The following is a 114,629-nucleotide window of genomic DNA, read 5'->3' as shown; positions in this document are numbered from 1 at the left end:
CCGGCCGCAGGCCGCGCAGCGCCAGGAGGTCCGCGGCGACGACGCCGGCGCCGCCGGAGCCGGTGACGACGCCGACGCGCCGGCCGCGCGCGGGCTCCAGCAGGCAGAGCCCCGCCGTCGCCTCGACGAGTTCGCGGTCGGAGTCGACGGCGACGGCGCCGTACTGGCGGCACAGCTCGGTGACGATCGCGTGGTCGGGGCTGACGGCGGCGGTGTGGGACCGGGCCGCCCGCGCCCCGGCCGCCGACGAGCCGCCCGCGAGCAGGACGACCCGCACTCCGCCGTCGCGGGCCGCGCCGAGCATCGCCTCCAGCGCGGCCCCGTCCCGGACGTTCTCCAAGTACAGGGCCAGCACGCGGGGCCGATACGCCGCGGAGACGATCAGCTCGCGGCCGATCTCGCAGGCGCCGAGGTCGCTCTCGTTGCCGGTGCCGACGAAGCCGTCGACGTCCAGGCCGTAGCGGCGCGCCAGCCGGACCAGCCGGGCGCCGAACGCGCCGCTCTGGGACAGCAGGATCGCGCCGCTGCCCTGCCGACACCCGGTCATGTCGTCGAACGCGGCGGCGAAGGTGAGCACGGCGCGGGCCGGGGCGTAGTAGAGGCCGACGGAGTTGGGCCCGACGATCCGGGTGCGTCCCGACGCGGTGGTCAGCGGCCCACCGCCGACCTCCTCGAAGCCGGACGAGTAGACGATCACGTGGGCCGCGCGTCCGTCCAGGGCCGCCAGCACCTCGGGCACGGCCGCAGCGGGGACGGCCACCACCGCGACGTCGGTGCCGTCCGGCACGTCGCCGGCTGTCCCGGCCTCGATGACCTCGCCAGGGAAGCCGGCGTCGCGCAGGTGCCGCAGGGTCCGCGCGCCCAGCCCCTGCGGCCGCGACAGCGAACCCACGATCGCGACGCGTCCGGGCGCGAGCAGCCGGGTCACGGCCGGGCCGGGCTCCGGTGCCGGCGTCATCGCAGTTCCGCCGGGATCTCGATCGACTTGGAGGTGCCCCAGCGCGGCTTCTCGCGGGCCTTGAAGGCCGCGATGCCGCGGACCGTCTCGCCGAGCGTGCGGATCCAGTTGAGCGTCCGCCGCTCGTAGTTGTAGGCGTGCAGCCGGTCGTTCTGCTCCAGGAACTCGTACATGAGCCGCTTGGTGGCGGTGACCGAGGCGGGCGCGCAGTGGTCGGCGATGTCGCGGGCGACGGCGAGCGCCTCGGCGAGGACCGCGTCCGCCGCGGTGAGGCGGGTCGCGAGGCCGAGCCGGTGGCCCTCGGCCCCGGTGATGGTCCGGCCGGTCATCAGCAGGTCCATCGCGGGCGCGAAGCCGATGAGGCGCGGCAGCAGCCAGGTCGAGTTGCGGTCGGGGATGATGCCGATGCGGTTGAAGGAGAACGCCAGCCGGGCGTCCTCGGCGACCACCCGGATGTCCCACTGCATGGCCCAGGTCAGCGCGACGCCGATGGCGTCGCCGTTGATCGCGCCGATGACGGGCGTGGCGAGGTTCCACGGCGCGGCGCCCGGGTCGGCGAGGGTCTCGACGCCGTGCGCGCCGCGCTCCCGCCAGTCGATGTCCAGGTCGGCGCCGACGCTGAACCACGCGTCCCGCCCGGTGACCACGATGGCGCGGATCTCCGGGTCGGCGTCCAGGCCCGCGAGGGCGGCGCCGAGCTGCGCCCCCATCAGCGGGGTGTAGGCGTTGCGGCGCTCCGGCCGGTCCAGGACGACGACCGCGACCGGGCCGTCGATCTCGGTCGCCACATGGCGTTCCGTCATCCGCACTCCAAATTCTATTCAGTGAAATTCAATTTCATTGAGTCGTTGTCACCGTAAGGTGGCGCAGGGACCGCGTCAAGCGTCGCGGCGCCACGTCACCCGCCCGCGTCCCACCCCAGGACCAGCACCGATGCGGTGGTGAACATCCCCCCGAAGCCGAGGACGGCGCTCACCTCCGCGTCCCGCACCTGCGTCGCGGCCTCCCCGCGCAGCTGCCGGACCGCCTCCTGGATCGCGAACATCCCGTACATGCCCGTGTGGGTGTAGGACAGGCCACCGCCGTTGGTGTTCACCGGCAGGCTTCCACCCGGCGCGGTGCCGCCCGCGGCGACGAGGTCGCCGGCCTCCCCCGGTTCGACGAAGCCCATGGCCTCCAACCCCATGAGGGGCAGATGCGCGAAGGCGTCGTAGCACATGACGTGGTCGACGTCGCCGGGCCCGAGCCCAGCCTCCTCGAAGGCGTCCGCCGCCGCCCGCGCCGCCACGTCGGCCCGGGTGAAGTCGGGCATCTGAGCGATCAGCGGCGCACCGAGCGCCTCCCCCGCTCCGAGCACGGGAACGGCCCGTGCCTCCGCGGCGCGCTCGCCTCCGGCCACGACCAGCGCCCCGCCGCCGTCGGTCACCAGGCAGCATTCGGGAACGTGGAAGGGATGGGCGACCAGCGGTGAGGCGAGCACGTCGTCGACCGACAGCGGCTCGCGGCGCAGCGCGCGCGGCTCGCCCGCCGCCCACCGCCGCTGCGCCACCGCGACGGAGGCGAGGTGCTCCGCCGTCAGCCCGTAGGTCTTCATGTAGCGCAGCGCCGGGAGGGTGAAGCGGGTGAACGGGGCCCGGGCACCGTAGGGCATCTCGAACTGGCCGGGGAGCGACGCCGGGTCGGGAGGGCGCGGCGGTGACCCGACGCGCGAACGTCCCGACTCCCCGTGCGTGACCAGGACCGTCCGAGCGTGGCCCGCCCTGATCGCCGCCACCGCGTGGCGCACGTGCAGCAGGAAGGAGCAGCCTCCGACGTTCGTCCCGTCGATCCAGCGCGGCCGGACGCCGAGGACGTGCGCGACCTGCCGCGGGTCGAACGCCCCCGCTATGCCGTCGATCTCAGCGGGCGACGTCCCGCAGTCCGCGAGGGCGCGGCGCGCCGCCTCGACGTTGAGCTCCAGGACCGAGGCGTCCGGGACGCGTCCGAGCCGCTCCGTCTCCGCGGCGCCTACGATCGCGACCGGGGTCATCCCTGCACCCCCTCCGCAGGCGCGAAGACCGGGAGCGCGTACCCGCCCCGTTTCTCGAAGGCGACCTGGAGCGGCATGTCCAGGACCAGCGACTCGGGCGTCGGCTCGATGCCCGAGATGCCGGTGAGCATCCTCGGTCCCTCCTCCAGCTCCACCACCGCAACGGCGTAGGGCGTTCTCTCGGTGAAACCGCCCTCGCCCCGGTGCACGATCACGTACGAGTAGAGGCGGGCGCGTCCGGAGGCCGCGAACCACCCGGTCGCACCGGACCCGCACTCAGGGCAGCAGTCGACGGCGCCGTGGAACGCGGCCGAGCACGACGAGCACCGACGCAGCGCGAGCACACCCGCTGCCGCCATCTCCCAGTACGGCGCGGTCTGCGGAGTCGCGACCGGCTCCGGCAGAGGCTGACGCGAGCGGGACACCGGAGTCCCCGTCATGCTCGTACCCGTTCGGCGCCGGACAGGTCGGCCTCCGGGCGGGCTCGCTCCAGCAGGCGCCTGACCACCTCGTCGACCGCGGCGGGGTCGTCCACCGGGTCGCCGGACGGGCCGGCATGCCAGCCCTCGGCGACCGCGAGCCTGCGGCCCGAGGTCAGGAAGACCCGGCCGGTCACGCCGTCCGACAGCCGGGACGCCAGCCAGGCCACCACCGCGGCCGGCCAGCGCGTCGACCGGGCGTCGTCCTCCGGCTCGGCCCCGCGTCCCGGGATGGTCGCGGTCATGCGGGTGGCGGCGCCGGGCGAGATGGCGTTCGCCGTGACCCCGAGGCGCTCCAGCTCCATCGCCGCGACCGCGGTGAACGCGGCGACGCCCGCCTTGGCGGCGGCGTAGTTCGCCTGACCGGAATTGCCGAACAGCCCGGACACCGACGTCGTGTTGATCAGCCGTCCATGCACGGCGCCCGCGGCGGCCCGCTCGCGCCAGTGCCGCACCGCCCAGTGCGCGGTGGCGAAGGCGCCCTTGAGGTGCACCCGCACGACCTCGTCCCATTCCCGCTCGGACATCTTCGCGATGGTCCGGTCGCGCAGGATGCCCGCGTTGTTGACCAGGACGTCGAGCCGGCCGAAGGCGTCCACGGCCTGGGCGACGAGCGCCGATGCGCCCGCCCAGTCGGCGACGTCCGCGGTGCTGAGGACCGCCGTCCCGCCCGCCGCCGTGATCCGTTCCACGACCTCCCGGCCGGGCCGCTCGTCACGGCCGGAGCCGTCCACGGCGGAACCCACGTCGTTGACCACGACCAGCGCGCCGCGGGCGGCGAGGTCCAGGGCGTAGGCGCGGCCCAGGCCGCGCCCGGCGCCGGTCACGGCGCAGACCCGCCCGGCCAGCACGGTCGGCCCCGCCGGCCCGGCCGGCCCGGCCGCGTCAGCCCGCGGAGGCATCGATGATCCCGCCCTTCAGCTCCCACGTCCTGCCGTCGAACTCGCGCATCACGCTCTGCTGGATCGGGAAGTAGTCATCGGGCGAGGTCTGCACCTTGATGCCGTCCAGCAGCAGCGGGACGGTGAGCCCCTGGATGTTCTTGGCGGCGGTCATCAGCCCGTCGCGGGTGGGCTCCTTGGTCTGCTCCAGGACGTGCTGGAGCGTCATCGCCGCCGCGACCCCGTAGACCACGCCCTGGTCGTCGACCTTGACGCCGGCCGCGGCGTACTTGCCGATGATCCGCCGGTACTCGGCGACGGCCGGGTCGTTCGCGAGCGCCGGGTCGGTGGTGACCTTGAGGTAGGCGGTGCTGACGATGCCCTTGCCCAGGTCGCCGCTCGCGGGCACGACGGCCGTGCCGGAGCTGCCCAGCAGGTGCAGCGGGTGCCAGCCGAGCGACGCGGCCTGCTTGATGGTCTGCGTGGTGAACTTGTCGATGCTGAAGTCGGCGAGGGCGTCGGCGCCGGCGTCCTTCAGGATCGACACCTGCCGGTTGACGGTCGCGTCGGTGAGCTCGTAGCTCGCCTCCTTGACGATCTGCGCCGCCTTGGCGCCGAGCCCCTCCTTGAACCCCTTGAGGTAGTCCTTGCCGTAGTCGTCGTTCTGGTACAGCACGCCGATCCTGGCGTTGGGCTTCGTCTTCGCCAGGTACTGGCCCATCGCCTTGCCCTGGGACACGTAGTCCAGCTGCCACGGCATCGTCCAGGGGTACTTCTGGTGGTCCGCGCCGAAGGCGCCGGCTCCGCCCACGAGGAACAGCTGCGGGACCTTCTGCTGGTTGGCGTAGTCGCGGACGGCCAGGTTGGACGTCGTGCCGTTGGTGCCGTAGAGCGCGAAGACCTTGTCCTGCTCAACCAGCTTGCGGGTCTGCTGGAGCGCCACCGCCGGGGAGTTCTGACTGTCGTAGACCGTGTACTGGATCTTGCGGGTCTTGCCGTCGGCGAACCTGACGCCGCCCTTCTCGGCGTTGAGGTACTTGAAATACGCCTCGCTGCCGCGGGTGGCGGAACTGGTCACCGCGCCCGCGCCCGAGAGCGGGGTGAAGGCGCCGAGCTTGACCGAGTCGTCGTCGATCCCGGGGGCGTCCGCGCCGCCTCCGGAGCGTCCGCAGGCCGCCAGCGCCAGTGACAGTGCGGCGACGAGGACCACGCCGCCTCGCAGTTGCTTCCTCATGTGGATCTTCCCTTCCGTGCCTTACGGTGTGCCGGGCGTGCGAGGGCATGACTGACCTGCGCAGGCGCCCAGGGGGTGGGTGCTGCGTTCGGCGGGAGGCGGTCAGGTGCGGACGGGTTCGGAGCCCGTGCCGGACTCGGTGCGAACGGTGGAGCGCGGTGCGATCCGGGCCCGCAGGCGCCGGCCGAGGCGGGTCGCCAGACCCGTCACACCCTCGGGGAGCAGCAGGAGGAAGACGATGATGACCAGGCCGTTGACGATGCCGGGCGCCGTCTGCGAGATGTCCGTCGTATAAAGCGGCAGGTAGGTGAGGAAAACCGCGCCGACGATCGGGCCCCAGACTCGCCCGAGTCCGCCGAGGACGATGCCGGCGACGAGGTTGACCGACAGCAGCATGTTGAAGTTGTCGGGGCTGACGTAGCCGGTGACGAGGGTGGCGAGCGCGCCGGCGAGCCCGGTGAGCCCGGCGCTGAGCGCGAAGACGACCACGCGGACCCTGGCGACGGGGACGCCCATGGCGCCGGCCGCCGCCTCGTTGTCGCGCACGGTGACCATCGCCAGCCCGATCCTGCTCGTCACGAGGTTGCGGACGCCGAGGAAGACGGCGAACGCCAGGACGACCGCGACGAGGTAGGTCCACTGGTCGGTCGTGAGCGCACCCGGCGGGGCGGGCCGGGGCACGTTCACCCCGAGCTGGCCGCCGGTGAGGCCCTCGAAGTGCTTGAGCAGCTGCGGCAGCGCGATGGCGAGCGCGAGCGTCACCAGCGCCAGGCTGAAGCCGCGCAGCCGCACTGCGGGGATCCCGAGGACAGCGCCGACGGCGAAGCTGAGCACGAGCGCGATCGGCAGCGTCAGCAGGTGCGGCATCCCGGTCCGGGTGACGAGGATGGCCGTGGTGTAGGCGCCGATGGCGTAGAACGCGCCGTGCCCGAGGGAGAGCTGTCCGCAGTAGCCGACGAGCAGGTTCAGGCCCATCAGCGCGATCGCCGTCAGCCCGACCTGCGCGAGCAGGCTGAGGTCGTAGTCGTTCACGGTGAACGTGCACACGATCATCACCGCGAGGACGGCAGTGCGCGTCAGGGTGCTCGTGAGCGCGCTCATACCCGCGCCACCTCCTTCTTCCCGAACAGCCCGTCCGGGCGCACCAGCAGGACGATCACGATCGTCACCAGCGCGACGGTAAGGGACAGCTCCGTGCCGATGAACCCGACGTAGGTCGCCGTGAGAGCCTCGACGAGCCCGACGAGCACTCCACCGACGACGGCGCCGCCGGGCGAGCTGAAGCCGCCGACCGTGGCGCCGGCGAAGGCGTACAACAGGATGGGGAACATGAAGTTCGGTTCCAGCCCGGTCTGCGGGGCGACCATCACCCCGGCGACCGCCCCGACCACCGCGGACAGCCCCCAGCCGATCCCGTAGGCGCGTCCCACGTTGATGCCGGCGAGGCGCGCGGACGTCGGGTTCTGCGCGGCCGCCCGCAACTGGAGGCCGAGCCGTGACCTGCTGAACAGCAGGTACAGCAGCAGGAGCATGCCGACGGTCACCAGGACCATGCCGACGACCTGCCAGGACGTGGTGACCCCGGCGATCCGCAACGAGCCGGACGAGACCGGCCCGTCCAGCGTCTTCGGCAGGTAGCCCCAGACCAGCCCGGCCACGCCGTTGATCACCATGAACACGCCGAGGGTCACCATGACCTGGGTGAGGTGCGGCGAGCGCTCGACCCAGCGGATCAGCCCCCGCTGCAGGCCATAGCCGCCGGCCATCGACAGCGCGAGGGTGATCGCGACGGCGGCGATCCAGGGCAGGCCCCGGTCGATCAGCTCCCAGGCGACGAAGGTGGACAGCATCGCCATCTCGCCCTGGGCGAAGTTGGGGATGCGGGTCGCCTGGTGGATCAGCACGAGCGCGAGAGCCAGGCTGCCGTAGATCATGCCGCTGCCGACGCCGTCCAGGAGTGTTTGGACGAGTTGCTGCATCTGAATCTCCTTACAGCGCCAGATACGCGCGGCGGACGGTCTCGTCGTCCGCGAGGTCGGCGGCTGGGCCCTGCGCGGTCACGGCCCCAACGGTGAGGATGTAGGCGTAACCGGCCATGGACAGCGCCATCGAGGCGTTCTGCTCCACCAGCAGGCAGGTCAGCCCCTCCTCGGTCACGACGGCGCGCAGCGCGTCGAAGATCTGCCGGACCACCAGCGGCGCCAGCCCCATGGACGGCTCGTCGAGCAGCAGCATCCGCGGCCCGCCGGCGAGGGCCCGGCCGAGCGCGAGCATCTGCTGCTCGCCTCCTGACAGCAGCCCGGCGGGCTGGCGGCGGCGCTCCTTCAGCACGGGGAACAGCTCGTAGACCCGGCCCGTCTCGCGGCGTGCGGCGGACCGGTCGCCGTTCAGGTACGCGCCGACCGCGAGGTTCTCCTCGACGGTCAGGTCAGGGAAGGTCCCGCGGCCCTCCGGCACGTGCACGAGCCCGAGCCGGGCGATCCGCTCGGCACGCATGCCGCGCAGCGACGTCCCGTCGAAGGTGATCTCGCCCCGGCAGTCGGGCAGCAGCCCGGACAGGGCGCGCAGCAGGGTCGTCTTGCCCGCCCCGTTGGATCCGAGGACGGCGACGACGCCGCCGCGCTCGACCTCCAGCGACACATCGCGCAGCACGTCGACGGGCCCGTAACCCGCGGTCATGGCGCGCACGCTCAGCAGGGTCATGTCGGCGCCCCCAGGTAGGCCTCGACGACCGCGGGGTCCTCCTGGACCTCGGCGGGGGTACCCTCGGCGATCGTGCGCCCGAAGTTCATCACGGTCACGCGCCGGCATAGGCTCATGACCAGGCCCATGTGGTGCTCGACGAGCAGGACGGTCAGCCCGCGCCGCTCCCGGACGTCCAGGATGAGCTGCTTCAGCTCCGCCACCTCGGGGGACGAGAGCCCGGCGGCGGGCTCGTCCAGCAGCAGCAGTTCGGGCCGGGACGCCAGCGCGCGGGCCAACTCGACCCGCTTCTGGGTGCCGTAGGGCAGCCCGGAGACCGGCTCGTCGCGGACCTCCCGCAGGCCGATCTCCTCGGTGAGCTCCTCGGCCACGCGCCGTGTCTCGCGCTCCTCGGCCCGGACGCGCGGCGTGCGCAGCGTCCCCATGGCGAAACCCGCCCGGCCGAGCAGGTGCGCGCCCGCGATGACGTTGTCGAGCACTGTCAGGGACGGGAACAGCGCCAGGTTCTGGAACGTGCGGCTCAGCCCGGCGCGGGCGACACCGTGCGCGGGCAGCCCGACCAGCTGCTTCCCGCACCAGGTCGCGCTCCCGCCGTGCACCGGGTACAGCCCGGTGAGGCAGTTGAAGAAGGTGGTCTTGCCGGCCCCGTTGGGCCCGATGAGGGCGGTGACGGATTCGCGTTCGGCGGTGAGCCGCGCGCCGGACAGGGCCTTCACCCCGCCGAACTGCACGGTGAGGTCGCGGACTTCAAGCACGGCGGTTCCTCGGCGGATCCGGCGGAGGGAGGGGCATGCTCACAGCTCCTTGGGGTGGGGTTCGATGAAGGTCTGGACGTCGGTGCACGCCTCCAGCGCGTGCCGGCCGCCCGACCGGCCGATGCCGCTGGCCCGGTTGCCGCCGAACGGGGCGCCGGGGTGCCTGCGGACGGTGTTGATCCCGACCTGTGCGGCCCTGAGGCGGCCAGCGAGGGCCCGGGCGGCCGGCAGGCCGGCGGAGAAGACGTAGTCGTAGAGCCCGTAGCGGGTGCTGTTGGCCGCCGCCACGGCCTCGTCGTCGTCGCGGGTGCTCGTCACGCACAGGACCGGCCCGAAGACCTCCTCCTGCATGATCTCGTCGGCGGGTTCGCAGTCCAGCACCAGCGCGGGTGGGGTGAAGTAGCCGGTCACGGGGCCCCGGTCGCCGCGGACGACCCGGCGTCCGGCGGCCTCGGCGCCGGCCACCAGCCCCTCGACGCGCTTGCGCTGCGCGTCGGAGATGACGGGGCCGACGTCGATCGCCGGGTCGCTCGGGTCGCCGACCCTCAGGGAGCACAGCCGTTCGGTGAGGCGGCGCACCAGCTCGTCGTGCACCCGGTGGTCCGCGATCAGGCGCGCGGGGGTGAGGCACACCTGTCCGGACTGGACGACCCAGGTACGCAGGACCGACTCGACCACTAGGTCCAGGTCCGCGTCGGCCCGCACGACGCAAGCGCCCTTGCCGCCGAGTTCGAGCAGGAGCCGTTTCATCCCGGCCGAGGCGTTGCGGTGGATCTCGATGCCGACGGTCGTGCTGCCGGTGAACGACACCCCGTCCACCTGGGGATGGCCGACCAGCGCGGCACCGAGTTCCGGCGTGGAGCCGGTGAGCAGGGCGCTCACCGCCGGCGGCGCTCCTACCGCGGCGAGCCCGTCTCGCAGCGCCTCCGCCAGGGCGACGACGAGCAGCGGGTCCTGCGGGGCGGGCTTCATCACCACGGCGTTGCCAGCGAACAGCGCGGGCGCCACCTTTCCCACCATCGCCAGCAGCGGGAAGTTGTAGGGACTCACGCAGGCGACGACGCCGACGGGCATCCGGCGCAGCCGCACGCCGAGACCGGCGGTCGGCTCGGGCCCCGGCGGTTCCAGGACGGACTCCGGCACGCTCGCCCACGAGGCCAGCCGGTCGATGGCCGCGCCGACATGAGTCGCCTCGGCCACCGAGGTGCGCGCCCCCGTGTCACGGACGGCGAGGTCGACGAGTTCGTCCCGGCGTTCGGCGAGGCGCCCGGCGGCGACGCCGAGCGCCTCACGGCGACGCTCGACCGGCATCGCGGCCCAGACCGGGGCCGTGTCCGCGGCGGCGCGGACGGCGGTGTCGACGTCGGCGTCCGAGCACTCGGCGACCAGCGCGAGGACGTCCTCGGTGGTCGGGTCGACGGTCTCGTACCAGTCCCCCGGCGCGTACGGCTCGCCGATGATCATCGCTTCGGCCCGTGCGGTCATCGGCCCTCCCCCGCGTCCAGCCCGAAGACCCCTCGGTCGAGCTCGCCGGCGCGCAGCGCGGCGACCAGCTCGGGCCCCTCCGACAGCGGAACGACCTTCGTCACGAGCGGATCGAGTTGCAGCTCACCACTGCGATGGCGTTCGACGAGCCGCGGCACGAACGTGTGCGGGTCGACCGAGCCCATCCGGCAGCCCAGCAGCGACTGGTCGTGGAAGAGGGAGCGCACACCGAAGGTCACCGGCGTTCCGGCCGGCGGCAGCCCGACGATGACGGCGCGGCCGCCCCAGGCGAGCGCCTCGACCGCCGCGGCCAGCAGGTCGGGCCGTCCGACGCATTCGAAGACGGCGTCGAACCCCTGGGGAGCGATGTCCCCAGTGAGGGCTTCGAGTTCGGCGGCGGTCGGCACGAGGTGGAACTCCGTCGCGCCGAGCTCGCGGGCGATGTCCTCCTTGCGCGGGTTGAGGTCGGCGACTGCGATCCGGGCCGCACCGGCGATCCGGGCCGCCTGCACGACGTTGAGCCCGATGCCCCCGGCCCCGACGACCAGGACGGACTCGCCGGGCCGGACTTTGGCACGTTCCTCCACAGCACCGAACGCGGTGATCACGGCGCAGCCCAGGAGGGCCGCGGACGCGTCCGGGATGCCGCCCTGGATCGGCACGACCTGGCGGGCGCCGACCACGGTGCGTTCGGCGAACGCACCCAGCCGGACGAACTGGTGGACCGGCGCGCCGCCGCGGCTGAACGGGGTCTCTCCCGCGTCTCCGCCGATGCGGCAGAGCGTGGGGCGCCCGGCGGCGCAGGCCGCGCAGGACCCGCAGGTGCGCAGCACGGACAGCACGACCCGCTGCCCGGCGGGCAGGTCGACGCCCGGCCCGCACGCCTCCACGACGCCGGTCGCCTCGTGGCCGAGCACCACCGGAAGGGGCTGGGAGATGTCTCCGTCGAGCGGCTTGAGGTCGCTGTGGCACAGCCCCGCCGCGCGGACGCGCACCGCGACCTCGCCCGGATCCGGCGGGCGCACCTCCAGGTCGTCGTGGACCGCAAGGTCCCGACCATCCCAAACCAGCCCCTGCATCCGGCCTCCTCGAGCCTCTGACGTGGCGGTGGAACGTCACCGTAACGGAGACTTCGAATCTTTGGAAGAGAATTTTACTGAGCTGAATTTCTGCGGGTCACGTTCGCCGCATGCGTCGTCCGCGGCCAGGATTTAGCTGAGTAAAATTCTCTTCCATTGAACGAAAGGACTGGTCTACGCTCGGGCCGCACTGCCCGCGAACACGACGAGGAGGCTCCGTTGGCGGACCAGACAGACCCCCGGGACCAGCAGCGGATCGACGAGATCCGCGCGGTCGCGGCCCAGGTGGCGGCCGAGCGGTACGCGGACCGCGCGGCCGAGTGGGACGCCGGCCGGGTGCCGTTCCCGCACGAGGAACGCCGGTACCTCGCCAAGCTCGGCTACCTCGGCATCGCGCTGCCCGAACGGTTCGGCGGAGCCGGCGCCCCGATCGGCGACGCGCTCGCCGTCATCGAGGAGCTCGCCAAGGTCTGCCGCCCGGCGGCCTTCCAGGTCTTCGAGGCCAACGTCGGCGCGGCCCAGGCGATCAACCGGCTCGGCACCGAGGAGCAGCGCGCACGCCACCTGCCCGCCGTCATCGCCGGCGAGGCGACCATGGCCGTCGCCATCTCCGAGCCCGACGCGGGCTCGGCGGCGACGGACCTGGCCACCCGCGCCGTCCCGGCGGACGGCGGCGGCTACAAGGTCACCGGCAGCAAGCGGTGGATATCCGGCGGCGGCGAGGCCGAGCTCTACCTCGTCTACACCCGCATGTCCGACGCCCCGAAATCCAAGGGCATCGGCGCCGTCATCATCGCCGCCGACGCGCCCGGTGTGTCCTTCGGCGCGCAGGAGAAGCTGATGGGTTTCCGCGGCATCCCGTCCGCCGACATCGCCTTCGACGGCGTCGCCGTGGCCGCCGAGGACGTCCTCGTCGGACCCGGCCGATTCCGGGACCTGTTCGGCTGCTTCTCCATCGAGCGCCTCGGCAACACGACCATGAGCCTGGCCATCGGGCAGGCCGCCCTGGACAGGACCGTCGACTACGTGCGGGAGCGCCGGCAGTTCGGCAGGCCCATCGCCGACTTCCAGGCGGTCCAGCTGGCGCTCGCCGACATGCTCATGCAGGTCACCTCCGCCCGCCTGCTGCTCGACCAGGCCGTCCAGGGCGCGGACGAAGGACCGCCGGACGCGCTGAAGGTCTCGCTGGCCAAGTGCGCGGCGAACGAGATGGCCAAGCGCGTCACCGACCAGGCCATCCAGCTCCACGGCGGCAACGGCTACACCGAGGAGTACGGCCTGGAGCGCCTCCACCGCGACGCGCACGGCTGGGCCATCGCCGGCGGTACCCCGACCATCCAGCGGATCCGGATCGCCTCCCAGCTCCTCGGACGCACCTTCGACCAGCGGCGGCCAGCATGAGGGACGTCGTCATCGTCGACGCGGTCCGCACTCCCATGGGACGGGGCCGCCCCGGCGGCGCCCTCGCCGGCGTCCACCCGGTCGACCTCCTCTCCCAGGTCTTCACCCACCTGATCGACCGGACGGGGGTCGACCCCGGGCTGGTCGACGATGTCCTGGTCGGCTGCGTCAGCCAGGTCGGCGAGCAGTCCGCGACCCCGGGACGGTTCGCCTGGCTCGGCGCGGGGCTGCCCGCGCACGTGCCGTCGACCACGATCGAGCGCAAGTGCGGGTCCGGGCAGCAGGCCATCGCGTTCGCCGCGCAGGGCATCGCCGCCGGCGCCTACGACGTCTGCGTCGCGGCGGGCGTGGAGTCGATGAGCCGGGTCCCCATGGGCTCGGGACGGCTGTCGGCGGACCCGTTCGGCGAGCGCGCCCGAGCCCGGTTCCCCGGCCTGGTCCCGCAGGGCGTCGCGGCGGAACTCGTGGCGGCCAGGTGGGAGATCGGGCGGGAGGCGCAGGACGCGTTCGCGCTCCGCTCGCACCAGCGCGCGCACGCGGCGGCGGAGTCCGGCGCCTTCGACGCCGAGATCGTCCCGGTGACGGTCGAGGGCGGCGAGCAGGTGACCCGGGACGAGACGATCCGCCCCGGCAGCACGCTGGACGGGCTCGCCCGGTTGAAGCCCGCGTTCGAGGACGCGGACGTCGCGGCCCGCCACCCGCGGGTCTCCTGGGGCGTCACCGCGGGCAACGCCTCGCAGATCACCGACGGCGCGTCCGCCCTCCTGCTGATGGGCGCGGACCGCGCGGAGTCGCTCGGACTGCGGCCCCGGGCCCGCCTCGTCGGCTCGGCCGTCCTCGCCGATGATCCCGAGCTGATGCTCACCGCCCCTATCCCAGCGACGCACCGGGTGCTGGAACGCACCGGCCTCACCCTGGATCGCATGGATGCGGTCGAGGTGAACGAGGCGTTCGCGTCCGTCCCGCTCGCCTGGCTGGCCGAGCACCCGATGGACGAGGAGCGCCTCAACCCGCACGGCGGCGCGATCGCGCTCGGCCATCCGCTCGGCGCGTCCGGCTGCCGGCTGATGACCACGCTGATCAACCGGCTGGAGGCCGCCGGCGGGCGCTTCGGCCTGCAGACCATGTGCGAGGCGGGCGGGATGGCCAACGCCACCGTCATCGAGCGCCTCGGCTGACCGTCAGGAGGAGAACATGGAACTGAAGGACGCGAGCGTCCTGGTCACCGGCGGCGCCTCGGGCCTCGGCCTCGCCACCGCCGCCCGCCTACATGAGGAGGGCGCGCACGTCGTCATCGTGGACCTCCCCGGCTCCGCGGGCACCGAGGCCGCCGACCGCATCGGGAAACGCGCCGCCTTCGCGCCCGCCGACGTCACCGATCCCGATGCCATGGACGCGGCCTGTGATCTGGCACAGGAGCGCGGCCCCCTGCGCGCCCTCGTCCACTGCGCGGGCCGCGGCGGACCGGTCCGGCTGGTCGGCCGCAACGGCGCACCGGGCTCCCTGGAGACCTTCGCTGAGGTCGTCCGGATCAACCTCATCGGCACCTTCAACGCGCTGCGGCTCGCCGCGGCGCGCATGGCGGCCAACGAACCCGACGGCGGCGAGCGGGGCGTCTGCGTCCTGACCGCCTCCGTCGCGGCCTATGAGGGCCAGATCGGCCAGGCACCCTACGCGTCCGCCAAGGCGGGCGTCGTCGGGCTGACGCTCGTCGCCGCGCGCGACCTCGCGAGCAGGCAGATCCGGGTCTGCACCATCGCGCCCGGCCTGTTCGACACCCCGATCCTGGCGCGCCTCACCGACGACGTCCGCGACGGCCTCGCCCGGTCCGTCCCCCACCCGGCGCGCCTCGGCGAGCCGGCCGAATACGCCGCCCTCGCAGCCCACATCATCGACAACCCCATGCTCAACGGCGAGACCATCCGGCTGGACGGCTCGATCCGCATGCAGCCCCGCTGAGGAGACCCATGAACAGCACGGTCACGACCGAGCAGCACGGCCGGACCCTCGTCATCACCATCGACCGCCCCGAGGTCCGCAACGCGATCGACTTCCCGACCGCCGAGGCCCTCGCCGCGGCGCTCGACGAGCTCGACCGACGCGCCGACGTCTTCGTCGGCGTCATCACCGGCACCGGCGGCACGTTCTGCGCGGGCATGGACCTCAAGGCGTTCCTCGCCGGACGCAAGCCGTCCGTCGACGGCCGCGGGTTCGCCGGCATCGTCCGCCGCCCTCCGGACAAGCCCCTCATCGCCGCCGTAGAAGGCTACGCGCTGGGCGGCGGCTTCGAGATCGCACTGGCGTCCGACCTCATCGTCGCCGCCGACGACGCCGTCTTCGGCCTGCCCGAGGTCGCCCGCGGCCTGGTCGCCTCGGGCGGCGGGCTCCTCCGCCTCCAGCACCGCGTCCCGCTCTCGCTCGCCCTGGAATGGACGCTGACCGGAAAGCGGATCCCCGCCGCTCTCGCCCACGAGGTCCACCTCGTCAACCGGCTCGCACCGTCCGGGACGGCCCTGGACGCGGCGCTGGAGCTCGCCACGGAGATCGCGTCGAACGGCCCCCTCGCGACCCGGGCGAGCAAGCAGGTCATCCACGGCTCCACCGGGCGCCCGCTCAGCGAGACCTTCGCCTGGCAGCAACCGATCGCCGACGTGGTGCGCTCCTCCGCCGACGCCAGGGAAGGAGCCCGAGCCTTCGTCGAACGCCGCACTCCCCACTGGACGGGAACCTGACCCCGATTTCCACCCGCGGGACCGTAGGTGAGCTGCCCCCGTTCCACGGCTGAATGCCCTGGGGTTGCCGTGGAACGGGGCGCAAGCTCCGAGGCGGTGGGCGAGAACTCACCCTGAGTCAAAGGCGCAGGCTGGTCATGCCTCCGTCGACGCGGAGGACGGCGCCGGTGGTGGAGGCGGCGGCCGGGGCCGCGAGGGAGGCGATGGCGTGGGCCACCTCGTCCGCGGAGACGAGGTGGCCCAGCGGTTGGCGTGCCCGGAGCGACTCGGCCGCGGTCGCCGGGTCGTCCGCGGCGTCGAGGAGCCGGGAGACCCAGGGGGTGTCGGTGGTGCCGGGCGCGACGGCGTTGACGCGGATGCCGTCGGCGGCGTGGTCGGCCGCCATCGCGAGCGTCAGTGCGTGTACCGCGCCTTTGCTGGCGCTGTAGAGCGCGCGGTCGCGGACGCCGATGAAGGCGACCGCGGAGCAGGTGTTCACGATGGCGGCGTGTGCGGAGCGGCGCAGGTGCGGGAGGGCCGCACGGGTGACGCGGGCAATGGCGGTGACGTTGACGTCGAGGACCCGAGCCCATTCGGTGTCGTCGTTTCCGCTGATGTCGCCGACCGCACCGATGCCGGCATTGTTCACCAGGATGTCGAGCCCGCCCAGCCGATCGGCTGCCCTGGCGACGGCTTGGGCGGTCGCTGCAGAGTCGGTGATGTCGCAGCGCAGGGCCAGCATTCCGTCGGGGATGTTGTCGGTGTGGAGGTCCAGCACGGCCACTTGCGCGCCGCGGTTGCGGAGGAGAGCGGCGGTGGCTGCGCCGATTCCGCTGCCGCCGCCGGTGACGAGCGCTGCGAGGCCGTTGAATTCGCTCATTGAGGTGTCCTCCTCAGCCCTGGCCGGGGGTCGACGTGGAACTTGGGGCCGGTGCCGGCGTCCGCCGGGCGTCGGCCGCTGAGGACCTCGGCGACCTGATGCAGGCCGACGGTGGCGGCGACGAGGGGACGCGGGTCGACGGCGCCGTCGGCGTAGGCGCGGATGGTCGGGGCCAGCCCGGACGACCCCGACAGCACGCCGACCGCGGTGACGTCCTTCAGCGCCAGCGCCCTGGTGTCGATGGTGCTCGGGGTGCCGGCGAGGCCGATGTAGACGACGCGGCCGGCGGGCTCGACCAGGTCGAGGGCCAGGGCGGGCAGGTGGGCGGCGTTGGAGGCGTCGACGACCGCGTCGAAGGGCAAGTCGGGCAGGTCCTGCTCGGTCCAGGCGTGCTCGAATCCGAGAGAGCGGGCGAAGTCCAGGGAGTCGGTGGTGACGCCCATGAGGTGGACTTCCGCTCCGGCGGCGCGGGCGAACATCGCCACCATCAGCCCGATCGTGCCGGGGCCGAGCACGAGGACCCGGTCGCCGGGACGCGGGTCGGCGGCCTGGACCGCGCGCCAGGCGTTGCCTCCCGGTTCGACCAGTGCGCCGAGCATCGGGTCGACGCTGTCCGGCAGGACGTGCAGGGAGGTGACGGGCATCGCCAGCCGCTCGGCCAGGGCGCCGGGGCGGCCGTCGCGGATGCCGACCTCCTGCCGGTCCCGGCACACGTGCTGGTGGCCGCGGCGGCAGCGGCGGCAGGTGCCGTCGCCGATCATGGTGTCGCCGATGACGCGGCGGCCGATCCAGGCGGGATCGACGCCGTCGCCGACCTCGGTCACCGCGCCGCACCATTCGTGGCCGAGGCGCAGCGGGTAGGAGGAGTGGCCCTGGTGGAGGTAGGCCATCTCCCCGGTGAACAGCTCGACGTCGGTGCCGCAGACGCCGACGCGCTCGACGTCGATGACGGCCTCGCCGGGCGCCGCCACCGGGACTGGAACCTCGTGCACCGAGCACTCGCCGGGCGCGGTGAGGACGAGCGCCCGCATGGTGGCGCTCATCTGGGGCCGAGCACGTTCTGCCGCTGGGAGCCGAGCCCGGCGATGCCGAGTTCCATCACGTCGCCCGGCCGGAGCCACACCGGCGGCGTGAACCCCATGCCCACGCCCGGCGGGGTGCCGGTGTTGATCAGATCGCCGGGTTCCAGCACGAGGAACTGGCTGAGGTGGTGCACGATGAACCACGGGTCGAAGATCATCGTCTTGGTGTTGCCGTCTTGGCGGCGCAGGCCGTTGACGTCCAGCCACATGTCGAGCGCGAGGACGTCGTCGATCTCGTCGGGAGTGACGAGCCAGGGGCCGGCCGGATTGAACGTCTCGGCGGACTTGCCCTTCACCCACTGGCCGCCGCGTTCCATCTGGAAGGCGCGCTCGCTGACGTCGTTGACGACCAGGTACCCGGCGATGGCATCGGCGGCCTCCTCGACGGTGTCCAGGTAGGACGTGCGCCTGCCGATGACGATGCCGAGCTCCACCTCCCAGTCGGGCTTGGTGGAGCCGCGCGGGATGCGAACGTCGTCGTTGGGGCCGACGAGAGTGTTGGGCGCCTTGGTGAACAGGATCGGCTCGTCCGGGACGGCTTGGCCGGTCTCGGCGGCGTGGTCGCGGTAGTTCAGGCCGATGCACAGGATCTGGTGCGGGCGCGCGATCGGTGCGCCTATGCGCTCGCCGTCGAAGCGGGAGACGCGCACGGCGGCGGCGCGTTCGTCCACCACGGGGCGGACGCGGTCGATGCCGCCGGAGCCGAAGAACTCCTCGTCGAAGTCGTCGACGATGTCGGACAGGTCGACGTAGGTCTGGTCGTCGATGCGGGCGACGCGCTTCTCCGAGCCGGGCGCGCCGATGCGCATGAGGTAGCCGATGCGCATGAGGTACACGAGTCAGATCTCCAATGTCGGATGTGTGGTCTCAGATGGCCGCGGTCAGACGCGAACCGGACCAGGTGGGAACAGGGATGCCGGGCACGTCGGCTCGGACGGTGAACAGCCGTCCCGAATCGGGGTGGGCTTGGCGCTGCTGCCGGCTCAGTTCCGCGGTCGCGGTGGTGATGACCAGCGTGCGGAGATCGTCGCCGGCGAAGGCGACGCTGGAGGTGTGCGGGGCGGGGACGGTGAGACGGTCGGTCACGGCGCCGTCGGGTGCGTAGCGGCGAACCTCGCCCGCGCCCCAGACAGCGACCCAGAGGTGACCGGCGGCGTCGAGCGCGATGCCGTCGGGCAACTCGTCGCGGAGGCGCAGATGCACGTGCCGCTCCCCCACCGCGCCCGTCGCGGCGTCGTAGTCGCGGACGAAGACGGTCCCGCGTCCGGTGTCGACGCTGTACATCCGCCGTCCGTCCGCCGACCAGGCGAGCCCGTTGGACAGGGCCAGGTCACCGTCCAGTTCCGTGATCCGACCATCAGGTTCGAGCCGGACGAGTTGCTCCCGCTCCGAGAGACCGCTGAGGGAGAGCGTGCCGACGAGGAAGCGGCCGGCGGGGTCGGTGCCGCCGTCGTTGAGCCGGCGCGGTTCCCTGGCCGGGATGACGCGCGGGCCTTCCTGCCTGCTGCCGTCGTTGCGGAGGACGATCAGCTGCTGCTGGGCCGCGACGAGGAGCGTGCCGTCGTCGGCGATGGCCACCGCGCCGACCAAGCTCTCGAAGGCGTGCCGCCGGACGACCGTGATGCGGCCCTCATCAAGGGTTCCTTCCAGGAGCATGTTGCGCAGGATGTCCACCCAGAGCAGGCGCCGCCGGGCGGCGTCCCACACCGGCCCCTCGGCGAGGTGGAACGCCTCGGCGGTCGCGGCGGCGGGGACGCTCGTCATCAAGCCGCTCCGAGGTGGCCGAGAGCGCGACGGATGTCGTCGACCGCGTCGACCAGCGTCTGAGGAGAAGTCCGGTAGGTCAGGGCGCTGACACTGACAGCACCGGACGGAACGACCCGCGAGGTCGTGTACACCGGCAGGGCGATGCAGTTCACCCCGACCTCGTTCTCCTGGTCGTCGATGGCGTAGCCCTGCCCGCGGATCGTCTCGAACTCGCGGTGCAGCGCCTCGGCGGTGCACAGCGTCCGCGGCGTCCGGCGCACAGGCGGCTCGTCACCGATCCATTTCTCGACCGCCTCCACCGTGTCCACCTGGTAGGCCAGCAGCAGTTTTCCGACTCCGGTGGCGTGGGCCGGGTTGCGTCCACCGATCGTCGAGGTGAGCCGGACCGCTCCGGTGGGCGGGTCGACCTTGGCCCGGTAGACGACCTCCCGTCCGTCGAGCACCGCGAAGTGGGCGGTCTCACCGAACCGGGCGGCGAGCGTCTCCAGCACCGGGCGGATCCGCACATGCTCGGGGCGGGCCTCGTGGTGAGCGAAGGCCATCCGGAGGAACTCGTCGCCCAGCACGTAACGGCCCTGGTCGTCCTGATCGGCCAGCCCGGCCCTGCGCAGCGTGCCGAGCGCCCGGTGCACGGTCGGCTTGGGGCTGGCGATGACGCGGGTCATCTCGTCCAGCCCGACGCCGTCGGGGTAACGGGCCAGTTCCTTGAGCACGGCCAGGACCCGGTCCGCCCCCACCAGGCGGCCATCCTCTGCCCGGCCTGTCCTGTTCTCGTCCAGGTCTGTCGCTTCGCCGCTTATCTGCGTATCCTTCATGGCGTTCCAAACATTAGACCAACGTGTCGATTATTGGAAGGCGGTCACCGTGCAGCTCCGCAGCGCGCAGTGGTACGCGGGCGAGGATCGCAACGCCTACATCCACCGGGCCTGGATGCGCCGCGGCGCCCCCGGCGACGCGTTCACCGGCCGCCCGCAGATCGCCATCGCCAACACCGGCTCGGACCTGACCCCGTGCAACGCGCACCTCACCGAGGTCGCTCAGTCGGTGAAGAACGGCGTCTACGAGGCCGGCGGCGTCCCATTGGAGCTCCCCGTGGTGTCGCTGGGCGAGACGCAGGTCCGGCCGACCGCGATGCTGTGGCGCAACATGGCCGCGATGGCCACCGAGGAGATGCTCCGGGCCAACCCGATCGACGGCGTCGTCCTGCTCGGCGGCTGCGACAAGACCATCCCCTCGCTGCTGATGGCCGCGGCCGCGGTCGACCTGCCCGCCGTCGTCGTCCCCGGCGGCCCTATGCTGACCGGCACCTTCCGCGGGACGCCGCTGGGGTGCGGCACCGACGTATGGCGACTGTCGGAGGAGGTGCGGGCCGGCACCCTGTCGGCCGAGGACTTCACCCGGTCGGAGTCGGCGATGATCCGCAGCCGCGGTCACTGCAACACCATGGGCACCGCCTCCACCATGGCGCTGGTCGCCGAGGCCCTGGGCATGGTCGTCCCCGGCCTGGCCGGCACCCCCGCCCCCGACAGCCGCCTGCTAGAGGCCGCGCACGGCACCGGACGCCTCGCCGTCGACATGATCTCCGTCGACCGCCGCCCGAGCACCTTCCTGACCAGGGCGTCCTTCCACAACGCGATCGTGGCGCTCGCGGCCATCGGCGGCTCCACCAACGCCGTCGTCCATCTCCTCGCCATCGCCGGACGCCTCGGCGTGGACCTGACCCTCGACGACTTCGACCGCATCGGCTCGTCGGTCCCGGTGCTGGTCGACCTGCTCCCCGCCGGACGCTTCCTCATGGACGACCTCCACCGCGCCGGCGGCCTTCGCGCCGTACTCCGCGAGGTCCGCGACCTGCTCGCCCCCGACGCGCTGACCGTCACCGGCAAACCGCTGGTGGACCACCTGGACGACGCCCCGATCTGGGACACCGAGGTCATCCGCACCCGCTCCGAGCCGCTGGTCGCCGAGGGCGGCATCGCGGTCCTGCGCGGCACCCTCGCCCCAGGCGGCGCGCTGATCAAACCCGCCGCCGCGTCACCGCACCTGCTGCGGCACCGCGGGCGCGCGGTCGTGTTCGACAGCATCGAGGACTTCCACGCCCGCATCGACGACCCGGACCTCGACGTCGACGCCGACTCGGTCCTGGTGCTGCGCGGCTGCGGCCCCAAGGGCTACCCCGGCATGCCCGAGGTGTCCAACATGCCGCTGCCGAAGAAGCTGCTGGAACAAGGCGTCCGCGACATGGTCCGCGTCTGCGACGGACGCATGAGCGGCACCGCCTACGGCACCGTCGTCCTGCACGTCGTCCCCGAGGCCGCCGCCGACGGCCCCCTCGCCCGCGTGCGGACGGGCGACCGCATCAGCCTCGACGTCCCCAACCGCCGCATCGACGTCGAGATCCCAGCCGACGAACTCGCCCGACGCACACCCAGCGAAGCCGCCACCGCCGCATACGCCCAGCCCGAACGCGGCTGGCAACGGCTCTACATCGACCACGTACTGCAAGCCGACACCGGCGCCGACCTGGACTTCCTGATCGGCTCCAGCGGATCGGAGGTCACCCGTGAATCGCACTGACCCGCCCAACCCTCCGGCAGGAGAGCGATGACGGCAAGGACCGCGCTCGTCACCGGCGGCGCCAGAGGACTCGGCGCCGCCACCGCCCGGCGCCTGCGCGACGACGGCCTCGACGTGACCACCCTCGACCTCGCCGGCGCCGACATCACCGCCGACGTCACCGACGAGAAGGCCCTACGGTGCCTCGTCGACGACCTCGGCCCGGTCGACGTCCTGGTCAACTCGGCCGGCATCGTCGGTCCGAACGAACCGCTGCTGAAGACCACGCCCGAGCAGTGGCGCCGGGTGTTCGACGTCAACGTCCTGGGCACCGTGAACACCCTGCGCACGTTCGTCCCCGGCATGCGCGAGCGCGGCTGGGGCCGCGTCGTCAACTTCGCCAGCATGGCCGGCAAGGACGGCAACCCCGACCTGTCGATCTACTCGGCGTCCAAGGCCGCCGTCATCGCCCTGACCAAGTCCATCGGCAAGGAACTCGCCACGAGCGGAGTGCTCGTCAACGCCATCGCCCCCGCCGTCATCGCCACCCCGATGAACGAGGCCACCGCCCCCGAGGTCCTCGCCCACATCACCAGCCTGATCCCAATGCGCCGCATCGGCCGCCCGGAAGAGGTCGCCGAACTCGTCGCCTTCCTGTCCTCCGACCGTGTCAGCTTCTCCACCGGCGCCGTCTACGACATCAGCGGCGGAAGAGCGACCTACTGATCCAGCGTCTGCCCGGGCACGCGTGCCCTTGCGGCCACCCCGGTCACGGATGCGGCATCGCGCGGACGGATCGGCGATTCCGAGCACATCCCGGGCGTCGGTCTTGGTCTAGCCGCGACATGAGTAGACACTCCAGCGCCGCGCCAACACGGTCGCATAATGTCTCTCGAGATCCGCAGCCGCCAGCCCTGCCCGGACACCTGTGTCAGCCAGTGCGTTGCGTCGTGCCCGACCCGATGGGCGCGCTTGGGCAGGTTCTGCGGCTCGCACTCACCAGCCAGATCCCGCGAAACCCGAATCCGGACAGAGCCGACCTCGGTCGACACTCGATCCTTCTTGGCCAGTGCATACCCCAGCCTCGGGAATCACCCGAGACGATCCTTACGGACGGTCGCGTCCACTCCGACTATATGCCCGCTGCTTTCTTGTAAGCTTTGGTGCGACTGCGCTGATCGCTTGTCCGGCCATGACCCCGGAGTTGCTGCTGTAGCTTCTTCGCAAGATCCGGCGTCGACTGCAGCGCTTTCCCAAGCGCTGCGGCCGTCGTCGTATCGGCGTCGATGAGAACAGGTCCGAGTCTGCCCGGAAGTGATTCCGGGACGGTGTCAGGGTGGCGGGCGATAAGAGACTCGATAACTACCGCCGCCTTGACCGCATGAGTCATATCTCTCGTGGCCGCCCGCAGTGCCAAGTCCCACAGTTTTTCCGGGCTGGGGCATCCGGCAACAACCTCGCCGACACGCTCCGGCCGCCACTCCGCATTCTCCATTTGCTGGTCCAGATACTCAACGATCACATCGCTAGATTCTGGATTATCTTCAATGAGTTTGAGGACAGCATCCAAACTATCGGCAGCCTTGCACAACGCGCTGGTCAGCGTCTCACGGTCGACACTACTTGCGCAGACACTCAACTCCGGGCAGCGCCCATTCGCACTAGCAAGAAGGTCGGCTCGCTGTTCCGACGTTATCGAGGCCCACAGTTTTGGAGCGTGCTCCCATTCCGACATATCTTCGGAGGCGAGTAGGTGCTGCACAAGGAGATCGAGAAGGGATACTGTATTTGATATCTCGGTACGGTCGGCAGCCGCCAATACCCGCTGACGCCCAAAAATAGATACATTCCCCCAGTGCTGGGCTATCCAAGCGATCCATTGAGGACTTACAGACGATTCCGCAGCATAGTGAGCGGCGAACTCCACTGGCACCTGAGGCTGATTCTGCCCAAGGATATTCTGGAGCTTACTCAGAACTGTGGGCAGATGCGCGGCCCGCGCCTCTTCATGATTGAACAGCAGATGCAAACTAGCCAATAACTCTTTCAAATAGTCAGAGGCGACTGGCGGGATGGCCGCCGTCAGACGAGCGGATATGCCGGCAGCAGCATCCTGGCCACGGCGGGTGGACAGGATCGCCGCCAGCCTGCCTCGACCGAAGCGGCCAGCATCGCTGTCCTCTTCGATCGAGGTCATCAGCGCCGCCAGGCAACGCTCCGCCGCAGTCACATCTTCGGACTCACCTGTTACAGCATCGGTTCGCCGAACGTACGCCATGAGGGCCGCACTGAGGTTCTCGCCGATGGGGCTAGCAGGTGAGCGATGGGCAGGGAGCCTCTCAGCGAGGGCGAGAGCACACGTTCGCGCGTCGGTGTCCGAGAATTCGCCAATCAGCTGCACCACCGCTCGGGATACTTCCTCGCAAGTATCCGCCGTTTCGCTGGTTACATCCGCGATCACCGCCCCGGCTCGGCGACCGGATGGACAGAGCTCCTCGCCGAGCACCGGGATCCACGATCGGAGAAGGTCGACCGTCCGCGCGGAGCTCTCCGCATCACTGTCGACTCTGAGGAAATCAGCTACCGCGTCCACGAGTTCAGCGGCGAGGGTGCTCTTCTCATTTCCGGCTCCGACGGCATCTGATGCCGGTCCCCAACCGTCTGCCGGCATTTTTACACCGCTCAGAAGCTCAATGCTGACACTCCCGACGGACTCCGAAGAGGAAAGGCCATCAAGGATACCTAGGATTACCGGGCGGCACCATTGATGCGATCCAACTCCTTCCAGTGCGACGATGTCGTAGATTATCCTCATCGCTTGATCGTTCTCATGGCGTGCTGCCATGCAGAGCAGAGCCTGATACCCGTGGGCAGGCCAGGCAGCACGCATGTCTGCGGAACTGTCGTTCCATACGGTGATCCAAGTCTCGAGATCTCCGGGTGTTCCTTGGTTCGCAACATCTGAAAAATAGTCATCGAGACCAGGTAGAAGGGCATCCCGATGTTTTCCAGCCGGCAACTGCAGGAGTGCCTCCACCCAGGAAACACTGTCCGCGGGATCCCGTGGAGGGACCTTGAGCGCAGCATAGAGTTGGGGGACGTGCGCGATGGGAAAGAAGTCGAGAATCGTGACAAGATCGTGTGCCAGAAGGGGAATGCTGGCTTCGATGCGCCGGTGAGCGATGCGATCCGTGAGATCGAACAAGATCCGAGCGCACGCATCGCCACGGGTGGCGTGGTCGGCCAGTGCTGGGACGCGGCCCAGGGCCTGGACGGCGGCAGCGAGAGAGTTGTCCAAATCTTGGCCGACCCGTGCCGTATTGATAGTGTGGTAGGCCGCGTGCAGGACCCGTTCGCGCTCAGCCTCATTTTCCAGGCGCGCCGCGAATGCGTCACTGTCTCGTTGCGCAAGCTCGTCTTGGATAGCCGTAGCCGTATCACTTCCGAGCAAGCGGTTTGCCGGCTTCGATCCAAGTGTAAGGAGGGCGGCAATGTCCGACGGTCGTTCAGTACGGGCTCGAGCAGCGGTAGCTCGCAGATAAACGAGGCCCGGTTCCCTCTGGGTGTTTAGACGGTTCGTGTCTTTGACCCGCTCAAAGGAGTCTAGAAGTGGATCCTGAAGAGTTTCCGGGGAGCCGAGGAGCGCATCATCCAAGAGGAACAGCAGCTTGTGTTCCGCAACTATCCGATCATATAGCGAACGGAAGTCATGCCGAAGCACGATCAGACGCGCCAGGGCAACCGGATAGCCGGTGACCTCTCCCGGCGCAATTCTCGGCGCGACATTGCCGGCGGCTTGCTCTCGATGCCTGGCGACGGCGTAGTTTGAGATGAAAGAGTTCAGGAGCCTGATCGCGTGCCGCGGCTCGCGAACCTGACGGTGGATCAACGCATCGAGGACATCCCGTACCACCCCGAGACCTCCGAGCTCCCGCACGATCGGATGGGACTCAGGTTGCGTCAGCAGGTGCTCGGCATGGTCACGCAGATCCGTATCGTTGTGGGTCGGCAGAGTAAAACGTACAGTGAACAGCTTGTTCAGATACTCCTGCACCGCTTCCTCGGTGGCTTTGCGCTCCGCTCGCGCCGCCGCTTGTGTATCCGAAGCACTCCGTTCGTGGTCGATCGGGCCGTGAGCGAGACCGCCGGGCCGAATTCCAACGATGGCTTCCCGAACGATGTCCTCATCGCAGGAGATCACGAAGACTGGTGGATGCTTGTGATGAGTCCCTGTCAGCAGGAGGCTACGCACCGTAGTTAGGGCTTCAAGGACATCAGCGGAGGCGAGCCGGTCTATGTCATCAATGGCGATGACCAGACGGCGGGGCACGCTCTCTACAAGTCGTGAGAACACTTGCTGGAGTTCGTCAGTGGTGTCCGGACGAGGGCTCGTCACGGTGATCTCGTACCCCTTGAGGACCTGCAAGATCCCCTCCTTGGCGGCCGTAACCACCGCTCCAACGACGGCCGCGCTGATCAACGTGGATCTCAGGAAGCCGACGCCCGGATCGGCGAACCACTTGAGGATGGACACACCGCGCCCAACACCGATCAGATGACCGATCGCCACCACTCCCGCCCCCACAAGCCAGAGAGCGAGAACCCAGCCAAGCACCCAGAGCGCTCCCGCAAGGAGGATCTCCAGTCGACGCCGCAAGGAGGGCCGGCCAGGCTGGGCAGCGGCTGGAGAAGGCCGGGAGTGTGTGCGCTGCCGACTGCCTTCCAGGCATGCTCGTTCACTGGCGTGTACTTCGGCGTCGATCTGCTTCTTGCGCAGGGCTTCGTCGAGAAGTGCGTACATCAACCCGCGAGCCCTGGCGACGCCACTGTGATGCTCCGCACTCACGTGGAGAACGGCCCACTTCTTGTTGACGGACAACTCGCGGCTGAGGAGCTTGACGACTGATGACTTGCCGCTACCGAAGGGACCCAGCAGACCTACCGCACAGGGTTGCGTGGACCCCTGAATCGTGCTGCTCAACTGCTGCGCAACTGACAGATGGCCGAACCGATCATGTTCGCGCCGGTCGATCGCACCGTCCTCGATCAGCCATGGCCTGCGAGACACCACTTCACCCCGTCTTGCTCTCCAGAACCCCTCAGTGTCGTACATCCTACGCCCAAGACCCGACATTTGACCCCGAAACCGATACTTCAGGAAAAGGGGAACTGGATGCGGGACAGCAACACACGTTCCCGTCGGGTTGCACTCACTCTTATTCGGTACCCCACCCACGAGCCGGAGGTAGATCAAGTACTCCACCAATCCTCCGACGCTCCAATGGCTCGATCGTATACTGAATTCTGTTATGGATCATAGATCAACTAGCAGAACTATGCCGCCTCGCTTGTATTCTCCATTACCTATACGGTGACCACGGCGCCTGGGTTTTACCTCGCTTGCTCAATTATGCGCGCAACGGCGACTTGAAGGCGGTGACGTCCTCGACAGACCCGCGATTCCGGCCGGGGAAGCCACCCATCCCGGCCCAGTTCGTAACTCTTGGTGCGTTCCGTCTCCCCGCCGGGACCGGCCCGCTCATGTCCCAGCAAAAGTTTCCGCCAGTCCTGAAGACAGCAGGTTCGGTGGGCCAAATCCCAGGCCAGGACCATCCCTGTCGAGGATGGTCCCGGCCTATCACAACCAGGCTATTGCCTTGTCACTCGGTGAGCCTGAAAGCTATCCGGCGTCCAATAGGGCTCGGAGTGCGGCCGTGGGGACTCGATAGCACGTACCGATGCGAATGATCTTGCAGGGAAACTCGCCATGCTTGGCGAGGTGGTAGGCATAGGTGCGGGAGAGCCCAAGCGCTCGGGCGGCGGTGGTGATATCTACGACGGTGGGAAGTTCGGCGAGGTTCGCGTATTTCATGGCTTGCATCGGTGAGGCCTCCATGGAATTCGTGGTGTTTGGTTGGTAGCCGCTGGAAGGGTGCGGTCAGGTGAAGCACCAGCCGGTGTCGCAGGTGCCGTCGTCCTGGTCGAAGGGGAGGGTGTCGGTGTTGGGGGTGACGTCGGCGAGGGGTGCGTTGTAGCGGGTGAGGTAGACGGGGTCTTTGCCGACGGTGTGGCGGCGTTTGTTGATGGTGGTTTCCAGGTGGCAGGCCTTGGTGAACAGGTCGGGTTGGTCGCGGCGCATGTCCTGCCAGGTGGACAGGCGGTGGAAGGGGCACGTTATTGCGAATATGTAGTGACGATCTCTGAGCTGGGAGGTGCTCTCCGGTGGCTCTTGACGCTCCCTTGTAGGTCGGTGACGATGATCTTTTGTGTCTCCATCTGATTTGGGCGCGACTCACTCGGTCGAGATGACGACTCGGCAGTGGCAGATCATCGATGCCTGCATCGATAGCGAGGTGAACGTCGAGGCGGAGAGGGGCGACCCTCGTGGTGTCATCGACACTGGACGGGTCATCCGCCGGGCTGGCTGGGATCAGGTGGCGCATTGGACTCCGGGCGTTCCTGGGTCGGGCACCTGGCCTCCGGCTGAGCAGACCGTCGTTGTGGAGCTGGCTGGTGACCTGTGGGCTCTGGTTGTCTCTGCCCTTGGCCGGTGGGCGGATGTCAGCGATCGGATCGGTGAACCTGAACATGCTGGTGCAGAGCGAGCGGTCCGCTCGCTGGTGTTAGCGCAGGTTGGTGAACTGCTCTCCGATGAACCCGAGTGAGGGACGTGAGTAGGTCACGCGGTGCCTCCGGTCAGGCTGTCGCGTAGTGCGGTGAGTGAGATGAAGGCCCTGTCGTGGCCGAGTTGGTTGGGAGTAGGGCCGGCTGGCGTGGGGGTGTCGGCGAGTCGTTCGGCGAGGGCGGCGACGGCGTCGCGGTCTCCTTGGAGGGCTTGGCGTTCCTCGTCGGTGAGGTCGAGTTGTTCGAGCATGCCTTCGATGCCGTCCTTGACGGCCAAGAGCTGCCCGGCGTGGGATTGTTTGGGCAGGTAGAAGGGGCAGCGGGCGCAGGCCAATCGGTGGGGGCACTTGGCGAAGAAGTCGTAGGTGCAGTAGCCGTCGCCCAGGTCGTAGTACTTCCAGGGCTGTCCGTCGGCGGCCGCGCCGCTGCGGATGGTGTCGCGGTCGATGAGGACTTCGATGGTGCGGACGTTGCGGGCGAAGTAGTCGGCTTTCTTGTAGGCGGCGGTGAGGGTGCGTTGCAGGATCGCGGCGTAGTGACGGGTGCTTGAGGGGTGTTTGTGGCCGAGCCATTGCTGCAGGTCGGCCAAGGTGAGCGGGTCGCGGGCGTTGAGGAGTTGGGTGGCGATGGTGGCGCGGGCGCGGTGGCTGGTGAGCGCCCCGCGTGAGTCGTGCATCGGGATGCCCGCCTTGGTGCAGAGCGCTGGGATGACGTGGTCGTTGAGGTAGCCGCCGCCGACGAGTTGCCCGCGGTGGGTGAAGAGGTGCTGGCGGCGTTGTCGAGTTTTGCGGTCGGTGATGTCGGGCTGCGGAGCACGGACGAGTTTCCATGCCTCGATGAGCTGGCCGACGACGGGGTCGACGGGTTTGGTGAAGGCGGCGCTGGTCTTGTTGGCCGGGACGCGCAGCAGGCAGACCCGATAGGTCTCGCCGGTCTGTTCGTCGTGGCCTTCGTCCCAGATGATGCAGTCCAGTTCCAGGCGGCGGATCTCGTCGACGCGGCAGCCGGCGAACAGCCAGACGCCCACCATGGCCCGGACCATCTCGATCGGGTAGTAGTTGGCCTGGTAGCCGACGTCTTTGGCGCGCGGGGTGCCGTAGGGCTTGAGATCTTCGGAGTTAAGGGTCAGACCAGCGGCCATGAGTTTGGCCCAGGACGCGTCGTCGATGATCCGCGGGTTCGGGACGATCTGCGCCCGTGCCGAGGTGGGCAGGGAGAGCACTTTGCGCGGGTCGAAGTTGGGGGTGATCCATTCCCAGTCGATCAGCTCACTGAAGAAGCTGCGCAGGCAGTCGATGCGGTGGGCCTTGCCCGTGATGCTCAGTGGTTCGCCCAAGCGGCTGGTGTTGCGGTTGTGTCCGGCCCACTGGCCGATGGTGGCGCTCATGGTGTCGGCGACGTACTCGGCTGCCATGTCCCGGGTCCAGGCAGCCGGGGCGATCGCGTCCGGGTGCTTGTCAGCGGCCCATCGTCCGGCGATCAGCACCATCGGGAACTTTGTCTTGAGCGTGGACGGTTCGCAGGTGGTCAGCGCGCGCCAGCGCTCGACCAGCTCCAGCCACTCGGCTGGGACCGTGGTCAGCGTCTCGGGCCGGGTGCCGCGCTGTTGGTCGACGTTCTGAAGCGGACGGCTGATGAGGCCCTTGTGCGCTAGGACGCGAGAAATCTTGATCAGCCCGCGGCGTCGGCTGCTCACTGGATACTGCGCGGCCAGCTCGGCCAGCCGTGCCTCGTCGATCTGGTGAAGGTCGACGGTGTCGCAGGTCAGCAGCAGGTCCCAGACCGCGCAGTTGATCTGGTGGCCGAGCGTGTCGGCCGAGTTCACGCCCCAGGACCGCAGTGTGTCGCGAACTTCGGTGAGCGCGGGATCGCCGCGCCCAGGGCCGAAGACCAGCTCCCCGAGCACGCTCAGGCGCTGAACACCGGCATGGTGGTGCAGTCGGCGGTGGCCGCCCAGCCGCATTCCCAGTGCCACCAGGTGCAGTCGAGCTTCCTGCTTCGCGCTGCTTTTGGTGCCGGTCAGCGCGAGCCATTCGTGCTGGTCCCAGGCCCAGTAGGGACGTTGACGACGGTGGACCTCCATCAGCACCCGGATGCGTGCCTTGCTGGCCTGTTGCCCCCAGTCGTGGGACGCCTGGTCGATCGGATCGATCAGCCGTGCGAGGACGACCCGGTCCCGGGGCTGGATCTTGGCGTGAGCATAGGCCGCGATCCTGGCCAGGCACGTGCTTTCCGCCGCGGTCAGGGGCGGATCCAGGTCCAGTGGTGCGTCGGCCGAGTGTGCTGTGGCCTGCGACGCCGCGCTCACTGGTCCTCCTCCAACGCCGCGAGCAGCCGTTCCCGGTCGGCCTGGATCGAGGCAGTGGTCGTGCGGAGCCGGGCGGCCAGTTCGCGGCCGCTTAGGTGGATGTAGCGAAGCGTGGTGGACACGTTGCGGTGTCCGGCGTACTGGGCGATCTGGTCGATGGTCCAGTCGGCTCGGGCAAGGTCGGTCAGCCGCAGGTGCCGGAAGGTGTGGGTCGACAGCCGTGGAACTCCGGCGTCGCTTCCGAGGCCAGCGACGATCTTTGACCAGCTCGACGCTCCGAGCGGAGCGCCGAAGTTCCGGCGTGAGGTGCTCAGTAGGAGTCGTCCGCCACCACGTCCGACGATCTGGCGCCGTTCGGCCAGGTGGCTCATGAACAGGCGGGAGGTGGCCTGGCCGAAGCTGACCTCGCGTGACCGCTTCGACTTGGTGGTCTCGGCCCGAAGGTGGATCAGTGCATGGGCGGGTTCGAAGTCACCGACCTCCAGCTGCACCAGTTCCTCTCGGCGCAGCGCTCCGTCGTAGGCCAGCGCCACCATCAGTCGGTTGCGCAGCGGTAGCGCCCGTGCCGACCTCAGGATCTTCTGCCAGTCCCACTCGTTGGGGATCCACGGTGCCTGCTCGACCCGACGCACCAGTCCCTGGCGCGCGCGGGCCCCCCGTCGGCTTGACTGCCCACTGCGTACCGGGTTGCGTTCCCGCAGGCCGTCCTCGACCAGGAACTGGTAGAAGGACCGGGCGGCGATGACGTACTGCTGGATCGTGGCGTTCGCCAGCCCCGCTCCCGAGTCCAGGTGCACGAGCTTGGAGGTTCGCGGGTTCGGGCGTTGGTGCAGGTCACCGATCCACGCTGCCACCACATCGGCCCGGACCGCCAACGGGTCCGCACCCGTCAGACGACAGAACCGCAGGTGATCCTCAACCGCCCGTCCGTAGGCCAGGACGGTGTTGGACGCCCGGCCGATGTTGAGGTGAACTGCAACCACCGTCGCGCGTGCTCGTCCCCGGCGAGCAGGGGGAACTTCTCCCAGGAGATCGATGTCATGAGCGACGAACGTAGAGGTCGCAGATTCCAAATAAGGCAGAACCAGCAGGAGGATTTGGGTGGGACGGGCAGGCCAGCGGAGCGGATGATGCGAGGGCAATCGGTGCGGCGGATCCGCAGGTCCAGCAGTGGATAGACGATGCGTTCGTATGCTTCGTGGCGGCGGGTGTTGGCGCGGTGAATTTCGTCGAGGCTGATGCCGATGGCGATGGTGGCGGGGTTTTCGGGGCTGGCGCCGTGGGCTTTGAGCCAGCGGCCGATGACGCGGATTTTGAAGTCGGCGGTGCAGGAGCGGGTGCCGGGTGCGCCGTTGCTCATGCGGACGGGGATGGGGATGGAGCGGGAGCCTTCGCGCATGAGGCGGCCGTAGAGGGTTTCGGTGGTGCCGTCGCGGCGGATGCGGTGGAGCTCACGCACCTCGATGCCGTGTGCGGCGGCGTAGGGGGCGGCGTGGTCGCGGACGTAGGCGAGGGTGGCGGGGTGTTCGGAGTCGTCGCCGACGTTGGCGAACAGGAAGGTGCGGAAGTCGATACGTCCTTGGGCGGCCAGGACGAGGGCGGCGGTGGATTGCCAGCCGCCGCCGTAGCTGAACGCCCGGATCGGTCCGCACGGCGGCGGTGTCTTTCTGGTTCGGGAGAGTGCCGGGTGGCGGGCGGTGCGGTTCGGCCGGGTGCGGCCGTGGGCCTGATCGTGGTCGCGGTTGTCGCGGCAGTTCTGGTGGGTGGTGGCGTGGGCGTCGTGGTCGTGGGGCATGGTCCTCCAGTCAGGTTGCGATGTGAGCGGTGCTGGGGCGGGTGGCACCGATGTACTGGCGCTCGCGGTAGGGGTTGCCGGTGAACTGGGAGATGCGGACGACGTCGCCGGTTTGGGGGGCGTGGATCATCTGTCCGCGGCCGTAGTAGAGCCCGACGTGGTGGATCGTCGCGGGGTTGCGGGTGTCGGTGGCGAAGAACAGCAGGTCACCGGGGCGTAGTTGGGTGCGAGCGATGTGCGGGCCGGCGGTGTATTGGGCGGCCGCGACGCGTGGGAGTTGGATGCCGGCTTTGGCCCAGGCGTATTGGGTGAGGCCGGAGCAGTCGAACCCTTTGGTGCCGGCGCCTTGGGCGATGCCGTAGCTGGGGCCTGCCGGGCCGCCGCCGCCCCAGGAGTAGGGGGTGCCGAGCCAGCGCAGCGCGGCGCGGACCGCAACGGTGCCGCGTCCGCTCGCGGTGAGCGTGGGTGTGGGGGTGGCGTAGGCGGCGGCTTGGGTGAGGACTTTGTGGACGTACGAGTCGGCGTGGTTGTACTGCCAGATCGCTTGGTAGAGGTGCCGTCCGCCTTGGCCAGCGTGGTTGGCGCACAGGTAGCGGGCGGCGCCGTAGATGGCGTCGGCGGGGTTGTAGCGGTCGGTGTGTCCGTCGTGGTCGCCGTCAACGCCATAGGTCGCCCAGGTGCCGGCGAGGAACTGCATGGGTCCGGCGGCGCCCGCACTGTTCTCCCCGGTCTTCACACCGGGTGCGGTGGAGCGGCCGTGGTCGGATTCGATCTTGCCGATCGCGGCCAGGATGTTCCAGCCCAGGCCGGGACAGGTTCGGGCGGCGTCGAGGTACCAGCGCAGGTAGGCGGGTGGGATGTCGGTGCGGGCGAGCCGGGTGGGCGCTCCCGCCGCCGGACCGGCGCCGATGGCCGGGTCCTGTTGTCCGGCCAGGAGCAGGACGAGGCCGAACGGGAGCGCCAGGACGGCGGCGCAGATGGTGGCGGCGGCTTTCACCGGGCGGGCCGCCGCCGGGCTGGAGCGTTAGTCGGTGTCGGTGTCGGCGTGGGAGTCGGTGGTGGGGTGTTGGGCGCCGGTGCGGGCGCGGCGTTGGGCGCGGTAGCCGGCTCCCTTACGTGTGGGCTGGGTGGGTTGGTCGTGCTGCGGGTCATCGGCGGGGCCCCCGGGTTGGTGGTGGGGCTGCCGCAGCACCTCGCGGACCGCTTCCCAGGAGTAGCGGAAGTCCTTGCCGGTCTTGAGGGCGGGGATCTGCCCGGCGTTGGCCATCCGGCGGACGGTCTGGGGCGACAGGCCGAGTTTGGTCGCGAGTTCGGCGGTGGTGAGCACGTCGGGGTCGCGGCCGGGCGTGTCGGTCATCGCTGGAGCTCCTGGGGTTGCGGTCATGGTGCGGTTGGTCCTTTCAAGTGTGGCTGATCGGGTGCTGCGGTAGCGCGTTGTTGGCCTGGTTGGCTTGTGAAGAAGTTGTTTGGTGATGCTTGCGCTCCACAAGTCTGCCACTTACTGTGATCACTCATCAACCCAGAGCAATGATTCGGGGGTATGGGTGAGTCTTCGCCAAACCAGAACGATCCGCCCGACACCGGTCCCAGGGCCGGGTGCGGGGGTAGGGCCGACACGGGAGGCGCTGGATGTGGTGGTGGCCGGTGCGCACGGCGGCGCCGGCACCAGCACTCTCGCTGCGCTGCTGCCGACCGCGTGGGACATGGGCTCGATCGAGTCGCTGCTGGAGCTGGACTGCGCACCGCTGGACGCCAAGGGCCGACCGATCGTGCTCGCCGCGCGCAACACCGCGGCGGCGGCCACGCGGGCGACCGCGGCGATCGGGTCCTGCGTGAGTGGGAGGAGCGGGTGGCGGCGCTGGCGATCGTCAGCGACGGCGGCCCCGAATCGCGCGACGCCACCGCCCGGTTCGCGCTGCTGGAGGCGCGCGTCGGCGGCATCGTCCGCGTCCCGCACGTCCGCCAGCTCCGCCTGGTCGAGGACCCGACCGAGGTCGTCCTGCCTGGCAAGGCACGGCACGCCATCGAGCAACTCCGCCGCCTGGTCGGCGACGCCAGTGACGGCAAGGCAGTGCGCCGCAGGGAGGTGGGATGTCACTGACTCTCTTCGTTCTCCGCGCGGCGCAGGCCGGTGGGCTTCTGGGGGAGCCTGGGCGGCTGTGGCCGCAGGACGGCGCGAGCCCGGGGGTGAAGGTGCCCAACCCGCCCGCGTCACCGCCGCCGGGGCTGGACGCCAAGATGAACACGCTGCTGTCGTGGGGCAAGTACGGCGTGCTGATCTGCGGCCTGGCCGGACTGTTCATCTGCGGAGGACAGATGGCCATCGGCCGCAAGAACCGTTCCTCCTTCGCCGCCGACGGAGCGACCGGCATCCCCTGGGTGCTCGGCGGCCTCACCCTCGCCGTGTCCGCAGCCGGGATCGTCGGGGTGTTCTTCACATGACCCGACTCCCTCGCATCACCCGGCCACGCAAAACGGACACAGCCGGCTCATCGGCGCGGCGCACCGGCGGGCTGCTCCTCGCCGCGATCCTTGGCGGCGGTCTCGTCGGCGCCGCCACGCACCTGACGCTCCCCGCTCCCGATCCGACCCCGCACATCACACCGGCTTCCGCCCCGCCGTCTCCTCCCGATGAGCGGGTGGTGGCCGCTCCGCCCGTGTCGTTCGCTGGGGTGACCTGGCGCGACTACCACGGCGTCGCCCTCCCCTACTCCGCTGCGGACGGTCCACGCAGTACCGCCGGTGATCTGGCGTCCGGGTTCGCGCGGACACCGTCCGGGGCGCTGCTGGCCGCGGTGCACGTCGCGGTTCGCGCGAACGCGCAGTGGGGGCCGAAGGTGTTCGAGCCGACCATCACCAAGCAGGTCATCGGCCCGGACACCTCCACTCTGCTGGCCGCAACGCGGCAGCTGTACGACAAGCGCCGCGGGAAGCTTCACGACGGCGCGGCGCTGGGGCGCGCGTACGTGGTGCTGGAGGGATTCCGCTGGCAGGGCTACTCCCCCGACACCGCCAGCCTCGACCTGGTCTCCGCCGGCCCCGGCGACAGCGACATGACGGTACGGGCCGTCACCCGGATCCAACTGCAATGGCAGGACAACGACTGGCGGGTCATCGCCCCGCCGGGCGGGACGTGGGGCGGGGCGGCAGCCTCGATCGCCTCTGCCGACGGCTACGTCCGCTTCCCGAACGGAGGCAGCCGCTCATGACGCTGGCCTTGGTTCCACCGGACCCGTGCTCATCGGTGCTGGACCCGAGCTGCGTGCAGACCGTCGACAACGACGACCACCCCTGGGGCCCGCCGATGCCCGACATCCCCGGCGAGATCGGCAGCAACGCCGTCGAGGAGGCAGCCAAGGCGTTCCAGTCCGCGGTCGGGTGGCTGGTCTCCCACACCGCATCCTGGTGGGTGGAGACACCCTCGCCGAACCTGGAGACCGAGTCAGCGGTCGGCTATCTGCAGCTGCTGGTACAGCCGCTGACCATCGCCGTCGCGGTGCTGGCGCTGCTGGTCGTCGCGGGGAAGATGGCGCTCACGCGCAAGGCGAACCCGGCGGTCGATGCTGGCCGCGGGCTGGTCGTGCTGGCCGTGGTGACGGTCATCGGGACGGTGCTGCCGAACCTGCTCCTGCAGTGGGGCGACCAGTGGAGCGGATGGGTGCTGGACGCGTCCTCCCAGGGCGGCTTCGCCAAGCGGATGGCCGAGATCGTGATCATCCCCACCGGTACACCCGCGGCGCTGGTTCTGGTGCTGTCCCTGGTGGCGTTGTTCATCGGCATCATTCAGGCACTGCTCCTGCTGTTCCGCGGTGCCGCACTGGTCATTCTCGCCGGACTGCTGCCACTCGCCGCCGCCGGAGGCCTCACCGCCGCGACAAAGTCGTGGCTGACCCGTGTCGGGGGCTGGACGCTCGCGCTCATCTTCTACAAGCCGGCGGCGGCAGGTGTGTACGCGACGGCGTTCACCCTGATCGGCAACGGGAAGAGCATCCGGACGGTGCTGATGGGCTTTGTGATGATGCTCATCAGCCTGATCGCCTTTCCGGTGCTGCTGAAGTTTTTCGATTGGACCACCGGCGGCACCGGCTCCAGCACCGGAGGCGGCATCCTCGGCGCGCTGATGGGCAGCGCTACCGCGCTCGGTGCCCTGCGCGCCTACGGCGCGGCGAGCGGTTCTGCGGGCGCGGGCCGCGGCGCGGCAGGCGAGCACGCCGACTACCTCAACCAGCAACTGGGAAGTCCGGACCAGGCGCCCACGGGCGGTGACGTTCCATCGCAGCCGCCCACCGACCCCGAGCACACCACTGGCGGCCATCGCGGTACCGGCCCCGATGACACGTTCGTTCCGGACCCGGGCGCTCCGTCCGGCGGCCCACAACCAGGCACGGACCCTTCCGACACCTCAGGGCGGGCAACACCCCGTACCGGCGGCAACGGATGGTCGCCACCCGACGGCGGTCATGGCGAGCCCGTCGGCCCTGTGGCGATGCAGACCGCCGAACGCGAGCGGCACCGCGGCGCAGACACGCTGCGCTGGATGGGCAACCCCACCGGCTCCACCGACACCGGCGGCCCCTCGGGGGCGGCTGGCGAGGGAGGTGGCGCGGGTGGGGCATGACATCCGCACCTATGGCGGCTGGCGCCGCCGGCACGGGATCGGCCTGCTCGGCATGGACACCACGTCGACCTTCGTCGCGCTGGGCGTAGCGATGCTGCTGGTCCTGATCGCCGCCACCGTGCCTCACGTGCTCATCTACCTTCTGCCGCCGACGCTGATCGGTGGTGCGCTGGGACTGATCCGAGTGGGAGGGGTTCCGCTGGTACGGCTGCTGTTGGCGCGGTGCCGGTGGCGTTGGGGCGTGCTGCGTGGCCACAACCGTTACCGCGCCGGAGTCGTCATCGACCACCCGCGCGCCTTCCAGCTCCCCGGCGTGCTCGCACCATTGACGTTGCTGAGTGCCGAGGACGGCTACGGCGGCCGGTACGGGATCGTGTGGGACCGACGCACCGGGCTGCTCACCGCCACGTTGCGGGTGGTGCCGGCCTCGACCTGGCTGGCCGACCGCACCGACGCCGACACCTGGGTCGCGGCCTGGGGCGGATGGCTCGCCGCACTCGGGCACATGCCCGCCGTCCGGTGGGTCACCGTCACGATCGACACCGCGCCCGAGCCCGGCTCCACCCTGGCCGATGCCGTTGACCGAGCCGTCGTGGCGACCGCCCCTGCTCCAGCTCGCGCCATCATGAGCGAACTCGTCAGGACGGCCCCGGCCGCAGCCGCCGACGTCGACACCCGCGTCTCAATCACCTTCGATCCCAGGGCGTCCACGGCCGGCCCGAAGGACCTGTTCGAGGCGGTCGCGGAACTAGGCCGCATCCTCGATGGGCTGGCCTCCCGGCTGGGTGGCTGTGGTGTCTCCGTCCGCGGACGGGCCAGCGCCGCCGAAATCGCCGGGACGGTGCGGACCGCGTTCGACCCGCACGCCCGCGGCGAGGTCAACCGCCTCCTCTCCGGGGCCAACGCCGAAGACGCGCTGACCTGGTGTGATGCCGGCCCGATTGCGGCGACCGAGCACACCGACCGCTATGAGCACGATGGTGGTGTCTCGGTGAGCTGGGCGTGGCACGAGCCGCCCCGCCAAAACGTCCGCTCCGACATCCTCGCCCGCCTCGTCGCGCCCGGCCCATTCCCCAAACGCGTCACACTGCAGTACCGGGCGCTGCCCGCCGCGGCGGCGAGTCGTGTGCTGCAGCAGGAGGTGAACGCGGCGGCGTTCCGCGCGCAGTTCCGGCGCCGCACCGGCCGCGACGAAACCGCCCGCGACAGCTGGGATTCGGCGCGCGCCCGCCAAGCCGCTGTCGAGGAGGCGATGGGCGCCGGGGTGTGCCTGGTGTCGATGTACGCCACCGTCACCGTCACCGAACCCGAGCAACTCCGCCGGGCCGTCGCGCACGTCGAGGCGTCCGCCGACGCCGCCAAGATCCGCCTGCGGCGGCTGTGGGGCAGCCAGGCCGCCGGGTTCGCCACCACGCTCCCGTGCGGCATCTGCCCGCCCGAAGTCTCTCGCCGCCTCATCCACTGAACATCCGGAGACTGGAGGTCAGGGCACGTGCCCACCGTCGAAACGCAAGCCATGTCCGAACCACTCGGCCCGCCGTGGGGCTGGCGCGGTCCCGACGCCGGACGAGCAGCACATGTCGAGCCCGCCCCGGAATTCCAAGCCACCACCAGCCAGGTCTGCGGCCTGTATCCCTTCACCGCCGGATCCGGCACACCCACCGTCGGCACCCCGGTCGGACGCCACCAGCTGTGGGGCGAGGTCGTCTGCCTCGACCCGTTGGCCTGGCTGCGGGCGGGTCTGGTCACCAACCCCGGCATGTTCGTCCTCGGCCAGCCCGGCACCGGCAAGTCCACGCTGGTCAAACGCCTGGTCACCGGCGCCGTCGCCACCGGCACCACCCCGATCGTCCTCGGCGACACCAAACCCGACTACACCCGCCTGGTCGACTACCTCGGCGGCCAGGTCATCCGTGTCGGACGCGGCGTCGACCGCATCAACCCCCTCGACGCCGGCCCGTTGGACGAAGCCCGCCGCCGTCTCGCCGGCGCTGATGCCGATGCCCTGTGGTGGGAGATCCGCTCCCGCCGCCTGTCGCTGCTGCTGGCCCTGGCCACTCTGGTCCGCGAGGCCCGCATCACCAACGCCGAAGAGGTCGTCCTCGGCCGCGCCATCGACCTGCTCGACGACCGCCTCGACCACGAGCCCACCATCCCCGACGTCCTGCACATCCTCGAGCAAGGGCCCGACGAGTTGCGGTCGGCGACCCGTACCGACACCTCCGGCTCCTACCGCGCCCAGACCCGCGACCTGGTCTTCACCCTCGACCTGCTCATCTCCGGCTCCCTTGCTGGCGTGTTCGACGCCGCCACCACCCGCCCGCTCGACCTGAACGCCCCAGCGATCAGCGTCGACATCTCGCGAGTCCGCGCGGCCGGCGACAAACTGCTCACCGCGGCGATGCTGTGCACCTGGGCCTATGCGTTCGGCATGGTCGACGCCGCCACCGCCCTGGCCGACCTGCATGCCGCACCGCGCCGCTCCTACCTGGGCGTCATGGACGAACTGTGGCGCGCGCTGCGCGGCGCGCCCGGGCTGGTCGAGCACGCCGACGCCCTGACCCGCCTCAACCGCGCCAAGGGCATGGCCTCCATCATGATCACCCACTCCCTCGCCGACCTGGACGCGCTGGCCACCGAGGAAGACCGCGCCAAGGCCAAGGGCTTCGCCGACCGCTCCGCCATCACCGTCCTGGCCGGCCTCCCGCCCCGCGAACTCGCCCGGATACACGAGATCACTCCACTCACCGGCCCCGAGCAGCAGCTCGTCACCTCCTGGTCGGCGCCGGACTCCTGGCAGCCCGGCGCCCGCCACCCCGGCCGCGGCAAATACCTCATCAAGACCGGTGAACGGCTCGGCATCCCCGTCGAACTCTCCCTCGTCGGCCCCGAGGCCGACCTCTACGACACCGACCAGGCCATCCGGGCCACCGCATGACCCGAGCCCTCGGCCCCCGCGCCTCGATCCTCGACACCAACGCCGGCGCCGCCTGGCTCGTCCTGGCCGCCTGCTGGACACCCATCACCGCCCTCTGGCTCGTCTGGTTCTCAGCCAAACTCGCCGCAACCCTCGCCGGAGGAACCGTTGCCCACTTCGGCGCAGGCTTCGCCGTCGCGCTCGCGCGTCACCAGTTCCAGGTCGCCTGGCCGGAGACCCCGACGCCGCTCGTCCTGCTCATATTGGTGCTGCTGCTCACAGCACTGGGCGGGGTCGGCTGGACGGTCTGGCGGCGCATCGCGGCACGTCTTCCTCAACCCGGCGACGCGGTCGCCGCGCTCGCCGACAACCCCGGCCTCGCCGAACTCCAACCATCCGCAACCGCCGAGAAGGCCGTCGCGCTGCGCCGCTCCCTCACCGCCCCGCCCGAGCAGCTCGACCGCGACGACATCGGCCTGGTCCTGGGTGACGTGCTGCTGCCCGGCGACCGGAGCGGGCCGACACTGTTCGCCTCCTTCGAGGACACCGTGATCGCGTTCATGGCGCCCCGCTCCGGCAAGACCACCACCCAGTCCATCCCGCACGTACTGTCCGCGCCCGGACCGGTCATCGCCACCAGCAACAAAGCCGACCTGTGGGCCGCCATCTCCACCGTCCGCGCCAACCGCACCAACGGGCGGACCTGGCTGTTCGACCCCCAGCACATCACTTACCAACCTCAGAGCTGGTGGTGGAACCCCCTCGCCGGCCTGACCACCGTCGAAGACGCCCACCGCCTGGCCGGGCACTTCGTCCTCACCGTCGACGACGGCCAGAAGAAGGACCTGTGGGGACCCGCCGCACAAGACCTGCTGTGCGCGCTGTTCCTGGCCGCCGCCACCTCCGGCCGCTCCCTGCACCACGTCGCCCAATGGCTCGACGAACCCGCCGTCCCCACCCCCATCGAACTCCTCCAAGACGCCGGATTCGCCCTGATGGCCTCCTCGCTGAAAGGCACCCAGAACGGCGCGGTCGAAACCCGCGACGGCATCTACCAGACCGCCCGCACCGCCGCCAAAGCCCTCCGCGACCAAGAAATCCTCGCCTGGGTCACCCCCGCCCGCGACCTGCCCGTCTTCGACCCGCACACCTTCGCCGGCACCCGCGACACCCTCTACCTACTGTCCAAATCCCTATCCGCCGCGGCGCCGCTGATCGCCGCGCTCACCGACACCACCATGCGCGCCGCCGAACGCCGCGCCGAACAAGCCGGCGGACGCCTCGACCCACCCCTCATCGTCGCCCTCGACGAAGCCGCCAACATCTGCCGCATCGCCGACCTCCCCCAGCTGTACTCCCACCTCGGATCCCGCGGCATCATCCCCGTCACCATCCTGCAAAGCTACGAACAAGGCGTCACCGTCTGGGGCGAACCCGGCATGGCCGCCCTCTGGGGAGCCGCCACCCGCAAACTCATCGGCGCCGGCATCGACTCCCCCCGCCTCGTCCGCGACCTGGCCACCCTCATCGGACAACACGACGTCCCCGTCCGCTCCATCACCTACAACGACGGACGCGCCAGCGAACAGATCTCCCTGCGCCGCCAGGACATCCTCGAAGCCGCCGACATCCGCGCCCTGCCCACCCGCACCGCCCTCCTCCTGGCCACCGGCACCAAACCCGCCCTCATCCGGTTGCGGCCCTGGTACCGCGGCCCCCACGCCACCGCCATCAACAAGGCGATCAGCGCAGCCGACACCGCCATCGCCCAGGCCGCCCGCCGCCACTACGCCCAGCCCGAACGCACTCAGCTACCGGAACTGGACGCCTAACGCCGCGCCTCGCCACCCACGAAACCGCCGAGACAAACGGTGACCTCGCCATGCCCAACACCGAAGTTCAGGAGACCCAATGCCCGTCGAAGACATCGCCGCCAATCCCGGAGGCGAGAAGCTCAAGCCGCTGTACCCGAGCCTGACCAGCTGGGTGACCACCCACTTCGTCCCCATGTACCGCCGCACCCTCGGCGGCGAATTCCGCTGGTGCGCCCAATGGTGGCACCACGGCGAAGCGATCTCCCGCCTCACCGCCCTCTGGTACGCCTGGGAAGCCATGCGCCTGCAAGGCGCCACCGGCCTAGCCCTGTGGTACCGCGACCACCTCGACCACCAACTCCCCGTCCTTCTCGGCCCCCGCGGCCCCTTCTACCAATGCACCGAAACCGAACACCTCACCCCACACGAAGCCCGCATCGTCCCCGTCCCCGACGGCTGGCTCGGCCCCGACCACGACTCACTCTCTGTGGCCGAAGCCTGATTCCGGGGGCCGCACCACTTCTCACGCCACTGACTGGAGATTCGCATGCCCGATCCCGATGACGCCGTCGCCGCAGTGCTCGACGCCTACCAGGACCAGCTTCTGCCCGCCAGTACTCCCAGCCACCGCGCCAACTCTTCACTGGCCGAGTCGCTCGTCCAGTCGTTGCTCGAGCATCTCGCCCGCTACGCCGCCCACCAGAACCTGAACGTCCACGACACACTCGAGGAGCTCCACCAGCGCAGCCTCGACCACAGCGGAGCCGAAGCCGACCCCGTCCACAACTTCCGGCTCGGCGCCCAAGTGCAGATCCGCCAACAGGAGACCCCCACGGGAGCCGAACCGCGGTATCCGCGCTGGCGCGGCTTCATCACCTCCCTCACCGAAACACCGGGCGGCGACGCTCGTTGCATCGTCCGGGTCCCGGCCGTCGCCAAAGCCGTACACGTCACCGCGTCCGAACTCGAACCGGCCGACGCGCTCCTGCCCATCGCCACCAGGACAGCAGGAGTCGTTCATCATGCACGCGATGCCGAACAGGCGATCACCGCCCTCACCGCCTGGCTCAAACGGAACGCCGACACCCTCCCGGTCACCTATCCGGAAAAGCTGGACGACCTGGGCCGCCTGGCCGAAGCCCTGGCCGGCTGGTCCGGCGGCACCACCCAAGGGATCATCCACCCTCTCTTCGCACGCAACCCTGGCACCGCTCAACAGGCAAAGGCACCAGCCGAAGACGGCCCGCGCCCGGCCCCGGTCGCCCGGCTGGCCGCGATGGGGTTCCCGCAGGGCCCCGAAACCATTCCACCCGACGAACCGCCCGCTGTCGCCAGGCGCCCGGAGCGTTCCCAGCGGCGCCCGCGCCGCCCCTAGATCGCCCCAGCGCTCGACCCGCCAACACACCGACCCGATGGAGGTTGCATGACCGACGCCGGCGCCGAAGAGTTCGCCGAGTTCGGAGCCGCCGCTCTCGATGCCTTCCAAGCCCTCTTCGAGCAGACCGAGCACCTCGACCACCGCACCAACGACGAAGACGCACGCGAGCTGATCAGCGACCTGCTGGTCGACCTGATGCACTACGCCGAACGCCGCGGAATCGAGTTCAACGACATCGCCGCCGAAGCGCAGGCCTACTACGACACCGAACGCAACAACCCAAACGCCTTCGCCATCGGCTCGACCGTCCAGCTCGAAGGTCCCGCCGCCGACGAGGCCATCCTGCTGGGACAGCCGACCCGAGGCAGCGTCGCCGGCGTCTTGGTCTCCGACCAAGGCCAGACCGAGTACTACGTGCGCTTCCTCGGACACAACGAGAACCGAGCCGTCCTCGCCGCCGATCTGGAACCCGCGCCACCCTTCCCGGAAACACCAACGGCGAAGGGAGTCGTCAACGACCCGCTCATGGCTGAGCAGCTCATGGTGGAGACGGCAACCCGCATCGCCTTGGCGGACGTCGCCGGCGGGCAACCGACGCAGGATGACCTGCGCGATCACCGGACTCTGCTGGATGCGCTCACGTCCTGGAACGACATGGACGAACGCAACGTCACCGATCTGCTCCTGAGCAAGGTCGCCGACCACATCGGCGCCACCGAGCCCAACGGCCTCCCAGACGCCCCGGTACGGCAACCCAGCACCGACCTCACGCCGGCCCAGCTCGCGGCGCAAGGCTTTCCGGTTCCGCTGGCCAAGAGCATCACCGACTCCCACGAACCACCCGCGCACTCTCCCAGCCCTCCGCAAAGACGGCCCGGCCTCGCGCGCTGACCCATCGCACCCACACACCTCGATCGATGAACAACATCACGGAGGATCCGCTGAACCACCAGTTCCAATACCTCACCCGACAGATCAAAGCCGCCGACTCCATCCCCGCCCTCCTCACCTGCACCTTCATCGGCCTGGACCTGGTCGAACGGGCCATCACCGTCCTGCCCGACATGGACATCGACATCGGCACCGACACCGACACCGACACCGATCAGGCTGGTCCCGGCAACGAGACCGCACTCATCGAGGCCACAGACGCATGGTGGGCGCTCTCCGAAGCCCCCACCCTCGCCTGGCCGACCAGCGCAGCCATGAACACAGACGACGTACGGCAGCTCACTGAGGCGATCGCCGGGTTCGTGCTGGTCCTTGCGGAGGCGATGCTCAACGTCGCGTCCAAGTCATCCGACCCTGGGGACCGCGTGGCGTGCCTGCGGGCCGCGCACCATGTCGGCCGCCTCCACGCGACCCTGAAGTAGGCGCCATGACCGACCACGGCTTCAACGCCACGCAACTGGCCCGCGCCACCCAGATCGTCCGCACCTACGAGCAGCGCGCCTTTCCCGGCGGCGGTTCCCTGCTCGACCGCGACCCGCTCTACACCCGAGCCCTGCTCAGCGCCCTGATCAACGACCTGGAGCACTACGCGACCAACAACGACCTCAACTTCGCCGAGGTCATCAGCAGCGGACGCGCAACCAGCCCTCGACACTCCGCTGACGACACCGGCCCGCACAAGGTGGGCGACGAAGTACGTCTCCCCCTTCACGGCGACCGCTGCGGCACCATCGTCGGCTGGACCAACAGCAGATCCCAAGCCGAGACGACCTTCCTGGTCGAGGTCCCCGGCATTCCCAACATCATCGCCGCGCCGGCCGCCCACCTTGCACAGGCACCGCCCTTCCCTCGAACGGAGACGATCCTGGGCACGATCACCTACGCTGACCAGGCCGAACACGCCTACGTCAGCCTCGGCGGCCGTCTTGCCACCGCCAAGGCATCCGACCGCGCCGCCGTCAGACGCGACTGCGACAAGCTGATCGAGGCCCTCAGCTCCTGGACGGGCGTCCCCGCGCACCAACTGCGGAACGAGCTCGATCCCAAGCCACCACCGTCCGCGCCCAGCGGCCGTCCACGCGACGCCGCAGCCGCAGCCCGCGACTTCCCCTACGACCTCACTCAGGGCATCCCGCCCGAGCCAGAACCGGCCCCCAGCCGGCCCACCAAGCAGCCCAGGCCCCGCCGTGGCCCCGGCCAAGCCGCCTGACAACAGCCAGGAGCTCAAATGCTCACGACCTCTTTCCACCAACACGGCCAAGCCCGGATCCGTCCCGGACCAGCACGCCCGGCACGGCGCCAGCCCCATTCGCTCGGACCAAGGACCAGCAGATGACCCACGAACGCGAGCACGCCCAGGTCCGCCAGACCTGGTTCACCGAACTCCTCAACACCGCCCTCAATGACCTGGCCCACGCCGAACGCGTCATCACCGCCTTCGCCGCCCAGGAACCCTACGGATTCATCGCCTGGGGCATGGCCGAAGGCGAAGCCACCCAAGCCCACCGCGCCCTACGCCAGGCCCCGTCTCTGCAGGCCGCCGCGCCCACCGACCTCGACACCGCCAACGCGACCGCCGACGCGCTGTTCGAACTCGCCAGCAAGGTCTCCAAGAGCCTGGTGCGCGCCGCCGAACTGGCCAGCGATCCCGACGACAAGATGGCCTGTCTGCAAGCGGCCCTGCACGCCGGCCGGCTCCGCGAAGCCCTCTGGTAGCCGCCCATGGTCACCTTCGGGGAGATGACCGCACTCGCCGGCGAACACCTGACCGACCTCAAACAGGCCGTCCACGCACCCGACATCGCCCATCAAGCCGCCCAGCCCGCCGTCCGAGCCGAACTCTCCCAACTCGCCCACGTTCTCGTCCGCTACCACGACCAGATCGCCACCGGATTCGGCGTCCCGCACACCCAAGACCACGGCGTGCGGGACGCCGCGCGCCGCGCCTCTGCCTTGATCAGCCACGCCCAGCAACTGCTGGGCCCCCGCTCCACCACCGAGACACCCGAGTCGATCCTGGCCGAGAAGATCCGCTGCGTGTCCATCGCCTTGGGCTGCGGCCTCGACCTCCTGGCCTCCCACGCCCCGACCACTCTGACCGAACCCGCCTCGGCCGACGCACCCACCATCGCCGCAACCGACACTGCCCGCTCGCTGCTGCACCAGCTCAGCGACCACATCGCCGCCGTCGCCCACCTGGCCAGACACACCGGGGATCCGTCGAACACCGCCAGTCGGCCACTCCTTACCGCCGCCGTTCTGTCCCGGGTGTTCGGCGAGAACGAACGGCCACCGATCAATCCCGTTCCTCTCCATCGCACGCCCGAACGGATCCCACCCAAGGTCGACGAAAGCCTTGCCGAAGCCCTCGCAGGTATCGACGCGAGCATTCAACGCTTGCACAATCCGACCGCACCCGGCTCGATCGCCAGTTGGCGCTATCTAGCCCGCGCAGCAGCCATCACCTGCGATATCAACAGCAAAATTATCCTCACCCTCACCCGGCGAATGGAGGAACTCAACGAGGACCGCCACATCTCAAACCTCAAAGAAGTCACTCGATCCATCAGGAGAACCAGCGGACGGTGGAAAGCGATCATCCGCCGCTGGGATACCTACGACGGTTTCGGCCACCCCGCCGCCGGGCCGGCCACGGACGCCGGCGACCTGATCATCCGCCTCGGCCGACTGATCCATACCGACCCCGCGTGGACGCCCAGCCCCCGCGCCTCCTACCAGGTCAAACCGCCCGACCAGCTCGCCGTCACCACGACAGACGCAGCACGCATCGGCACTGTGGCTCTCAAAGCCTTCGAAGCCTGCAACATCATCGCCGCCCACCACCGGACCGCGATCAACGATCTCGCTGTCATTGGCGTCCTCCAGCAGCAACAAGAACACCCGACCTTCAGTCCACGCGTCCCCGCGTCAATCCGAAACCTCCTCGGCCTCTACGAAGCCACCGAAACTCAGGGAGTCGAAACCGTCACCACGCTCGGACGCGCGATCGAAGCCCTCGCCAGTCACAATTCCGGTCACACCGACGAGGCCCGCCTCATCATCCGTCGCTCTACCGCCAAATCCGCGACCACCCAGGGCGTGCTCGCAGCCGCCGGCTTTCCGAAAGCCATCGGAGAATGCCTTACCGAGTCACGACCGCAAGTTCAACGTGCGTCTCCAGCCGGAAGGGAAGGCGCTACTCGAAGACCTTCAGTCTCCTGAAGAACCTTCGCGGTGTGCTCTTCGCTCGTCTGCACTCCTGCCAGGAGCCGATTCAGGTGCCGATCTGGTAGGTATCCCTGGTCCAGGTGTGCCGATTCCATGGCTGCCCGCAACTCGCGTTGCTGATCGGTGGTGATCACCTGGCGGAGGCCGACGTCGGCAAGGATGTCCCTTGCGACGTATCCATCCTTGCTGGCCAAGGCCTCCGCCAAGAGGTGGTCGACGGCTCCCGCCAACGCTTCCCTCCCCTCGGCAATGTCGACCACGGCCATGCCGAGGCGGGTGCGGAAAACCGCGAGCTCCGGCTCGGGGCCGAGGCGGAGGTAGTGCTCCACCATGGAGTCGACGGCACGAGCTGCCGACCGGCGAGCACTACGAAGGCAGTAGGCGGTAAGAGCGGCGGTCACCGCCTGTTCCCAGGACGCTGGCGCTCTGGTCTCTTGGAGGAGACATAGAGCAGAGGACGGGTCGCCACTCAGGATGCACGTCACGATCTTGATCTGACGGCCGTCCATGATGCGCTGCCCCACTCCACCGTGGCGCTCCGCGTGGGCGACGGCGCGTTCCCATTGGCCGGCGGCGACGAGCGCACGCGCGCCGTCGGCCAGCAGAACGCCCCACAGCCATTGGCAAACGATCCTGTGCTCGTCGTCGGAATGTGTGAAACCGGAGAAGGAAATCGGGTGGCCGGCCATGACGACGGCCTCTTGGGACTTGAAGGCGTGCCACAGGCGGTCGAGGTCCTCGGCGGCTCCTTGATGCTCCCCGGCGCGGATCCGTAGCCGCATGAGGTTGATGAGCGGCTCCAGCGCGTGCCGTGCCGCCGCCCATCCGAGGGGCTTGGCGCGCAAATACAGCGCCGCCTGTCTCCAACAGAGCTCGCGGGCGAGTTCGGGCACACCGCAGTCGCTGGCGATCAGTGCCGCCTTGTTGTGAGCAGATGCAGCCAGAGCGAGCGCGTCGTCCGCGGTCTTGCCGGCGGCGGCGTCGGCGAGTTCTTGAACCTCCTGGATCCGGTCCGCGAGCGCTCTGCAGGCTGGTCTCGGCCTGGCGACCAATGGGAATCGCCGTGCGATCCGCGCGAGGTCGTCCATGTCATTGCCAGGTGACGGTGAGGCGGGTGTTAGGGCGGTCGAAGGCGAATCGCCCCGGGGCCGGCTCCGTGGGGCCTGCAGTCTCCGTGGGCTGGATCTCGAACTGGACGGACCGCGCGCGGTAGTCCTGGTTCCAGATCTGGATGGCGTTGACGACCCGGTCGGCGAGCTCTGCGGCGCGCGGCCCGTGTGCGATCACCCCGACCTCGTACCGTTGGACGCCGTCGCCGTCCTCTACGGGGCGAACGGTGAGGTAGGCGAAGGCGTCCTTGTCGGGGACCGCCATGGCTCCCCAGCCGAACTGCGGCTTGACGAGGCCATGATCAATGGCCGAGCGCTGAACGCGCATATGGCTGAGGGCATGTTCCATGCTGCAGGCGAGCCAGAGGTGTAGCCACTCGAAGGACTCGGCTCCACCGAACAAGACACCGGTCCAGGCCTCCTCGCCTGGCCGATCCAGAGCTTCGGCGAGCGCGGCTTCGTCCACCGCCTGTTCGTGATTGACATGGAGGACGACGGAGTCATCGGGCCTCAGCGGGATGATGCGGCGGGCGTCATCGGCGATGCCGCGCAGGGGCATGAACGAGCACATCTCGCTGGAACGGCTCAGCCAGCGTCCGTCCTCGTGGGCGAAGGCGATCGAGCGCGACACACCGCCACGCAGCCGGAGCGGGACGACGATCAAGCCGTCCGGCGCGAGCTGGTCCAACCACGTCAGCGGGAGATCACCTGCGCCGACGGTGGCGATGACGCGGTCGTAAGGAGCGCCGTCCGGGTGGCCGAGGGCGCCGTCGCCCAGGAGGACGTCGACGTTCCGCGCGCCGGAGCGCGCCAATCCGGTGCGGGCGCCTTGGACGATGTCGTCGTCGACGTCGATCGTGGTGACGTGCCCGTCTTCACCGACCAGGTGAGAGAGCAGCGCGGCGTTGTATCCCGTGCCCGCCCCGATCTCCAAGACCCGATGGCCGCGCTCCACCAGCAGCTGTTCCAGCATCATCGCGACGACCGTCGGTTGGGATGCTGCGCTGATCGAGATGCCGCTGCCGTCCTGCTTGGTGGAGACCGCCTGATCCGCGTACGCCTCTTCGAGAGGTGAGGCGGGGACGAACGTGTGCCGCGGCACTGCGCGCAATGCGGCCTCGACTCCCTCGGTAGCGACGGTGCCCTGCTGGCGGAGTTGGTCGACAAGGAGATTGCGCAAGCGGTCGGCGTCGGCGGCCGTGTCGTTCGTTCCGGTGGCGGTCACCTCGGTGAGGTTAGAGCCGTTCCCTGGGGTTGTGAGTCCGGGCGCGCCGTCGTCGTTGGTTCCCATGACCACCTCGCTTGTCAGCGTTGCCAGTGCGTTCTGTTCGGTATAGGTCAGGCCCAGGCGATTCCAGTGGAAGATCACGTGGTGGGCCAGCACGGCCCGCAGGCCGCGTTCCAGCCGTCCGCGCAGCGCCAGTTCGGCGAGCTGCTGTCCGGCTCGTTCGAAAGCTGAGATCCAGTCGGCGATGTCGACCAGCGGGCCGCCGTGTACGAGGGTGCTCTCCGCACTCACGTCACTCGTCATGAGCCGGCGGGCGGACGTGCCGGCGTCGCCCGCCATGCGGGGGCGGTCTGCGCGTCGCTGGTGGGCGACCTTCGCCCACACGTCACCCTGCTCGTACCAGTCCTGTTTAGCGCCGCGCATCATCACGGTGCCAAGCAGAATCCCCAGTTCGCGCGCCCCCAGCCCAGGCGTCCCTGTGCGACGGCGGGCCAGGTATTCAAGGACGTTGCGGCTGTCGTGATGGAAGAGCTGGTGAGCGACCTCCATGGCCGTCCTGCCGCCGAAAGCGCGCGTCTCGGGTTCGTAGATGCCGGCTGCCCATCCGATGAGCCGGCCGTCGCTCTTGAGGTCGTCCAGGACGTCCGCGAGGTGATGTCGAGCGTCGTTTGCGCCGACCTGATAGCGGAGGCGCCAGTGGGGTGCTTTGCGGACGAAGAACCACCGGCGGATCGCTCCGTCCTTCCCGGCATCGGCGAGAACAGGGCGGAGCGCCGTCGCGGCGATCTCGTCTGCCTGCCTCCAGTCGGCGAAGTCGATGATGTACTGCGGCCAGTTCGAAGGGGCCATTCCGAGCCCTTCTCTTGCAGTTGTCAGGCGATCAAAAGACATGAGTCCCATCCCGAAGCCGGCGGACCACTGTGGAGCGCGTACAGCGCCAGCGCGACTCCTGCGGCTCCTTCGAGCAGCCCGAAGTCACTGGTGAGGAGGCCATTGGCTTGGGCGTCGGCGGTGCGCGTTCCGTCCGGGACGATCGCTTCGATCAGCTGCGGAAGATGGTCGTCCAAGCCGGAAGTGACCGCATCGCCGGCGCATCTCGTCGCGACGAGCGCCAGCCCGGCGTAGCCGTGGCACAGTGAAAGGTCGGTCGTCATTTCCTGCTGCCGCGGATCAGCAAGGGCACCTACCAGGGCGTTCTCGGCCATCTGTTGTCGTGCGAGATCTCCCGTGGCGATGGCCGCGAGCTGCTGGGCACGCGCGACGCCAGCAATGCCGTAGCACCAGGAAGGACGAGATGGCTGGGCAACGACCGGGGATTCGCCTCGCAGTTGGGGACGCGTGATCCAGTAGGGCCACCACGGGCCGAAGTCACCGTCTTGCCGCCACCGGTCGAGCCAGGCACATATGCGGGAGATCGCCTCGTCTTGGCCGTCCACGACGACGCCGTCGCGCATCGCCAAGGACAGCAGTGCGAGCGGCCCGGCGATCCCGTGGGCCATGCCGGTGTTGGCGTGCCCGCCGGGAAAGTTGCCGGACGGACGCCCGCCAGGGCCCGAGTCGGTCCACCATCCGGGGAGGATCTCTCCGGCCTCGTCGACTGGCTCGGTGAGCTGAACGAGGTACCTCAAGACGTCGCAAAGCAGGTCGGTATGCGACTTGCGCTGGAGGAGATAGTTCCCGAAGCCTGACAGTCCTCGAATGGCGTCGAATTCCGCGAGAGCCGGCCGCTCGCGCTGGTCGAGGCGAGCTCGGGACGCCTTCAGACGGCGCAGCGTCTGCTGGACGACTTGCTGGTCCAAGACCTCTAGTGTCCGTGCGTACCGATCCCCGGCAGTCTGGAGGGCGAAGGCGAGCGCCGGGACTCCGTAGTGAAGGTGGCTGTCCGGCCCCGCGCTGACGCCATCGCGCGCCACGCAAGACAGCCAATCGTCAGCGGCCCGCCAGGACGCTCGACCGGCACGGGCCCGCTCGATATGAAGGAGGGCGACTCCGGCAGCGCCATGTGCAAGGGATTGAGGCCACCATTGGCGCTGCGGCACACGTCCACGGACGGCCTCTGGAGAATCCAACCGCTCGCTGATCAGGTCGGCCACGGACAGGACAGCGTCCTGCAGGGCTTCCTGCTGCAGCCGACTCACCGCTCGCTCCTCTGGGCGCGAGCTTGCCAGCGCAGTGCGGCTGCACGGGCCAACCGCAGGCACGTGCTCTCGTGATCAGGTCCTATGCCGACAGCGCGCATGTGATGCGCATGCAAGAGCGACGAGGCGACCGAATTCATGCTGATGCTGGGTTCGTCTGCCACGAAGGAGCGGTAGTTCGCCAAAGCATGATCCCGTTCCGCCCACGCCCGGACGATCGCCTCGCCGCCCGGTTCCGCACGCAGGGCTGACCAGGAATCCATAGGGTCAGCGAGACGCACCGACTCGGTCAGGACGTCCCGCGGCGCGGACACGACCTCCTCGGCGTTGGCGTATTCGATCAACCACCTCATGCCCAGCCGGGCGGAGCCGTGAAAGGCCGCTGCCATCGCGACGAACTGGGCAGCTACAAGCGCCTGCGGGTGCAGTTGCCTCGCTTCCCTCAGTTGCACGCATACGGCTCGAGAGTCGGCCGCGAACACAGCCTCGGCGGACCTCATCGTGTCGCCGTCTCCCCAACGGCCCCGCTCCGGGTAGTGGACGGCGAACTGCAGGTCGCGCACCAGGCCGTCCTTTCGAAGGTCGGCCGCCCAGTTACTCACGTGACGCGCGGCCGTCCCGAAGTCGCGAGCGTCGGGCAATGCGACCCGGAGCCGTAGCTGTGGTTCGGGGGCGCGGTACCGGATGAACCACCAGGTTGGGTCCTCCTCCCATCTCGACCACAGCTCGGGAAGGCGTTCCGCGAGGATCTCGTTCTGCCGGCTCGGGTCTCCGTACAACTTGATGTAGAGCCACCGTGAGGCGCCCGGAAGATAGCCGTCTTCGCGTGTGGAAACGCAGGCCGCGATGCCAGATGACATCGATCGCCGTGGCGCCGACCCGCTCCTCCTGAGGGGCAGGACGATCTCGTGGGGACGTCCGCCGAACCAGCCGAAGGCCTCGCTGCCGGACGCCTCCTCCAGCACCGTCCGCCCACCCCGCTGCTGATGCGCTTGCAGCAACTGGATGTGTCCCTCGTGGTCGAGGTCGAGCCACAACCGTTGGTCACCGTCGGCGAGGGCCACATGCTTGGGGAGCTGGCGCCGAGTACGCCAACCCTCAAATGAGTCTCGCCATGGAACGTCACCCTCTGCGAATTCGGAGGTATCGAGCGTCCAGCGGGCAGGTGACAGGATCGCGCGCCGGTGACGTATCTGCGGCAGGAAGGGAAGGGAGCGAGCCGAACCCCAGTTGAACCCCGTGACCACCGCGTTCTGCGCCCGCCCCACCTCCAGCAGGAACCGCGCCAGCGGCGGCGTTGCGGTGCGGAGATCCAAGGCGTGCGGCAGCCTCAGGGAAACCCGCCGACGACGACTGAGCGACGCAAGGTAGAGCCGCTCATCATCACACCCCACAGCAAGGTCCTCCAGCCGCACATCAGTGCGTCCCGGCTGCCGGTGCTCGCCAAGGCTGAGCACGGAAGGGAGCAGTTCAGGGACGCGGGTGACGTCCGCGGCTCGCAAGCTGAGCGGAGCAAATGACAGTTGGACAGGTAGAGCTTCGTCGGCAGTCTCGCCGCGCGTCGGCTCTCGTCCCGACGGCCAGATGAGGTCGACGAAGCGGCCGACCATGGTGTCGATGCCTCGCGAGACCGTGACGACTTGCAGATCGAACGCGCCGCGCTCGATGGCGTTCTTCGAAGCGGCCAAGATCCGGAAGCAGATCTCCAGATCCGCGGGCCACCTCGCCCTGGTCTCGTCCGAGCCGGCGATCCCGGCTATTGAAGCGTCGTCGAGAACGACCTCGCGTTGCCCGTCCAGGGCCGCGGTCTGTGCGAGTTCCGTGAGCCGTTCGTCCCGCCTGGATAACGGCGAGCGCTGCTCCCCGGGCGACCCCGGGTACCCGTCGGGGAAGCCGAGACCGACACCTGGGTTCACCAGCTCCAGAACCGGCACTAGCGTCCCGACTCCGTAGCGCTCGAAGAACCGCGCGTGATACCTCTGCCAGGCCTCGGTGCCGAACGGATGCGCGGTCAGGCGTGCCAGGGCCGAGGCTGCCACCTCCGCCTCCCGCTCGATCTGGGGTGGGAGAGCCAGCTCGCAGTCGAGCCGTAGATCGACCGCCAGGGGTCGCGGCGAGCCGCTGAGTGTGGTCATCCGCTCGGCCAGGGCAGTTCGGCCCGTTCTCGCCTCCTCGACGGAAGCGGCGCGGTTGTGGCGCTCCAGCTCTCGGCTGATCTCTTTCAGCCGGCGCACCTGGTCTGCCACCTGAGGAAGGTCAGCGGCGTCCACGGCATCGAGTTGATCTACGAGGTGCCCGAGTGCGTTCATGACGGTGCTCGGGGCGTGCAGCCCACTGATCAGTACACGCTGCTGAATCAGATCGAGCAGAAGCCCGTCGACCGCTGATGGGGTCGCGTCCGAGTACTCGGCCGATACCTTCTCGGCCAGCTCGCGATAAAGGACCGGCGCTCCTGACGCGACGCTCACGACCAGCTGTACAGCCGCCGTGTTCCGCACAGAGACCTCGCTCAAGACGGCCCGCCGCTGATCGCCAGGCGCTCGCAGTTGAGGAACGACCAGCCGCTCACCGCGCTGGCGGCACAGGTTGTTGGCCATCACCGGCAACCGCTCGACGAGTTGCGCGCACGACTCAAGCCGGGCGATGACATCGGCGAGCCAGGGGCCGCTGGCTCGCGCGATGGCCCGGTGACCAGTGCCCCACCGCACCGACAATCGCGGACCGGTCGACATCGGCGCCACACCGGCGAAGAGCCCGAAGGGCGTCGCCCGTCCAGTCATCCGCACTAGGTACCGCCCTACCGACAACGTGGCCCGCCGCACTCGCCGCGCAGAAGGAGCCTTCGCACTGCGCACGGCGGTCACCTCTCGGGCGAGGTCGGGGCTGGCGTGCTCTATGGCCTCGGCCACGGCTTCGACAGCCCAGACCTCCCGGAGCCAGGCGCACCAATCGCGAACGTGAGCGGACGAACTGCCGGTGAGGTCCGGCCAGTCGGGGACGGCCACTTCGACATGCCGGACGGCCCGCACAAGGCCTGGACCGTCGCACCGGTACAGCGCTCGCCCATCCCCGGATCCCATGAACCCCTCACACTGTCCGCTCTCGTCCGCTCCGCCGTCGCCGCTGAGGCTTCAGCCGACGTTGGTGGCGCATGCACTCGGGCAGGAGCTGCCGCAGCCGTCGTCGGTGAGGTTGATGAGCGCGGCGAACTCGTCGCCGGATTCGATGATGCGGATGTCCAGGTCGAACGGGTCCGAGTCGGTCGCGGGGCCGGACAGCGGGGCCGGGCTGTTCATGCTGGGGGCCATCGTGAAGCTCCTTGGCGTCGCTTGGCGGTGAGATCCGCCCTTCGAGGCGCGGGGGAACCCGCGCAGTGCGACGTTAGGAAGGCAACCCTGGGCCGGTCGACGAGTGTGACCGGATGTGACAGGTCACCTTTGGGCAGCGACCGCACGGCGCGCCGCATCGATCAGGCGACGCGCTCGCAGCCCATAGACGGCGGCATCGGCCAGTGCCGTGAAGATCTGCGCGTACATGGCGATCTCGCGCGGGTGGGTGATGGTGAGGTAGCCGGACACCAGCTCCACGCTGACCTCCTCGGCGTCGTGGATCCAGAAGTCCTCGACAGGCCGTGTTACCCGGTCGCTTCTCATCGGGACGATTCCGAACGACACCGACGGCATCGACCCCACCCGCGCCAGATGGTCGAGCTGGCGCAGCATCACGTCCGGCCCGCCGACCCCGGTCCGCAGAACCGACTCCTCCACCAAGAACGCGAACGTGCGTCCTGGCCGGCGCAGGATCTGCTGACGCTCCATCCGTACGGCCACGGCGGCCTCGACGTCGTCCACCAGGCCGCGTCGTTGCTGAACCGCGCGCAGCACCGCTCGCGTGTAGTCCTCCGTCTGCAGCAGCCCGGGGAGCAGCCACGACGAGTAGGTCCGGAACACGCGGGTGCGCTCGAAAAGGGGAAGCACCGATTCCTGTGCTTGCTTCAGCCCACCGCGCTCCATGCGCCGCCACTCGACCCACATGCCCTCAGCGGCGTGCAGGGACGCCACCAGGTCTTCCGCTTGATCCTCCGCACCGCAGACCTGGCACCACGTCCGGATGTCGAGGGCGGACGGCGGGCGCCGGCCGTGCTCGATATGAGAGATCTTCGTCCGATCCCACCCTGCCGCGGCCGCCAGTTCCTTGGCCGTCAGGCGCGCCTCGGTGCGGATCTCCTTCAGCTGGTCAGCGAGCGCCTGTCGCGCGGCCTGCGCGGACGATGATGGCGAGTTGGGCACGACGACAACGCTCGCGGAAATCAGGACGGCTTGTAGTCCTCATGCGGGATCGCCCGTTCCCACACCGCCTCGAACGCCGACGAGCACAGGGCGACCAGCGCAGGGTCGTCCCGGTTCTCCGGCCCCAGCGACGAGCCGTCCCCGGCGAAGTGGTTGAACTGCACGAGCCGGTCGTCGAACACCCAGTAGTCGTTCACCGGTACGGCCAGATCCAAAGCCCGGCGCCGGGGCAGCCACCTCATCTGCTCGCCCGCCGCGATGTTCATCGGCGTAAGCCCGTGCTCGTAGGCGATGTAGTCCGTGACCGGCTCGGAGACAATCCGCACGCGCCGTACCGTCACACCGCGAGCGACCAGCGGCGCCACCAGGTCGATCCAGTCCTGGCCCCACTCGATAGGGTCGAACCGGTCCCCGTCCCGCCAGCGGAGATAGTCCGGGTCCTCCGGCGTGTAGATGTCGCGCTGCTCCAGGTGCACGGCCGATCGCCGGCACCCGGTCAGCAGCGACGTGAACGACTCCGGGACGGTCCCGTCCGGCCCGTCATTCCCCGTGCCGGCCTGGCCCGCGCCTTCCCCGCTCGTACGTGCCATTGATCGCCTCCAGGATGATGTCCTTCATCACCGGCGGCAGCTTGACCACCACCTCGTCAGGGCCGATCGGACTGTGCCCATCGACCTCGGCCAAGGCCTGCGGGTCGGTGACCTGCTCGCCCTGGAACCACACGTCTCCGGTGTCCTCATCGACGTACACCGCCGGGCACTCGTTCTTCGGAGTGTCCGGGGTGATACCAACGAAACTTAGCCGCATGACGTCCTCCAGCGTCGTGAGTGTGACCAAGAGTGACCGCCGCCCGCTCGACCTTCGCCCACCCCTGAACCGCCGTCAACCCGCATCCGAGTCGGCCGCTGACCAAGACGAAGTTCGACGAGGACGGCGCCGAGACGTTGAGCCCCTTCAGGCATCGTCGAAGGTCATCGGCTGCCCGTTCTGGTAGCGGCGGTACTGAAGAGCCAGTACGGGCAGCGGCAGCAGCGGCCAACGAGTGACAGCGCCGCTGGCCTTGTCGACGACAAGGCCGACAGGGGTCTCGGCCGTCGGGATAGGAGGCGGCTCAGGCATCACCACCTGGACCGGGATCGCCAGGAAGCCGTCCCCGAACTCCCGGATGTGGATGAGGGTCGGCTCCTGATCGCTGCAGGGCCACCGAACACGGGCGCGCCGCCAGGCTTCAGCTGCGTCGATCATGGGTGCTCACCGTCCGGGCCTGAGAAGAGCGCGATCAGGCCAGGCGGGATCGCCGGCGGTGGAGAAACCGTGCCGCCGTGGACGTGCACGATCGCCCGGACAGCGCGTTCGGCATCTCTCGCCGGGGCGATCTGGCGGTTCGGGCTGCGCCAGTAGGCGAAGTACGCCCTGCCCACGTCGCCGCAGACGATGATCTCCGCCATCCTTTCCGGGTCTGGATGGGTGTCAGGAGGCCAGACCCGGAGCACCGGTCGTTCTTGAACGACAAGCGAACAGGTCCAGCCACGTTTCACGAGCGGGCCTGCGAGGGTCTGCAGCAGCCCTGACGGCTGCCGATGCGAGCCGGAAGCCGACTCATTTGGCGTGCTCACCGAGGAGAACTCCTCCGTCAATCGCAGTAGGGAAGCCAGGACCGGCGGCGGAACCCACGGGGGCAGGCTCCGGGAGGGAAGCCTCGGTTCGCACCGCCGGTCCTGGGGTCTAGGGGTGGACGGGTCAGAACGAACAGCCACCGCCAGGGAGCGCGAACGCCACGGCTTTGCCGGGGCGCCCGGTCGCGCAGATGATCGTCGGGTACGCCCGGCACCGTCCGCCCGCGAGCCGGTGCACGATCGCCAGACCGTGCCCGCTCTCCTGCGGCATCTCGTCGGCGTGCGCAGGGCCATCGAGAGAGGCGTCCTGATGGAGCTTCGCGAACACTTCCGGGATGCCGACCAGATCGCTGTCGCTGTCGATGACCTCGCACCAGATCGGCCGTCCGCCTGCCACGACGAAGCGGATCTCGTACGGCCCCTCCGCGTGGGAGACGGCGTTGGCTGCCAGTTCACCGACGGCCAGCTCCGCATCCCCGACGGCCGGCTCGTCGACACCGGCGTCCCGGAGGACCTCGCGAACGATCTGCCGGGCCCGGCGCGCGGCCTTCGCGTCGGGTAGCGCGTGGGCGACGAGGTGATGGCTCGACCGCGCCTGCTCGCTGATCGGCGACTCGGCTCCAGGCCCGGCCATCAGGTCCAAGCAATATCTGCTGGGCTCCGCCACGGTCGCACCTCCTATGGGGGTCACGGGTCTCGACCTCCGACGGCCCGACCCTGCATGTGTGACAGCACAGTGACGCAGGGTTATGGTTCGGCCAATCGCAGTTGGTCCGCGACTCAGCGGAAACCGTGGTGCGACTACGGAAAGCTCTCCGGAAACCGTGGCTGGCCCACGAGAAAACACCGCAAGGCGGACAGGTTCACATCGAGCCCTGTCAGAGCCGCTTACGCTGGACGGACAGCGTCAACCGACCTCGGTGGAACATCGTTGGGAGAGCGGATGGCCCGAGGAGAGCACACCCCTTCCTGCGCCCGGCGGTGGCGCGAACGCGCCGGACACGAATCCTGGAGCACCTGGCAGCTGGTGCAGGCGATCCATGGCTGCTGTGGAGTGAGCCTGCTGAAGGCACACCGCCTGGCCCGCGGCTGGACGGCCAGAGTCGCCATCGACGAACTCGCCGGCCTCTGCGAGCGCGAGAACCTGGACCCACCGCAAGCCAACATCGACCTGCTCAACGCCTGGGAGAACGGACGTGCCCGCCCCCGTCCCGACACCCTCGACCGGCTCGCACGCCTCTACAAGGCCAACCCCGTGCGGCTCGGACTGGCCGCCGACTACTCCGACGACGACGAGCCCAACGAAGTCGTGGTCGTTCCCGCCATGCGCACCCCACCGGCCCAGCCCCGGCCACCGGACGTACCGGTTCTCCTCCCCAGCGCACTGCACGCGCCTGCAGGCGAAGCCGACCAAAGCCTGAGCCGCCGAGCGCTGTTCCACAACGCCCTCGCCGGCCCACCCGGCACTGCCAGCGGACGGCTGCTCGCCGAGGTCGAAGAGCTCCGTCGCGCGATGGACCGCACGCTCGCCTCCGGCACGGTCACCGAAGACCAGATGGACCGCCTCGACGAGATGGTTCTGCAATGCCGTCGCGACTACCTCACCACCCCGCCCCTGCCGATGCTGTGCCAGCTCATGCTCGAGTTCAGCGACGTGCAGAACCTCGCCGCACAACGGCAACCGGGGCCGATCCAGTGCCGGCTGGCCCGTGTGGCCGCCGCGCTCGCCCTGCTCAGCGCGGACGCGCTGATGAAACTCGGCGACATCCGGCAGGCACGCGCCTGGTATGGGACGGCCAAGACAGCCGCTGATGAGACCGGCGACCCGCAGCTGCGCGCGCTCGTCCGAGCCCAGGAAGCGATGCTGCCTTACTACTACGGCGACCTCGCCGAGACCGTGCACCTGGCTCGCGAGGCCCAAGCTCTGGGACGGGCCACTCCCAGCTCACCCACCGCGCTCGCGGCAGCCGCCGAAGCCCGCGCCCTCGCCCGGTTGGGAGACCAGACAGGCGCCACCGCCGCACTCGCGCAAGCCCAACGGCTCTTCGCCAAGATCAAGACCCGCAACACCGGCACGCTCGCCTTCGACTTCACCGAGCAGCGCCTCTACCTGTACATGAGCGGCGCCTACGCCCACCTCCCCCGCCTCAAGCACACCGAGGGCGTCCACGAATCGGCCCTCGCCCTCTGCCCGGTGAACAGCCCCGGCATCGACCCGACGCTCATCAGACTCGACCAGGCCACTGGCCTGGCCCGCGGCAAGCGCGAGAAGGAAGCCTGCGAACTGGCCGCTCAGACCCTGCTTGACCTTCCCGCCGATCAGCGAACGAGCATCGTGTTCGTCCGGGCCCGCGATGTCCGGGCCGCCGTCCCCATCGACCGCCCGCGCGACAAGGCACTGAAGACCCTCGACGAGGCCCTAGCGCTCGAAGCGTCTCCCGCCCCAACCGTCATGGACAGACAGCACCATGCCTAACCAGCTGACCGGCGCCACCGATCTACGCCGACGCGCGCACGCTGCCCTGACCGAGGTGTGCGACCTCGTTGGCCTCGACACCACCGGCGCGGAACTGCTCCGGCTGCGCAGCAATGCGGTCTTCAAATTGCAGGCGCCGATCATCGTCCGCATCGCCACCGCCCCCAACGCTGCCGAACGGCTCCCCGCGGTCCTCGCCGTGACACGCTGGCTCGCCGACCGAGGCTTCCCCACCGTCGAACCCGCAGACGAAATCACCACGCAGCCCGTGGCCGTCGACGGCGTCACCGCCACCTTCTGGCGCTACGTCCCGAGCTCAGCCACCGGCGTCAGCACCACCGACCTCGGCCACCTACTGCGCGACCTCCACAACAGCCCGCCTCCGCCGTTCCCCGTCCGGTCCCTGACCGACCCGCTGGCCAGCATCCGCGCCACCGTCCAGCTCCACCCCGGCGTCCTCACCCCGGCCGACCAAGCATGGCTGACCACCCGCATCGCCCACCTCACCGACGCATGGAGGGCACTGCCCTTCACCTCCCCGCCCACGCTCGTCCACGGGGACGCCTGGATCGACAACCTGCTACGCCACCAAGACGGTCACGTAGTCCTCGGAGACTGGGACAGCGTCGCCATCGGCCCGCGCGAATGGGACCTCATCCACAGCTACCACGGCCAGCGCCGCTTCGGCCTCTCCCGAACCGACGTCGACACCTTCGCCACCGCCTACGGCTACGACCTGCGGGAGTGGGCCGGCTACGAGACCCTCATGCAGATCCGCGACGTCTACGCCATTGGCATCCACATCCGCAACGCCCCCGGCGACCCCTTCTCCCGCCAAGAACTCAAACACCGCCTGAGCTCCCTGAGGACCAACGCGCCGACCGTCCCCTGGCACATGAAGCCCTAACGTTCGAGATCGAGGTTCGCGGGACACCCTCATGAGCCGGGTCGGATCTCACTTGGAACGGACCGTGCCGAAAAGCGCCACGGGCCGAGTCCATGGCCGCGTCCCCCTGGCAACGGCACTTCCTCCGCCGACCCGGCGCTGGCCTCGTGCCGGGCGGAGTGTCGGCGGCGATCCCAGTCGGGATCGGCGTCAGCGTCAACTTCACTGGCGTCGGCCGCTGACCATCACCTCCAAGCCCTCCAGTCGCTGCCGGACATGCTCGCCAGGGCCGTTCACGAGTACCGCTGACCTCGTCGAACACCGAACCTCGGAGATCACTCCCCACGAGCTGCGTGATCGCTTCCCGGGTAAAGGCTGGTGGTCGCTCCGGCTGCTGGAACACCCTAATAGAGCTCGAACGGCCTGAGGCGGGGCAGGGATGCCTTGGAACATCCCGGTGCTGAAGCCCATGCGCAGACGGGCAGCCTGACCCGCTTCGGACCGTTCGCCGCTTACGTCCTGGCGTGGATGGCAGGCCGGAGGTCCGCTTGTTGATCAGCGTCTGACGAGAGACGTTGCGGAACGTCCGCCCCCTCGCCGCCGCCTTGCGGTGCACTTGCTGGTCGTGGTTGCAGCCCGCTCGCACGGTCCATACCTCAGCGGAGTTCCGAGCTCTGAGCTCTCATTGCGCAAGACCGGAACCGTGCGCGTCGCTGAGATCGCGAACGGCTTCATCGGAGGTCAGGCCATGAGCCTTGCTATTAGGGCGCCGCGCGTTCTCGTCAGGGTCTGTGACCAGCACGGACACCCCCTGAACGAACGGAGATCGATACGTGACGGCACAACACCGAGGTGTGTACTGCGGCATCGACTGGGCCGAAGGCCACCACGACATCACGCTGGTCGGCCAAGACGGCACGCTCATCGCCAAACTGCGCATCAAGGACAGCAGTAACGGTTACGCCGAGTTGCTCGAGCTGCTGGCCGAGGCCGGGGACAGCGGTGAGGAGCCGATCCCCGTGGCGATTGAGACGGCCCGCGGGCTGTTGGTGGCCGAACTGCGGGCTACCGGCCGACCGGTATATGCGATCAATCCGCTCGCCGTGGCCCGTTACCGCGAGCGCTGGACGGTCGCACGCTCCAAAAGTGATCACGCCGATGCCTTGGTGCTGGCCAACATCCTGCGCACTGATGCCCACGCGCACCGTCCGCTTCCTGCTGACAGCGACCTTGTCCGCTCCATCGCAGTGCTGGCTCGCGCCCACCAGGACGCCACCTGGCGGCGCATGAAGCTCGCCCAGGAGCTGCGGTCGCTGCTGCGCGAGTACTACCCGGGCTTCCTTGACGCTCTCGCCGTCCACGGCTCAAACAGTCTGACCGGTGCTGACATGCGCGTGCTACTGGCCACCGCGCCGACACCAGGCAGGGGCGCGAAACTCACTCTGGCTCGTATCGCCGCGGCGCTGCGCCGCGGCGGGCGCCGGCGCAATGTCGAGCTACTCGCCGCCAAGCTGCAGCTGGCGCTGCGGTGTCCGCAGATGCGGCAGCCACCACTGGTCGAAGAGGCGATGGGCAAGAACACCCTTGCCCTGCTGAGCGTGCTCGATGCAGCCTGCTCGGGCGTCGATGAACTCGGCAAGGCGGCGACCGAGGCGTTCCGGCAGCACCCCGACCACGAGATCATTACCAGCTTCCCGGGCCTCGCGGACATCAGCGGCGCCCGCGTTCTGGCCGAGATCGGCGATGACCGGGCCCGGTTCTCAGATGCACGAGGCCTAGGGCCTGTTTCTTGGATCGCCTGACGGTGGGCGTTGGTTGGGTCACTGTGGGTTGATGGGTCGTGGTGACTTGACCGATGCGCAGTGGGAGCGGCTGGCGCCGTTGCTGCCACCGACGGGCGGGCGGGGTGGTCGGTGGGTCGACCATCGTCGGGTGATCAATGGGATCTGTCATCGGGTGCGGACCGGTGTGCCCTGGCGTGATCTGCCGCCGGAGTTCGGGGAGTGGATCACCGTCTACAAGCGGTTTCGGCGCTGGTCGGCGGATGGGACCTGGGAGCGGCTGCTTCAGGTGGTGCGCGCCCAGGCCGACGCCGCCGGTGACATCGACTGGCGGGTGTCGGTCGATTCCACGATCCAGCGGGCGCACCAGCACGCGGCCGGCGCCCCGCACCGGCCGCCGCCCGCCCCACCGGAAAAGGGGGACGGTGCCGGGACGAACCAGGACAACCCGTCATGGCGCGAGCTGGTCGCCCTGCTGGAGGAGGTGGCCCGGCAGGCGAAGCACTAGGACGTTCCCGCGGCGGGCTGTCCACCAAGATTCATCTGGCCGCCGACGGCCGCTGTCGGGTGCTGTCCTTCCTGGTCACTCCTGGTCAGTGGGGTGACAGCCCGCAGTTCGTCGCGGTCCTGGACGCCATCAACGTGACGCGGCTGGGGCCGGGTCGCCCGCGCCGCCGTCCCGATCACGTGCTGGCCGACAAGGCCTACTCCTCGCGGGCCAACCGGGCGTATCTGCGTCGACGCGGGATCGGGCACACCATCCCGGTGCCGGCCGACCAGCGGCAGCACCGCCGCGACCGCGGACGCCGCGGTGGACGCCCGCCCGACTTCGACCCCGAGCGCTACAAGCAACGCAACACCGTCGAACGCGCCATCAACCGGCTCAAGCAGTTCCGCGCCGTCGCGACCCGCTTCGACAAACGCGGCTACCTGTTCACCGGCACCATCACCGTCGCTGTCCTACTCATCTGGCTACGCACCTGATCCAAGAAACAGGCCCTAAAGGCCTACGCCGGATCCGCACCGGTGACCCGAGCGTCCGGGCGCAGCGTCTCCATCACCCGCCGCCTGGTCAAGAACAACAGGTTGGCCGCGGTCGGCTACGTCTGGGCCTTCATGGCCATGACCAACTCCGCTCCCGCACGAGCCCACTACCAACGACGCCGAGATACCGGCGACAGCCATCCCGCAGCCCTACGCCATCTGTTCAACCGGATGCTGGGGCAGTTGCACCATTGCCTCCAGACCGCCGAGGCCTACGACCAAACCAAGGCTTTTCCGGCAGCCGAAGCAACCGCAGCTTGACCCCAACACCTATCGGAGGTCTGCGCAACTGCCACAGCGGACGTAATAGCGTCTACCAGGCCACCCGCGGCTTCGCCCACGTGCCCGACCCGGCGATGGCCAGCTAATACTACTATCAGGGGATTTAGATTTGGATGCGGTGGTGACGGCTCCACCGGCGCCAAAAGCCCGGTCACATACGCCCGCGCCTGCCGCCGCGGCTCCACCCGAGGAAACCGGCCAAGCTCGACGGATACACCCTCGTCCGCCGGCAAGGCTGGACCGACACCGCCTCCCCCCTCCCCGCCCACCGCCCCTGACGTACGTCCCCACCATCCAGCGCCCGACAGGACGTCCCGTGCCCACTCGACACCACCAAGGTCGCCATGAACCAGGCCTAAGGCCGAAGCGGAAGACGAGCTTCCATGGCGTGGAACCAGGCCGGGTGGACACCGCTTCGCAGTTGGTCAGCGGGTTTCGTCGGTAGCCCGGTGTCAGCTGAACGCGACCAGGATGATGAACGCCCCGCCAGCCAAGTACCTGGGAATCCGCCCTTGCCACAGGGCCCCCAGGGATTGCCGCGGGCTACCCGTGGTCGCAGCGCGAGCGCGCCTTCCCCGTTATAACGACGGACACCGTCATTCAATGCGGCCTCGGATCACCCTGCGAGGGTCTTGGAGCTGGGTGCGGGGCGGCGAGGTGTGGATATGTGGTGGCCGGGTGGGGTGGAGGTTCTTGCGCGGCCACTTGATGGCCATGACCAGTGCGATGGGCCAGCCGATGACGGTGGCGCAGCACAGGGCGTTGACCAGCATGATGAGCAGGATCTCGTCCGCGCCGCGGATGAGGGCGATGAAGGTCGGCAGGACGGCCAGGACCACGAAGACGGTGACGATGGTCAGGGCCCAGATGTCGTCGGCCAGGAGTCCGTTGGACATGATGTTTTCTCCTGTCGTCAGAGATTGCGGCGTCTGTTTCGGTCGGTTGTCTGGGTGGTGGTCCTGCGGGTGCTTGGTGTCTCGCCGGGCCGCTTGGCGCTGATCTCGAGGGCTTGGTCGATGGTGAAAGGGAAGCCTTCGGCCGCGAGGCGCGCCTGGGCACCCTGTGTGCTCGGGGCGGGTGAAGTGACCTTGGCGATCACTTCGTCTGGCAGGTTGGTGGTGGCTTCCAGGACCGTTCGCAACTCGTCGTGGCCGGGCTGCTGGGGTTGGCGGCGGAGTTGGTCGGCGATGTGGTGGGCGCGCTGCTCCTGGCGGGCGTTCTCCCAGTCGCTGCGATGCGGGCCGTGGATGGTGGCGGCCCATTCGGTGCCGCTGCCTTCGGTGAGCATGGGCCGAACGGTTGCGGGCTCGCCGGTGCGGACGTTGGGGTCCCGAGTGAAGAAGGGGGCGGCTTGGCGCATCGCGTCCAGAGGTTCCATGCCCTCGCCGCGGGCTCGGTCGTAGTGGCTCATCGCATGCGGGTGCAGGTCACGAAGGCGGTTCTCGCACTTGCGCACGGCTGCGGCCGCCGATGAACTTTCGGCGGCGTAGGGGACGGCGGCTCCCCACGCTTCGGCGACGTGCAGGAGCCCGGCCTGCTGAAGCCATTTTCGGTCGTGGGCGCGTACCCACCGGGAGCGGGCCTCGGCGAACGCCGCCTGCTGAGCTGCGGATTCAGTGCGCTCGGCTGCTGCGTCCCGTGCCAGTTCGGCGGCCCGTAACCGGGCCGCACGCTGGGCGTAGCTCTGTTTGAGAGCGGTCGCCAGCGCCAGGATCTGGATCAGGCGTTCGCCACCGTGCGAGAAGCCTTCGGCGATCGGGTCGGGGTGCTGGGTGGTCATGGGGTTCTCCTCGGGAGAAGGTGGCTACTTGGTGCGGCGTGCCCGCCGTGGCGGTGCCGCCGTTCGCGGCTCGCGCGCAGGTGTGTGAGGTCGGAGTTCAGGCGGTGAAGGGAAGTCGTTCGCTGCCGCTGCCAGGTCGGTGGGCGGGTCTGGGGCGATCGCTGCGGCTACGGCGGCGGTGACGTCGGCAGGGTCTAGCTGGGTGCGGGACGCGACTCGGGCGACTTGCCTGGCGGCCTGGCTTGACGGCAGGCCGGCGATGACGGTCGCAGCGGCGCGAACGGCGGCCAGCTGGTTCTCGGCGAACTCCAGCGTTCCTCCGAACCGCTCCAGTCTCTCATCAATCACCAGGTCAGCCAGCGGAATTACGGACCGTAACGCCTTCTCGACGCCTTCTTGTCCCGATTTGCCGAGCAGGTCGGCAGGGTCTCGGTCTGTGGGGAGCCGGACGGTATCGACTGGTCCGGTGACCTCGTTCAGGTGGCGCCAGGCGCGGATGGCTCCCACCCGGCCGGCAGGATCGCCGTCGAGTGCGATGACGAGGCCGGAGGTGTCGAGGTCGGTGTAGCGGTTGAGTGCGTCCAGGTGGGCTGGGCCGATGGCCGTCCCGCAGCCGGCGACGGCGGCGTAGGTCTCTGGCATGACGGTGTTGACTGCGATCGCGTCCAGCGGTCCTTCGACCATGAGCGGACGAACGCCCTGCGCGAGCCGGCTGCCGGTTTCGTGGAGGCCGAAGAGCACCTCGTGCTTGTGGAAGAGCACTGTGTCCGGGGTGTTGATGTACTTCGGCCCGGCGAAGCTGTTCTGCTGCCTGCCAATGAATCCCACGACGGCGCCGTCGTCGTTGCGTAAGGGCAGCAGGACACGGTCACGGAAGATGTCGATCAGCTCGCCGTCCACTCCGAACCTGCCCAGGCCAGCGGCCACGATGGCTTCGTCACTGTGGCCCCGCTGACGGAGGTGTTGGACGAGGGCTTGGCGTGGACGGAGCGCGTGCCCGACCTGCCACCGTGCCTGAACGTCCGCGGTGAATCCGCGGCCGACCAGGTAGGAGGCGCCCCAGCTTCCGCCGAGGTTGGCGACGAAGAAGCGGTGCGCGTCGTCGATGGCAGCGAGCAATTCTTCGCGCGGTACGTCTGCGGCTGGAAGCTCTGCGTTCGGGGTCTCCAGCGATGCGGGCGAGCTCGAGGTGGCTGCTATCTCTTCCCGAATCTTCGCTCGACGGACGGGAGCGTCCGGGCCAACCGTCTGCAGGTTGCTGAGCCGGTAACGCAGCCGCGATGCCGTGCGGACTACCTGCTCTCCGACCACGCGGATAGCTCCAGCCGCGTTGGCCCTCTCGTCGGATCCCGCCCAGCTGCGCGGAGCGGAGAAGGACAGATGCTCCGTCGGCAGGCCGACCTCCGTCAGCACCAGGAAGGCGACCGAGTCGGCGAAGGCACGCCGTGCGCCCCGGCATGCGTCCTGGTCGAGGTTCGCCGCCTTCGGACGTCCCTGGACGTCGAGGACGTGGGCGAGCTGATGCGCGAGATGCGTGGCCGCCGCGAGATCCTCCATCTCGGGAGCGATGAACAGCCGCTTCGCCGGGTCGCCCAGATAGGTCCAGCCCTGGCCTCTGTCTAGATAGAGGCCGAGGTCGCCGGTCAGCCGGGCGAGCCTCGCCAACCCCTCGGACGTCGAGGCCGGTTCGGGCAGTTCGAGCGCCACGCCGTCGGTCTGTTCGATGTCGAAGACCGGCCGGGGCTTGCCTGAGCGGGAAAGGATGCGGATGCCGGTCTCACCGCGTAGAACCTGGCGTCCCTGCTTCTTCCAGTCGTCGTACGAACGGACGTCCGTTGCCGCGGGCTTTTGCGCAGGGATCAGCAGGGTGTTGGTGAATCCGTAGCGTCCATGGCGGCTCGCCTGCTCAAGCCACGCAATCCATTCGAGACGCCCGTCGAGCAGACCGGCCACGCCGTACTCGGCGATCCCCTGCAAGAAGTCGAGCTGACGCTGTCGCTTCTCCCCCGGGTCGGCCTCATGGTCTCCCGCCGGCACCGGCCCGCTCATGCCCCACCGCCCTGGGCCGAGTCGTCGCGGAGCACGGCCAGGAGCCGCCGGACGCGCGTGTTCGCGACCGGGTACCCCATGTCCCGCAGCTGGTCACCTAGGTAGTCCCTGGTGAACCGGACCCCTTGCCGCCGCGCCTGCCGCCGGATCCGCCGTGCGGCAGCCAGCAGCTCGTCCTCCCCCGTACCTGCGGACGATGCGCTCTCGAATTCATCCTCGTCAACGTCGGCCGGCAGTCGGCGCAGCGAGAGCCGCTCGGCCAGCGGCGCGTCCCAACGCCATGCCCACCGCCCGTACTCTTCCTGCAGCCGCGACACCGCCAGAAGATGCCGGTACTCCAGCTCCAGCCCGTCCCGGTAGGCGGTGACGTGCCACAGAACCATCCGCCGCCAGAGCAGCAGACTCGAGACCGGCGCCAGCAGCCACCGCGCCACCGGCACACGCTCCACCCGGCGACCGGACGCCAGCCCCACCCAGCGCCGGATCAGATGCCGGACGCCTTCCACCACAGTGATGAACAGCACCGGCATCGCCGCGTACATCACGCTGCCAGCCAGCTGACCGCGCGCCGCGGACACATTGACCAGCACGGTGCCGCCGATGTAGGCCCAGGCGACCCAGCGCAGCACCGGCCACGGCAGGTCCAGGTACTCCATCAGCAGATCCCAGGCCAGCAGGACCATGATGCCGAGGTCCATGCCCACCGGAACGATCCACGCCAGGCCCTTGAAGTGCGGTTCCGCCAGCTCCCGCACGGTGGTGAACGACCCCAGCCCACCGAGCACGGCCAGTGCCGTGATCAGCGGCGCGACCACGGCCACCACGACCCGGACTACGCGATCTCGTGTCTCGGAGTTCGTCGTTCCCGTCGCCGACCCCGCCGACTGTTCTTGCAGTCCTGGGCCTGCGGGTGCAGGAAGGCGACGGTGCTTGAAGATGGTCATCGCACCCGCCGTTCCACCATCCAGAGCAGCACCTGAGCGACGTACCGGACTTCGCTGGCCGTGCCGAGGAGTCGCCCGTGCGCCGTGACGTATGCGTACGCGCCATCAGCGCCCGCGCACATGACCGTCTCCGACCAGCCGTCGCGGCGGACTCTCAACCGCCATCGCCCGTTGCGCGGCCGGCGCACCCTCACCGAGGCGCCCAGCCTCTTGAGCTCGAAGTGCAGCCGCAGCAGGCGCTCCCGCCGCACCGCCAGCTCTCTCTGATCGACCGATACCAGCGTCTCCATCACTCCCCCGTCGGCCAGTGGTTGACGAGCCGCAGGCCCATCAACCAAAGTCAGTGATCAGAACCATGCAATACGTTAGGTCGTCGATCAACTACAGTAAGCATTCGGCGTGTCGATGGTCGCCCACGATCAACCGCCCGCGCCGCAGCCCAGTTGCGATTCGATACGCAGAGGCACTGGTCGGCTCGTGCTGCGAATTGAGCAAGCGCGTGCGCCCCGACCGCTCGCCGAGCCAGAGGGTCTGGCTTTGTTGGTCTCCAGCGGAGCAACTCTCGACGTGAGCTTTCCCTCTTGCCGAGTCACCCGGTCATGGACGTCTTCTGTCTCGGGTTGGGCGAGCGGGTTTCGTCGCCGCCGGTCTGCTGGTGGCAGCAGGATCCATCGGAGCCCACGGCATCGGAAATCCGGCCATGGCCAGGCTCACCTGGGAAGGTGTGGCCGTTGGTTCGCTCTGCCGGGGCACCGGAGTGCCGGTGGCGATTCTCGCGTCGCGGGCTTGGGCGGCTGCTTTGCGAGCGGCGTCGGCTTGGGCGTGGCGGCGCTGGAGCCGGCGGAGTTCGGCGATGGTGTCGAGCAGGGTGATGAAGTTGGCGACGAGCAGCATGGTGGACACCGTCGTCCGGTTCCTGATGGAGCCGGTGAGGGCGAGAAGCCGAGCCGTGGTGCGCAGGGCGTTGCCTGCGGGCGTCGGACGCGGGATACGGCCGTAGGGCGCGCGGGCTGCGCGATCATAGGCATCGGCAGCGCGGTGCAGGTGGCGGTTGCCGGTGGCCTGGGCGGCTACATGGAGAGCGTCGGAGGCAGCCCAGCAGGCGTCCTGAGCTGCATATGGATTTGTGGCCAGATGCCGGCGGATCGCCGCAGTCGCGTAGGAGGCGGCGCGAGCGGCGTCGTCGTAAAACGCTTGCCGCTCCTCCAGCGTCAGCTCGTCATGCTCGATGGTCGACATGCGGTACCCGGCGTCTCCTGACCAGTGTTGCCGGAGACGAGCCAGCGAGAGGTCGTCGGCGAGGCTGCTGCCGGAGAACCAGATCGGCTCTTCGCCATCATGTTCCGTGGGGAACGCGACGGCATAGCCGGTGACCTGGCCCGGGTTGAGCTGGCTGTAGCGAGGCTTCGCCCACAAGCCGTCCTCCTGAAGCCGGCTCAAGAACTCGGCAGTCGTCCGAGACTCGTCCGCGGCGCGGCGGACGGCCGTCCGCAGCAGGACGCGTTTCGTCCGCACGGACAGATGCCGTCCGTCCAGCGTCCGGACGCCGTCCGGCGGCCGGACGGAGCCGTCCGCACTCGTCCAGCGGCGGCGGAGTTTGGGCAAGGTCAGGTCGGCGGCGAGTTTGCCGCCGCCGAACCAGACCGGCTGACCGTCCGCGTTCACGTCCCTGGGCAGGGCCACCGCGTATCCGGTGACCTCGCCGTCCGTCCGCTGGCTGAAACGCCGCCGCACCAGAACGTCCTCGGCGTCGAGGCGCGCGAAGAACTCGTTCTCAGAGCGGGCGCCGGCTGCGGCCGTCTGGACTGCGCGGCGCAGCAGCGTACGAGACGGCATCTCCTGGCCGCGGCGGACGGCCTTCTCGGTCTCGCCCCGCTTCGGACCCCGGGCGGCCGTCCGGTCCGCAGGAGCCGTCGACCGCAGGCCGAAGTAGTCCTCCATCGTCCGGCAGGCGTCCCGGACTCGATACCCGTCATTCCACACCTCCGGACGGACGCCGTCCGGCCGGGCGAGCGTAGCGACGATGTGGACGTGGTCGTCCGCGTGGCGGACGGCGATCCAACGGACGGCGTCGACGTCCCCGTTCGGCGCCAGCCCCGTCCGTTGCATGATCTCTGTCGCGATCCGAGCCCACTGCGCATCGGACAAGATCGGGTCCTCCGGGGCGGCCCGGACGGCGCAATGCCAGACGGGCTTCCGGTAGTTCCGCTCACGAAGCAAAGCCATCGGCTGGGACAGCAGGCCGTCCAAACGGCGAAGGTCGCGGCGGCCATCAGGCCCCACCACCGGCTCCAGCACACCCGGGGGATCGAACCCGGCGACGATGTGAGGGTCGTGATGCTCACCGTTGGCGCCCGGGCCGTACAGGTAGCGGAGAAGCCCCTGGACCCGGGCGCCGCGCAGAACCTTTCCGATCACCCCGGTGCGCTCGTCGCCGGCGCCGACGTGGTCACGGCAGCCGCCTTCTCAGCTCTTCGGCCAGGTCATCGAGCTTGCACACCGTCCGCGCCGCCGCGTCGGCGTACCACTGGAGCGTCGACGACATCTCTCCTGAGTTCAGTGCCGCGACCGCTTGGTTGAGGTTGACGCCGATCCGCTGTGCCTGGCCGCGCGCTTGCAACACGGCCTCAAGCAGTTCCCACAGCTCGCGGTACTCCTCCCGCGGCGTTCCGTTCGCCGCAGCCGACAGCGTCAGCGCCGCCCATGCCGCAGTCGCCAACTGCTCCCGCTCAGCCGCCGCGCTCAAGGCTGCGCGCTCCTCGTCCGACAAGCGGAGTTGCAGCACCCGTCCTCGCCTCGCGGCATGCCGCCTCCGACGGTTGCGTCGCTTCACGGCCCTCGACGCAGCTCCACCATCAGGGTCTTCGATCACCAGCCTCCTCACCACGGATCGCGCTCGATCCGTCCCGCGCTCACTGCGGACCGCGCCCGGTCCGCAGCCATAACGCACGCCTTATCCATTTCTTGCCCCGCGCCGGCTGAGGCCGTCTGGGGCGTCGTGGCCGCCCCTTCAATGCCTTGTATTAAGCGCGTCGCTGCTGGAAGGGGCCGTTGGACCGATGCCGGACAGACGACCCCGTCAGCACAGATCTCCGAGGTTCCCAGAGCATTCGGACGGCCCGAGGCGGCGATGAGCACCATGCATGGAACGGCCCTGCCTACCTCGCCGGTCCAGCCGGCCGGGCAGGCGCTTGCGGGCGCCAGTTTCGACGCCCGCAAGCAGCTCACCCGGCCAGGGCCGACGACAGACGATTCCTATGTGATGAGCACCCATGCGCCGAGCAGCCCGTGGCAGCTGCCGCAGGAGCGCGGGACCTCGTTCCATCGAACGCCGTACCGCGCTCCGGACCTCCCTCGGCGGTTACATCTCGCGGCGTGGAGGCGGAGGTTTGAGGCTCGGACGATGCTCCGCAGGGGTCGGTGGGGTCGGGGTGCTGCTGAGGACATCACCGATGGGGTGTGGAAAGTCCTTAGAGGCCGACTCGATCTCCGTCGTCCTCGCCTCGGCCCGCTGGTCCGCCGGCGACTGTCCGTCGACGGCTTTCTGCTGCGCCGATGCGGCGTCCTCGGTTCCGTGGATGACGTCGAGTGTTCTGGAGGCACGCCGGAAGGACACGCCGAGGTCCATGGATTGCTCGGTCGCCCTGGCCAGCGCGTCGTGTGCCTTCAGGACGGTCGGGACGGGATCGTCGCCGCGATGATGTCCGAGTCGTCCGGCGTCGAGTTCTCTGTTGAGGAAGGCGTCCAGTTCCTCGGCGATCTGAGCGAGGCGGAAGGCCACCTGGGTCAGATTGCCCGTGATCGTGCGGACGGCCTCCGGCCGCATCAGGCCGGGCGAGTCCTGGATGTGCTGCGCGAGCGCGCGAGCGCGGTCAAACAGCTCGCCGGCGAGGAGTTCCGTGCGCTCGTCTGCGGGGGTCTCGTGATCGGTCATGTGGTGAGATCCTCCGGGTGGTTGTCGCTCGAGCCATGCAGAGTTCCTCTCATGTGACGGCAGATGACAGCGCCTGACTTCTACTAGAGCTGAGTCAAGCTGTTTGCGCTCCATACTTCCCTGCGAGCCCTGATCAGTGCGAGCTCCATCGCAGGCGTGTCGCGCCTCTTCTCGGAGAACCATGGTCGTGAACAACTCCCGGACCCTCTCAAGCGGGCGCGCGGACAGAGGTCAGGACGGCATCGGCTCGGTCTGGCGGGGGCCGGCTGCCGTCCAGCCTGCGGTGACGACCGATCTGACCGACAGGAGTGCCACCCCGGTTGCGGCAAGCACCAGAAGCCCTGTGATGAACGCAGCGTTCTGGGAGCCGATCTTCTCAATGAGGGGGCCCACAGCGACCAGGACGAAGGGGGTGAGCAGGTAGCTGCCGACGATGCTCCAGCTGTTGACCCGGACCAGCACCGCCCGAGCGAAATGATCCTGCAGAGCGGTCGTCCAGAGAACGTAGTACGCGGCCTGGCAGATGCCGGGCACGAAGATCGCCAAGCCGATGACCGTCCAGGGGACGCCACCCCACATCAGGATCATCGGGATCGCCGCGGAAGCGGGAAGCGCCGTGGCGACAAGGACCGGCTTGGACGTCCTGAGGCGCGCGCCGACCAGAGCTCCGGCCAGAGCTCCGAAGGCTTCGCAGGCGGCGACGATGCCCCATGCGCGTGCGCCTCCGTGACCGTGTTTCATGAACATCGGTCCTATGACGTCGGTGAAGCATGCCACGGCGACGATGAGGGCAGTGAACTGCAACGCCATCGTCCAGACCCATCGGTGCGCCGCGAACTGGAACCAGCCCGCTCGCAGGTCGCCGAGCATCTCGGAGCCGCGGTCTTGGCGTCCGGTCGTCAGGCGGCTCAGCAGGAGTGCGCTCACGGCGCAGAGCACGCCTCGCGCTGAGGCCGCCCATCCGGCGCCCACGGCGCTGACCACCACGCCGGACGTCGCCAGACCGATGAGGAGTCCGATTGATTCAGTCTGGTTGATCAGGGCGTTGCCGGCCGGTCGGCTCGTCTCGGTGAGCAGGTCCGCCACGATTCCCCGGATCGTCGGGAGGAACATCGCCGTCGCCACACCCGAAAGGACGGCAAGGCCGCACACCAGCGGAAGCGAGGCGATGCCCGTCAGGAAGCATGCGCCGAGCCCCAGCCAGGCCACTGTCGCCAGAAGCTCAGCCGCAACCAGTACGTAGTGGCGCCGGAGCCGGTCGCCGGCGATTCCGGTGGCGATCATGAGTATGGCCGGTGCGGCTTTGCAGGCCATCACGACGGCGAGCGCCGCAGGACCATAGCCCAGGTCCATGACTCCCCACGCGAGAGCCAATTGCCCGAAACCGACACCCGCGCTCGAGACGAGACGCGAGATGAACAAGGGAGAAACCGCAGGGTTCTTGAATAGCGCCAGCGGCGCGAATATTCCGGACACGATCAACCACCGTAGAGCACGATAAATTGATCACGCCGACACTTTTCCTATGCTCTACTGAAAGCGCACGGACCCCTTGCGTTTCATATTCACTCCGGCCGCAGCAGACCGACCTTACCCCTTGGCCAACAGGTGCCGAGTCAGGAAGGCTGCGGTCTGTTCGTATGCGCGAAGCTCGTTCTTCCGCTGACTGAACCCATGTCCCTCATCCTCGAAGACCTCGTAGGCGACCTCCACACCCCGCTCACGCAGACGGTCCACGAAGTGGTCGGACTCAGTGCGCGGGACACGAGGATCACGGCCTCCCTGGAGTATCAGCAAAGGTGCGCCAATGGCGTCGGCGTGAGTAACCGGGGACCGTTCGGTGAGGTAGTCGAGATCCTTCACCGGATCACCCAACACCGTGGCCACAAAGGTCTTCCAAGTCGGAGGACACTCCCTGGCGAGAGTGACCAGGTTCGTCGGGCCGCACAGGGAAACCCCAGCAGCCCATTCGTACGGAAGCCGGGAAAGGCAGGACAGCGCAGCGAAGCCCCCGTAGGACGCGCCCATGGCGGCCATGCGGTCAGTGTCGAGGTCGCGAGCAGACCGCAGATAGCGAACCGCGTGATCGAGGTCGTCGAGGTCGACGCCACCCCAGTCGCGGTAGATGAGTTTTTGGTGCGCAGACCCGTATCCGGTGGAACCGGCGATGTTCGGAGCGAAGACCGCGATCCCCTCGTTTAGCAGATGCTGGTAGAGCCCGGAGAAGACGTAGCGCGGGCGCTCTTGGTCCTCAGGTCCACCGTGAATGGACAGCAGGACAGGATGCGGACCCGGCCGGTGAGGCCGGTAGAGAAGCCCTTGGACCCGCCGACCGCCTGCAGCAGGGTAAGTGATCGACTCCGGCGCCGCCGGCTCGACGACGTGGAGTGCGGGTGGACGGCCATCGGTCAGATACCGAAAGCCGGAGTCCCGATCGAGTATGGCGATCTCGACTGGGCGGGTGGCGGCATCGATCAGAACGACCGCTGCTCGGCCACCCGGCGCCAGCGCAAGGGAGGTGACGACTCCCGAAGGAATTTCCGGTAGGCCGACCGCTTCGCCACCCCCCGATGCGTGCAGAGTGGAGCGGCCTGCCTCGTTGACGGACCAGATGAGCGCGTCCCCCGCAGTGTCGATGAGTTCGACATCCCAGTCATGCTGTGCGACGGGCTCCAAGGTTCCGCCAAGGCGGTAGCGGGCCGCCGCGGCGAACTCACTCCAGAGGTTCGTGAGCAGGTAGAACCCGGCTGAGTCCGCCATCCACGGACCTGGCTCGAACACGCCTCCGCCGAACTCGGCAGTGACACAGACTGGTTCTTCCCCGGCTTCGAGGTCCACCAGGTAGAGCGCGACGTCGGTGTTCGAACGGAAGCCGGCCGCCAGCAGCCACTTCCCGTCCGGCGACACGCTCGCCGGTTCGAAGGCGACCTCGGCCGGCGGGACGATGCGGCGCTCGGTGTCGTCGGCGAGGTCCCGGACGATCAGATCCTGGACGGCCTCATCACGATCATTGGCGGCGTACGCAAGGTAGCGTCCCGCGGCATCGAAAGGCACCGTCGCGAGTATCCGCTGGCAGTCCGGCCCAGAACTGAGCTCGCCAAGGTTTGTTCCGTCGACATCGACCCGGTAGAGCCGGAACTGCTCATCGCCCTGGCGATCCGCGGAGAACACCACAGACTTACCGTCCGGCATCCACGCGACCTGCTGCACCGCTTGGTCGGCCAGCTCGGTCAACTGCCGGGCCTCACCGGTGGCGATCGAGAGCACCCAGAGGTCGAAGCTGCCTCCAGCGTTACCGGAGTACGCCACCATGCTTCCGTCCGGCGACAGCGCGAGGCTCGGGCGGATCCTTTGGTTCGGAACAAAGTCCTGGTATTCGGGCATCGGGTCGCCTCTCAGCTCGCAGCTACGGGGGTTCAACCGAGCCAGCCGCGTCGGACGGCCGCGACGCCGGCGGCGAAGCGGCTCTCGAAACCGAGCTTCTCCCTGATGGCGGCGGAATGCCGGCGCACCGTCGACAGGCTCACGTCAGCGCGGCGAGCGATGCCCTCGTCCGACAGGCCCTCCGCCATCATGCTCAGGATCTTCTGCTGGAGAGGCGACAGCGGACTTTCGGGCCGTGCGGAGCCGAATGGGATCGCGCGCTCCCACAGGAACTCGAAGTACTCCCGCAACGCCTCGACGATGACCGACGAGCGGACGAGCAACGCGCCCGACAACCCCGTCGGCGTCAGCGGAAGAAGCGCGATGGCCTCATCGACGATTTGCATCTTCATGCCGATCCGAGGCAGCAGCCGCGCTTCCTCACCGGCCTCGACGGCGGCCTCGATGGTCTTGACGCCGACCGGATGCTCGGCGCACCGCGTCTCGTAGATCGCCCGGCACCTCACCTCACCCTCGAACGAAGGCAGCGGCGAGACGGTGATGAACTCGTCGACCGACGCCTCCAGGACGTAGTTGTCGAGGGTCATCCAGTCACGCCGAGCCGTGCTGATCAGCGACCGGGACATGTCGCTGATCTCGTTTCGGTCGGTGAGGATCTGCACCAGCTGACCCGCGTCCCCACTCATCGCCGCCGAGCTGGACGGGTGCATGTCGAGCATCCGCCTGTGGCCGTCCAACAGCCGCTCATGCTCTGCGGTCAACTGGCGCGCCAGATCGGCCAGCGCGCTCTGGAGAGCCAGGTTCGGCGGGGTGGGCATCACCTGCGGCGGCAGTGCCGGCCCACCACCACGGACGTGGGCCAAGCCCGAATCGGTGAGTGCTTTGATCCGTTCAGGCCCACCGAGCAGCTCATCGGCCTCTTCCAGCAGACACCCGGACCGCGCGAGCAGCGCGGTGTACGGGACGAGCAGCTCGTCCGCGACGATCCCTTCCAGAAGCTGCTTCACGTTCTGCTCGACGGGGATCCCCACCCGCATCACCTCCGAGCACGGAGAGTAGCGAAGTAACTTTGATGCGTCACGAGATTGGGCGATGAAGGTTTCGTCCCAATGAGCAGAAGTCACCACCGCGAGCCGCGGCGGACCCACCACCTCGCAGCCACCGCCACCACGGTGAATCACTGCCGGCCCACCCCACGGGCGCGGGCCGGCAGTGACCACTTCTCGCCATGACGGGTTTCGCTCAGGGCGCTGGCCTGGGCTTTCGAGCTTTGATCAGGGCTCCGACAAGCACCGAGCAGGAGCGATCATGAGCAGCACACCCATCTCCACCATCCGCCGGCTGGTCACCACCCGCACGCGCGCTCGCGCCGAGCAGCCTCGGTCCCTGGTCCGGGCCTTCAGTCATCCAGAAGGCTCCGGCGTCATCGGCCCCGGAACCCAACACCTCTTGCGCGCCATGCTGGTCGACGCTCTCGTGGACGGCCTCGAACAGATCGACGTCGTCATCGCACAGCCTGATCTCGAGCAACTGCTCGGCGACACCTCCTCGGTGCCGCCCGAACTCCTCGCCTCGACCCTCCACATGTTCGAAACCCTGGAGGACACGATCGAGCACCTTGAGAACACGCACCGCCGGGCTGGCGCTGACGAGGTCAGCGAGAGGCCGCCGATCCTGTGGTTGGCAAGCCCGGGCCCCGACGCCGACGTCGTCCACCAGACTCTGAAGAATCTGGCGACGAACAACCTGATCGCGCTCGTCCATGGCCCGTGGCCCTACGGCCCCACCCACCTCATCGACATGGACGGCCCCAGACAACTGCCCACGCAAAACATCAGGATGCTGTCGCGCAACCAGGCAGCCGCCAGACTTCACATTCCCGACACACGCTGGTCCTGACGGGCCACCCGTCCTCGTACTCGAAGGTGGTGACCAGAACCATCCCCGCGTGCGGGGGGAGCGGTTGAGGACGAGGGCGACGTTGGGTTTGCCGAAGGGACTATCCCCGCACGCGGTGTGGTCCCGTGATGCCGGACGCGCAGGTGGCCGTTGAGGAGTGCTCCCCGCGCACGCGGGGGTGACCCCCCAACCCGCAGGTGATGGACGACATGCTGGCGTGCTCCCCGCGCACGCCGGTGTGGTCCCTCCAATTGCGGATTCGGAGACGGCCTCACCGGGTGCTCCCCGCGCACGCGGGGATGGTCCGGCAACGGCGTCACCAACACCGGGCCGCACGATGTGCTCCCCACGTACGCGGGGATGCTTGCTAGCGACCCGTGGTCGCGTCGGAATGTCTGACACCAGCTACCAGGCGGCCGCCGACGAGGAGTTCCGGGCCGGGCTGCCATGGCCGAGTGCGTCTGGAGTGTCAGTTGCCGGTTGGGATTTGCATGGCGGTGAGGGTGTCGGTGACTAGGTGCAGGCCCGGGCGAGAGGTGGAGCTTTCGGCTGCGATCCGGCGTGCGAGGGGAGGGTCGATCATGGCTTGCATGCGATTCATCATGGCCTCCATGCGCGCGAGCATCGCCTCCTGCGGGTCTGGTTGCTTGGCCTCGTAGCCCAGCAGCACATTCATCGCGGTTGCGGCGGCCTCGCTTTCCTCGGCCAGCGCCCACACGTAGTGGGTGGTCGAGGTCAGATCGTTGTGGCCCAGCCGAGCCTGGACGTCGGGCAGCGGGACACCATGCGCCAGTAGGAGGGACGCATGGGAGTGGCGCAGCTGGTACGGGGTTATGTCGACGCCGACGGCCCTGCGGGCCGGGATCCACATGGCGCTCCACTCACTGGCCGCCAGGTAGTCGTTGCCGTCCCGGCGGACCCGTCGGCGAGCAACCTTGCCTTTGCGGGCCATGGCCTGCACCCGATAAGCCGACCGATAGTCGCGGTATGCCTGCACGCACGGCCCGCACCGGCACCCGTGCTTTCGGTAGGTACTGACTTTGGTGTGTGTGACCCGTACACCGGTGACGGGTGAGATGAAGCTGGTCTTCGCGGCAGCCTGCATCTCCTCTTCGGTGCAGCGTGGGAGGTTGACCCAGGCCGTCTCCGGCTTGAACAGCCGCACAGGGAAGATCAGGTCACCGGTTTTCAGTCCGTGTTCTTGGGCGTGGCCGCGGATCTTCTCCACCAGTGGCCTGCCGATTTTGAATCGGCGGTGCTCCCCGTTCTTGGTGTAGGGGCGGGTCACGAACCGGCCGGCGGCCGGGTGGAACTGCTTGGCCACCTCCACGGTCGACCGGCACACCTTCAGCATCCCGGTGTCGTAGTCCAGGTCTCCTTCCTGGAAGGAGATCGCTTCACAGAAGCGGACTCCGGTGGAGATGATGTACTCGGCGAACAGCCGCTGTGTCGGCAGCGGTAGCTTGTCGCACAGCTCCCAGAACACCGTCTCGTTGATGACTTTGATGTTCTTGTGGGCGGCCTGTTTTCCGACGTTCAGCCCCCGGACGGGGTTGTCGCTGCGGTAGCCCAGCCGGATTGCCAGGCCGAGCATCGCTGAGAGGACCGTCCGGCAGGCCCGCCGCGTATTCACCGTCCGCTCCGCCTCTGCCAGCCAGGTGAAGTACTGGATGGCGCGGGCGGAGTCGAATGTCGCCACCCGATCGGCCTTCAGGTATGGGCGGACGTGGTTGATCCAGGTCCCGAAGTAGGTCTGCATCGTGTTCGGCTCGACCCGGTGATGCCGCTGGAAGATCGGCCAGAACTCCTCGAACGTCATCGCGCGCCTCTGCGCCAGCGTCATCTCCCCCAGGACGCCGCTCGCAGGCTTGTCCTGTTCCCGGCGGGCAGCGGTCAGTGCCTCCAGTTCGTCGTCGTAGGTGCCGGCCGACCGGGGTGTCCCGGTCGCGTCGTAGTACATCCCCGTGTACCGGGTCGCCCCGGTGCGCTTGCTGACCTTCCTGGCTACGTACGGCTGTCGCATCGACTCCTCCTCTCAACCGGAGAACGAGTTAGCGAACCGGCTAGCGGACTGCCCGACACGGCCCCGCACCAGCCATCACCACGCTTGATTAAAAGGTACTCTCACCTGCGATTTTACCTTAAAATCTACGCCTCCGCAGACTCTGGGAGGGCTCCGGCAACGTCGCGGCGCTGGACGTGTTGCGGGCGATGGCCAAGGAGCCGCAGACCGTCGAAGCGTTCTTCGGCGAGGTCGGCCGGGCCGCCGGGGCGGACCCGCGCCTGGACGCCGCCGTCGCCGAGGTCGAGGCGTCCCTGCGGGACCTCGAGACGGTCCAGGTCCGCGCGCGCCGCATCGTCGAGCGGATGGCCCTCGTCCTGCAGGGTTCGCTGCTGGTCAGGCACGGGCACCCGGCCATCGCCGACGCCTTCTGCGCCACCCGCCTCGCCGGCGACTGGGGATCCGCCTTCGGCACCCTCCCGCCCGGCCTGGACCTCGCCCCGATCATCGACCGCGCCACCCCCAAGATCGGCTGAGCCGGCACTCGAAATCAACGCCTGACGCCCCGTGGCCCGCCGCCTCACCCGCGATCTTGGTGGTCGCTGCCAGTCCGCGACGGCGGTCGGGTTCGTTGGTGCAGATGCGGTCGCGCAGGTGGCGCGGCATTGACCGTTCTCCAACCAGGCCCTTACCTGCAACGCCCCTGGGGTGCTGAATCGGCTCCTAGGCTGGGATTCGTGCCTGAAGTCGACCACCGCCCCCAGGGGATGCCCGTCTGGGTGGAGTTGGACACCGCCAATGTGGAGCAGTCCAAGGAATTCTACGGCCAGTTGTTCGGCTGGTTTTCCTACACCATGACCCTGGACACGCTCGGCGAATACGCGATTTTCACCCGCGAAGTCCCGCTCGGGCCTGGAATCGCCGGTCTGCAGCCGCTGTCAGAGCGGACTTCGCCATCGTCGTGGATCTGCTACTTCCGCACCACCGACCTGGCCGCCGGCATCGCCGCCATCAACGCCTCCGGCGGCCGGGAACTGGTGGGAATGCGGCAGGTCGGCCTGCTCGGGCAGCACGGGCTGTTCGCCGACCCCGAAGGCGCCCGCTTCGGGCTCTGGGAGCCCTTCGAGCACCAGCACTCCGCGCTCATCGATGAACCATCGACCATGTGCTGGATGGAACTGGCCTGCCGCGACCCGCACCACGCCCGCCGCTTCTACGAGCGGGTGTTCAGCTGGCGCATGGTGGACACCGACGAAGGTTTCACCCACGCCAAGATCGGCACACGATCAGTCGCCGGCATGGTCCAGATCGACGAGCAATGGCCGGCGCGCTGGCCAGGCCAGTGGCTGCCCTACTTCGAGGTCGCCGACTGCGACAGTTCCACGGCCCTCGCCGCCGAACTCGGCGCACGCGTCCACATCCCGCCCGCCGACATCCCGCCCGGCCGGTTCGCTCTCATCACCGACCCCACCGGTGCCCGCCTGGCCCTGATCGCTCCGGACCATCGCTACCGCCGCCTCTGGCAGCACGACCACACCACATCACCGCCCGCCGTGTGACCTCCCACCGGACGACCCCCACGGCGAGGACATCAAGACGGCCTGAGAGCTGAGCGAAAAGGCGAACTCCTCTCGATCATGTTCAGAGCGAGTTACGTGGAGCAGGAAGGCCAGTGCTCAGACGCCCTCACCCACGCCGCTGGTTCATCAGAGCCGCGCCCGGATCCGGCCGCAACGGATCGTCTTACGACACTGCGAGCCTGGCGGCGGAGCGGCGTGCCGCCTGCCCTCCTCCAGCCGTGCGACATCCCCAACCCCACCCGCCACCACGACGCGGCTGAGAACGCCCCCATCAAAGGGCGTGGTGTCGGACGGCTGGCTGGAGACGGTCGGTCGACGCCGACGGCATCATCGTGCGGGCCTGCCACGAGCTGTGTGATCGTGCCGCTGATTAAGATCAGGTCATGCCTCTGACGGTGCAGGACGTCGACCGCTTCGAGATGGCGCGGCCCCGTCTGGAGGCCATCGCCTACCGCCTCCTCGGCTCCGCCTACGAGGCGCAGGACGTCGTCCAGGAGACGTTCCTGCGCTGGCAGGCCGCCGACGTCGACCGGGTCGAGGTTCCTGAGGCCTGGTTGACGAAGGTGCTCACCAACCTGTGCCTCAACCAGCTCGCCTCCGCCCGCGCGCGCCGCGAGACCTATGTCGGCCGGTGGCTCCCCGAGCCGCTGCTCGCGGGGGACCCGATGCTCGGCCCGGCCGACACCGTCGAGCAGCGCGAATCGGTGTCGTACGCGGTCCTCACCCTCATGGAGCGCCTGTCCCCGAGCGAACGGGCCGTCTACGTGCTGCGGGAGGCGTTCGACTACCCGCACCGGGAGATCGCCGAGATCCTCGACATCACCGAGGCCGCCAGCCAGCAGATCTTCCACCGCGCCAAGAAGCATCTCGCGCACGGCAAGGCCCGCCGGGAGATCGACGAGGCCGCCGCCTTCCGGGTCGTCGAGGAGTTCCTCGCCGCCGCCACGAGTGGCCAGACCGGTGAGCTCGTACGCCTGCTCACCAAGGACGCCATCTCGGTCGGCGATGGCGGAGGGAAGGTCCCGGCCCGCACCAGGGCGTTCGAGGGGGCCGCCGCGGTCGCGCAGTTCATGCGGGGGCTGTTCAAGCCCACCGGGGCCAAGCGCGCCATCGTCGGCGGCTCGTCCGAGATCTACGCCTGGGCCGCCAACGGCGAACCCGCCGTGGTGGCCGTCGTGGAGGGCCGGGTCGTCGCCATCATGTGCCTGGAGGTCACGGCCGGGGGCATCACCGCCTGCAGGACCCAGGCGAACCCTGACAAGCTCGAACGCGCCACCGAGCAGTGGACGGCGGCCGACCATGGCCGGCCCCTGCTGATGGTGTGACGTGGTTCACACCTGACTCCTGTCAGCAATCGGCGGGCCATCCGGTTCAAGTGGCGAACCAGAACCGGAGACCGAAGGAGCCGATGATGAGAGTGCTGGTGGCAGGGGCGACCGGAGCGATGGGCAAGGAGCTGCTGCCGCGTCTGGTCGACGCGGGGCACGAGGTGTTCGCCATGGTCCGCAGCGAAACCGGCAAGGCCGCGGTCACACGGATGGGCGCGGTACCGGTCATCGCCGACGCGCTGGACCGCGCCCAGGTCACGAAGGCCGTCCGGGAGGCGGACCCGGAGGTGATCGTCAACCAGCTGACCGCCATCGGGCATATCGACACCCGCCACTTCGAACGCAGCTTCGCCGCCACCGACCGGCTGCGGATCGAGGGCACCGACAACCTGCTCGCCGCCGCGCGCGGCACCGGAGTCCGACGGTTCATCGCCCAGAGCAACGGCGCGTTCACCTACGCCCGGACCGGCGGCCCGGTCAAGACCGAAGAGGACCCCCTGGACCGCTCCCCGGTCGCCCAGATGGCGTCGATGATCGCTGCGGTCGAGTACATGGAGAAGGCCGTGCTGGGCGCCGACGGGATCGAGGGGATCGTGCTGCGCTACGGCGCGTTCTACGGACCCGGCACGTCCATGGCGCCGGGCTCGGAGCAGCTGGAGATGATCCGCAAGCGCAGGTTCCCGGTGGTCGGGGACGGCGGCGGGGTGTGGTCGTTCGTCCACATCGCCGACGCCGCCGAGGCCACGGTGGCGGCGGTGGAGAACGGCGGCCGCGGTGTCTACAACATCGTCGACGACGACCCGGCCCCGGTCGCCCAGTGGCTGCCGGAACTGGCGGCGATGCTCGGCGCCAAGAAGCCGATGCGCGTGCCCCGGTTCATCGGACGGCTGGCCGCCGGACCCGCCGGCGTCGTCCTCATGACCGAACTGCGCGGCGCGTCCAACGCCAAGGCCAAGCGCGAACTGGGCTGGACTCCGTCCCACCCCAGCTGGCGCCAAGGACTCCGGGTGGGGACGTGACCTGCCGAGCGCCATCGCCGGCAGGGCCCATTCGGCGCGCACCCGGCGGCCGCGCGTCGCGCACGACGTGTTCGACTGGCCGGACCGTTCCCTCGCGAGCACCCTGAGGCCACGACACGTGACAAGTGCAAGACGGAACGAAAGCAAGATCGTGGCCAAGCGCTTGCGGGAGACGCTGGCCGAATGGGACCCAGCCTCACCGGGCCCCTGCCGCCAGAAGTGCTCGATCTCCAGCGAAGAGACGATCTGCGCCGGGGCCGCGGCGACGGCCCCGGCACCCCCCTGGTGGAACTCACCGAGCAAGCCGTCACCCTCTCCCTGGGCGCGGAGACGCCAGCCGACAGTTCCCGGCTCAGGCCGGCTGATCGGCGCGACGATGGGCGTCTCCGGCCAGGATCCGATTCAGCCTTACGCCTCCCCTCTAAGATGGGCGCCACCGCATCCTGCATGGGCAGAGGGTGGGAACATCATGAGCCACGAGCCAGACCCAGCCATCCTCTACCCGGACGTGGCCGCTCACGGCAGTCTCGCCGCGGCGCTCCAAAGCGCGGCCGCCGACCAGGGCATGTCCCTTCCCCTGGCCGTCACCCCGTCCGACCCGTTGCGGCACGCCACGATCACCAGCGTCGTCCCGTATCGCCACTCGTCCTATGTCGCAGCGTGGCATCACGAACAACGTTGGGGCATCTGGGGGTCGTCCAACGGCAGGCTGATGATCTGCGGTAATACCAACGACCTCCGTGAACTCCCTCGAGTGATCCACGGCTGGGCCGAGGGAGCCGGCCTCGACGAGATCGGTCAGGCCGCGCCCTTCGACCTCCTGGTAGGACGTTTTGAGGTCCCCGACAACAACCCCGCCGACGTCATCGCGTCCGAGTGGCAGTGGCATCTGAAGGATGCCGTCGATGCCGGCTGGCCGCAGTACCAGGCGCTCGTTGAGACCGCCTTCGCCGAACCGAAGCTCCGCAGGCTCTTCCCCTTCACCAGCCACTGGGCACTGGGCTTCTCCACCACTCCCGATGATCTGTTCTCCCCACCGTTCGTCTCGATCGACTCACCATGGGGAACCGGCGACTACACCATCAGGGAGTGGTGGAACGGCCCCGCCCTCCATCACGTCGCCACACCGGCCGAAGCGATCGCCATCGCTGTCAACCGAATCCCCGCCGACCTGCTGTAGGCGTCCCCGCAAGGCCCCGCACAAGATTCCTGACCTCGGCACCGGGCGAGCCGGGCAGGAACACGATCGGGCATGGCCGAACCGCGTCTACCTGCGCCGCTCCACCGACAAGCAGACCGACGCCCGCCAGCGGCACGCCTTGGCCGCGCTGATCGCCTCCGGCGCCCCCGTCTACAACGACCCCGCCACCTTCGTAAACGGCGAGGACTCGCGGGGCTTGGCGAGCGTCCAGGGCAACGTAGTGGTGAAGCGCGGGTGCCGGGACGCGAGCGGCGTCACCGATACTTGCGGAACGTCGCTGATCGGTGTCTCAGGAGGCCGGGAACGCCTGGACGTCCAGGGTGATGTCGATCTTGTCCGCGATGATGAGCTTGGTGCCGTCGGCGAGAAGGCCGAAGGTGACGCCGAAGTCGCGGCGGCTGATGGTCGTCTGAGCCGAGAAACCGATCCGCGGCTCGCCCTGGAGCCCGGTCGGGTCGGAGCCGAGGAACTCGACCTCCAGATCCACCGTCCGGGTGACGTCGCGGATCGTCAGCTCACCCGACAGCACCCAGGAGCCGGCCGTCCGGTGCAGCGTCCGGCTGACGAACGTCATCTGCGGATGTGTCTGGACGTCGAAGAAGTCGGCCGACCGCAGGTGGTCGTCGCGCATCTGGTTGCCGGTGTTGACCGAGGCGGTCCCGATCACGGCGGTGACGGTCGAGCCCGCGGGGTCGGGGGCGGTGACGATCTGCCCGCTGACCTCGGCGAACGTTCCGCGTACCCGGCTCATCAGGTGGCGCGCCGAAAAGCTCACCGTGGTGTGGGCGGGGTCGATGGTCCAGGTGCCGCAGGTCCAGCCGTCGGGCGCCTGCGGGCTGACGATGGTGGCGTCGGTGGTGGTGTCGGTGGTCATGGGATTCTCCCGTTCGTTCGCTGGTGTGGGATGACAGGTGTGGGAGGTTCGTCGTCGTACGGTCAGGCCCGGGACGCCGGTGCGGCGAGTTCGGCCAGGTGATGGAGCGAGTTGATGAGGTGCTCAGGACCGAACGGCGGGAACCCGATGCGGTCTCGGATGTGCTGCGGCACCGCCGACCAGTCGTAGGTGAGCGTGACCTCGGCCTCGGATGGACCGGCCGGCGCCAGGTCGTAGCGCCAGATCCAGCCGCCGAACTCCAGCCGGCCGTCGCCCTGGTCCGTCCCTGTCAGCCAGCCGATGGCGTGCGGCGGGTCGAGCACCGCGACCTTGTTGACGACCTGGTAGTCACCGTCGGGATGGCCGGCGTGGTACATGTCCATCCGGAAGATCTGCCCGACCTCGGTCAGCGGCGCCCGGTCGGCGGATGCCTGAACCCAGCCGGTGCCGTCGATCGCGGCGTGGGTCGCCGGGTCCGCCAGCACCGCGAACACTCTCGCGGCGGGGACGGCGAAGGTGAGGGTGGCGCTCACGCTCTCCTGGTCCACGGTGGGCACGCTCCTTGTCATCTCAGGTCTCGTTCGAGCGATCAGGCGGCGCGGCGGCGGGCGATGGCCGGGATCACCATCGCGGCGGCGGCCAGGTGCGTGAGCATCAGCACATCGGGCACCAGTGACAGCGCGGTGAGCACGAGCGTGGTGCGGACGAACACCGTGCGCGGACGGCGGGCCCGGGGGGCCAGGACCAGGGCGAGCACCAGGCCGACCACGGAGAAGATGACGGTCAGCGTGGCGAACCCGGCCACCGGGATCGGCGCGCCGCCAACGGCCAGGCCGATCCCGGCGGCCTTGCCCGCCGCGGCGATGGCCGCGGTCACCACGGCGGCGACGGCAGCGGGGTGGTGGTGACGGACGTCGTGAGCCTTCAGGGCGTTGCGACCGGCTCCTTGCCGGCCTCTCACCCTGGCTACTAACGGACTCGACGCCATCCGACTGCGGCTGGAGAACTAAGGAGGACTCTCACTGGAACGGTTGCGCCTGTCGACAGCCTCCGCACTGGTGACGAAGCTGCGACTGGGAGCGCCGGTGATGGCCGAAAAGCGTCGAGCCTACGCTTCGCGTCGCTGCGGCCCGACGCCCTCCGGTATGCCCGTGTGCAGGTGCGGAACGTACACGAGTTTCTGCGTGCGGCCGTCGAGCACGGTCGACTCGACGAGTTCGAGGTCGAAATCCGGGCCGTCGTGGAACAGGGACGCGTAGCCGGCCTTTCCGGTGATCGCCGGAAAGACCATCACCTCGAGAAAGTCCACGAGCCCCGCCGCAAGCAGGGCGCGATTGAGCGAGATGCTGCCGTGGGATCGCATTGGCACGTCGATCTCGCGCTTGAGCCGCTCCATCGCGGTCACGGCGTCCTCCGAGATGACGGTCGAGTTCGACCATCCGAGCGGCTCGCTCAGCGTGCTCGAGAACACGATCTTCGGTAGTGCCGTGAGGCTGTCGTAGTAGGGCTCGTCGTACTCAACGACGAACTTGCGGAACTCGCGGAATGTCGTTGCCCCGTAGACCAGCACCTGGTCTTGCGCGTACTTCCGCACCAGGTGGTCCCGCAGCTCGGGGCCCTCCTTGCCCCAGTACCCGGGCCAGCCGCGCGCCGAGCCGTTGCCGTCGAGGCTGCTGAAGAAGTCGACCGTCAGGGTGGCCATTAGATGCTCTCCCTTTCGCCGGTCCTGGTGGTGGTCATGTCGCTCCTCCTCATCCGGGTGGTCTGGTCGACCGCCGCTCAGTTAAGCCACGAAGGCGGCGGCCCATATCCGACAGGTCGCGCAGCTCCGTTACGCCTCACGTGTGCATAGTGGACGCGCCGGGCGCGCTATGGCAACCATGCGTGCCGAAATGGCAACAGGGCGCCGCAACTGGCCGGCCTTCTCCGAATGGCACAGAGAGGGTTGATCCTTTCCGTCCGGAAGACCATGCTGTTCTAGCAACATCGTGAGACGGAAGGGCAAGGGCTCGAGCATGGGGGACGATCTGTCCGCGGTCGGTCCCCGGTTGCGGGCGATCCGGGAGTCGCGGCGCATGACCATCAGGTCGGTGTCGGATGCCACGGGCATCTCGGTCAGCACGCTCTCCCGGCTCGAGTCGGGGAACAGGCGCCCCCAGCTCGAGCTGCTGATGCCGCTGGCGCGGCTCTACCGGCTGCCACTCGACGACCTCGTCGGCGCACCCGCCCTCGGAGACCCCCGGATCCACCCGCGCCGGCGGGTCCGGGACGGCGTCATCACGATGCCGCTGTCCAGCGGCTCCGGGGCATGGGAGGCCTTCAAGCAGGTGCATCCGCCGGCGCCGGACAAGCCGATCAAGCAATGGGTCCACCCGGGATGGGACTGGATCTACGTGATCGCCGGACGGATGTGGCTCCTCATCGGCGACGACGAACTGATCGTCGCCGCCGGCGACGCCGTCGAGTTCGACACGCGCGTGCCGCACGGCTTCGGCAACCCGGGCCCCGACGTCCTCGAAGTGCTGTGCCTGTTCAACCCCGACGGAGCGAAACTGCACAGCCGCGCAGTCGAGATGGAAGAGGCACCGGACGACGCCGGCTGACGCCGCTGTCGGCGAGGTCGAGGCGTCCCTGCGGGACCTCGCGACGGTCCAGGTCCGCGCCCGCCGCATCGTCGAGCGGATGGCGCTCGTCCTGCGGGGTTCGCTGCTGGTCGGGCACGGGCACCCGGCTTCGGACTTTGGATGAAAGCCCTGGTGAAGCCGTTAATGGGCCCGCCGGACCGGGGTATTGGGTGAGCATGGGGGACGCGGCGGACGAAGAGGCCGGGCTCGGGGCGGACGCGCCGTCCGGCGAGCCCCAGGCACCGCGCGGTCACGAGGCGGGCGCCGACGACATCCCCGTGGACGCTCCGGCCGCCGAGCGCGACGCCGCACGGGCCGCGCAGGTCGGCGGGCTGGCGCGGGCGGCGCTGGCTATGGACGAGCTCGCGATGACCGACGCGGTGCGCTCCGCCCTGCGGCAGGACGGCGTCGCGGCGGCATGGGACCAGGTCCTGGTGCCGGTGCTGATCGGGATCGGGCGCAAGCACGCGGCCACCGGCAGCTATGTGGAGGTGGAGCACCTGCTGTCGGCGGTGGTGTCGCGCTGCCTGGTCACGGTGTCGCCGCCCGAGGCCGCGGGCGCGGGCCGGCAGGGCCGCGGTCCCGTGCTGCTGGCGTGCGCCCCGGACGAGCAGCACAGCCTGCCGATCCTCGCGCTGGCCGCCGCGCTGGCGGAGGCCGGCACCCCGAGGCTCATGCTGGGGGCGCGCGTGCCGGTGCCGGCGCTGGCCGCCGCCATCCGCCGGGCCGGGGCGCACACGGTGTTCGTCTGGTCGCAGACCGCCGAGACCGGGGACGCGTCCTGGCTTGCCGGCCTGCCCGCCCCGCGCCCTCCGCTGCGGGTGGTGGTCGGCGGTCCCGGATGGGACCCGGAGCGGCTCCCGCCCGGGACGTCCTTCGCCGCGTCCCTGTCCGAAGCGCTCGACGCCCTGCAAACCCCCTGATCCCGAACGCGAACCGCGTGGGGAACCGGTCGGTACCTGCGCGCACGCTCGTCCCCATAAGGGACTTCCCCGGACAAGGCCTGGATGCGGGCGACCGCCGCAGAGGTGAACCAGCCCACCACCGCGTTCGTCTGGCGCGAGGGGGATGCCGGGGGCATCCGCTGGTTCACGCCGGTCCGCGAGCTGCCGCTGTGCGGCCACGCCACTGGCTGGACTTCCCGGCGGTGCCCGTGGCCTCGCGCCAGGCCCCGGCGGAGGTGCTCGAAGCGATCGGACTCACCTCCGCCGCCGGATTCGCCACGAACGACGACGATCACGTCATCACGCTCGGCACCGCCGCGCAGCAGGTGGAGGCGCTCCGGCCGGACATCCCGCGGATCCTCCGCCTGGAAGCCGTACAGGCGTCGGCACGCGGAGGGCGGCTTTCGCTTCGGGTCGGAGGCGGGCGCGTCCACGTCGGCGGCCATGCCGTCACCACCGGCCAGGGCACCCTGACCCTCCATGGTGGCCCGCGGACCACGTCGTGACCGGGGCGGCGGCTCGGCCTGCCGTCCGCAGCTGCTATGACGAACCGTCGAGGCAGTCCTTCAGAGCCCCGGTGATGCGATCGATGTCGGTTCCGCTGGTACGCCAGTTGCTGAAGGCGGCTCGGAGCGCGGGTACCCCGGCGTAGGTGGTCGGGGTCAGGAAGGCCTCCTCCGCCATTTCGGCGGCGAGGCCGGCGAGCCGCTCGGCGGTGGGCTCCTCGGCCAGGGTGAAGCAGACGACGTTCAGGCGAACCGGTGCCAGCAGGCGCAGCCCGGGGATCGTCTTGATCGCCTCGCCGAGAGCGCGTGCGCAGGCGATGTTCCGCTGGACGATCTCACGGTGCCCGGCCCGTCCGTAGGCCCGCAGTGTGAACCAGGCAGCGAGGGCCCGCAGGCGCCGGGAGTTCTCCGGCGTGAGGTGGACGTGGTCGGGGGTCTCGCCGAGCGGGCCGAGATAGGCGGCGGCGTTCTGGAACACCCGCACCTGGAGAGCCGGGTGGCGGGTGAACTGCACGGCGCTGTCGTAGGGGACGTTCAGCCATTTGTGAAGGTCGATGCAGATGGAGTCGGCGGCGTCGAGCCCGGCCACCAGGTCCGCGTGGTCCGGCGACAGCGCCGCGAAGCCTCCGAAGGCGGCGTCGACGTGCAGCCAGAAGTCGTGGCGTTCCCGCAGCGCCGCGATGGCGCGCAGATCGTCGAAGTCGACGGTGTTCACCGTGCCGGCGTTGGCGACGACGACGCAGGGGCCGTCCACCCGTGTCAACGCCTGCTCCAGGGCTGCGAGGTCGACCGCCTCCCGGTCCTGGACGGTCGGCACGGGGGTCAGCGCGGTGCGGCCCAGGCCGAGCATGGACAGGCCCTTGGCGATGCTCGAATGCGGGCTGCCGGACAGGACGGTGACTCGTCCCAATGCCGCCGCGCCCTCTTCCGCGACGCTGACGCCCGCGCGGTCGCCGAGCCATTCGCGGGCGATGGCCAGGCCCACCGTGTTGGACATGGTCGCGCCGCTGACGAACGCGCCGTGATGCGCGGTGCCGAGGCCGAACAGGTCGCGCAGCCAGCCGATCGTGCGGCGTTCGAGTTCGGGTGCCGCGCCGTCGAGCGCCGAGGTGGGGTTCTGGTCGGCGGCCGCGGTCAGCCAGTCGCCCGCCAGCGCGGCCGGCGTGACGCCACCGGTGACGAAGCCCAGGTAGCGGGGGCCCGGGCTCGCCGAGAACAGCGGGGCCCAGGTGCGGGTGAACTCCGCGAGCGCCCCGCTCAGCCCGGCTCCGTCCTCGGGGAGCGGTTCCGGGGCGGGCAGGCGAAGCGGCGGGACGACCGGCTGCTCGTCCAGGCGGCCGAGTATCCCGGTCGCCTGGACGCGGGTCGCCTCCAGCAGGGCCGGCAGTTCCGCGAGGTCGGCGGCGAGGCGTGGGTGCATGGGAGGCTCCGATTTCCGTGGTGTCCAGGTGGACGGTATCCAGAGCAGGGCGCGAAACACTGGTCCAATAGCGGCAAACTGGACCAGTGCACATCACGGACAACCAGCTGGCCGCCGCGCTGGGCGCATGGCGCAGACCGGACGCCGGCCTGGCACGGGCCTTGGCCGACGCGGTCGGCGACGCGACGCTGGACGGACGGTTGCGGGTCGGCTCCCGGCTGCCCGCGGAACGCCGTGCCGCCGCGGCGCTCGGCGTCAGCCGCGGCACGGTGGTCGCGGCGCTGGGCATCCTGCGCGACGAGGGATGGGTCGACACCCGTCGCGGCAGCGCGAGCACGTTGCGGCTCCCGCCGGCGGCCACGACGCGCATCGCGCCGTCGTCGGCCATCGGCGAGCACGGCGCGATCGACCTGCGCAGGGCGGTTCCGGCGGCACCGCACGCGTCCTATCAGCGGGCCGTGCTGAGGGCGGCCGAGCGTTCCGGCCCGGTCCTGGCCGAAAGCGGGGAGGCCGGCCCGGGGCTGCCCGAGCTGCGGTCACTGCTCGCGGACCGCTACACGGCGGAGGGGCTCGCCACGCGGCCCGAACAGATCCTGATCACCTCGGGAGCGCGCTCGGCCCTGGCGCTGCTGTCGGCGCACCTGCGTCCCCGTGCCGTGGCCGTGGAGATCCCCACCTATGCCGATCCGCTGGCCGGCTTCCGGGCGTCCGGCACGCGCCTCGTCGGCTGCCGGGTGACCGCGGACGGCTGGGACCTGGACCAGCTCGACGGCGCGTTCCGCACCGCGGCGGGCGGGATGGCCTACCTCGTCCCCGATTTCCAGAACCCGACCGGTGCGCTCATGCCGAAGGCCGCACGGCGGACCGTGGCCCGGCTGGCCGAAAGGCACCGGGTGACCGTGGTGGCCGACGAGACCATGCGCGATCTCGACCTGCGCGACGCCCCCGCACCGGTCCAGCGGATCCCCGGCTCCCTCCTCATCGGGTCGGCGGCCAAGACGATCTGGGCGGGCCTGCGGGTCGGCTGGGTCCGCGGGCCGGCCGCGCTCGTCGGCGAGCTGGCCCACCATCCCCTGTGCGAACCGCTGTCGGCGGCGCCGACCCAGCAGCTGGTCGCCACCGAGCTCCTGCGCGACCTGGAACCGCTGCTGCGTGACCGGCGGACCGCCCTGCGCCGGCAGCGCGACCACCTGAGCGGGCTGCTGGCCGGAGATGACCGCTGGCGGTTCGCGGTTCCGCCCGGGGGGCTCGCGCTCTGGTTGCGCCTGACCACCGAGCGAGCCGATCTCGTCGCGACGCGCGCCCGCGCCCGCGGGCTCGAACTCTCTGCAGGGCCGTCGTTCGCCGCCGACGCGACCCACGCCCACCACCTCCGCCTGCCCTACACCCCGCCGATCAGCACGCTGGACCGCGTCGCCACCGTCCTGGACCTCGCATGCGGCCACCGAGACCCGCAAGGAGCCGGCTGAGCTACTGGACGAGCGTCCGCACGGCCAGCGCGGCGATGAGCGTCCCGGCGGCCACTCCCGTCACCAGCCGTCCCCGGTCGCCGGTGAGCAGGCGGCCTGATGCCGCGCCGGCGAGGACCAGTGCCATCTGCCAGACGGCGGACGCCGTGAACGCGGCGACGGCGAAGGCGGACCGGTCGACGGCGCCGAAGGCCTCGAAGTGACCGCCGATGACGATGGCGGTGAAGTACAGGACCGTGCCCGGGTTCATCACCGTGATTCCGATGAGCCGCACGTAGGCCCGTGCAGGTGAGGGCGCCCGCGAGGTGTCGCCGAGCGAGCCGGATGGGTCGCCGCCCTCGCGGACCGCGTCGATCACGACCCGCACGGCGATCCACAGCAGCACGGCGGCGGCGGCCCAGCGGAGGGGGCCGACGACCGGTTCGACCACGCGGCTCGCCACCCCTCCCACCGCGACCGCGAGGGCGCTGTAGAGACCGTCCACCGTCGCGACGCCGAGGGCGGCGGCGGCACCGACCCGCACGGGCGCCATCGAGCTGAGCACGAGCAGGTAGACGGTGACGGCTCCGACCTGCATGGCGATCCCGAGGCCCGCGACGGCTCCGGTGGCGAGCGCCGTCGTCACGGGCCGGCCTCCTCGGCCCGCCCGGGCCCGACAGTGGGGTGTTCATATAGTGGAGCCATATCCACTATCCTAGAAATCGCCCGTCGTTGACCGCACCATATTTTGGGCGGGTGAGACAGGAGGCCCGATGACGCTGCGTTTCGAGCTCGATGACCTGACCCGGTCCGAGATCCATGGCCTCCTGGAAGAGCATCTGGCCGACATGCACGCCACCTCGCCCGCGGAGTCGGTCCACGCGCTGGGGCTGCGGGAGCTGCGCGCCGCGGGGGTCGAGTTCTGGTCGGCCTGGGAGGGGCCCGAGCTGCGCGGCTGCGGCGCGCTCAAGGATCTCGGCGGCGGCGACGCCGAACTGAAGTCCATGCGGACGGCACGGGCCGCGCGGGGACGGGGTGTCGGAACGGTCATGCTCAGGCACCTGCTGACGGTCGCCGCCGAGCGCGGCTACCGGCGGGTGCTGCTGGAGACGGGGAGCCAGGACTTCTTCGCACCGGCCCGGCGGCTCTACGCACGGCACGGGTTCGTCCCCTGCGAGCCGTTCGCCGACTACGTCCAGGACCCCAACAGCGTCTTCATGAAGCTGTGCCTGGACGGCGGCGCCCTTCCCACGGTGAAGCCGTTCCCACGGGGCAGCCGTGCCCACCGATGAAACCGTGTCCACCGGTGAAGCCGTGTCCACTGTGATGGAAGGGCCCGACGGCCTCGGACGGCGGATCAAGGCGGAACGGATCCGGCGCGGCTGGTCGCTGGCCCGGCTCGCGGACGCCTCCGGGGTGTCCCGGGCGATGATCAGCAAGATCGAACGGGGCGAGAGCAATCCGACCGCCGTCGTCGTCGGCAAGCTCTCCGCCGCGCTGGAACTGACCATGACCGCGCTGCTGTCACCGGCCGAGGGGACCCGCGACCGGGTGCGGCGCGCCGCCGACACGCCCCACTGGACGGACCCCGGCACCGGCTACCTCCGGCGCCAGATATCGACGCCGGGCTTCCCCGCCGACGTCACCGAGATCGTGCTGCCCGCCGGCGCCCGGGTGGCGATGCCGGCCGGGACGTACGCGTTCATCGCCCAGCTCATCTGGGTCCTGGACGGCGAGCTCACTCTGGCCGAGGGACCGGCCGCACACCGTCTCACCAGCGGGGACACGTATGAACTCGGCGAGCCCCAAGCCCGCGAGTTCATCAACGACACCGCCCGCGAGTGCCGTTACGTCGTGGTCGTCACCCGCAAGGCCACGCCCTGACCGCCAGGCAGGCCGCGCGGCCGCCTCGCACGCGCATTCCGGCGGTCCGGTCACCGTATGGGCACTCGCGTCAGTTCTTCGGAGACCCGCCATATGCGCTGGGCTTCCTCGGTGCTGCGCAGGGGGGCGTAGAGCTTCTGCTCTGCGGGAGGGCCGCCCAGGTGCCCGAGTCCGCGCGGGCCGTAGAACGCGCCGCCTTCGGCGTGAGGCGAGGTGGCGGCGTAGAGGGCCGGGAGTTTCGCGGTCTCGACGGTCCCGAGGAGGATGCCCCGTTCGGACAGGGCGCGGATGAGCCGGCGGCCCGAGGTCTCCTTGTCACGGCCGAGTTCGGGACGGGCGGCGAGCAGGTTGGTCGGGGCGACGCCCGGATGGGAGAGGTTGCTCGTGATGCCCCAGCCGGCCGCGCGGCTGCGCCGGTCGAGTTCGAGGCCGAAGAGGCCGAGCGCGATCTTGGACTGCCGGTAGGCGCGCATGCCGTCGTAGGAGCGTTCCCCGTCCAGGTCGTCCCAGTTGACGGCGCCCCGGCTCGCGGCGACGCTGACCTGCGAGGTCACCCGGGCGCGGCCGGCGCGCAGCAGCGGCAGCAGGTGCCCGGCGAGGGCGAAGTGCCCCAGGTGGTTGGTGCCGAACTGCAGCTCGGACCCGTCGGCGGTCGTCCGCCGGGCGGGCGGGGTCATGACGCCGGCGTTGTTGATGAGGATGCCGATGGGGCGATCCTCGTCCAGCAGGGTCTTGCCCAGGGCGGCGATGGAGTCGAGCGAGGAGAGGTCGAGGTCGCGGAGCGACACGTCCGCTCCCGGGACCTGCCGGCGGATCGCGGTGATCGCGGCCTCGCCCTTGCCCGGGCTGCGGACGGGCATGACGACCTCCGCCCCGGCGGCGGCGAGCCGGGCGGCGATGCCCAGCCCGATGCCGTCGCTCGCTCCGGTGACGACGGCGCGTTCACCGGACAGATCCGGGACGGTGATGTCGGTTCGCTTTCGTGGCATGGTTCGCTCCCAATGTCTCGTCGCACTCCCCACGGTCACCGAGTCGGCCGCCGCCATCCAGGACCTGTCGATCCGTGGTTGACGTGACGGCCGGCCGCTAGAAAGGAAGCAGCACCACGGGAGGACGAGCATGGTGATCGACCGGCCGGGACTGGCGGAGTTCCTGCGGCGCCGCCGCGAGTCGCTGCAGCCCGAGGACGTCGGCCTTCCGCGCGGGCCGCGCCGCAGGACCAGCGGCCTGCGGCGCGAGGAGGTGGCGTCCCTCTGCCACATGTCGGCCGACTACTACGCGCGGCTGGAGCGGGAGCGCGGTCCCCAGCCGTCCGAGCAGATGATCGCCTCGATCGCGCAGGGCCTGCACCTGTCCCTCGACGAGCGCGACCACCTGTTCCGTCTCGCCGGCCACAACCCGCCCGCCCGCGGCGCCGGCGGCGAGCACATCGGCCCCGGCCTGCTGCGGATCTTCGACCGCCTGCACGACACCCCCGCCGAGATCGTCACCGAGCTCGGCGAGACCCTGCGGCAGACCGCGCTCGGCGTCGCGCTGACCGGCGACACGACGCGGTACACCGGTCCCGCGCGCAGCCTCGGCTACCGCTGGTTCACCGACCCCGGCAGCCGGCGGCTGTACGCGCCCGAGGACCACCGCTTCCTCTCCCGGATGTTCGCGTCCGGCCTGCGCGAGATCGTGACGCTGCGCGGCCCGGACTCTCGCGCGGCGCACTACGCGGACCTGCTCCTCGCGCAGAGCGAGGAGTTCCGCGACGTCTGGAACGAGCATGAGGTCGGCATCCGCCCCAACGAGGTCAAGCGCTTCGTCCACCCGGAGGTCGGCGCGCTGGAACTGGACTGCCAGACGCTGCTGGACCCGCTCCAGTCGCACCGCCTGCTCGTCTACACCGCGACCCCGGGCAGCGAAAGCCACGAGAAGCTGCGGCTGCTCTCCGTCATCGGCGCGCACCAGCTCGGCGCCCTCTGACGGGGAACGCCCGGTACCGCGAATGATCTTGATGTGCAAATGATATGCTTCTCATACGAGAAGCTTATTCTCGTATGATTGAGGCGGCTTCTCGGAGTCGTCGGCGTCGCCCCGCGGACTGCCCCACCCCCGCTCGGGCCGGTCCGCGGTCGAGGGCCCCACCCCGGCCCCGCAACGCAGCCCCCACCATCGCCGCTGGGGCCGCCCACGTCCCTTCACATGACCGGATCACCCGCCGGAGGTCCGCTCCCGGCCTCCGCGCTTTGCGAGGGAGTCCGTTACATGGCCTCAGCCAGCACAGTCACCGTCTCCACGTTCCGGACGGCGCTCCGCGACGCCGGCGACGCGCCTCCCGACCTGGTGTCGGCGCTCGGCCCGGAAGTGCCGTCGCTGGCGATCGAGATCGTCCGGGAGATCCGCGAATCCGTCGACGATTTCGGCGACCTGCCCGAACAGGCGCCGCGCAGCCGCGTCGTCGCGACCGTGGAGCGCACGCTTCACCAGTTCATCGACCAGATCGCGAACCCCGCGGGCACGAACGATCACTGCATCAGCGTGTACCGGCGGATCGGGCGGGAGGCCTACGAGACCGGAACGGGCCTGGACGCGCTCCAGTCCGCCTACCGCGTCGGCGCCCGGGTCGCGTGGCGGCGCATCGCGGACGCCGGGCGGCGCGCGGGCTGGTCCGCGGAGACGATGTCCCGCCTCGCCGAGGCGGTCTTCGCCTACGTCGAGGAACTCGCCGAGCACTCGGTGCAGGGCCATGCCCAGGCGGGCGGGAACACCACGGACCGGGTGACGGCTCTCCGCGCCAAGCTCCTGGAACTCGTGCTCGCCGGGCCCAACGCGGAGCAGGCGGACACGCTCGCCGGCCTGGCCCGCGAGGCGCGGTGGCGGATCCCCGCCACGGTCGCCTGCGTCGCGGTCGCCCCCGCCGAGCGGGCCGAGCCGCACCTGCCGCCGGCGGTCGCCGAGGACGTCCTGGCCGACCTCGGCCGCCAGGACGCCTGCCTCGTCGTGCCGGACCCGGACGCACCGGGCCGGCACGAGATGCTCGCGCGCGCTCTGCGGGACTCCCCCTTCGCCGTCGGCCCGAGCGTGCCGCTCGCGCGCGCTGCGGCGTCCCATCGCCTGGCGGTCCAGACGCTGTCGCTGATGCGCAGGGGCATCATCGCCTTCGACCGGTACGTCCTGTGCTCCGACGAGCTCCCGACCCTCGTCCTCTTCCGCGACGAGGACGTGATCGCCCTCATGGCCGAGCGGCTCGACGAGCGGCTCGCCCCGCTGAAGCCGCCGCAGCGCGCCCGCCTGACGGAGACCCTCCAGGCATGGATCGTCACCGGCGGGCGGGTCCCCAGGATCGCCGAGCTGCTGCACGTCCACGTGCAGACCGTGCGGTACCGGCTGCGGCGCCTCCACGAGCTGTTCGGCGACGACCTGGACGACGCGGACTGGAAGTTCGGGATGGAGATGGTCCTGCGGGCGAAGTCGCTCACCGGAAGCCGGGAATGAGCCCGCGACGGTCGACGGTCGCGCTCAGCAGGCGCCGCCGGGCGGGGCCTCGGGAAGGACCAGGGTGCCGTCGACGCGCCGGGGCACGCGCCACGGGTTGTCGTCGCGGAGGGCGGGCGGGAGGAGCGGCGGCGGGCAGTCCTGGTAGGCGACGGGCCGCAGGAAGCGTGCGATCGCGGCCGTCCCGACCGACGTCGTGGTGGGCGCCGTGGTGGCGGGATAGGGGCCACCGTGCTGCTGCGCCCAGCCGACGGTGACGCCCGTCGGGTAACCGTCGAAGACGAGACGCCCCGCGCGGTCGCGGGCGATCGCGGCCAGCCGCGCGGCGAGGCCCGCCTCGTGGGGCTCGCTGTGCAGGGTGACCGTGAGGCTGCCCGGGGCGGCGGCGAGGGCGTCGGCCAGGTCCGCTTCGCCGCTGTACTCCAGGACGACGGTCATCGGGCCGAAGCACTCCTCCAGCAGCAGCTCGGAGGAGCCGAGGAGGGAGACGGGGCCCGCCATGAGGCGGGCGGCGACCTGGCGGCCGTCGCCCGTTCGCCCGGTCGCGACGGTGCGCAGGCCCGGGATGGACGCGCGTTCGGCGGCGCCTTCCGTGAAGGCGGACCGGATCCCGTCGCCGAGGAGCGTCTGCGGGGCGAGGCCGGTGAAGGACCCGGCCATCGCGTCGGCGAGGCCGGACCCGGCGGGGGCCAGGACGAGCCCGGGCTTGACGCAGAACTGGCCCGCGCCGAGGGCGACCGACGCCGCGAGGCCCTCGGCGATCTCCGCGAGCCGGGCCTTCGCCGCGCCCGGCGTCACGACGAGCGGGTTCAGGCTGCCCAGCTCGCCGTAGAACGGGATCGGCTCGGGACGCGCCATCGCCAGGTCGTGCAGGTACCGGCCGCCCCGCACGGAACCGGTGAAGCCGATCGCCTTCACCCGCCCGTCCTGGACGAGCGCGGTGCCCGCGTCGCGTCCGTGGACGAGCTGCACCACGTCCTCGGGGAGGCCGGCCGCGGCGGCGCCCGCGCGAAGCGCGCCGAGCGTCCGGACCGAGGTCTCCGGGTGCAGCTCGTGGGCCTTGACGACGACCGTGCAGCCCGCGGCGAGCGCGCTCGCGGTGTCGCCGCCGGCGACGCTGAACGCGAACGGGAAGTTCGACGCGGAGAACACGCCGGCGACGCCGAGCGGCACGTTCATCCGGCGCAGGTCCGGCTTGGGCGGGACGGCGGCCGGATCGGCGGAGTCGATGCGGACGTCCAGGAACGACCCCTCGCGCAGCACCTCGGCGAACAGCCGGAGCTGCCCGCTGGTGCGGGCGGCCTCACCGGTGAGCCGCGCCCCGCCGAGGGCCGTCTCGGCGTCGGCCGCCGCGACCAGCTCGTCCGTGCGGTCGTCGAGGGCGGCGGCCATCGCGTCGAGGAGCGCGGCGCGGCCCCGCGGCCCCGCCTCGTCGAGGACGGGCAGCAGGTCGGCGGCGCGGCGGCAGACCGCGCCGACCTCCTGCGGGGTGGCGGTGGCGTACTCGGCGCGGCGGCCGCCGGTGCGGGCGTCGATGCTCGGGACGGGCACGGGCGTCCTCCAGGTCAGGTCGTCGGGGATGCGGGCGGCGGGCGGCAGCAGCGGCCCCGCCTCCGCCAGCAGCAGCCGGGCGACCTCGATCGCGCCCGCCGCGGTGAAGTGGGTGTCGTCGGCGCTGCCGCGCGGGTAGTTGGGGTGCGGGCCGAGCCACAGGAACAGCTCTCTGGTCGCGTCCGGGCCGAGTTCGCGCCAGCGGCGCGCGCTCGCGCTCTGCAGATCGACGAGCGGGACCCGTTCGGCCTCGGCGAGCGCCCTCATCGCCGCCGGGTACTCGCCGTGCGTGGACGACCCGTCCGGCGTGCGGCGCTCGACCGGCGTCACCAGTACCGGACGGGCATCACGCGACCGGGCGCCGTCCACGTAGCGGCGCAGGCAGGAGGTGTAGGCGCCGTAGGGGGCACCGAACCTCTGCTGGTCGTGCCTGGGGTCGTTGTGGCCGAAGCAGATGAGCAGGACATCGCCCGCGCCGATCTCGGACATGATCCGGTCGTGCATGCCGAGCCGCTCGATCGAGCTGCGCGCGCTCGCGCCGGGGTAGGCCCCGTTGACGACCGGGACGTCCAGGAACCGGGCGAGCGCCTGCCCCCACCCGGCCTGGGGCGCCTGGCCCGACGGGTAGTCCGCGGCGGTCGAGTCGCCCGCGATGAAGATCCTCATCCTGCGGTCCCTTCGGCGAGGTCACGGGCCCGTCCGGGAGCGAGCCGCCCGTCGGCGACCACGACCGTGACCGCCCGGTGCAGGCTCTCGGGTACGGTCAGCGGCTCGTCCCAGGCCAGCGCCGGTCCGACGCCCGGGTACTCGGCGACGCGGACGAACCACGGGTCGAGCCCGGCGGTCTGGACGAACACCAGCGTCCAGTCGTCCGAGGCCAGGGCCAGCCACGGGGTGACGCTGCCGTGCACGGCCTCCTCCCCCGACGCCTCGCCGGTGAAGACGGCGAGGCCGGACGAGTCCTTGGGCGCGCGCCAGAAGAACCCGCCGTAGCCCGCGCCGACCCGCCCCTTGCAGGCCGAACTCTGCAGGACGAGCGGGCGCCCCGTCCGTCCGGTGAATGTGAACGCGAAGTCCAGCGCCCAGGCGTCCTCCGCCACGGTTCGTGCGGTCAGGGTGCGTTCCTCGGCGGCGACGACGGTGCCGTCCGGGCCGACCCAGTCGAGGCTCTCCGCGTAGCCGCCGTCGACGGGCCGGAGCGTGCGCCGCCGCTGCCGTCCGTGGTCGGCCAGCATCCGCGGCCCTTCGTCCCGGACGTAGGTGGACCCGCCCCAGAAGTTGGCGCCGTCGACGTCGGATATCGCGACGCTCGCCCCGAAATGGTGGACGTGGTCGTCCGGCTGGACCTCGGTGACGACCGTCCCGCCGAGCGTCCGGACGGGGTGCAGGTGGGGCCGCGGGGCGTCGGACGGCTGCAGGTCCCCGCGCTCGGTGTAGGCGGCGACGTCCCGCCCGTCCGCCCGCAGCACCGTCTCCGGCCATGGAGCCCGGACCGACCCGAGGCTCTCGGGGAAGCCCAGTTCGGAGAGCGTCTTGAGCTCGGCCGCCGCCCGCACGGCCAGGTCCTCGATCCCCGGCAGCACCAGCCGGGACGGTTCGGCGCGGACGAACCGTCCCTCGACCGGCCGCGGTCCGGGGGCGCGCCGGATCGCGTCGAGCAGCCGGGTGAAGCCGCCGGTGCGGGCGAGCGGCACCAGCAGGCCCGCCCCGTCCCGGACGTGCGCGATGAGGTTGCCGAGCAGGTCGGTCCGGTCGTAACCGGTCCTGACCCCGCCGGCCTCGATCTCGTCGAGGGTGTAGAAGAGCCGCGCCGACCGGGTCGTGCCGTGCAGGTGCAGGTAGGGCTCGGTGCGGCGGCGGTCGGAGCACAGCGAGACCGTGATCGCGATGACGGTGCCGCCGGCCAGCCGGAGCCGTGCGCTGGAGGTGTCGTCGGACTCGATGCCGTTGGCGCGGTACAGCTCCAGCTCGATGCCCGCGATCGACTCGGCGGTGTCCGCCCCGGCGACGGCGAGGGCGGACGCGACCGCGTGGGCGAAGGGGTTGGTGAGGGCGCCGTCCATGACGTCGACGCCGTCCAGCCGGCGGTGCCCCGCCCACGCCGAGCGGGTGTAGTAGTCGAACGGCCGGGTCCACGCTCCGGCGACCCCGATGCCGCGGACCGGCTCGCCGAGCACGTCGCGGGCCGCCGGGATCGCCGCCGACCCGAGCGACTGGAAGCCGACCTGGCAGACCAGGCCGGTCTCGGCCACCGCGGCGGAGACGGCGGCGAACTCCTCCAGCGACGGCGCGGGCGGCTTCTCCAGCAGCACGTGCGCGCCGGCCCGGAGCGCGGCGACGGCGAGCGGCGCGTGCGTGTGGATCGGGGTGGCGATCACCGCGACCTCCGCGCCGGTCTCCCGGATCAGCACCGGGAGGTCGGCCGAGACCGGCACGCCGAGCCCGGACGGCGGCCGGACGTCGCCGACCCCGGCCAGCTCGGCCCGGCCCAGCGCGGCCAGGCGCCCGACGTTCTCCAGATGGTGGCGCCCGTAACCGTTGACGCCCGCGACGACGACCCGCACGGGCCTCATGCCGGCCACCCCGCCGTCCGCCGCGCCGTCCACCGGGTCGGCGCGCCCGTCGCCCGCAGCTCCGCGCCGGCGATCTCCACCGGGGGCGGATCGGCCAGCAGCCCGAGGTCGGTGAGCGACGCGTCCTCGACCAGCTCCACCATCGCGGGATGGTGCAGGGCCAGCGCGAGCTGCCCCGACAGCTCGGTGAGCAGGTGCGGGTAGACCGGCACGTCGAAGACGCGGGCGAGGTCGGCGATGCGCAGGAACGGGGTGATGCCGCCGACCCGCACGACGTTCGGCTGGACCACGTCGCAGGCCCCCGCGGTCAGCAGGTCGCGGAAGCCGTGCGCGGTCGCGACGTTCTCGCCGACCGCGATCGGCGTGCCGATGCTCCGGCGCAGCTCCGCGTGGGCGCCGACGTCGTCGGCGGGCAGCGGCTCCTCGATCCAGAATGGGTCGAACCGCTCCAGCGCGCGCAGCGCCGTCCGGGCCCGGTGCAGGTCCCACCGCTGGTTCGCGTCGATCATCAGGGCGGTGTCCGGGCCGACGACCTCGCGGACGGCGGCGACCCGCGCGACGTCCTCGGCGAGCGACGGCCGGCCCACCTTGATCTTGACGGCGGGGTGCCCGGCGGCGGCCCACCGCGCGGCCTGCGCGGTCAGCTCGTCCAGCGAGTAGTGCAGGTTGACGCCGCTGCCGTAGACGGGAACGGAGTCGCGCCGCGCCCCGAGCACGTCCACGAGCGACCGACCGCCGCATTCCAGGTCCCACAGCGCGAGGTCGACGCCGGCCATCGCGATCGGGACGATCCCGGACCGCCCGGCCTCGCCGAGGCGGGCCGACAGCCGGTCCCACACGGCGCCGGGATGCGCGGGGAGCCCGATCACCGCGTCGCGGACGTCGTGCTCCAGCAGCGCCCGGACCGCGGCGGCCCCGATCTGCGGGGTCCAGGAGATCCCGGTGCCCGTCCGCCCGTCGTCCAGCGTGAGCGTGACGAGCAGGACGTGGTTGGCGGGCACGTCGGCGCCCCACGGCCGGGCCAGCGGCACCGACCGGGCGGCGACGGACAGGTCCTCGATCATGCGTCCCCCTCAGGCGAGCTCGGTGCGCCAGCTGCGCTTGGCGGACCAGCCGAGCAGCCGCTCGGCCTTGGCGGAGGAGAACGCCGGGGCCGTGCCGGTCAGCACGGCGGCGGCCTCCTTCGTCTCCGGGAAGAACCGGGGCAGCAGCTCGGCGAGCGGTTCGCGGGCCAGCGCGTCGCCGGCGCCGGCGAAGAACACCTCGCCGTTGCGCTCCAGGTCGGGCAGCCGTGCGAGGAGCGCGTCGACGAACTCGCCGGCGTCGCGGGCGTCGAGGTAGTTGAACAGCGAGACGCTGCCGATCTCCGGCCGGTCCAGGCGTTCGCGCAGGGTGTGCCCCGACTGGGTCGGCGCGCCGTCCCACTCCTCGGGCGCGACGACGAAGCAGGGCCGGACCGCGGCCATCCGGGTGCCGGACCCGGCCCGCGCGAACGCCTGCATGGTCTGCTCGGCGACCAGTTTCGACAGGCTGTAGACGTTCCAGGGCCGCGGCGGGTGCTCCTCGTCCAGCGGCAGGCGGTCGGGGATCCAGCCGCCGGGCGCGCCGTAGCCCATCACGGTCGGGCTGCTCGCGACGACGAGCCGCTCCACCCCGAGCGCCACCGACGCGGCGCAGACGTTGAAGGCGAGCTGGGTGTTGACCCGGAAGATCGTGGCGTCCGTCCGGCCGAACGGGACGGCGATGGCGGCGAGGTGCACGACCGCCTCCGGCCGGAACCGGGCGAGGGCCGAGTGGGCCTCGCCCAGATCGGTGAGGTCGGCCGGTAGGGTTTCGGCGGCGTCCCGGGGCGTGCCCGGGGCGGTGTCGACGCCGATCACCTCGTGTCCGGCGGCCGCCAGCGCGCCGACGACGCTGCGGCCGAGCCGGCCCGCGCTTCCGGTGACGAGCACTCTGCTCACCGCGTGAACCTCCTGAGGGGTGCTGCAAACAGTTGCAGTAACGATCCCGCCAGATCCGGGCACCCGTCAAGAGAGCGGCGTTCGACCAGGGAAAACAGCTTGAGTGATCACCTCCATTGTGCAAACGGTTGCGTTAAGGTGGGCGGCATGGCTGTGACTATCCGGGACGTCGCCCATGCCTGCGGCGTGCACGTGTCGACGGTGTCGCGGACGTTCTCCGCGCCGCACATGGTGAACGCCGAGACCCGGAACCGGGTGCTCGCGGCGGCCGAGGAGCTCGGCTACCGGCCGAACCGGGCGGCCCGCTCGCTCACCACCGGCCGGACCGGCAACCTCGGGCTGATCGTCGCCGACCTGGCGAACCCGTTCTTCCCCCCGCTGATCAAGGCGGCGCAGGCCGCCGCCCGCGCCCAGGACTACCACCTGTTCGTCGCCGACACCGACGAGGACCCGGTCGAGGAGCAGGACCTCGTGCTGGCGTTCTCCAAGCAGGTCGACGGCGTCGTGCTGTGCAGCCCCCGGCTGTCGAACAAGGCGCTCGGCAGGCTCGCCGAGACGATCCCGTTCGTCCTGGTCAACCGGCGGATGCGCGGGGTGCCGACGGTCGTCATGGACGTCGCGCACGGCGCCCGCACCGCGATGGAGCACCTGACCGGGCTCGGCCACCGGCGCGTCGCCCTCGTGTCGGGCCCCGCCGGCTCGTGGACGAGCGGTGAGATGCGCCGGGCCGTCACCGGCATGCCCGGCGTCGACACGGTCGTGTTCGGCCCGAACGCGCCCACCGAGCAGGGCGGCGTCGCGGTCGCCGAGCAGGTGGCCGCGGCGGGCGTGACCGGCGTGCTGGCCTACAACGACCTCGTCGCGATCGGGCTGATCGAGGGCCTGGAGGAGCGCGGCGTCCGGGTGCCGGCCGACGTCAGCGTGATCGGCGTCGACGACAGCATCACCGGGCGGCTGCACCGGCCCAAGCTCACCACGGTCGCCATGCCCACGGCCGACGCCGGGCGCATGGCCGTCGACCTGCTCGTCAAGTCGATGAGCGCCGCCACCGTCCTGGAGACCCACCTGGTGGTCCGCGAGTCCACCGCACCCCCGAAAGGATTGCCATGACGCTTCCCGACACGGCCTTCGGCGTCACCCCCGAAGGCGAGAAGGTCCACCGGCACGTGCTGGACAACGGGCGGTTGCGGGCCGCCGTCCTGACCTACGGCGCGACGCTCCAGCGGCTCCGGGTCGCCGACGGCACCGACGTCGTGCTCGGCCTCGGGACGCTCCAGGACTACCTGCGCCGCAGCCGGTACTTCGGCGCGGTCGTCGGCCGGTACGGCAACCGCATCGCCCGCGGCAGGTTCACCCTCGACGGCCGGGAGTACCGGCTCGCGGCCAACGACGGCGAGCACACCCTGCACGGCGGCGTCCGCGGTTTCGACAAGCGGGTGTGGCGGGCCGAGTCGGCCGGTCCCGAGGAGGTGGAGCTGAGCCTGGTGAGCCCGGACGGCGAGGAGGGCTATCCGGGCGAGCTGCGGGCCCGCGTCCGGTACGTCCTGGACGGCGACGCGCTGCGGCTGGAGTACCGCGCCGTGACCGACGCCCCGACGGTGGTCAACCTGACCAACCACTCCTACTTCAACCTGGCGGGCTCCGGCGACGTGCGCCGCCACGTGGTGATGATGGAGGCCGACCGCTACCTGCCGGTCGACGAGGGGAAGATCCCCACCGGCGAGCTGGCGCCGGTCGCCGGGACGCCGTTCGACTTCACCGCCCCCACCCGGGTGGACGCGCGCCGCGACGGCCGCTACGACCACTGCTTCGTGCTCCGCGGGCGGGCGACGGTGACCGATCCGGCGAGCGGCCGGTCGATGGAGGTCACCACGACCGAGCCGGGCGTGCAGTTCTACACCGGGCACATGCTGGACGGCGTCGCCACCCCGTTCGGGCCGTTCGCGGGCCTGTGCCTGGAGACCCAGCGGTTCCCCGACGCGCCGAACCGGCCGGCGTTCCCGTCCGCGGTGCTGCGGCCCGGACAGGAGCACCGCTCGGTCACCACGTACCGCTTCAGCCATGCCCGCGACTGCAACCGTTTGTAGTAACGAGCAGGCAAGCCCGAACGTTATGGTGCCGATGCTTTGTACTCAAAAGGCCGCTGACCTCGGCTTATTCGATTGCGGTTCGACGTCGGTCGTGAGGAATCTCACTGCAAAGGGTTGACGTCATCTGCGAGATGGCTATAAGAAAGCGCTATCTCATCCACCCGCTCAACCGAAGGGCCAGTGATGACGCTGAGGCCCGCCGAGGCCGGCCCGGCGGCGGGGACGGCCGAACCCCCGGCCGCGCCCCCCGCGCGGCGGCGAGCGCGCCGCCCCCGCCGCCGCAAGAGCTCCCGCGCACGCTCACAGGCATGGGCCGGCTACCTGTTCCTGGCCCCCTGGTTCATCGGGCTGTTCGCCATCACGCTCGGCCCGATGATCGCCACGCTGTACCTGTCGTTCAACGACTACAGCATGCTGACGCCGCCGCACTGGATCGGCCTGGACAACTACCACAGGATGTTCACGGCCGACGACCGGTTCATCCACTCGCTCCGGGTCACGACCGTCTACGTCGCCGTCTCCGTGCCGCTCCAGCTCGCGTTCGCGCTCGGGCTGGCGATGGCGCTGGACAAGGGGCTGCGCGGGCTGCCGATCTACCGGTCGGTCTTCTACCTGCCCTCACTGCTCGGCGGCAGCGTCGCGATCGCGATCCTGTGGCGGAAGATCTTCGGGACCGACGGGATCGTCAACACGTTCCTCGGCTGGTTCGGCTACCACGGCGAGGGCTGGGTCACCAGCCCCGACACCGCGCTGTGGACGCTGATCATCCTGCACGTGTGGACGTTCGGCGCCCCGATGGTCATCTTCCTGGCCGGGCTCCGGCAGATCCCGCGGGAGCTGTACGAGGCGGCCCGGGTGGACGGCGCCGGCCGCTGGCGCCAGTTCCGCTCCATCACGCTGCCGCTGCTCACCCCGATCATCTTCTTCAACGCCGTGCTGGAGCTGATCAAGTCGTTCCAGTCCTTCACGCAGGCGTTCGTCGTCAGCGGCGGCAACGGCGGACCGGTCGACTCGACCCTCTTCTACACGCTCTACCTCTACATCAAGGGCTTCAAGAACTACGAGATGGGCTACGCGGCCGCCATGGCCTGGGTGCTGCTGCTCATCATCGGGGCCCTGACCGCCGTCAACTTCCTCATGTCTCGATTCTGGGTCTTCTATGGCGACGAGAAGTAACCGCGTGCCGGTGCTGTTCCGGCCCGCGTCGCGGCTGACCAAGCACGTGCTGCTGATCGTGTTCGGGCTGTTCATGCTCTACCCGCTGCTCTGGATGGTCTCCAGCTCGATCAAGCCGGAGGGCCTGATCTTCCGGGAGCCGGGGCTGGTGCCGCACGACGTCACCGGCGCGAACTACTCCGGCGGCTGGCACGCGCTCAAGCACTCCTTCGGCTACTACCTGTGGAACTCGGCGGTCATCACCGTGCTCGCGGTCGTCGGCAACCTGGTGGCCTGCTCCCTGGCCGCCTACGCGTTCGCGCGGCTGGAGTTCCCGCTGAAGAAGCTGTGGTTCACCGTCATGCTGCTGTCGATCATGCTGCCGCACCACGTCACCGTCGTGCCGCAGTACATCATGTTCAGCAAGATCGGCTGGATCAACACGATCTGGCCGATCGTGGTGCCGAAGTTCCTCGCCACCGACGCGTTCTTCATCTTCCTGATGGTGCAGTTCATCCGCACCCTGCCCCGCGAGCTGGACGAGGCCGCCGCGATCGACGGCGCCGGCCACTGGCGGACGTTCGTGCAGGTCATCCTGCCGCTGTGCGTGCCCGCGCTGGCCACCACCGCGATCTTCACGTTCATCTGGACGTGGAACGACTTCTTCACCCAGAACCTCTACCTCACCAATTCCGACAACCTCACCGCGCCCGTCGCGCTGCGCCAGTTCCTGGACGCCAGCAGCGATTCGTCGTGGGGGCCGATGTTCGCGATGTCGATCATCTCGCTCGGCCCGATCTTCGGCTTCTTCCTGGCCGGCCAGAAATACCTCGTCCGCGGAATGGCGACCACCGGTTTCAAATAGCCCCCCGCTTCCTCCCCACCCCCCTGTCCGGAGGTACGAACAATGAAACGCATCCTGGCGGCCACCGCCCTCGCCGTGGTGGCGGTCTCGGCCACCGCCTGCGGAGGCGGCGACGACGGCGGATCCGGCGGCAGGACCAAGCTCGTCTTCTCCTACTGGGGCAGCGACTCCCGGCAGAAGCTGACCGAGACGGCGATCGCCGCCTTCGAGAAGAAGAACCCGACGATCGACGTCGAGGGCGACTTCTCCGACTTCGACAGCTACTACGAGAAGCTCGCCACCAAGACCGCGGCCGGGGACGCCCCGGACGTGATGTCGATCGAGATCCGCGGCCTGGCCGAGTACGCGGGACGCGGCGCCCTCGCCGACACCAAGGGCAAGGTCAGCACCGCCGACCTGGACCAGAGCGTGCTCAAGGCCGGGCAGTTGGACGGCAAGCAGTACGCGATCCCGACCGGCGTCAACACGTGGCCGATGATCGTCAACAAGGACCTCCTGGAGAAGGAGGGCCAGAAGATGCCCGACGACAAGACGTGGACCTGGGACGACTACATCGCGGCGTCCCAGAAGATGACGCAGAAGAGCGGCGAGCAGGTCTGGGGCACCGAGTACAACGAGAACCCGGCGTTCCTGCAGGTCTTCGCCGGGCAGCGCGGCGAGCCGTTCTACGCGAACGGCAAGGTGGGCCTGTCCGAGCAGACCATCAAGGACTGGTGGGCGCTGCTGCAGAAGATCATCGCCACGAAGGCCGGGCCCGGCGCCGCGAAGATGCTGGAGACCGGCACCAAGCCCGACCTGTCGCTGCTCGCCACCAACAAGAGCGTGTACGGCAGCTGGTGGAGCAACCAGCTCGACGCGCTGTCCAAGGGCTCCGGCCAGGACCTGGAGCTGCTGCGGATGCCGAAGGCGCCGGGCGCGAGCGCGTCCGGGATGTTCCTGCAGCCCGCGATGTACTACACGATCTCGTCCCGGACGAAGCACTCCGAGGCCGCCGCGAAGTTCATCGACTTCATGGTCAACGACCCCGAGGCCGGCGCGATCGTGCTCAGCGACCGCGGCCTGCCCACCAACGCGAAGGTGCTCGCCGCGATCAAGGGCAAGCTGTCTCCCGCCGACCAGAAGGTGGCGGCCTTCATGGACTCGATCAAGGGCGAGCTGAGCCCGATCGTGATCCCGCCGAAGGGCGCGACGGAGATGGAGGACATCCTCAAGCGCGCCACCGACTCGGTGCTGTTCGGCAAGGCGAAGCCGGACGCCGCGGCCAAGAGCTTCCTGTCCGAGGCCAACAACGCGCTGTCCCAGTAAGGCCCCGCCTCCGCAGCGCCGCGTCGCGGCAAGGCGCACGGACGAGCCGTGCGGCCCGCGGCCACCCCCGGGCCGCACGGCGCCACCCCTGATCCTGGAGTTCCCGCACCATGCGATACGCCTTCGTCGGGCTCGGCCACCGGGCGCAGATGTACGTCGACGCGCTGCTCGGCGTCTGGAGCGGCACCGGCGAGATCGCCGCGCTCTGCGACCCCAACCGCACGCGCCTGGCCTACTACCTCGACCGCATCGGACGCGACGTGCCGTGCTTCGCGCCCGCGGAGTTCGGCAAGATGCTCGAGCTCGCGGACGCCGTCATCGTCACCACGGTCGACGCGGCCCACGCCCGGTACGTCGTCGCGGCGCTCGACGCGGGCAAGGACGTCGTCGTCGAGAAGCCGCTGTGCACGACCGCCGAGGACTGCGCGGCGATCGCGGACGCCGCCGAACGCAGCACCGGCCGCCTCGTCGTCACCTTCAACTACCGCTACTCGCCGCGCAACAGCGCCGTCCGGAAGGCGCTCATGGACGGCGCGATCGGCGAGGTCACGTCGGTGCACTTCGAATGGGCGCTGGACACCATCCACGGCGCCGACTACTTCCGCCGCTGGCACCGCGACAGGGAGAGCTCCGGCGGGCTGCTGGTGCACAAGGCCACCCACCATTTCGACCTGGTGAACTGGTGGCTCGACGACGCCGCCGCGTCCGTCTACGCGCAGACGTCCCTGCGCTTCTACGGCGCCGACAACGCCCGCGCGCGCGGGCTCACCGACCGTCCCGCCAGGGCTCGGCACGCGCCGGGGCTCGGCACGGACCCGTTCCTGCTCGACCTGTCCGCCGATCCCCGGCTCAAAGCGCTCTACCTGGACGCCGAGCACGAGGACGGCTACCTCCGCGACCAGGACGTGTTCGGCGAGGGCATCACCATCGACGACAACATGGCCGTCCTCGCCCGCTACGAGAAGGGCGCGCTGCTCACCTACTCCCTCAACGCCCACGCCCCGGCGGAGGGGTACCGGGCCGTCTTCAACGGCACCGCCGGACGGCTCGAACTGCACGTGGTCGAGCGCGCGTGGGCGCCGCCGCACGCCGCGATCGACCCGACCGCGTCCGGGAAGGAGCACGCCGCGGGCGCGTCGGAGCGGCTCGTCCTGCACCGGCACTGGCACGAGCCCGAGGAGATCGCGATCGAGCGGGGCGCGGGCGCGCACGGCGGCGGGGACGCGCTGCTGCTCGACGACGTGTTCCGGGGCCCGTCGGACGATCCGCTCGCGCGGCAGGCGGGGTACCGGGCGGGTGTCGCGAGCGTGATGATCGGCGTGTCGGCCGGCCTGTCCGCCGCGACCGGCGCCCCCGTCGCCCTCACGGACGGCGGGACGCGGCGGGCGGGCTGATGCTCGGGGAGTTCGCGGGCCTGGCGGGGATCGCCGCGCAGGACCGCGGGCTGTTCCCGGCACCGGGCCCGGACCTGCCCGCGCGCCTGCGCGACGCGCTCGGCGTCCTGGAGCTGCGCGCCCGGGACGTCCGGGTCGAGGGCCGGTGGACCGCCGGGGACCTGGCCGGCGAGGAGCTGTCCTGGACGGTCGGTTTCGGCCCCCGCACCCGCGCCTTCCTGCTCCGCCCGCGCGACGCGGCGGGCCCGCTGCCGGGCGTCGTCGCGCTGCACTGCCACGCGGGCATGAAGTGGGCGGGCAAGGACAAGATCGCCGACGGTCCGGGGCCGCCGGCGCCCGAGGTCGTCCGGCTGCGCCGCGAGATCCAGGGCGGCCGCGCCTACGCGAACGAGCTGGCCCGCCGGGGCTTTGCCGTGCTCTGCCATGACGTCCTCGCCTGGGGCTCCCGCCGCTTCCCGATGCCCCTCGCTCCGGGTCCGGACGCGACCGAGCCCGACCGCTACGACCGCGCGGCACGCGACCACGAGCACGTGCTGGCGAAGGCCTGCACGCTCCTCGGCACGTCGTTCGCCGGGGTGCTCGCCTCCGAGGACCTCGCGGCGGCGGCGTACCTGCGCTCCCGGCCCGGCATCACGTCCGTCAGCGCGATCGGCCTGTCGGGCGGCGGGGTGCGCGCCGCCCTGCTGGGCGCGCTCGCCCCGGGGATCGCCGCCGTGATCGCGGTCGCGGCGGTCTCCTCCTTTCGGGACTTCCGCGACGAGCACGTGGCCGCCCATTCCTGGATGCTGTTCCCTCCCGGGCTGACCCGCCTGGCCGACTGGCCCGGCGTGGTCGCCTCCCGGGTCCCGCGCCCGCTGTTGGTCCTCTACGCCGCCGCCGACCCGCTCTTCCCGGCCGAGGGGATGCGCCGCGCGCACCGCGAGATCACCGAGGCCTACCGGACGGCGCCCGGCCGCTATACCGGCGCCTTCTTCGACGCCCCGCACGTCTTCGACATTCCCATGCAGGAAGCGGCTTTCGCATGGCTTACCGGCATTATTTCGCGCGGCCGATAGCGGACCCGGATACAACAATTGCCGCCATTGACGGGTTCGCGAGGCGCGCCTACTTTGAGAGATAGAAAGCGCTTTCAAGGGACTGATCATCCCCGACCACCCCACATTCGAGAACCGTTCCCCTTTCGCCGGGAGAACGGTCGGACACGCCCGGAGAAGAGACCCGGGCGATCTGGAGACAGACAATGCAACTGAGACCCGTCATCGCGTGCGGCGGACTGCTCGCCGGCGCGCTCGTCGCACTGTCCGCGAACCCGGCGCAGGCCGCCACCACCCGCTACGAGGCCGAAAGCTCCCCCGCGGTATGCAGCGGAACCATCGACTCCGACCACGGCGGCTACTCCGGCGCCGGATTCTGCAACGGCGAGAACAAGGCCGGGGCGTACGCGCAGTTCACCGTGAACGCGGCGGCCGCGGGCACGGCCACGCTGCGGATCCGCTTCGCCAACGGCACCTCGTCCGCGCGTCCAGCGGACGTCACCGTGAACGGCTCGGCCGGCCCGTCGGTGTCGTTCGAGGGCACCGGCTCCTGGGACACGTGGGCCACGAAGACGGTCACCGTCCCGGTCACCGCGGGCGCCAACACCGTCCGGCTCACCCCCACCGGCGCCGCCGGCCTGGCCAACCTCGACTGCGTCGACGTCGAGCTGGGCGGCGACACCCCGCCGCCGACCAGCGGAGACGCCCTGTACGTCGCGCCGGGCGGCAGCGACGGCGCGTCCGGGACGCAGTCGGACCCGACGACGCTCGCCTCCGCGATCGGCCGCGTCTCCCCCGGCGGGACGATCTACATGCGCGGCGGCACCTACCACTACGCGCAGACGGTCACGATCCCGCAGGGCGACGACGGGACGTCGAGCGCGCGCACCGTGCTGTCGGCCTATCCCGGCGAGACCCCCGTGCTGGACTTCTCGGCGCAGAGCGAGGACCCGGCCAACCGCGGCCTCCAGGTGAACGGCTCCTACTGGCACGTCTCCGGCCTCGTCGTCGAGCACGCGGGCGACAACGGCGTCTTCGTCGGCGGCAGCGGAAACGTCATCGAGCGGACGGTGACGCGCTTCAACCGCGACACCGGGCTGCAGATCTCCCGGATCGCCTCCACCACCCCGCGTGACCAGTGGCCGTCCGGGAACCTCGTCGTCAGCTCCGAATCCCACGACAATTCCGATTCCGACGGCGAGGACGCCGACGGATTCGCCGCCAAGCTCACCGTCGGCACCGGGAACGTGTTCCGCTACGACGTTTCCCACAACAACATCGACGACGGCTGGGATCTGTACACCAAGACCGACACCGGCACCATCGGGCCGGTCACGATCGAGGACTCCCTTTCCTACGGGAACGGCACCCTCACCGACGGAACGCAGAACGGGAACGGCGACCGCAACGGCTACAAGCTCGGCGGCGACAAGATCGCCGTGAACCACGTCGTGCGGCGCAGCATCGCCTACGGGAACGGCCACCACGGATTCACCTACAACAGCAATCCGGGCACCATCACGGTGTCGGACGACGTCAGCATCGACAACGCCGAAAGGAACTTCTCGTTCGACACCGGCACCTCGGTGTTCCGGAACGACACCTCGTGCCGGTTCGCCGCCGGCGGGTCGAACGACAAGGTCGCCGGCGACGCCGACGCGTCGAACCAGTTCTGGTCCGGGACGAACGGGTCCCGCTGCTCGGCGTACGCCGGGGCGCTCGGCTGGTCGTTCGCCTCGGACGGCCGCCTGGTCGTGACCTTCGGCGGCAAGGCGGTGACGCCGTAGCCCCTGCTCGCCGCCCATCCCCGCGCGTCCCCGCCCGGCCGGCCGGGCGGGGACGCCGGGCCGCGCGCGGCGGTCAGACGGTGCGGACGGCCCCCCCCGCGGCGGCCCGCGCCGCGCCCCGGGCGGCGGGCG

At 69.9% G+C, this 114,629-nt stretch carries 105 protein-coding genes and 3 pseudogenes (1 of these 108 running past the window's edge); 49 read left to right on the top strand and 59 right to left on the bottom strand.

Going from position 1 to position 114,629, the window contains the following annotated elements; translation table 11 throughout:
- The 12 genes from F9B16_RS03385 to F9B16_RS03330 all read right to left on the bottom strand — a co-directional run.
- Positions 1–958: the 5' end (the start) of an acetate--CoA ligase family protein gene (locus tag F9B16_RS03385; RefSeq protein WP_151538316.1), read on the bottom strand. The gene continues 995 nt to the left of window position 1, outside the view; the window shows 958 of its 1,953 coding nt (coding positions 1–958); it begins with the start codon at positions 956–958; the stop codon falls past the left edge of the window.
- Positions 955–1,761, bottom strand: coding sequence for an enoyl-CoA hydratase/isomerase family protein (locus F9B16_RS03380; RefSeq protein ID WP_151538315.1), 807 nt, complete (start codon positions 1,759–1,761; stop codon positions 955–957). The genes F9B16_RS03385 and F9B16_RS03380 overlap by 4 nt, the downstream gene beginning before the upstream one ends.
- Before the next feature lie 95 nt (positions 1,762–1,856).
- Entirely contained in the window at positions 1,857–2,987 is a 1,131-nt protein-coding gene (locus F9B16_RS03375) for a thiolase C-terminal domain-containing protein (protein WP_151538314.1), read from the bottom strand.
- Positions 2,984–3,427 (bottom strand): Zn-ribbon domain-containing OB-fold protein, encoded by a 444-nt coding sequence (locus F9B16_RS03370; protein ID WP_151538313.1) that lies wholly within the window; start codon positions 3,425–3,427, stop codon positions 2,984–2,986. Before F9B16_RS03370 ends, F9B16_RS03375 begins: the two co-directional genes overlap by 4 nt.
- Positions 3,424–4,368 carry an SDR family NAD(P)-dependent oxidoreductase gene (locus F9B16_RS03365; protein WP_151538312.1) on the bottom strand — a complete coding sequence of 315 codons (945 nt, stop codon included), beginning with the start codon at positions 4,366–4,368 and terminating at the stop codon, positions 3,424–3,426. Before F9B16_RS03365 ends, F9B16_RS03370 begins: the two co-directional genes overlap by 4 nt.
- Positions 4,352–5,581, bottom strand: coding sequence for an ABC transporter substrate-binding protein (locus F9B16_RS03360; protein WP_151538311.1), 1,230 nt, complete (start codon positions 5,579–5,581; stop codon positions 4,352–4,354). The genes F9B16_RS03365 and F9B16_RS03360 overlap by 17 nt, the downstream gene beginning before the upstream one ends.
- A 102-nt stretch (positions 5,582–5,683) precedes the next feature.
- Positions 5,684–6,682: a branched-chain amino acid ABC transporter permease gene (locus F9B16_RS03355; RefSeq protein WP_151538310.1), complete on the bottom strand. Its 999-nt coding sequence runs from the start codon at positions 6,680–6,682 to the stop codon at positions 5,684–5,686.
- Entirely contained in the window at positions 6,679–7,560 is an 882-nt protein-coding gene (locus F9B16_RS03350) for a branched-chain amino acid ABC transporter permease (RefSeq protein WP_151538309.1), read from the bottom strand. The genes F9B16_RS03355 and F9B16_RS03350 overlap by 4 nt, the downstream gene beginning before the upstream one ends.
- A gap of 10 nt (positions 7,561–7,570) precedes the next feature.
- On the bottom strand, positions 7,571–8,284 hold the full coding sequence (locus F9B16_RS03345) for an ABC transporter ATP-binding protein (protein ID WP_151538308.1): 714 nt from the start codon (positions 8,282–8,284) through the stop codon (positions 7,571–7,573).
- Complete coding sequence (locus F9B16_RS03340) at positions 8,281–9,039, bottom strand: ABC transporter ATP-binding protein (RefSeq protein WP_151538307.1); 759 nt, start codon at positions 9,037–9,039, stop codon at positions 8,281–8,283. The genes F9B16_RS03345 and F9B16_RS03340 overlap by 4 nt, the downstream gene beginning before the upstream one ends.
- A 39-nt stretch (positions 9,040–9,078) precedes the next feature.
- Positions 9,079–10,524 carry an aldehyde dehydrogenase family protein gene (locus tag F9B16_RS03335; protein WP_151538306.1) on the bottom strand — a complete coding sequence of 482 codons (1,446 nt, stop codon included), beginning with the start codon at positions 10,522–10,524 and terminating at the stop codon, positions 9,079–9,081.
- Complete coding sequence (locus F9B16_RS03330) at positions 10,521–11,603, bottom strand: alcohol dehydrogenase catalytic domain-containing protein (protein WP_151538305.1); 1,083 nt, start codon at positions 11,601–11,603, stop codon at positions 10,521–10,523. The genes F9B16_RS03335 and F9B16_RS03330 overlap by 4 nt, the downstream gene beginning before the upstream one ends.
- A 219-nt stretch (positions 11,604–11,822) precedes the next feature.
- Here F9B16_RS03330 and F9B16_RS03325 point away from each other — a divergent pair, with 219 nt between their 5' ends.
- Genes F9B16_RS03325 through F9B16_RS03310 form a run of 4 tightly spaced genes read left to right on the top strand, consistent with a single transcriptional unit; the run spans position 11,823 to position 15,736 of the window.
- The gene (locus F9B16_RS03325; protein ID WP_151538304.1) at positions 11,823–13,004 is read left to right on the top strand and encodes an acyl-CoA dehydrogenase family protein; all 1,182 of its coding nucleotides are present in this window, start codon (positions 11,823–11,825) and stop codon (positions 13,002–13,004) included.
- Complete coding sequence (locus tag F9B16_RS03320; RefSeq protein WP_151538303.1) at positions 13,001–14,182, top strand: thiolase family protein; 1,182 nt, start codon at positions 13,001–13,003, stop codon at positions 14,180–14,182. The genes F9B16_RS03325 and F9B16_RS03320 overlap by 4 nt, the downstream gene beginning before the upstream one ends.
- Positions 14,183–14,198: 16 nt before the next feature.
- Positions 14,199–14,963 carry an SDR family NAD(P)-dependent oxidoreductase gene (locus F9B16_RS03315; RefSeq protein ID WP_151538302.1) on the top strand — a complete coding sequence of 255 codons (765 nt, stop codon included), beginning with the start codon at positions 14,199–14,201 and terminating at the stop codon, positions 14,961–14,963.
- Positions 14,964–14,971: 8 nt separating this feature from the next.
- On the top strand, positions 14,972–15,736 hold the full coding sequence (locus tag F9B16_RS03310; protein WP_151538301.1) for a crotonase/enoyl-CoA hydratase family protein: 765 nt from the start codon (positions 14,972–14,974) through the stop codon (positions 15,734–15,736).
- Between the two features lie 118 nt (positions 15,737–15,854).
- Here F9B16_RS03310 and F9B16_RS03305 read toward each other — a convergent pair whose 3' ends face one another.
- Genes F9B16_RS03305 through F9B16_RS03285 form a run of 5 tightly spaced genes read right to left on the bottom strand, consistent with a single transcriptional unit; the run spans position 15,855 to position 20,181 of the window.
- Entirely contained in the window at positions 15,855–16,595 is a 741-nt protein-coding gene (locus F9B16_RS03305; protein WP_151538300.1) for an SDR family NAD(P)-dependent oxidoreductase, read from the bottom strand.
- The gene (locus F9B16_RS03300) at positions 16,592–17,638 is read right to left on the bottom strand and encodes a zinc-dependent alcohol dehydrogenase (RefSeq protein ID WP_225991313.1); all 1,047 of its coding nucleotides are present in this window, start codon (positions 17,636–17,638) and stop codon (positions 16,592–16,594) included. The genes F9B16_RS03305 and F9B16_RS03300 overlap by 4 nt, the downstream gene beginning before the upstream one ends.
- Positions 17,635–18,504: a fumarylacetoacetate hydrolase family protein gene (locus tag F9B16_RS03295; protein WP_151538329.1), complete on the bottom strand. Its 870-nt coding sequence runs from the start codon at positions 18,502–18,504 to the stop codon at positions 17,635–17,637. Before F9B16_RS03295 ends, F9B16_RS03300 begins: the two co-directional genes overlap by 4 nt.
- A gap of 40 nt (positions 18,505–18,544) precedes the next feature.
- Positions 18,545–19,441, bottom strand: coding sequence for an SMP-30/gluconolactonase/LRE family protein (locus F9B16_RS03290; RefSeq protein ID WP_151538299.1), 897 nt, complete (start codon positions 19,439–19,441; stop codon positions 18,545–18,547).
- A complete protein-coding gene (locus tag F9B16_RS03285) occupies positions 19,441–20,181 on the bottom strand; it encodes an IclR family transcriptional regulator (protein WP_225991312.1) in 741 nt (246 codons plus the stop codon). The genes F9B16_RS03290 and F9B16_RS03285 overlap by 1 nt, the downstream gene beginning before the upstream one ends.
- Before the next feature lie 127 nt (positions 20,182–20,308).
- Between F9B16_RS03285 and F9B16_RS03280 the strand changes: the two genes are divergently transcribed.
- Positions 20,309–22,021 (top strand): IlvD/Edd family dehydratase, encoded by a 1,713-nt coding sequence (locus F9B16_RS03280; RefSeq protein WP_151538297.1) that lies wholly within the window; start codon positions 20,309–20,311, stop codon positions 22,019–22,021.
- 27 nt (positions 22,022–22,048) lie between these two features.
- Entirely contained in the window at positions 22,049–22,726 is a 678-nt protein-coding gene (locus F9B16_RS03275; protein WP_151538296.1) for an SDR family NAD(P)-dependent oxidoreductase, read from the top strand.
- A 406-nt stretch (positions 22,727–23,132) separates the two neighbouring features.
- Here F9B16_RS03275 and F9B16_RS03270 read toward each other — a convergent pair whose 3' ends face one another.
- The 3 genes from F9B16_RS03270 to F9B16_RS03260 form a co-directional block, all read right to left on the bottom strand.
- On the bottom strand, positions 23,133–27,068 hold the full coding sequence (locus F9B16_RS03270; protein WP_192808603.1) for a P-loop NTPase fold protein: 3,936 nt from the start codon (positions 27,066–27,068) through the stop codon (positions 23,133–23,135).
- A gap of 612 nt (positions 27,069–27,680) precedes the next feature.
- A complete protein-coding gene (locus tag F9B16_RS03265) occupies positions 27,681–27,872 on the bottom strand; it encodes a helix-turn-helix transcriptional regulator (RefSeq protein WP_225991314.1) in 192 nt (63 codons plus the stop codon).
- A gap of 66 nt (positions 27,873–27,938) precedes the next feature.
- On the bottom strand, positions 27,939–28,139 hold the full coding sequence (locus F9B16_RS03260) for a hypothetical protein (RefSeq protein WP_151538293.1): 201 nt from the start codon (positions 28,137–28,139) through the stop codon (positions 27,939–27,941).
- Between the two features lie 166 nt (positions 28,140–28,305).
- Here F9B16_RS03260 and F9B16_RS03255 point away from each other — a divergent pair, with 166 nt between their 5' ends.
- Positions 28,306–28,665: a hypothetical protein gene (locus F9B16_RS03255; RefSeq protein WP_151538292.1), complete on the top strand. Its 360-nt coding sequence runs from the start codon at positions 28,306–28,308 to the stop codon at positions 28,663–28,665.
- A gap of 14 nt (positions 28,666–28,679) precedes the next feature.
- On the opposite strand, the gene F9B16_RS03250 is transcribed toward F9B16_RS03255, so the two are convergent.
- Genes F9B16_RS03250 through F9B16_RS03225 form a run of 5 tightly spaced genes read right to left on the bottom strand, consistent with a single transcriptional unit; the run spans position 28,680 to position 34,084 of the window.
- Positions 28,680–30,932 (bottom strand): tyrosine-type recombinase/integrase, encoded by a 2,253-nt coding sequence (locus tag F9B16_RS03250; protein WP_225991311.1) that lies wholly within the window; start codon positions 30,930–30,932, stop codon positions 28,680–28,682.
- Entirely contained in the window at positions 30,929–31,915 is a 987-nt protein-coding gene (locus F9B16_RS03245; protein ID WP_151538291.1) for a tyrosine-type recombinase/integrase, read from the bottom strand. The genes F9B16_RS03250 and F9B16_RS03245 overlap by 4 nt, the downstream gene beginning before the upstream one ends.
- Positions 31,822–32,727 (bottom strand): adenine nucleotide alpha hydrolase family protein, encoded by a 906-nt coding sequence (locus F9B16_RS52395; RefSeq protein WP_225991310.1) that lies wholly within the window; start codon positions 32,725–32,727, stop codon positions 31,822–31,824. The genes F9B16_RS03245 and F9B16_RS52395 overlap by 94 nt, the downstream gene beginning before the upstream one ends.
- Positions 32,728–32,737: 10 nt before the next feature.
- Entirely contained in the window at positions 32,738–33,724 is a 987-nt protein-coding gene (locus F9B16_RS03235) for a C40 family peptidase (protein ID WP_151538290.1), read from the bottom strand.
- Positions 33,725–33,751: 27 nt separating this feature from the next.
- Positions 33,752–34,084, bottom strand: a complete 333-nt coding sequence (locus F9B16_RS03225; protein WP_151538289.1) for a helix-turn-helix domain-containing protein — start codon at positions 34,082–34,084, stop codon at positions 33,752–33,754.
- Positions 34,085–34,576: 492 nt separating this feature from the next.
- On the opposite strand from F9B16_RS03225, the gene F9B16_RS03220 reads away from it, so the two are divergent.
- The 14 genes from F9B16_RS03220 (at position 34,577) to F9B16_RS03155 (ending at position 47,627) form a co-directional block, all read left to right on the top strand.
- Positions 34,577–34,828, top strand: coding sequence for a hypothetical protein (locus F9B16_RS03220; protein WP_151538288.1), 252 nt, complete (start codon positions 34,577–34,579; stop codon positions 34,826–34,828).
- Positions 34,819–35,169, top strand: a complete 351-nt coding sequence (locus tag F9B16_RS03215) for a hypothetical protein (protein WP_225991309.1) — start codon at positions 34,819–34,821, stop codon at positions 35,167–35,169. Before F9B16_RS03220 ends, F9B16_RS03215 begins: the two co-directional genes overlap by 10 nt.
- A 200-nt stretch (positions 35,170–35,369) precedes the next feature.
- Positions 35,370–35,936, top strand: a complete 567-nt coding sequence (locus F9B16_RS03210) for a hypothetical protein (RefSeq protein ID WP_151538287.1) — start codon at positions 35,370–35,372, stop codon at positions 35,934–35,936.
- Positions 35,933–37,345 carry a hypothetical protein gene (locus F9B16_RS03205; protein ID WP_151538286.1) on the top strand — a complete coding sequence of 471 codons (1,413 nt, stop codon included), beginning with the start codon at positions 35,933–35,935 and terminating at the stop codon, positions 37,343–37,345. The genes F9B16_RS03210 and F9B16_RS03205 overlap by 4 nt, the downstream gene beginning before the upstream one ends.
- On the top strand, positions 37,335–38,810 hold the full coding sequence (locus F9B16_RS03200; RefSeq protein WP_225991308.1) for an SCO6880 family protein: 1,476 nt from the start codon (positions 37,335–37,337) through the stop codon (positions 38,808–38,810). The genes F9B16_RS03205 and F9B16_RS03200 overlap by 11 nt, the downstream gene beginning before the upstream one ends.
- Before the next feature lie 51 nt (positions 38,811–38,861).
- Positions 38,862–40,283: a hypothetical protein gene (locus F9B16_RS03195; protein ID WP_151538285.1), complete on the top strand. Its 1,422-nt coding sequence runs from the start codon at positions 38,862–38,864 to the stop codon at positions 40,281–40,283.
- Positions 40,280–42,094: a type IV secretory system conjugative DNA transfer family protein gene (locus F9B16_RS03190; protein ID WP_151538284.1), complete on the top strand. Its 1,815-nt coding sequence runs from the start codon at positions 40,280–40,282 to the stop codon at positions 42,092–42,094. The genes F9B16_RS03195 and F9B16_RS03190 overlap by 4 nt, the downstream gene beginning before the upstream one ends.
- A 79-nt stretch (positions 42,095–42,173) precedes the next feature.
- Positions 42,174–42,578, top strand: coding sequence for a DUF4913 domain-containing protein (locus F9B16_RS03185; RefSeq protein ID WP_151538283.1), 405 nt, complete (start codon positions 42,174–42,176; stop codon positions 42,576–42,578).
- 45 nt (positions 42,579–42,623) lie between these two features.
- Entirely contained in the window at positions 42,624–43,451 is an 828-nt protein-coding gene (locus F9B16_RS03180) for a hypothetical protein (RefSeq protein WP_151538282.1), read from the top strand.
- Positions 43,452–43,499: 48 nt separating this feature from the next.
- A complete protein-coding gene (locus F9B16_RS03175) occupies positions 43,500–44,345 on the top strand; it encodes a hypothetical protein (protein ID WP_151538281.1) in 846 nt (281 codons plus the stop codon).
- A gap of 26 nt (positions 44,346–44,371) precedes the next feature.
- Positions 44,372–44,827, top strand: a complete 456-nt coding sequence (locus tag F9B16_RS03170; protein ID WP_151538280.1) for a hypothetical protein — start codon at positions 44,372–44,374, stop codon at positions 44,825–44,827.
- Between the two features lie 5 nt (positions 44,828–44,832).
- Positions 44,833–45,615 (top strand): hypothetical protein, encoded by a 783-nt coding sequence (locus F9B16_RS03165; protein ID WP_151538279.1) that lies wholly within the window; start codon positions 44,833–44,835, stop codon positions 45,613–45,615.
- A gap of 122 nt (positions 45,616–45,737) precedes the next feature.
- Positions 45,738–46,121, top strand: a complete 384-nt coding sequence (locus tag F9B16_RS03160; protein WP_151538278.1) for a hypothetical protein — start codon at positions 45,738–45,740, stop codon at positions 46,119–46,121.
- Positions 46,122–46,145: 24 nt separating this feature from the next.
- A complete protein-coding gene (locus tag F9B16_RS03155) occupies positions 46,146–47,627 on the top strand; it encodes a hypothetical protein (protein ID WP_151538277.1) in 1,482 nt (493 codons plus the stop codon).
- Here F9B16_RS03155 and F9B16_RS03150 read toward each other — a convergent pair.
- The 11 genes from F9B16_RS03150 to F9B16_RS03100 form a co-directional block, all read right to left on the bottom strand.
- Entirely contained in the window at positions 47,570–48,721 is a 1,152-nt protein-coding gene (locus tag F9B16_RS03150; RefSeq protein ID WP_151538276.1) for a hypothetical protein, read from the bottom strand. The two genes, F9B16_RS03155 and F9B16_RS03150, sit on opposite strands and share 58 nt — an antisense overlap.
- A 1-nt stretch (position 48,722) precedes the next feature.
- A complete protein-coding gene (gene fxlM / locus F9B16_RS03145; RefSeq protein ID WP_151538275.1) occupies positions 48,723–50,819 on the bottom strand; it encodes a methyltransferase, FxLD system in 2,097 nt (698 codons plus the stop codon).
- A 23-nt stretch (positions 50,820–50,842) separates the two neighbouring features.
- Positions 50,843–52,108 carry a lanthionine synthetase C family protein gene (locus tag F9B16_RS03140; protein ID WP_225991307.1) on the bottom strand — a complete coding sequence of 422 codons (1,266 nt, stop codon included), beginning with the start codon at positions 52,106–52,108 and terminating at the stop codon, positions 50,843–50,845.
- Positions 52,105–55,113, bottom strand: coding sequence for a lantibiotic dehydratase (locus tag F9B16_RS03135; RefSeq protein WP_192808602.1), 3,009 nt, complete (start codon positions 55,111–55,113; stop codon positions 52,105–52,107). Before F9B16_RS03135 ends, F9B16_RS03140 begins: the two co-directional genes overlap by 4 nt.
- Positions 55,114–55,239: 126 nt before the next feature.
- Positions 55,240–55,416, bottom strand: coding sequence for an FxLD family lanthipeptide (locus F9B16_RS03130; RefSeq protein WP_151538273.1), 177 nt, complete (start codon positions 55,414–55,416; stop codon positions 55,240–55,242).
- A 123-nt stretch (positions 55,417–55,539) separates the two neighbouring features.
- On the bottom strand, positions 55,540–56,397 hold the full coding sequence (locus F9B16_RS03125; protein ID WP_151538272.1) for a helix-turn-helix domain-containing protein: 858 nt from the start codon (positions 56,395–56,397) through the stop codon (positions 55,540–55,542).
- Positions 56,398–56,417: 20 nt separating this feature from the next.
- On the bottom strand, positions 56,418–56,987 hold the full coding sequence (locus F9B16_RS03120; RefSeq protein ID WP_318839213.1) for a DUF6879 family protein: 570 nt from the start codon (positions 56,985–56,987) through the stop codon (positions 56,418–56,420).
- The gene (locus tag F9B16_RS03115) at positions 56,938–57,147 is read right to left on the bottom strand and encodes a hypothetical protein (protein ID WP_225991306.1); all 210 of its coding nucleotides are present in this window, start codon (positions 57,145–57,147) and stop codon (positions 56,938–56,940) included. Before F9B16_RS03115 ends, F9B16_RS03120 begins: the two co-directional genes overlap by 50 nt.
- Before the next feature lie 204 nt (positions 57,148–57,351).
- The gene (locus F9B16_RS03110; protein WP_151538270.1) at positions 57,352–57,642 is read right to left on the bottom strand and encodes a hypothetical protein; all 291 of its coding nucleotides are present in this window, start codon (positions 57,640–57,642) and stop codon (positions 57,352–57,354) included.
- Positions 57,639–57,845, bottom strand: a complete 207-nt coding sequence (locus F9B16_RS03105; RefSeq protein ID WP_151538269.1) for a hypothetical protein — start codon at positions 57,843–57,845, stop codon at positions 57,639–57,641. Before F9B16_RS03105 ends, F9B16_RS03110 begins: the two co-directional genes overlap by 4 nt.
- A gap of 292 nt (positions 57,846–58,137) precedes the next feature.
- Positions 58,138–58,680 carry an ATP-binding protein gene (locus tag F9B16_RS03100; RefSeq protein ID WP_225991305.1) on the bottom strand — a complete coding sequence of 181 codons (543 nt, stop codon included), beginning with the start codon at positions 58,678–58,680 and terminating at the stop codon, positions 58,138–58,140.
- Positions 58,681–59,067: 387 nt separating this feature from the next.
- Here F9B16_RS03100 and F9B16_RS03095 point away from each other — a divergent pair, with 387 nt between their 5' ends.
- The 5 genes and pseudogenes from F9B16_RS03095 to F9B16_RS03075 form a co-directional block, all read left to right on the top strand.
- Complete coding sequence (locus F9B16_RS03095; protein WP_225991304.1) at positions 59,068–60,489, top strand: helix-turn-helix domain-containing protein; 1,422 nt, start codon at positions 59,068–59,070, stop codon at positions 60,487–60,489.
- A gap of 55 nt (positions 60,490–60,544) precedes the next feature.
- On the top strand, positions 60,545–61,396 hold the full coding sequence (locus F9B16_RS03090; protein WP_225991303.1) for a phosphotransferase family protein: 852 nt from the start codon (positions 60,545–60,547) through the stop codon (positions 61,394–61,396).
- An 812-nt stretch (positions 61,397–62,208) separates the two neighbouring features.
- Complete coding sequence (locus F9B16_RS03085) at positions 62,209–63,177, top strand: IS110 family transposase (protein WP_151538266.1); 969 nt, start codon at positions 62,209–62,211, stop codon at positions 63,175–63,177.
- Between the two features lie 31 nt (positions 63,178–63,208).
- A pseudogene (locus F9B16_RS03080) lies at positions 63,209–64,140 on the top strand (IS5 family transposase).
- A 9-nt stretch (positions 64,141–64,149) separates the two neighbouring features.
- A pseudogene (locus F9B16_RS03075) lies at positions 64,150–64,461 on the top strand (IS110 family transposase); the annotation flags it as partial.
- Positions 64,462–65,078: 617 nt separating this feature from the next.
- Here the strand turns inward: F9B16_RS03075 and F9B16_RS50670 are convergent.
- The 11 genes from F9B16_RS50670 to F9B16_RS03020 form a co-directional block, all read right to left on the bottom strand.
- Positions 65,079–65,378: a superinfection immunity protein gene (locus F9B16_RS50670; RefSeq protein WP_192808601.1), complete on the bottom strand. Its 300-nt coding sequence runs from the start codon at positions 65,376–65,378 to the stop codon at positions 65,079–65,081.
- Between the two features lie 17 nt (positions 65,379–65,395).
- Positions 65,396–66,262 (bottom strand): hypothetical protein, encoded by an 867-nt coding sequence (locus F9B16_RS50665; protein ID WP_192808600.1) that lies wholly within the window; start codon positions 66,260–66,262, stop codon positions 65,396–65,398.
- A 24-nt stretch (positions 66,263–66,286) separates the two neighbouring features.
- Positions 66,287–68,311: a toprim domain-containing protein gene (locus F9B16_RS03060; protein WP_151538263.1), complete on the bottom strand. Its 2,025-nt coding sequence runs from the start codon at positions 68,309–68,311 to the stop codon at positions 66,287–66,289.
- Positions 68,308–69,255 (bottom strand): DUF2637 domain-containing protein, encoded by a 948-nt coding sequence (locus F9B16_RS03055; RefSeq protein WP_151538262.1) that lies wholly within the window; start codon positions 69,253–69,255, stop codon positions 68,308–68,310. Before F9B16_RS03055 ends, F9B16_RS03060 begins: the two co-directional genes overlap by 4 nt.
- Positions 69,252–69,545: a hypothetical protein gene (locus F9B16_RS03050; RefSeq protein WP_151538261.1), complete on the bottom strand. Its 294-nt coding sequence runs from the start codon at positions 69,543–69,545 to the stop codon at positions 69,252–69,254. The genes F9B16_RS03055 and F9B16_RS03050 overlap by 4 nt, the downstream gene beginning before the upstream one ends.
- Positions 69,546–69,852: 307 nt before the next feature.
- The gene (locus tag F9B16_RS03045; protein WP_151538260.1) at positions 69,853–71,673 is read right to left on the bottom strand and encodes a relaxase/mobilization nuclease domain-containing protein; all 1,821 of its coding nucleotides are present in this window, start codon (positions 71,671–71,673) and stop codon (positions 69,853–69,855) included.
- A 31-nt stretch (positions 71,674–71,704) separates the two neighbouring features.
- Complete coding sequence (locus tag F9B16_RS03040) at positions 71,705–72,040, bottom strand: hypothetical protein (protein WP_151538259.1); 336 nt, start codon at positions 72,038–72,040, stop codon at positions 71,705–71,707.
- A 576-nt stretch (positions 72,041–72,616) separates the two neighbouring features.
- Positions 72,617–73,189, bottom strand: coding sequence for a hypothetical protein (locus tag F9B16_RS03035; RefSeq protein ID WP_151538258.1), 573 nt, complete (start codon positions 73,187–73,189; stop codon positions 72,617–72,619).
- A gap of 231 nt (positions 73,190–73,420) precedes the next feature.
- Complete coding sequence (locus tag F9B16_RS03030) at positions 73,421–74,665, bottom strand: MFS transporter (protein ID WP_192808599.1); 1,245 nt, start codon at positions 74,663–74,665, stop codon at positions 73,421–73,423.
- Positions 74,666–74,779: 114 nt separating this feature from the next.
- Positions 74,780–76,573, bottom strand: coding sequence for a S9 family peptidase (locus F9B16_RS03025; protein WP_151538256.1), 1,794 nt, complete (start codon positions 76,571–76,573; stop codon positions 74,780–74,782).
- A gap of 32 nt (positions 76,574–76,605) precedes the next feature.
- Entirely contained in the window at positions 76,606–77,604 is a 999-nt protein-coding gene (locus F9B16_RS03020; protein WP_192808598.1) for a helix-turn-helix transcriptional regulator, read from the bottom strand.
- A 277-nt stretch (positions 77,605–77,881) separates the two neighbouring features.
- Here F9B16_RS03020 and F9B16_RS03015 point away from each other — a divergent pair, with 277 nt between their 5' ends.
- Positions 77,882–78,472 (top strand): hypothetical protein, encoded by a 591-nt coding sequence (locus F9B16_RS03015; protein WP_151538254.1) that lies wholly within the window; start codon positions 77,882–77,884, stop codon positions 78,470–78,472.
- 469 nt (positions 78,473–78,941) lie between these two features.
- Here F9B16_RS03015 and F9B16_RS03010 read toward each other — a convergent pair whose 3' ends face one another.
- Complete coding sequence (locus tag F9B16_RS03010) at positions 78,942–80,495, bottom strand: tyrosine-type recombinase/integrase (RefSeq protein ID WP_151538253.1); 1,554 nt, start codon at positions 80,493–80,495, stop codon at positions 78,942–78,944.
- A 188-nt stretch (positions 80,496–80,683) separates the two neighbouring features.
- On the opposite strand from F9B16_RS03010, the gene F9B16_RS03005 reads away from it, so the two are divergent.
- The 5 genes from F9B16_RS03005 (at position 80,684) to F9B16_RS02985 (ending at position 85,581) form a co-directional block, all read left to right on the top strand.
- A complete protein-coding gene (locus tag F9B16_RS03005) occupies positions 80,684–81,010 on the top strand; it encodes a hypothetical protein (RefSeq protein ID WP_225991302.1) in 327 nt (108 codons plus the stop codon).
- Positions 81,011–81,211: 201 nt separating this feature from the next.
- Positions 81,212–82,033: a VOC family protein gene (locus tag F9B16_RS03000; RefSeq protein WP_151538252.1), complete on the top strand. Its 822-nt coding sequence runs from the start codon at positions 81,212–81,214 to the stop codon at positions 82,031–82,033.
- 404 nt (positions 82,034–82,437) lie between these two features.
- Positions 82,438–83,379 (top strand): RNA polymerase sigma factor SigJ, encoded by a 942-nt coding sequence (gene sigJ / locus F9B16_RS02995; RefSeq protein WP_151538251.1) that lies wholly within the window; start codon positions 82,438–82,440, stop codon positions 83,377–83,379.
- Positions 83,380–83,465: 86 nt separating this feature from the next.
- Positions 83,466–84,401, top strand: coding sequence for an NAD-dependent epimerase/dehydratase family protein (locus tag F9B16_RS02990; protein WP_151538250.1), 936 nt, complete (start codon positions 83,466–83,468; stop codon positions 84,399–84,401).
- A 469-nt stretch (positions 84,402–84,870) separates the two neighbouring features.
- Positions 84,871–85,581, top strand: coding sequence for a DUF6193 family natural product biosynthesis protein (locus F9B16_RS02985; RefSeq protein WP_151538249.1), 711 nt, complete (start codon positions 84,871–84,873; stop codon positions 85,579–85,581).
- A gap of 310 nt (positions 85,582–85,891) precedes the next feature.
- Here F9B16_RS02985 and F9B16_RS02980 read toward each other — a convergent pair whose 3' ends face one another.
- The 4 genes from F9B16_RS02980 to F9B16_RS02965 all read right to left on the bottom strand — a co-directional run bounded on the left by F9B16_RS02980 (position 85,892) and on the right by F9B16_RS02965 (position 88,178).
- The gene (locus F9B16_RS02980) at positions 85,892–86,476 is read right to left on the bottom strand and encodes a YceI family protein (protein WP_151538248.1); all 585 of its coding nucleotides are present in this window, start codon (positions 86,474–86,476) and stop codon (positions 85,892–85,894) included.
- Positions 86,477–86,538: 62 nt separating this feature from the next.
- Complete coding sequence (locus F9B16_RS02975; protein ID WP_225991301.1) at positions 86,539–87,024, bottom strand: SRPBCC family protein; 486 nt, start codon at positions 87,022–87,024, stop codon at positions 86,539–86,541.
- Between the two features lie 41 nt (positions 87,025–87,065).
- Complete coding sequence (locus F9B16_RS02970; RefSeq protein ID WP_225991300.1) at positions 87,066–87,464, bottom strand: DUF6069 family protein; 399 nt, start codon at positions 87,462–87,464, stop codon at positions 87,066–87,068.
- Between the two features lie 120 nt (positions 87,465–87,584).
- A complete protein-coding gene (locus F9B16_RS02965) occupies positions 87,585–88,178 on the bottom strand; it encodes a dihydrofolate reductase family protein (protein ID WP_151538246.1) in 594 nt (197 codons plus the stop codon).
- Between the two features lie 313 nt (positions 88,179–88,491).
- On the opposite strand from F9B16_RS02965, the gene F9B16_RS02960 reads away from it, so the two are divergent.
- The 4 genes and pseudogenes from F9B16_RS02960 (at position 88,492) to F9B16_RS52385 (ending at position 90,550) form a co-directional block, all read left to right on the top strand.
- Complete coding sequence (locus tag F9B16_RS02960; RefSeq protein WP_151538245.1) at positions 88,492–89,079, top strand: helix-turn-helix domain-containing protein; 588 nt, start codon at positions 88,492–88,494, stop codon at positions 89,077–89,079.
- A 197-nt stretch (positions 89,080–89,276) separates the two neighbouring features.
- Positions 89,277–90,023, top strand: a complete 747-nt coding sequence (locus F9B16_RS02955) for a B12-binding domain-containing protein (protein WP_151538244.1) — start codon at positions 89,277–89,279, stop codon at positions 90,021–90,023.
- Between the two features lie 84 nt (positions 90,024–90,107).
- Positions 90,108–90,218, top strand: a pseudogene (locus tag F9B16_RS54040) (PhzF family phenazine biosynthesis protein); the annotation flags it as partial.
- Between the two features lie 62 nt (positions 90,219–90,280).
- Positions 90,281–90,550 (top strand): hypothetical protein, encoded by a 270-nt coding sequence (locus tag F9B16_RS52385; protein WP_225991315.1) that lies wholly within the window; start codon positions 90,281–90,283, stop codon positions 90,548–90,550.
- A gap of 34 nt (positions 90,551–90,584) precedes the next feature.
- Here the strand turns inward: F9B16_RS52385 and F9B16_RS02945 are convergent, their stop codons facing one another.
- Positions 90,585–91,970, bottom strand: coding sequence for a pyridoxal phosphate-dependent decarboxylase family protein (locus F9B16_RS02945; RefSeq protein WP_151538242.1), 1,386 nt, complete (start codon positions 91,968–91,970; stop codon positions 90,585–90,587).
- A gap of 86 nt (positions 91,971–92,056) precedes the next feature.
- Between F9B16_RS02945 and F9B16_RS02940 the strand changes: the two genes are divergently transcribed.
- Positions 92,057–93,439 carry an aminotransferase-like domain-containing protein gene (locus F9B16_RS02940; protein WP_225991299.1) on the top strand — a complete coding sequence of 461 codons (1,383 nt, stop codon included), beginning with the start codon at positions 92,057–92,059 and terminating at the stop codon, positions 93,437–93,439.
- 1 nt (position 93,440) lies between these two features.
- Here the strand turns inward: F9B16_RS02940 and F9B16_RS02935 are convergent, their stop codons facing one another.
- Positions 93,441–94,064 carry a LysE family transporter gene (locus F9B16_RS02935; protein ID WP_151538241.1) on the bottom strand — a complete coding sequence of 208 codons (624 nt, stop codon included), beginning with the start codon at positions 94,062–94,064 and terminating at the stop codon, positions 93,441–93,443.
- 127 nt (positions 94,065–94,191) lie between these two features.
- On the opposite strand from F9B16_RS02935, the gene F9B16_RS02930 reads away from it, so the two are divergent.
- Positions 94,192–94,710 carry a GNAT family N-acetyltransferase gene (locus tag F9B16_RS02930; protein WP_151538240.1) on the top strand — a complete coding sequence of 173 codons (519 nt, stop codon included), beginning with the start codon at positions 94,192–94,194 and terminating at the stop codon, positions 94,708–94,710.
- Positions 94,711–94,732: 22 nt separating this feature from the next.
- Positions 94,733–95,302, top strand: coding sequence for a helix-turn-helix domain-containing protein (locus F9B16_RS02925; RefSeq protein ID WP_225991298.1), 570 nt, complete (start codon positions 94,733–94,735; stop codon positions 95,300–95,302).
- A 50-nt stretch (positions 95,303–95,352) separates the two neighbouring features.
- Here F9B16_RS02925 and F9B16_RS02920 read toward each other — a convergent pair whose 3' ends face one another.
- Positions 95,353–96,291, bottom strand: coding sequence for an SDR family oxidoreductase (locus tag F9B16_RS02920; protein ID WP_151538239.1), 939 nt, complete (start codon positions 96,289–96,291; stop codon positions 95,353–95,355).
- A gap of 133 nt (positions 96,292–96,424) precedes the next feature.
- Here F9B16_RS02920 and F9B16_RS02915 point away from each other — a divergent pair, with 133 nt between their 5' ends.
- Both F9B16_RS02915 and F9B16_RS02910 read left to right on the top strand, forming a co-directional pair.
- Positions 96,425–97,270, top strand: a complete 846-nt coding sequence (locus F9B16_RS02915; RefSeq protein ID WP_151538320.1) for a helix-turn-helix transcriptional regulator — start codon at positions 96,425–96,427, stop codon at positions 97,268–97,270.
- 282 nt (positions 97,271–97,552) lie between these two features.
- A complete protein-coding gene (locus F9B16_RS02910; protein WP_192808596.1) occupies positions 97,553–98,782 on the top strand; it encodes a PucR family transcriptional regulator in 1,230 nt (409 codons plus the stop codon).
- A 24-nt stretch (positions 98,783–98,806) separates the two neighbouring features.
- Here the strand turns inward: F9B16_RS02910 and F9B16_RS02905 are convergent, their stop codons facing one another.
- Genes F9B16_RS02905 through F9B16_RS02890 form a run of 4 tightly spaced genes read right to left on the bottom strand, consistent with a single transcriptional unit; the run spans position 98,807 to position 104,867 of the window.
- Positions 98,807–100,999 carry an aldehyde dehydrogenase family protein gene (locus F9B16_RS02905; protein ID WP_151538237.1) on the bottom strand — a complete coding sequence of 731 codons (2,193 nt, stop codon included), beginning with the start codon at positions 100,997–100,999 and terminating at the stop codon, positions 98,807–98,809.
- Positions 100,996–102,906 (bottom strand): DUF6807 family protein, encoded by a 1,911-nt coding sequence (locus tag F9B16_RS02900; protein WP_151538236.1) that lies wholly within the window; start codon positions 102,904–102,906, stop codon positions 100,996–100,998. The genes F9B16_RS02905 and F9B16_RS02900 overlap by 4 nt, the downstream gene beginning before the upstream one ends.
- Positions 102,903–103,970: a mandelate racemase/muconate lactonizing enzyme family protein gene (locus F9B16_RS02895; protein ID WP_151538235.1), complete on the bottom strand. Its 1,068-nt coding sequence runs from the start codon at positions 103,968–103,970 to the stop codon at positions 102,903–102,905. Before F9B16_RS02895 ends, F9B16_RS02900 begins: the two co-directional genes overlap by 4 nt.
- Before the next feature lie 9 nt (positions 103,971–103,979).
- A complete protein-coding gene (locus F9B16_RS02890) occupies positions 103,980–104,867 on the bottom strand; it encodes an NAD-dependent epimerase/dehydratase family protein (protein ID WP_151538234.1) in 888 nt (295 codons plus the stop codon).
- Positions 104,868–105,014: 147 nt separating this feature from the next.
- On the opposite strand from F9B16_RS02890, the gene F9B16_RS02885 reads away from it, so the two are divergent.
- From F9B16_RS02885 to F9B16_RS02850, 8 genes are all read left to right on the top strand, one after another.
- A complete protein-coding gene (locus F9B16_RS02885) occupies positions 105,015–105,977 on the top strand; it encodes a LacI family DNA-binding transcriptional regulator (protein ID WP_151538233.1) in 963 nt (320 codons plus the stop codon).
- Positions 105,974–106,954: an aldose epimerase family protein gene (locus F9B16_RS02880; RefSeq protein ID WP_151538232.1), complete on the top strand. Its 981-nt coding sequence runs from the start codon at positions 105,974–105,976 to the stop codon at positions 106,952–106,954. The genes F9B16_RS02885 and F9B16_RS02880 overlap by 4 nt, the downstream gene beginning before the upstream one ends.
- A gap of 186 nt (positions 106,955–107,140) precedes the next feature.
- Entirely contained in the window at positions 107,141–108,133 is a 993-nt protein-coding gene (locus tag F9B16_RS02875; RefSeq protein ID WP_151538231.1) for a carbohydrate ABC transporter permease, read from the top strand.
- Complete coding sequence (locus F9B16_RS02870; RefSeq protein ID WP_151538230.1) at positions 108,117–108,977, top strand: carbohydrate ABC transporter permease; 861 nt, start codon at positions 108,117–108,119, stop codon at positions 108,975–108,977. The genes F9B16_RS02875 and F9B16_RS02870 overlap by 17 nt, the downstream gene beginning before the upstream one ends.
- Positions 108,978–109,019: 42 nt before the next feature.
- Entirely contained in the window at positions 109,020–110,282 is a 1,263-nt protein-coding gene (locus tag F9B16_RS02865) for an ABC transporter substrate-binding protein (RefSeq protein ID WP_151538229.1), read from the top strand.
- 110 nt (positions 110,283–110,392) lie between these two features.
- Positions 110,393–111,676, top strand: coding sequence for a Gfo/Idh/MocA family protein (locus F9B16_RS02860; protein WP_151538228.1), 1,284 nt, complete (start codon positions 110,393–110,395; stop codon positions 111,674–111,676).
- Complete coding sequence (locus F9B16_RS02855; RefSeq protein ID WP_151538227.1) at positions 111,676–112,731, top strand: dienelactone hydrolase family protein; 1,056 nt, start codon at positions 111,676–111,678, stop codon at positions 112,729–112,731. Before F9B16_RS02860 ends, F9B16_RS02855 begins: the two co-directional genes overlap by 1 nt.
- Positions 112,732–112,916: 185 nt before the next feature.
- On the top strand, positions 112,917–114,497 hold the full coding sequence (locus tag F9B16_RS02850) for a carbohydrate-binding protein (RefSeq protein ID WP_151538226.1): 1,581 nt from the start codon (positions 112,917–112,919) through the stop codon (positions 114,495–114,497).
- The last annotated feature ends 132 nt before the right edge of the window (positions 114,498–114,629 follow it).

The organism is Actinomadura montaniterrae, assembly GCF_008923365.1.
GTDB classification, from domain to species: Bacteria; Actinomycetota; Actinomycetes; order Streptosporangiales; family Streptosporangiaceae; genus Spirillospora; species Spirillospora montaniterrae.
This window is presented reverse-complemented; position numbering and strand designations above follow the sequence as displayed.

Coding starts and splice junctions, on each gene's coding strand:
- F9B16_RS03380 (WP_151538315.1), bottom strand. CDS start 1,761: ATGACGGAACGCCATGTGGCGACCGAGATCGACGGCCCGGTCGCGGTC.
- F9B16_RS03375 (WP_151538314.1), bottom strand. CDS start 2,987: ATGACCCCGGTCGCGATCGTAGGCGCCGCGGAGACGGAGCGGCTCGGA.
- F9B16_RS03370 (WP_151538313.1), bottom strand. CDS start 3,427: ATGACGGGGACTCCGGTGTCCCGCTCGCGTCAGCCTCTGCCGGAGCCG.
- F9B16_RS03365 (WP_151538312.1), bottom strand. CDS start 4,368: ATGCCTCCGCGGGCTGACGCGGCCGGGCCGGCCGGGCCGGCGGGGCCG.
- F9B16_RS03360 (WP_151538311.1), bottom strand. CDS start 5,581: ATGAGGAAGCAACTGCGAGGCGGCGTGGTCCTCGTCGCCGCACTGTCA.
- F9B16_RS03355 (WP_151538310.1), bottom strand. CDS start 6,682: ATGAGCGCGCTCACGAGCACCCTGACGCGCACTGCCGTCCTCGCGGTG.
- F9B16_RS03350 (WP_151538309.1), bottom strand. CDS start 7,560: ATGCAGCAACTCGTCCAAACACTCCTGGACGGCGTCGGCAGCGGCATG.
- F9B16_RS03345 (WP_151538308.1), bottom strand. CDS start 8,284: ATGACCCTGCTGAGCGTGCGCGCCATGACCGCGGGTTACGGGCCCGTC.
- F9B16_RS03335 (WP_151538306.1), bottom strand. CDS start 10,524: ATGACCGCACGGGCCGAAGCGATGATCATCGGCGAGCCGTACGCGCCG.
- F9B16_RS03330 (WP_151538305.1), bottom strand. CDS start 11,603: ATGCAGGGGCTGGTTTGGGATGGTCGGGACCTTGCGGTCCACGACGAC.
- F9B16_RS03320 (WP_151538303.1), top strand. CDS start 13,001: ATGAGGGACGTCGTCATCGTCGACGCGGTCCGCACTCCCATGGGACGG.
- F9B16_RS03315 (WP_151538302.1), top strand. CDS start 14,199: ATGGAACTGAAGGACGCGAGCGTCCTGGTCACCGGCGGCGCCTCGGGC.
- F9B16_RS03310 (WP_151538301.1), top strand. CDS start 14,972: ATGAACAGCACGGTCACGACCGAGCAGCACGGCCGGACCCTCGTCATC.
- F9B16_RS03305 (WP_151538300.1), bottom strand. CDS start 16,595: ATGAGCGAATTCAACGGCCTCGCAGCGCTCGTCACCGGCGGCGGCAGC.
- F9B16_RS03300 (WP_225991313.1), bottom strand. CDS start 17,638: ATGAGCGCCACCATGCGGGCGCTCGTCCTCACCGCGCCCGGCGAGTGC.
- F9B16_RS03295 (WP_151538329.1), bottom strand. CDS start 18,504: ATGCGCATCGGCTACCTCATGCGCATCGGCGCGCCCGGCTCGGAGAAG.
- F9B16_RS03290 (WP_151538299.1), bottom strand. CDS start 19,441: ATGACGAGCGTCCCCGCCGCCGCGACCGCCGAGGCGTTCCACCTCGCC.
- F9B16_RS03275 (WP_151538296.1), top strand. CDS start 22,049: ATGACGGCAAGGACCGCGCTCGTCACCGGCGGCGCCAGAGGACTCGGC.
- F9B16_RS03265 (WP_225991314.1), bottom strand. CDS start 27,872: ATGAAATACGCGAACCTCGCCGAACTTCCCACCGTCGTAGATATCACC.
- F9B16_RS03260 (WP_151538293.1), bottom strand. CDS start 28,139: ATGCGCCGCGACCAACCCGACCTGTTCACCAAGGCCTGCCACCTGGAA.
- F9B16_RS03255 (WP_151538292.1), top strand. CDS start 28,306: ATGACGACTCGGCAGTGGCAGATCATCGATGCCTGCATCGATAGCGAG.
- F9B16_RS52395 (WP_225991310.1), bottom strand. CDS start 32,727: ATGCCCCACGACCACGACGCCCACGCCACCACCCACCAGAACTGCCGC.
- F9B16_RS03225 (WP_151538289.1), bottom strand. CDS start 34,084: ATGACCGACACGCCCGGCCGCGACCCCGACGTGCTCACCACCGCCGAA.
- F9B16_RS03215 (WP_225991309.1), top strand. CDS start 34,819: ATGTCACTGACTCTCTTCGTTCTCCGCGCGGCGCAGGCCGGTGGGCTT.
- F9B16_RS03205 (WP_151538286.1), top strand. CDS start 35,933: ATGACGCTGGCCTTGGTTCCACCGGACCCGTGCTCATCGGTGCTGGAC.
- F9B16_RS03195 (WP_151538285.1), top strand. CDS start 38,862: ATGTCCGAACCACTCGGCCCGCCGTGGGGCTGGCGCGGTCCCGACGCC.
- F9B16_RS03190 (WP_151538284.1), top strand. CDS start 40,280: ATGACCCGAGCCCTCGGCCCCCGCGCCTCGATCCTCGACACCAACGCC.
- F9B16_RS03185 (WP_151538283.1), top strand. CDS start 42,174: ATGCCCGTCGAAGACATCGCCGCCAATCCCGGAGGCGAGAAGCTCAAG.
- F9B16_RS03180 (WP_151538282.1), top strand. CDS start 42,624: ATGCCCGATCCCGATGACGCCGTCGCCGCAGTGCTCGACGCCTACCAG.
- F9B16_RS03175 (WP_151538281.1), top strand. CDS start 43,500: ATGACCGACGCCGGCGCCGAAGAGTTCGCCGAGTTCGGAGCCGCCGCT.
- F9B16_RS03170 (WP_151538280.1), top strand. CDS start 44,372: ATGAACAACATCACGGAGGATCCGCTGAACCACCAGTTCCAATACCTC.
- F9B16_RS03165 (WP_151538279.1), top strand. CDS start 44,833: ATGACCGACCACGGCTTCAACGCCACGCAACTGGCCCGCGCCACCCAG.
- F9B16_RS03160 (WP_151538278.1), top strand. CDS start 45,738: ATGACCCACGAACGCGAGCACGCCCAGGTCCGCCAGACCTGGTTCACC.
- F9B16_RS03155 (WP_151538277.1), top strand. CDS start 46,146: ATGACCGCACTCGCCGGCGAACACCTGACCGACCTCAAACAGGCCGTC.
- F9B16_RS03150 (WP_151538276.1), bottom strand. CDS start 48,721: ATGGACGACCTCGCGCGGATCGCACGGCGATTCCCATTGGTCGCCAGG.
- fxlM (WP_151538275.1), bottom strand. CDS start 50,819: ATGGCCCCTTCGAACTGGCCGCAGTACATCATCGACTTCGCCGACTGG.
- F9B16_RS03130 (WP_151538273.1), bottom strand. CDS start 55,416: ATGGCCCCCAGCATGAACAGCCCGGCCCCGCTGTCCGGCCCCGCGACC.
- F9B16_RS03120 (WP_318839213.1), bottom strand. CDS start 56,987: ATGGCACGTACGAGCGGGGAAGGCGCGGGCCAGGCCGGCACGGGGAAT.
- F9B16_RS03110 (WP_151538270.1), bottom strand. CDS start 57,642: ATGATCGACGCAGCTGAAGCCTGGCGGCGCGCCCGTGTTCGGTGGCCC.
- F9B16_RS03105 (WP_151538269.1), bottom strand. CDS start 57,845: ATGGCGGAGATCATCGTCTGCGGCGACGTGGGCAGGGCGTACTTCGCC.
- F9B16_RS50670 (WP_192808601.1), bottom strand. CDS start 65,378: ATGTCCAACGGACTCCTGGCCGACGACATCTGGGCCCTGACCATCGTC.
- F9B16_RS50665 (WP_192808600.1), bottom strand. CDS start 66,262: ATGACCACCCAGCACCCCGACCCGATCGCCGAAGGCTTCTCGCACGGT.
- F9B16_RS03060 (WP_151538263.1), bottom strand. CDS start 68,311: ATGAGCGGGCCGGTGCCGGCGGGAGACCATGAGGCCGACCCGGGGGAG.
- F9B16_RS03055 (WP_151538262.1), bottom strand. CDS start 69,255: ATGACCATCTTCAAGCACCGTCGCCTTCCTGCACCCGCAGGCCCAGGA.
- F9B16_RS03050 (WP_151538261.1), bottom strand. CDS start 69,545: ATGGAGACGCTGGTATCGGTCGATCAGAGAGAGCTGGCGGTGCGGCGG.
- F9B16_RS03035 (WP_151538258.1), bottom strand. CDS start 73,189: ATGACCGATCACGAGACCCCCGCAGACGAGCGCACGGAACTCCTCGCC.
- F9B16_RS03025 (WP_151538256.1), bottom strand. CDS start 76,573: ATGCCCGAATACCAGGACTTTGTTCCGAACCAAAGGATCCGCCCGAGC.
- F9B16_RS03015 (WP_151538254.1), top strand. CDS start 77,882: ATGAGCAGCACACCCATCTCCACCATCCGCCGGCTGGTCACCACCCGC.
- F9B16_RS03010 (WP_151538253.1), bottom strand. CDS start 80,495: ATGCGACAGCCGTACGTAGCCAGGAAGGTCAGCAAGCGCACCGGGGCG.
- F9B16_RS03005 (WP_225991302.1), top strand. CDS start 80,684: ATGGCCAAGGAGCCGCAGACCGTCGAAGCGTTCTTCGGCGAGGTCGGC.
- sigJ (WP_151538251.1), top strand. CDS start 82,438: ATGCCTCTGACGGTGCAGGACGTCGACCGCTTCGAGATGGCGCGGCCC.
- F9B16_RS02990 (WP_151538250.1), top strand. CDS start 83,466: ATGAGAGTGCTGGTGGCAGGGGCGACCGGAGCGATGGGCAAGGAGCTG.
- F9B16_RS02985 (WP_151538249.1), top strand. CDS start 84,871: ATGAGCCACGAGCCAGACCCAGCCATCCTCTACCCGGACGTGGCCGCT.
- F9B16_RS02980 (WP_151538248.1), bottom strand. CDS start 86,476: ATGACCACCGACACCACCACCGACGCCACCATCGTCAGCCCGCAGGCG.
- F9B16_RS02970 (WP_225991300.1), bottom strand. CDS start 87,464: ATGGCGTCGAGTCCGTTAGTAGCCAGGGTGAGAGGCCGGCAAGGAGCC.
- F9B16_RS02965 (WP_151538246.1), bottom strand. CDS start 88,178: ATGGCCACCCTGACGGTCGACTTCTTCAGCAGCCTCGACGGCAACGGC.
- F9B16_RS02960 (WP_151538245.1), top strand. CDS start 88,492: ATGGGGGACGATCTGTCCGCGGTCGGTCCCCGGTTGCGGGCGATCCGG.
- F9B16_RS02955 (WP_151538244.1), top strand. CDS start 89,277: ATGGGGGACGCGGCGGACGAAGAGGCCGGGCTCGGGGCGGACGCGCCG.
- F9B16_RS02945 (WP_151538242.1), bottom strand. CDS start 91,970: ATGCACCCACGCCTCGCCGCCGACCTCGCGGAACTGCCGGCCCTGCTG.
- F9B16_RS02930 (WP_151538240.1), top strand. CDS start 94,192: ATGACGCTGCGTTTCGAGCTCGATGACCTGACCCGGTCCGAGATCCAT.
- F9B16_RS02920 (WP_151538239.1), bottom strand. CDS start 96,291: ATGCCACGAAAGCGAACCGACATCACCGTCCCGGATCTGTCCGGTGAA.
- F9B16_RS02910 (WP_192808596.1), top strand. CDS start 97,553: ATGGCCTCAGCCAGCACAGTCACCGTCTCCACGTTCCGGACGGCGCTC.
- F9B16_RS02905 (WP_151538237.1), bottom strand. CDS start 100,999: ATGAGGATCTTCATCGCGGGCGACTCGACCGCCGCGGACTACCCGTCG.
- F9B16_RS02900 (WP_151538236.1), bottom strand. CDS start 102,906: ATGAGGCCCGTGCGGGTCGTCGTCGCGGGCGTCAACGGTTACGGGCGC.
- F9B16_RS02895 (WP_151538235.1), bottom strand. CDS start 103,970: ATGATCGAGGACCTGTCCGTCGCCGCCCGGTCGGTGCCGCTGGCCCGG.
- F9B16_RS02885 (WP_151538233.1), top strand. CDS start 105,015: ATGGCTGTGACTATCCGGGACGTCGCCCATGCCTGCGGCGTGCACGTG.
- F9B16_RS02880 (WP_151538232.1), top strand. CDS start 105,974: ATGACGCTTCCCGACACGGCCTTCGGCGTCACCCCCGAAGGCGAGAAG.
- F9B16_RS02875 (WP_151538231.1), top strand. CDS start 107,141: ATGACGCTGAGGCCCGCCGAGGCCGGCCCGGCGGCGGGGACGGCCGAA.
- F9B16_RS02870 (WP_151538230.1), top strand. CDS start 108,117: ATGGCGACGAGAAGTAACCGCGTGCCGGTGCTGTTCCGGCCCGCGTCG.
- F9B16_RS02865 (WP_151538229.1), top strand. CDS start 109,020: ATGAAACGCATCCTGGCGGCCACCGCCCTCGCCGTGGTGGCGGTCTCG.
- F9B16_RS02860 (WP_151538228.1), top strand. CDS start 110,393: ATGCGATACGCCTTCGTCGGGCTCGGCCACCGGGCGCAGATGTACGTC.
- F9B16_RS02855 (WP_151538227.1), top strand. CDS start 111,676: ATGCTCGGGGAGTTCGCGGGCCTGGCGGGGATCGCCGCGCAGGACCGC.
- F9B16_RS02850 (WP_151538226.1), top strand. CDS start 112,917: ATGCAACTGAGACCCGTCATCGCGTGCGGCGGACTGCTCGCCGGCGCG.